General features: G+C 68.3%; 78 protein-coding genes, 1 tRNA gene, 4 pseudogenes and 1 riboswitch. Of the genes and pseudogenes, 46 read left to right on the top strand and 37 right to left on the bottom strand.

Annotated elements, in window-relative coordinates; all coding sequences use genetic code 11:
* Positions 1-112 (bottom strand): type I restriction-modification system subunit M N-terminal domain-containing protein (locus LBW94_RS42860; RefSeq protein ID WP_266273506.1); only part of this gene is annotated, 112 nt, incomplete at its 3' end.
* Between the two features lie 585 nt (positions 113-697).
* On the opposite strand from LBW94_RS42860, the gene LBW94_RS42855 reads away from it, so the two are divergent.
* From LBW94_RS42855 to LBW94_RS42845, 3 genes are read left to right on the top strand one after another with little or no spacing between them, the layout of a single operon-like run.
* A complete protein-coding gene (locus LBW94_RS42855) occupies positions 698-1246 on the top strand; it encodes a hypothetical protein (protein ID WP_225062539.1) in 549 nt (182 codons plus the stop codon).
* Positions 1228-2019 carry an alpha/beta hydrolase gene (locus LBW94_RS42850; protein ID WP_225062540.1) on the top strand — a complete coding sequence of 264 codons (792 nt, stop codon included), beginning with the start codon at positions 1228-1230 and terminating at the stop codon, positions 2017-2019. Before LBW94_RS42855 ends, LBW94_RS42850 begins: the two co-directional genes overlap by 19 nt.
* On the top strand, positions 2016-2675 hold the full coding sequence (locus LBW94_RS42845) for a hypothetical protein (protein ID WP_019928565.1): 660 nt from the start codon (positions 2016-2018) through the stop codon (positions 2673-2675). Before LBW94_RS42850 ends, LBW94_RS42845 begins: the two co-directional genes overlap by 4 nt.
* Here LBW94_RS42845 and LBW94_RS42840 read toward each other — a convergent pair.
* A complete protein-coding gene (locus LBW94_RS42840) occupies positions 2672-3424 on the bottom strand; it encodes a glycosyltransferase family 25 protein (protein WP_225062541.1) in 753 nt (250 codons plus the stop codon). The genes LBW94_RS42845 and LBW94_RS42840 overlap by 4 nt on opposite strands.
* Before the next feature lie 5 nt (positions 3425-3429).
* Positions 3430-4647 (bottom strand): hypothetical protein, encoded by a 1218-nt coding sequence (locus tag LBW94_RS42835; RefSeq protein ID WP_225062542.1) that lies wholly within the window; start codon positions 4645-4647, stop codon positions 3430-3432.
* A 123-nt stretch (positions 4648-4770) separates the two neighbouring features.
* Here LBW94_RS42835 and LBW94_RS42830 point away from each other — a divergent pair, with 123 nt between their 5' ends.
* From LBW94_RS42830 to LBW94_RS42815, 4 genes are read left to right on the top strand one after another with little or no spacing between them, the layout of a single operon-like run.
* Positions 4771-4923, top strand: coding sequence for a hypothetical protein (locus LBW94_RS42830; RefSeq protein ID WP_225062543.1), 153 nt, complete (start codon positions 4771-4773; stop codon positions 4921-4923).
* Positions 4924-4942: 19 nt separating this feature from the next.
* Entirely contained in the window at positions 4943-6037 is a 1095-nt protein-coding gene (locus tag LBW94_RS42825; protein ID WP_225062544.1) for a glutathione S-transferase family protein, read from the top strand.
* The gene (locus LBW94_RS42820) at positions 6034-7431 is read left to right on the top strand and encodes a radical SAM/SPASM domain-containing protein (protein WP_225062545.1); all 1398 of its coding nucleotides are present in this window, start codon (positions 6034-6036) and stop codon (positions 7429-7431) included. Before LBW94_RS42825 ends, LBW94_RS42820 begins: the two co-directional genes overlap by 4 nt.
* Positions 7432-7488: 57 nt before the next feature.
* Complete coding sequence (locus LBW94_RS42815; protein WP_225062546.1) at positions 7489-10515, top strand: glycine--tRNA ligase; 3027 nt, start codon at positions 7489-7491, stop codon at positions 10513-10515.
* A 1015-nt stretch (positions 10516-11530) separates the two neighbouring features.
* On the opposite strand, the gene ltrA is transcribed toward LBW94_RS42815, so the two are convergent.
* Together ltrA and LBW94_RS42805 are read right to left on the bottom strand one after the other, a co-directional pair.
* A complete protein-coding gene (gene ltrA / locus LBW94_RS42810; protein WP_225062547.1) occupies positions 11531-13015 on the bottom strand; it encodes a group II intron reverse transcriptase/maturase in 1485 nt (494 codons plus the stop codon).
* Positions 13016-13624: 609 nt separating this feature from the next.
* Positions 13625-14074, bottom strand: a pseudogene (locus tag LBW94_RS42805) (DUF4158 domain-containing protein); the annotation flags it as partial.
* Positions 14075-14264: 190 nt separating this feature from the next.
* Between LBW94_RS42805 and LBW94_RS42800 the strand changes: the two are divergent.
* Positions 14265-14507 (top strand): hypothetical protein, encoded by a 243-nt coding sequence (locus LBW94_RS42800; RefSeq protein WP_225062549.1) that lies wholly within the window; start codon positions 14265-14267, stop codon positions 14505-14507.
* 391 nt (positions 14508-14898) lie between these two features.
* Here the strand turns inward: LBW94_RS42800 and LBW94_RS42795 are convergent, their stop codons facing one another.
* From LBW94_RS42795 to LBW94_RS42780, 4 genes are all read right to left on the bottom strand, one after another.
* Entirely contained in the window at positions 14899-15405 is a 507-nt protein-coding gene (locus LBW94_RS42795) for a hypothetical protein (protein WP_225062550.1), read from the bottom strand.
* A 660-nt stretch (positions 15406-16065) separates the two neighbouring features.
* A complete protein-coding gene (locus tag LBW94_RS42790; protein WP_225062551.1) occupies positions 16066-16704 on the bottom strand; it encodes a hypothetical protein in 639 nt (212 codons plus the stop codon).
* Positions 16701-18296: an integrase gene (locus LBW94_RS42785; RefSeq protein ID WP_225062552.1), complete on the bottom strand. Its 1596-nt coding sequence runs from the start codon at positions 18294-18296 to the stop codon at positions 16701-16703. Before LBW94_RS42785 ends, LBW94_RS42790 begins: the two co-directional genes overlap by 4 nt.
* A complete protein-coding gene (locus LBW94_RS42780; protein ID WP_266273494.1) occupies positions 18293-19198 on the bottom strand; it encodes a tetratricopeptide repeat protein in 906 nt (301 codons plus the stop codon). The genes LBW94_RS42785 and LBW94_RS42780 overlap by 4 nt, the downstream gene beginning before the upstream one ends.
* An 82-nt stretch (positions 19199-19280) precedes the next feature.
* On the opposite strand from LBW94_RS42780, the gene LBW94_RS42775 reads away from it, so the two are divergent.
* The 6 genes from LBW94_RS42775 (at position 19281) to LBW94_RS42750 (ending at position 26850) form a co-directional block, all read left to right on the top strand.
* Positions 19281-19766, top strand: a complete 486-nt coding sequence (locus LBW94_RS42775) for a hypothetical protein (protein WP_266273492.1) — start codon at positions 19281-19283, stop codon at positions 19764-19766.
* A 768-nt stretch (positions 19767-20534) separates the two neighbouring features.
* Entirely contained in the window at positions 20535-20744 is a 210-nt protein-coding gene (locus LBW94_RS42770) for a hypothetical protein (RefSeq protein ID WP_225062392.1), read from the top strand.
* A gap of 633 nt (positions 20745-21377) precedes the next feature.
* A complete protein-coding gene (locus LBW94_RS42765; protein ID WP_225062391.1) occupies positions 21378-23825 on the top strand; it encodes an MFS transporter in 2448 nt (815 codons plus the stop codon).
* Positions 23826-23887: 62 nt separating this feature from the next.
* Entirely contained in the window at positions 23888-24349 is a 462-nt protein-coding gene (locus tag LBW94_RS42760; RefSeq protein WP_225062390.1) for a MarR family winged helix-turn-helix transcriptional regulator, read from the top strand.
* Positions 24350-24533: 184 nt separating this feature from the next.
* A complete protein-coding gene (locus LBW94_RS42755; RefSeq protein WP_225062389.1) occupies positions 24534-25493 on the top strand; it encodes a LysR family transcriptional regulator in 960 nt (319 codons plus the stop codon).
* A 163-nt stretch (positions 25494-25656) separates the two neighbouring features.
* Positions 25657-26850, top strand: coding sequence for an alpha/beta fold hydrolase (locus tag LBW94_RS42750; protein WP_225062388.1), 1194 nt, complete (start codon positions 25657-25659; stop codon positions 26848-26850).
* Between the two features lie 6 nt (positions 26851-26856).
* On the opposite strand, the gene LBW94_RS42745 is transcribed toward LBW94_RS42750, so the two are convergent.
* Complete coding sequence (locus LBW94_RS42745) at positions 26857-27237, bottom strand: SDR family oxidoreductase (protein WP_266273488.1); 381 nt, start codon at positions 27235-27237, stop codon at positions 26857-26859.
* 300 nt (positions 27238-27537) lie between these two features.
* Between LBW94_RS42745 and LBW94_RS42740 the strand changes: the two genes are divergently transcribed.
* The 3 genes from LBW94_RS42740 to LBW94_RS42730 all read left to right on the top strand — a co-directional run bounded on the left by LBW94_RS42740 (position 27538) and on the right by LBW94_RS42730 (position 30966).
* Positions 27538-28134 carry a PadR family transcriptional regulator gene (locus LBW94_RS42740; RefSeq protein WP_225062386.1) on the top strand — a complete coding sequence of 199 codons (597 nt, stop codon included), beginning with the start codon at positions 27538-27540 and terminating at the stop codon, positions 28132-28134.
* Positions 28121-29068 carry a glycoside hydrolase family 5 protein gene (locus LBW94_RS42735; RefSeq protein ID WP_225062385.1) on the top strand — a complete coding sequence of 316 codons (948 nt, stop codon included), beginning with the start codon at positions 28121-28123 and terminating at the stop codon, positions 29066-29068. Before LBW94_RS42740 ends, LBW94_RS42735 begins: the two co-directional genes overlap by 14 nt.
* A gap of 563 nt (positions 29069-29631) precedes the next feature.
* Positions 29632-30966 (top strand): lipase family protein, encoded by a 1335-nt coding sequence (locus LBW94_RS42730; protein WP_225062384.1) that lies wholly within the window; start codon positions 29632-29634, stop codon positions 30964-30966.
* Positions 30967-31051: 85 nt separating this feature from the next.
* On the opposite strand, the gene LBW94_RS42725 is transcribed toward LBW94_RS42730, so the two are convergent.
* Complete coding sequence (locus LBW94_RS42725; protein WP_225062383.1) at positions 31052-32368, bottom strand: lipase family protein; 1317 nt, start codon at positions 32366-32368, stop codon at positions 31052-31054.
* Positions 32369-32656: 288 nt separating this feature from the next.
* Here LBW94_RS42725 and LBW94_RS42720 point away from each other — a divergent pair, with 288 nt between their 5' ends.
* A complete protein-coding gene (locus LBW94_RS42720; RefSeq protein WP_225062382.1) occupies positions 32657-33049 on the top strand; it encodes a DUF302 domain-containing protein in 393 nt (130 codons plus the stop codon).
* Positions 33050-33191: 142 nt separating this feature from the next.
* Here LBW94_RS42720 and LBW94_RS42715 read toward each other — a convergent pair whose 3' ends face one another.
* Together LBW94_RS42715 and LBW94_RS42710 are read right to left on the bottom strand one after the other, a co-directional pair.
* The gene (locus LBW94_RS42715; protein ID WP_225062381.1) at positions 33192-34004 is read right to left on the bottom strand and encodes a PIG-L family deacetylase; all 813 of its coding nucleotides are present in this window, start codon (positions 34002-34004) and stop codon (positions 33192-33194) included.
* Positions 34005-34093: 89 nt separating this feature from the next.
* The gene (locus LBW94_RS42710) at positions 34094-34501 is read right to left on the bottom strand and encodes a DUF3052 domain-containing protein (RefSeq protein WP_225062380.1); all 408 of its coding nucleotides are present in this window, start codon (positions 34499-34501) and stop codon (positions 34094-34096) included.
* Positions 34502-34669: 168 nt separating this feature from the next.
* Here LBW94_RS42710 and LBW94_RS42705 point away from each other — a divergent pair, with 168 nt between their 5' ends.
* Positions 34670-36208, top strand: a complete 1539-nt coding sequence (locus LBW94_RS42705) for a molybdopterin-dependent oxidoreductase (protein WP_225062379.1) — start codon at positions 34670-34672, stop codon at positions 36206-36208.
* A 9-nt stretch (positions 36209-36217) separates the two neighbouring features.
* Here the strand turns inward: LBW94_RS42705 and LBW94_RS42700 are convergent, their stop codons facing one another.
* On the bottom strand, positions 36218-36406 hold the full coding sequence (locus LBW94_RS42700) for an LPXTG cell wall anchor domain-containing protein (RefSeq protein ID WP_225062378.1): 189 nt from the start codon (positions 36404-36406) through the stop codon (positions 36218-36220).
* Positions 36407-36698: 292 nt separating this feature from the next.
* Here LBW94_RS42700 and LBW94_RS42695 point away from each other — a divergent pair, with 292 nt between their 5' ends.
* Positions 36699-38933: a hypothetical protein gene (locus LBW94_RS42695; RefSeq protein WP_225062377.1), complete on the top strand. Its 2235-nt coding sequence runs from the start codon at positions 36699-36701 to the stop codon at positions 38931-38933.
* 313 nt (positions 38934-39246) lie between these two features.
* Here LBW94_RS42695 and LBW94_RS42690 read toward each other — a convergent pair whose 3' ends face one another.
* Positions 39247-41898, bottom strand: a complete 2652-nt coding sequence (locus tag LBW94_RS42690) for a tetratricopeptide repeat protein (protein ID WP_225062376.1) — start codon at positions 41896-41898, stop codon at positions 39247-39249.
* Between the two features lie 39 nt (positions 41899-41937).
* Positions 41938-42612 carry a phosphate signaling complex PhoU family protein gene (locus tag LBW94_RS42685; RefSeq protein WP_225062375.1) on the bottom strand — a complete coding sequence of 225 codons (675 nt, stop codon included), beginning with the start codon at positions 42610-42612 and terminating at the stop codon, positions 41938-41940.
* Positions 42613-42852: 240 nt separating this feature from the next.
* On the opposite strand from LBW94_RS42685, the gene LBW94_RS42680 reads away from it, so the two are divergent.
* Entirely contained in the window at positions 42853-43359 is a 507-nt protein-coding gene (locus LBW94_RS42680; protein ID WP_225062374.1) for a flavin reductase family protein, read from the top strand.
* A gap of 10 nt (positions 43360-43369) precedes the next feature.
* Here LBW94_RS42680 and LBW94_RS42675 read toward each other — a convergent pair whose 3' ends face one another.
* A complete protein-coding gene (locus tag LBW94_RS42675) occupies positions 43370-43765 on the bottom strand; it encodes a hypothetical protein (RefSeq protein WP_225062373.1) in 396 nt (131 codons plus the stop codon).
* 122 nt (positions 43766-43887) lie between these two features.
* Here LBW94_RS42675 and LBW94_RS42670 point away from each other — a divergent pair, with 122 nt between their 5' ends.
* From LBW94_RS42670 to LBW94_RS42650, 5 genes and pseudogenes are all read left to right on the top strand, one after another.
* Positions 43888-44718: a MerR family transcriptional regulator gene (locus LBW94_RS42670; RefSeq protein ID WP_225062372.1), complete on the top strand. Its 831-nt coding sequence runs from the start codon at positions 43888-43890 to the stop codon at positions 44716-44718.
* Positions 44719-44829: 111 nt separating this feature from the next.
* On the top strand, positions 44830-45408 hold the full coding sequence (locus LBW94_RS42665) for a hypothetical protein (RefSeq protein WP_225062371.1): 579 nt from the start codon (positions 44830-44832) through the stop codon (positions 45406-45408).
* Between the two features lie 143 nt (positions 45409-45551).
* Positions 45552-46466, top strand: a complete 915-nt coding sequence (gene prpB / locus LBW94_RS42660) for a methylisocitrate lyase (protein WP_225062370.1) — start codon at positions 45552-45554, stop codon at positions 46464-46466.
* A gap of 105 nt (positions 46467-46571) precedes the next feature.
* A pseudogene (locus LBW94_RS42655) lies at positions 46572-46692 on the top strand (citrate/2-methylcitrate synthase); the annotation flags it as partial.
* A gap of 205 nt (positions 46693-46897) precedes the next feature.
* Complete coding sequence (locus LBW94_RS42650) at positions 46898-50284, top strand: pyruvate carboxylase (RefSeq protein ID WP_266273503.1); 3387 nt, start codon at positions 46898-46900, stop codon at positions 50282-50284.
* A gap of 45 nt (positions 50285-50329) precedes the next feature.
* On the opposite strand, the gene metE is transcribed toward LBW94_RS42650, so the two are convergent.
* Together metE and LBW94_RS42640 are read right to left on the bottom strand one after the other, a co-directional pair.
* Positions 50330-52600, bottom strand: a complete 2271-nt coding sequence (metE, locus tag LBW94_RS42645; RefSeq protein WP_225060316.1) for a 5-methyltetrahydropteroyltriglutamate--homocysteine S-methyltransferase — start codon at positions 52598-52600, stop codon at positions 50330-50332.
* A gap of 125 nt (positions 52601-52725) precedes the next feature.
* Positions 52726-52949, bottom strand: a riboswitch (cobalamin riboswitch).
* A gap of 228 nt (positions 52950-53177) precedes the next feature.
* Positions 53178-53795 carry a hypothetical protein gene (locus LBW94_RS42640; protein WP_225060317.1) on the bottom strand — a complete coding sequence of 206 codons (618 nt, stop codon included), beginning with the start codon at positions 53793-53795 and terminating at the stop codon, positions 53178-53180.
* A gap of 90 nt (positions 53796-53885) precedes the next feature.
* Between LBW94_RS42640 and LBW94_RS42635 the strand changes: the two genes are divergently transcribed.
* The gene (locus LBW94_RS42635; protein WP_266273478.1) at positions 53886-54104 is read left to right on the top strand and encodes a hypothetical protein; all 219 of its coding nucleotides are present in this window, start codon (positions 53886-53888) and stop codon (positions 54102-54104) included.
* A gap of 36 nt (positions 54105-54140) precedes the next feature.
* Here the strand turns inward: LBW94_RS42635 and LBW94_RS42630 are convergent.
* Positions 54141-54671 (bottom strand): annotated as a pseudogene (locus LBW94_RS42630) (MBL fold metallo-hydrolase); the annotation flags it as partial.
* A 450-nt stretch (positions 54672-55121) separates the two neighbouring features.
* On the opposite strand from LBW94_RS42630, the gene trpB reads away from it, so the two are divergent.
* The 5 genes from trpB (at position 55122) to LBW94_RS42605 (ending at position 59409) form a co-directional block, all read left to right on the top strand.
* Positions 55122-56375, top strand: a complete 1254-nt coding sequence (trpB, locus tag LBW94_RS42625) for a tryptophan synthase subunit beta (protein ID WP_225060319.1) — start codon at positions 55122-55124, stop codon at positions 56373-56375.
* A gap of 95 nt (positions 56376-56470) precedes the next feature.
* Complete coding sequence (locus LBW94_RS42620; protein WP_225060320.1) at positions 56471-56863, top strand: hypothetical protein; 393 nt, start codon at positions 56471-56473, stop codon at positions 56861-56863.
* A 10-nt stretch (positions 56864-56873) separates the two neighbouring features.
* Positions 56874-57794 (top strand): SGNH/GDSL hydrolase family protein, encoded by a 921-nt coding sequence (locus LBW94_RS42615; protein ID WP_225060321.1) that lies wholly within the window; start codon positions 56874-56876, stop codon positions 57792-57794.
* The gene (locus LBW94_RS42610) at positions 57791-59050 is read left to right on the top strand and encodes an acyltransferase family protein (protein WP_225060322.1); all 1260 of its coding nucleotides are present in this window, start codon (positions 57791-57793) and stop codon (positions 59048-59050) included. Before LBW94_RS42615 ends, LBW94_RS42610 begins: the two co-directional genes overlap by 4 nt.
* Positions 59047-59409 carry an ACT domain-containing protein gene (locus LBW94_RS42605; protein ID WP_225060323.1) on the top strand — a complete coding sequence of 121 codons (363 nt, stop codon included), beginning with the start codon at positions 59047-59049 and terminating at the stop codon, positions 59407-59409. Before LBW94_RS42610 ends, LBW94_RS42605 begins: the two co-directional genes overlap by 4 nt.
* 75 nt (positions 59410-59484) lie before the next feature.
* On the opposite strand, the gene LBW94_RS42600 is transcribed toward LBW94_RS42605, so the two are convergent.
* Entirely contained in the window at positions 59485-60303 is an 819-nt protein-coding gene (locus tag LBW94_RS42600; protein WP_225060387.1) for a class I SAM-dependent methyltransferase, read from the bottom strand.
* 121 nt (positions 60304-60424) lie between these two features.
* Between LBW94_RS42600 and LBW94_RS42595 the strand changes: the two genes are divergently transcribed.
* Positions 60425-61036, top strand: coding sequence for a TIGR03086 family metal-binding protein (locus LBW94_RS42595; RefSeq protein ID WP_225060324.1), 612 nt, complete (start codon positions 60425-60427; stop codon positions 61034-61036).
* Here LBW94_RS42595 and LBW94_RS42590 read toward each other — a convergent pair.
* Positions 60961-63480 carry a chorismate-binding protein gene (locus LBW94_RS42590; protein ID WP_225060325.1) on the bottom strand — a complete coding sequence of 840 codons (2520 nt, stop codon included), beginning with the start codon at positions 63478-63480 and terminating at the stop codon, positions 60961-60963. The two genes, LBW94_RS42595 and LBW94_RS42590, sit on opposite strands and share 76 nt — an antisense overlap.
* Before the next feature lie 239 nt (positions 63481-63719).
* Here LBW94_RS42590 and LBW94_RS42585 point away from each other — a divergent pair, with 239 nt between their 5' ends.
* From LBW94_RS42585 to LBW94_RS42575, 3 genes are all read left to right on the top strand, one after another.
* Positions 63720-64775: a phosphotransferase family protein gene (locus tag LBW94_RS42585; RefSeq protein WP_225060326.1), complete on the top strand. Its 1056-nt coding sequence runs from the start codon at positions 63720-63722 to the stop codon at positions 64773-64775.
* 72 nt (positions 64776-64847) lie between these two features.
* A complete protein-coding gene (locus LBW94_RS42580; RefSeq protein ID WP_225060327.1) occupies positions 64848-65729 on the top strand; it encodes a serine hydrolase domain-containing protein in 882 nt (293 codons plus the stop codon).
* Positions 65730-65785: 56 nt separating this feature from the next.
* Complete coding sequence (locus LBW94_RS42575) at positions 65786-66310, top strand: DUF3145 domain-containing protein (protein ID WP_225060328.1); 525 nt, start codon at positions 65786-65788, stop codon at positions 66308-66310.
* A 335-nt stretch (positions 66311-66645) separates the two neighbouring features.
* Here LBW94_RS42575 and LBW94_RS42570 read toward each other — a convergent pair whose 3' ends face one another.
* From LBW94_RS42570 to aceE, 6 genes are all read right to left on the bottom strand, one after another.
* The gene (locus LBW94_RS42570) at positions 66646-68091 is read right to left on the bottom strand and encodes an acyl-CoA carboxylase subunit beta (RefSeq protein WP_225060329.1); all 1446 of its coding nucleotides are present in this window, start codon (positions 68089-68091) and stop codon (positions 66646-66648) included.
* 187 nt (positions 68092-68278) lie between these two features.
* The gene (locus LBW94_RS42565; RefSeq protein WP_225060330.1) at positions 68279-69529 is read right to left on the bottom strand and encodes a KasA/KasB family beta-ketoacyl-ACP synthase; all 1251 of its coding nucleotides are present in this window, start codon (positions 69527-69529) and stop codon (positions 68279-68281) included.
* A gap of 12 nt (positions 69530-69541) precedes the next feature.
* The gene (gene acpM, locus LBW94_RS42560; protein WP_225060331.1) at positions 69542-69844 is read right to left on the bottom strand and encodes a meromycolate extension acyl carrier protein AcpM; all 303 of its coding nucleotides are present in this window, start codon (positions 69842-69844) and stop codon (positions 69542-69544) included.
* A gap of 119 nt (positions 69845-69963) precedes the next feature.
* Positions 69964-70887: an ACP S-malonyltransferase gene (locus LBW94_RS42555; protein WP_225060388.1), complete on the bottom strand. Its 924-nt coding sequence runs from the start codon at positions 70885-70887 to the stop codon at positions 69964-69966.
* 128 nt (positions 70888-71015) lie between these two features.
* Positions 71016-72284, bottom strand: coding sequence for a PucR family transcriptional regulator (locus LBW94_RS42550; RefSeq protein WP_225060389.1), 1269 nt, complete (start codon positions 72282-72284; stop codon positions 71016-71018).
* A gap of 185 nt (positions 72285-72469) precedes the next feature.
* Positions 72470-75376, bottom strand: a complete 2907-nt coding sequence (gene aceE, locus LBW94_RS42545; RefSeq protein WP_416277068.1) for a pyruvate dehydrogenase (acetyl-transferring), homodimeric type — start codon at positions 75374-75376, stop codon at positions 72470-72472.
* Between the two features lie 247 nt (positions 75377-75623).
* Between aceE and LBW94_RS42540 the strand changes: the two genes are divergently transcribed.
* The 6 genes from LBW94_RS42540 to LBW94_RS42515 all read left to right on the top strand — a co-directional run bounded on the left by LBW94_RS42540 (position 75624) and on the right by LBW94_RS42515 (position 79797).
* Positions 75624-76184 carry a hypothetical protein gene (locus LBW94_RS42540; RefSeq protein WP_225060332.1) on the top strand — a complete coding sequence of 187 codons (561 nt, stop codon included), beginning with the start codon at positions 75624-75626 and terminating at the stop codon, positions 76182-76184.
* Between the two features lie 116 nt (positions 76185-76300).
* Positions 76301-76723, top strand: coding sequence for a DUF3052 domain-containing protein (locus LBW94_RS42535; protein WP_225060391.1), 423 nt, complete (start codon positions 76301-76303; stop codon positions 76721-76723).
* Between the two features lie 75 nt (positions 76724-76798).
* Complete coding sequence (locus LBW94_RS42530; RefSeq protein ID WP_225060333.1) at positions 76799-77263, top strand: peroxiredoxin; 465 nt, start codon at positions 76799-76801, stop codon at positions 77261-77263.
* 67 nt (positions 77264-77330) lie between these two features.
* Positions 77331-77405, top strand: a tRNA-Val gene (locus tag LBW94_RS42525).
* 250 nt (positions 77406-77655) lie between these two features.
* A complete protein-coding gene (locus LBW94_RS42520; protein WP_225060334.1) occupies positions 77656-78846 on the top strand; it encodes a Fic family protein in 1191 nt (396 codons plus the stop codon).
* 288 nt (positions 78847-79134) lie between these two features.
* On the top strand, positions 79135-79797 hold the full coding sequence (locus LBW94_RS42515; RefSeq protein ID WP_225060392.1) for a Wadjet anti-phage system protein JetD domain-containing protein: 663 nt from the start codon (positions 79135-79137) through the stop codon (positions 79795-79797).
* Between the two features lie 125 nt (positions 79798-79922).
* On the opposite strand, the gene LBW94_RS42510 is transcribed toward LBW94_RS42515, so the two are convergent.
* A complete protein-coding gene (locus tag LBW94_RS42510; RefSeq protein WP_225060335.1) occupies positions 79923-80861 on the bottom strand; it encodes an AraC family transcriptional regulator in 939 nt (312 codons plus the stop codon).
* Positions 80862-80975: 114 nt separating this feature from the next.
* Here LBW94_RS42510 and LBW94_RS42505 point away from each other — a divergent pair, with 114 nt between their 5' ends.
* A complete protein-coding gene (locus tag LBW94_RS42505; RefSeq protein WP_225060336.1) occupies positions 80976-81467 on the top strand; it encodes a DUF1772 domain-containing protein in 492 nt (163 codons plus the stop codon).
* Between the two features lie 21 nt (positions 81468-81488).
* Here the strand turns inward: LBW94_RS42505 and LBW94_RS42500 are convergent, their stop codons facing one another.
* Both LBW94_RS42500 and LBW94_RS42495 read right to left on the bottom strand, forming a co-directional pair.
* Positions 81489-82376, bottom strand: coding sequence for an alpha/beta fold hydrolase (locus LBW94_RS42500; protein WP_225060337.1), 888 nt, complete (start codon positions 82374-82376; stop codon positions 81489-81491).
* A gap of 175 nt (positions 82377-82551) precedes the next feature.
* On the bottom strand, positions 82552-84108 hold the full coding sequence (locus LBW94_RS42495) for an MFS transporter (protein ID WP_225060338.1): 1557 nt from the start codon (positions 84106-84108) through the stop codon (positions 82552-82554).
* Between the two features lie 105 nt (positions 84109-84213).
* Here LBW94_RS42495 and LBW94_RS42490 point away from each other — a divergent pair, with 105 nt between their 5' ends.
* Positions 84214-84909, top strand: coding sequence for a TetR/AcrR family transcriptional regulator (locus LBW94_RS42490; RefSeq protein WP_225060339.1), 696 nt, complete (start codon positions 84214-84216; stop codon positions 84907-84909).
* On the opposite strand, the gene LBW94_RS42485 is transcribed toward LBW94_RS42490, so the two are convergent.
* The 6 genes from LBW94_RS42485 to LBW94_RS42460 form a co-directional block, all read right to left on the bottom strand.
* Complete coding sequence (locus tag LBW94_RS42485; RefSeq protein ID WP_225060393.1) at positions 84856-85299, bottom strand: Uma2 family endonuclease; 444 nt, start codon at positions 85297-85299, stop codon at positions 84856-84858. The two genes, LBW94_RS42490 and LBW94_RS42485, sit on opposite strands and share 54 nt — an antisense overlap.
* 107 nt (positions 85300-85406) lie before the next feature.
* On the bottom strand, positions 85407-86384 hold the full coding sequence (locus tag LBW94_RS42480; RefSeq protein ID WP_225060340.1) for an alpha/beta hydrolase: 978 nt from the start codon (positions 86382-86384) through the stop codon (positions 85407-85409).
* Between the two features lie 85 nt (positions 86385-86469).
* Positions 86470-86928, bottom strand: coding sequence for a pyridoxamine 5'-phosphate oxidase family protein (locus tag LBW94_RS42475; RefSeq protein WP_225060341.1), 459 nt, complete (start codon positions 86926-86928; stop codon positions 86470-86472).
* A 7-nt stretch (positions 86929-86935) separates the two neighbouring features.
* Positions 86936-88534 carry a FadD3 family acyl-CoA ligase gene (locus LBW94_RS42470; protein WP_225060342.1) on the bottom strand — a complete coding sequence of 533 codons (1599 nt, stop codon included), beginning with the start codon at positions 88532-88534 and terminating at the stop codon, positions 86936-86938.
* Positions 88535-88547: 13 nt separating this feature from the next.
* Positions 88548-90044 (bottom strand): aldehyde dehydrogenase family protein, encoded by a 1497-nt coding sequence (locus LBW94_RS42465; protein ID WP_225060343.1) that lies wholly within the window; start codon positions 90042-90044, stop codon positions 88548-88550.
* 352 nt (positions 90045-90396) lie between these two features.
* Entirely contained in the window at positions 90397-92463 is a 2067-nt protein-coding gene (locus LBW94_RS42460) for a 3-hydroxyacyl-CoA dehydrogenase NAD-binding domain-containing protein (protein ID WP_225060344.1), read from the bottom strand.
* A gap of 230 nt (positions 92464-92693) precedes the next feature.
* On the opposite strand from LBW94_RS42460, the gene LBW94_RS42455 reads away from it, so the two are divergent.
* Both LBW94_RS42455 and LBW94_RS44315 read left to right on the top strand, forming a co-directional pair.
* Complete coding sequence (locus LBW94_RS42455; RefSeq protein WP_225060345.1) at positions 92694-93323, top strand: MspA family porin; 630 nt, start codon at positions 92694-92696, stop codon at positions 93321-93323.
* A pseudogene (locus tag LBW94_RS44315) lies at positions 93218-93844 on the top strand (MspA family porin); the annotation flags it as partial. The gene LBW94_RS42455 and the pseudogene LBW94_RS44315, both read left to right, overlap by 106 nt.
* Between the last annotated feature and the right edge of the window lie 188 nt (positions 93845-94032).

The raw sequence follows: 94032 nt of genomic DNA, 5'->3' as shown, positions 1-94032 counted from the left end.
CTAGGCGCCGCAGGATCGTGAGCGGGAGGATCACGTTGCCGTACTGGTTGGGGCGGTAGGGACCCCGAAGTTGGTCGGCAATCGACCAAATGAAGCTACCGAGGGTGCTCACACGGCTCCTTACAGGGCTCACTCGACGATGGATGTTGGACGCCCAGCGCGAGCCCGTGCGCGCCGTCCGAACAGGCGCACAGTCTGCAGCAGCCGGTGCGTCACGAGAACATCATCGCGTATCACGGCACCCTGTGTGGCACGAGGTCGGCAGTGGCCCGCTCAGCGAATCCTTCGCGCTACGACCATCTCGACGGGTAGCGCGACGATTTCTTCTCAGATTGTCGTAAGGCTCCCCTCTTGGTCGGATCCGATCAGACCCACAATGGCGCAAGAAGGTTCGGCGACGAACCAGGCGCCCGGACGGCGTACAGAGATGGACCCGGACACGGCTTGCGTGCAAGCGTGGGAGAGCCTGATCATTATGACAATGTGCCAGGCCATGCCTCGAAATCGTTCGAGAGCTGGAGATCCATTGGCCGCCTCGGCGCGGCAAGATTTCGCGCAGTTGGGGTTTGCGGTGGTTACGCCGCTGATCCCCGCTCAGGTCCGGCATGCGGTAGGTGTGGAAGCTGTTGGCTTGGCTAGGGACGCAGGTGTTCGCCGTGAGCTTTCGATACCTGAATCTGGGTGTACCCCGCGGCGCATGTGGAACGTCACGCGCGCAGCGATCAAGGCAGGGGGATCGGTGATTCCGTCCCTGTACCGATCCACCGTCATGTTGGACTGGCTGCCGATAGTGGTCGGTGAGCCCGTGCATCGCTGTCCGCATGAGCCGGAGCAGTTTGTGATCACACAGCTCGATCGGGCTGGCGACACTCACGGATGGCACTGGGACGACTACAGTTTCGCGCTCGTGTGGGTAGCCGAGTGCCCCCCGCCGGCCGATGGCGGGTTCGTCGAGTGCGTGCCTGACACCGTCTGGGACAAGGCGCGCCCGGATGTGGAAGAAACCCTTCGTGAGCGTAAGGTGCGTCGGCTCGACGTGCTGGCTGGCGATGTCTACGTGATGCGGACGAACACCACTCTGCATCGGGTACACCCGATTGCTCGCGGTCGCCGGACGATCGTCAACATGACGTTCGCGTCGTCGCGCGAATTGTGCACTGTGGTGTCTCACGAGACGATGGATGCTCTGTGGGCGACGTCGGATGACCGTGGAAACGGAGTCGGTGGATGCAACGTGTCGAGTTGATCTCAGTGGATGGAATACGGCTGGAGGCTGCGCTGCACCCGGCTGTGAGCTCGCCGTGCCGCGGTGTCGTCCTGTTGGTGCACGGCGTCACCGTGGACATGGATGAGGGAGGAGGCATGTTCGTCCGGCTGGCGGAGCGACTGGTGGCGGCCGGTTTCGATGTGGCCCGCTTCTCGTTTCGTGGCCACGGCGGCAGCGGTGGAACGCAGCGCGGGGTGACGATCGCGGGCGAGTGCCTCGATCTGCAGGCCGCTGTGACTCTTGTGGCCGAGCGCTTCACGGGACCGGTGTCGGTCGTGGCGGCCAGCTTCGGTGCTGTCTCCACAGCGTTGTCGCTGCCGTGGTTGGAGGATCGTCTTCATCGGCTTGTGCTGTGGAATCCAGTGCTGGACCTTCGTCATACCTTCTTGGCGCCGGAGTTGCCCTGGGGCGTAGAGAATTTCGGGCCCGAGGCGCAGGAGCGTCTGCGCGACAAAGGGTTTCTGGTCGTTGATGGTGCGTTCGAGCTCGGACGAGTGCTGTTCTGCGAGTTCGACCGCTACCGGCCGTCGGAGCAGTTCCTGGCCAGCAGTGTCCCGGCCTTGATCGTGCACGGCGACAAAGATTCGGCGGTCTCGTATCCAATCGCCGCAGATGCTGCTGGTAGGCGGGAAAAGGTGTTGCTGCACACCATCTCCGGCTCTGATCATGGCTTCGATTCACGAGAGCGGGAGGACGAAGCGATCTCGGTGACGACCGATTGGCTGGTGGAGCAGTCTGCGGTGATGGCATGAACCTTCAGAGCCTGTATGCGCCGGTCCGCCTCGGCGAGGCAGCGGTTGTGGGCGAGCACTGCGTGTTCGGGTATCCGAAAGAAGCCCGCATTCGGGCGGCTCAACGTGGTGAAAGCTCGATTGGCGATCCGGTGGTGATGGGCGATCGCTGCCTGGTCTTCAACCATGTCATTGTCCACGAGGGCACCCGATTCGGTATCGACTGCGTGGTCGAGGATCGTGCTCGGATCGGCTACGGCTGTAGGTTCGGGGACCGGACCCGCGTCGTTCACGGTGCGTATATCTGCGATCGGGTCCAAGTCGGGCAGGATGCCTGTGTTGCCGGATTCATCTGCGACGCAACGGTTATCGGTGACCGCGCCACGGTTATGGGCGACTTGGTGCACGAATATTCGCGACCGGACTTGGGCTGGTGGGGCGTTGACGAGGCCCCGCCGGTTATCGCCGCCGACTCGATAGTTGGTTTCGGTGCCAGGGTGGTCGGTGGTGTGGCGGTCGGGCCACGGAGTTATGTCGCTGCTGGCGCTGTGGTGACCAAGGACGTCCCACCGGAGCACGTCGTGACCGGTCTCAATCGGCATACACCGATCGAGAAGTGGTCGGGTCGAAGGCTTTCCGCGCTGATCGCACACTGGTCTGGCCAGTCACGAGCTTAGGCTCCGCTGTGCGCGGATGTATCGACGAAGCCGGAGTCCTCGGTATCGCTGCCGGCGACCTCTTTCGGGCGCTGGGTAACCAGCGGCGGATCGAACGCCAATGCAGTGAGCTGAGGTGGAAACCGTGTGCGCAAGTCCTCGCGGGGATGTGGAACGTAGAGCGCGGGAAGGAATTCGTCGACTGGGACGATGGCCTGCCGCAAGCCGACGGCAAGTAGCGTCGCGAGAGCGGTCCGGGTGAATAGGTAGGCGTAGCTGCAGTGGCTATACCCAGGAACCACGAACCCCGGGACAGCAGCCTGGCGATCAGGTTCGAGGGGGTACCGGCCCAGATACAGCAGCTCGAACGGCGCCGCCTCCTGCCGGAGGCGATTCAGTCCGTGCAGTAGGTTCTCGGTGAACGCGGTGCCCAGGACGGCGTCGTCTTCGAGGACGAGAACGTATGGCTGGTCGGTGTGGTCGGCTGCGTGCGACCAGCAGGCAAGATGGGCAAGGGTGCAGCCGATTTCGCCGAACTTCAGAGGGCGGTTCCACCATGAGTTGCTGGAGTCGATTTGCCAGTCGAAGAGTTCGATGCCGTCTGCTTCGAGGTCGGCGAGGGTGAGGTGTCGGCCGTCGAAGCTGCGATCGAAGTCCGAGGTGTAGGTGACGGTGAGGTCGTCCGGGAGACTCGCGTGGATCCAGGCTCGCCGGTCCTGCCTGCGCGGCAGGTTCACCACGTAGGTGGCGATGTCACGAACGGTGATCACGGTGCTCAGCTTCCGGTGTGCTGTCGGTTTGCGAACCGTTTGGTGTTGTCGGTGACTACTCCCCAGCCTTCGCCGGCACTGCGGGTGATGACCAGGAGTGGCTCGATCATCGTCAAGTCGGCGACATCGGTGATGCCGCCGACGCGCCGCACCTCGGTGACGAGGACGAAGTCGTTGTCGCCGAGCCGGTCGGTGAGATAGGTGGCGTTGGCGGGTCCGCGGTCGGCGTCCATCAGGCAGCGGGCGGCGCCGAGCACGCCGAGGGTGAGGCACCCGCCGAGTAGGAACACGGTGGTGCCCTGGACAGTGAGGCGGGTCAATACCGTCAGGTCTTCGATCAATTCACCTCGGGATGTCCAGCGAGGGGCGAGGGAAAGGCCGTCGAGTGCAGGGACCACCAAGGGGTCGTCCTCGCCGAGTGGGTGTGGTTCGAAGTGGAACGGCAACTGCGGCAGGAACTCTCGATATTTGGCGTTCCATGGTGGCCCTCCGATCACGACCAGGACGTCCGCGTGAGTGTCGTAGTGCTCCGAGGGTGCGAAGTCGCGCACAACCACGGTCGGGGCGAGCTGGGCCAGCCGTGTCCGGATATAGATCAAAGTGTCGAGGTCGGCGAATTTCGCGTACCGGAGGTAGTTCCGGTCGGCCGGGGATGCGTAGTCGGGTCGTTCGTCGGCGGGTATTTCGGAGCACACGATATCGACCTTCGCGTTCGGACTCAGGCGCCAGAATGCGCGGAGCGTATCGGCGAGGTTCTCGGGACCGCTGGCGGGTTCGGGCCGGGATTCGGCCGGCTCCTGTCCGGCGGGCAGGAGCTTCGTTTCCGTTGTACCGCTGGCGATCAGGAGGTAGGCGAGGGTGTCCAGCGCTCTGGCGGCGTGCCGGCGCACGGTCTTTGCTGCGCATTTCTGATGGCTGGCCAGCGATTCCTGACGTTCGGTCAGTGTCGGGAAGCGATGGTCGTTGACGAGGTTGAAATCCACCTCAGCAAACTGTCGCTCGGTGTCGGAGAGCAGTCCGATGGCCGATCGAATAGTCGCGTCGAGTAGTGCCACCTGGTCTGCGGACCCAGGAATGTGCGGGCGTCCGTGGCAGAGGTAGTCGCGGACCGGCGTATCCAGCGCGGTCAGCAGCGTAGTCGGACGTGCGAGCGCCGGGCCCTGGCGCAGTTTGATCAAGCACTCTTTGACCTGGTCGATCGACGGCGGCGAGCTGAGCACCATCTGTCCACGATATGTCCAACCGACCTCGCCTGTACCGCGGATATTCCATCGCCACGCCAACCACGTGTCCAGAAACTGTCCAGAACTGACGTCCGGTGTCCACCGACACGGCAGCCGAGGGGGATGGCTCGATACGACCGGGCCCGCGAGACTCGGCAGAGTCCGCATCACCTGGGAAGGAGGGTAACCATGGACGACGAGATCGCTGCCGTCACCGGCGAATACGAGTCGCCGGAGGTCGAGACGAAGTTGCTCATCAGCCGCCAGTGCAACTGACCTGCTCACTCGGGCCGAGATGGCTAGGGCTCGAAGGCTGTTGTTACTCAGACTGTTTGACGTAATCCAGATCGGAGGGGACCTGATGCTGATCTTGTATATCGGCGATTTGCACTTTTCGGGATGGTCGATGCGCGGCCGAATAGCTCTGCGGGAGAAGCAGGTTCCCTTCGTGGAACGTCTCGTTGAATTGGACTGGCCGACCACCGAGACGTCCGAGGGCGTGCTCACCGTCGACGACATACCACCGGAACGCGAGTCCCGCGCGGGATGCCATTGCCAGTTCGCCGGCCTGCAGGCCCTCGATGCCGAGGGCCTGCTCGCCGGATCTGTGATCGAGACACTGCCGCGGGTGCCGGTACTGGTCGACACCGACACACACGCCGTGGCTGGTGACGTTCTCGCGATCGCCGAGTACCTCGACGACATCGCGTCGACCTCCGGGTGTTCCCTGCTCGGGACGACCGCGGACCAGCGTGCTGAGGTGCGGTCATTGTGTGCCTGGGCTGCTCAGGACCTGCCTGTGCTGATGAACGATGCCACCTACGCGAAATCGCTACAACCGAAGCGGTTTTCGAGGCCGGAGCCGTCGGCGGTGGAGCAGGCACACTGGGTCTGCGACACGGTCGCGGCACTCCTCGACCGGCATGGCGGACCGTACACGGTCGGTGCCTTCAGCCTGGTCGATGTGATGTTGTCGACCTACCTCCAGCAGATGATCGGCTGGGGAATCACGATCACCGACGTCCCTGTCGCGGACTATGCGCAGCGCCTGCTGGATCGGCGGTCGGTCCGTGGCCACCTGGACGAAGCCAAGGCCATCTACCGGGCGATCGATGCTGCGGAACCCGGTAGCCCGCAATGGATTGCGCGCCACTACCGATATCGCCGCGCCGACCAGCTGTTGCACAACTGGCAGACCGACAACTGTCTGCGCCTCACCAACGCCTCCGCAGCTCGCGCGGTCGACCTCGCCTACGCCGGCCGCACAGCCGAGGAAATCGCGATTGCCCTCGCGGCCGAATACCGGGCACCGGCCACTCGAGTCGCCGCCGACGTCCGGGCGCTGTTCGCCCGCCTCGATCCACGCCACGAAAGCCGGGCCGCATCATGACCACCACATTCGACACCGTTCCTTCGATGCTGCGCTACCGCCCCGACCTGGGCCTCCTGTTCGACCCCCGGGCTGGGGTCTTCCACCGGCTGCGCAACACCGTCGCCAAGCAGATGATCGACGAAATCTTCGCCGGCAGGGACCGGGACACCATCGTCAGCACCCTCAGCCAGCGATTCCACGCCAACTCGGGTCAAGTCGCCGCCGACCTCGACGCCCTCGTCGCGGCACTGACGACACCACCGGCACCGAAGACGGACAGCCCCGACCGGTCGCTACTGGAGATAGACAAGCGCTTCGACACGACCTTGGACTTCCCGCTGCGCCTGGAGATCGAGCTCACCGCGGTCTGCAACTGGAACTGCGGCTTCTGCTACAACGTGTGGAAGATCGATCCGACGCTGTCCGACAACGACATTCGAAAAGCCGTCCGCCAGCTCCCGGAAAAACACCTGCCCACCGATCTGGCCATCGAGATCCTGGACCAGTGCGCCGCGCAAGGCTGCTACGTCATCCGCTACAGCGGCGGCGAAACACTGCTGCATCCCGACGCCATGCGTATCTTCGAGCACGGCGGCCTTCTCGGTCTGTACCAGGTGGTGTTCACCAACGGCCACTTCATCACCGCCGACCGCGCCGCGCGACTCGCTGCCGCCAACGTCCGCTGCGCCCTGGTCTCGATCCATGGCGACCGCGACCAGCACAATGATCTCACCGGGCATCCCCGCGCCTACGACAAGGCCATCACCGCGATGCAATTGTTGCTGGACGCAGGGATCAACGTGGTCGCCGAGCTCACCCTCGTCAAAGAGAACATCCCCGGGGTGCTCGACGTCATCCGCGATGCGTACCGCCTCGGCGTCCGTGAATTCGGCATCATGCGGTACGTACCGACCGGACGCCATGACGACCGCTACGGTGTGCCGGTCTCGGTGACCTTGCCGTTGATGCGCGAGATCGACGACCTCACCGCCACCGAATGCGCCGGGATGACGGTCGCCTGGCCCTGCGCACAGAAACTCTGCGCCGCCGACACCGATACCCCACTGCACGCCGACGACCCCACCCTCGCACTGCGGTTCTCCCAACTTGTGGGGCACTGCGAATCCGGAATGGTTTGGGCCAGCGTCAGTTACGACGGCCAGCTGCGCAACTGCCCGCACAGCAATGTCTACTTCGGCCGCCTCGCCGAATACCGGCTGGCCGACCTCTGGCCTACGCTCACCGACCGCGTCCACACGGCCGTCACCACCCGATCCACCTGCGTAGGGTGCGCCGTGGCCGACGCGTGCCGCGGAGGGTGTCACCTGCCTAGCTTCTTCACCGCGAAAACCGGTACCAGCCTCGGCATTCCGAGTGTGGGCAGTGTCTCGACCGCCACGACCGGCGGATAGGATCACGCGATGGCCGCCGACGCGCACCTCCGCCCCGAGTCGCCTGTGACTCTGTCCATGCAAGACGCGATCCTCCGCCTGCAGAACTACTGGGCCGGTCACGGTTGCGTCATCGCGCAGCCGTTCAACACCGAGGTCGGCGCCGGCACCATGAACCCGGCCACCCTGCTCAGCGTGCTCGGTCCCGAACCGTGGAAGGTCGCCTACGTCGAACCGTCGGTCCGGCCCGACGACAGCCGCTACGGCGAGAACCCGAACCGGTTGCAGACCCATACCCAGTTCCAGGTGATCATCAAACCCGAGCCGGGCAACCCGCAGGAGCTCTACCTCGGGTCACTGGCCGCACTTGGCATCGACCTGCACGCCCACGATGTGCGGTTCGTCGAAGACAACTGGGCACAGCCGGCGATCGGCGCCTGGGGCCTGGGCTGGGAGGTCTGGCTCGACGGCATGGAGATCACCCAGTTCACCTACTTCCAGCAGGTCGGTGGCCACACCCTCGACCCGGTGCCGGTCGAGATCACCTACGGCCTCGAACGAATCCTCATGGCCGTGCAGAAGGTCACCCACTTCAAAGAACTCCTGTACGCGCCCGGCGTCACCTACGGGGAATTCCTCGGCCAATCCGAATACGAGATGTCGCGGTACTACCTCGACGACGCCGACGTCGACGCCACCCGCGCCCTGCTCGACCTCTACTCCCGCGAAGCCGACCGCCTCATCGAACGACGACTGCCGATCCCCGCCCACACCTTCGTGCTGAAAAGCTCGCACGCCTTCAACGTTCTCGACGCCCGCGGCGCCATCTCCACCACCGAACGCGCGAAATGGTTCCAGACCATGCGCACCCAATCCCGTGCCGTCGCCGGCCTGTGGATCGAGCTCCGTGCCGAAGCCGGGCACCCACGCGGCAGCTACCGGCCCCTGCCGCTCGCGAAGCCGGCGATCGACTCGGCCGCGCTGCCCGCGCACGGCGGGACGCTGGTCTTCGAGATCGGCACCGAGGAACTACCACCGCATATCGTCGACGACACCGTCGCCGCAGTCGAACGAGAAATCGTTCGACTGTTGGCCGAAACATCGCTGCACCACAGCGAGATTCGCGTCGACGCCACACCACGCCGGATCGTCGTCCGCATAGATGACATCGCAGACCGGGAACCCGACAGCCGCCAAATCCGCCGCGGTCCCAAGGTCGCATCTGCGTACGACGAACACGGATCTCCGACACGCGCCCTCCAGGGTTTCCTCAACGCGCAGGGGGTTACCGCGGACGAGCTGATCCGGGTGGAGGCCAACGGCGCCGAGCATGTCGCCGCCGAATCCCTGCGTTCCGGCCGCACCGCCCCGGACGTCCTCACGTCGATCCTGTCGCAGGTCGTCACCAGTCTTCACGCGGACAAGAACATGCACTGGAACGACCCCGCCCTCAGCTTCAGCCGGCCGATCCGCTGGCTGCTGGCTCTGCTCGGCGACACCGTGCTCCCTGTCACCGCTGGTGCGCTGACCGCCGACCGCATCACCCGCACCCATCGCAATGCCACCCACCCCGAGATCAGCATCGGACGCGCCACCGACCATGCCGCGGTACTGCGCTCCGAGGAAATCGTCCTCGACCGGGAGGAACGCCGGCAAGCAGTCATTCGAGCCGCGTCCGACCTCGCCACCCAGCACTCCGGCATGGTCGATATCGACAATGAGACGGGCATGGTCGACGAAATCACCAACCTCGTCGAAACACCGACGGGCATTCTCGGCCGGTTCGACGCACGGTATCTGGAGCTGCCCGAGCAGATCCTGACCACCGTGATGCGCAAGCATCAGCGGTACCTTCCCGTTCGAGCCGCCGACGGCACTCTGCTGCCGATGTTCATCACCCTCGCCAACGGCACCTGTGATCCGGAGGTCGTCCGGGACGGCAACCAGAACGTTGTGCGGGCTCGCTTCGAAGACGCCGCTTTCTTCTGGAACACCGACCTGCGCACAACACCGGACCAGTTCCGCGCCAAGCTGTCCGGGCTCACCTTCGAACAACGCCTCGGATCGATGGCGGATCGTACGGACCGGATCGCCGCCGTCGCAAAAGAACTGGCCGCGCGAATTGATCTGTCCGACAACGACTCTGTCACGCTGGTCCGTGCCGGTGAGTTGGTGAAGTTCGACCTGGCCACGCAGATGGTCATCGAAATGACTTCTCTTGCAGGCACTATGGCCCGCGAATACGCGCGCAAAGCCGGAGAACCCGAATCGGTCGCGCAGGCGCTGTTTGAAGCCGAACTGCCACGCCATCACACCGACCAGCTCCCCGCCACCCTCCCCGGTGCGCTACTGGCCCTCGCCGACCGATTCGATCTGCTCGTCGCCATGCTCGCCATCGGCGCCAAACTCACCGGCACGTCCGACCCCTACGGACTTCGGCGAGCCGCGCTCGGCATCGTCCGCATCCTCCGCGATCAGACCGACCTGGAAGACCTCACCTACCGTGACGGGCTCGAAGTCGCCGCGCACAAACTCCGCACCCAGGGCATCGCTGTCAACGATAGTGTCCTCGACACCGCGGAAGAACTCCTCATCACTCGCTACGAACAACGGTTGCGCGACGAGAACATCCCCCTCGCGCTCATCGAGGGCACGCGGCCGATCGCGGGCAACCCACTGCGTGCCGACCGGCTCCGCCTCGCGATCCAGGCGGCCCGCTCCGAAAACGGCGAGCAGTTCGCGGATCTGGTCGAAGAACTGCAGCGGATCATGCGAATTCTTCCGCCGGACACCAGCGCAACCTACGATTCGGAACTGCTCACCGAGTCGGCTGAGCGCGCCCTGCTTCGAGCGGTGACAGATCTGGGTGACTCCCAGCGCCTACTCCTTCCGGAGTACGTGCCGACCGCCGGCCCCCTGGCCGAAGCTCTTCATCGTTTCTTCGATGAGATCCTTGTCATGACCGACAACCTCGAACTACGCACTGCACGACTCGGGCTGCTGACTGCTGCATTGAACACGGCCCCAACCGGAGTGGATTGGAAGGCGATTCACACAATGCGCCACGCCCACATCGACTCCACCGCAGATCCAGTGAAGGTGTAGCGCTACCCGAATTTTCACCCGCGCTAATCCATCTGCGTAACAGCGTTGGGCGATCACCGCTCCCGACAAGCCAGGGCTTGTCGGGAGCGGATTTCTTTCGAAAACCGCCGTCGGATCAGCATGCTTTCCGTGTCAGATATACGACATGCAAATTTTACTGAAGCAGTTGTCCTGCGATCCTGAATCAACTCACACCCGACGTACCCGGCGCTGTGAAAGTCGATAGCCAGTTTCTGTCACGCGCGGTAGGACTTCCGTATCGTCGCAATGCCGCCGCACGGCCCGATTCGTGCCCGGTGGCACGCACACCGTTTGAATCTCAGCGCGGCGGGAGTTGTCCGACGGTCCAGTGGTCCACGGGTCCTGCCGGGACACCGTATCCGCGCGGTGTCGGCCGATCGTGACGGTGGCGTGCCGGGAAACCCCGAGGCGGTAACTCAGCACTGCGGTGAACAGCACCGAACTTGGCCAGAGGGTCAGCAGAAGCGGAAGCGACATCGGTTCAACCGCTTTCGTCTGTCAGCAGCATTGTCGCTGTTTGGAGGTGGACGATACATTCGTCCGGAGGATGGAACCGGTGGATACGCCGGAGCTGCCGTGCCCGTGCGGGTGTCAGATCCATCAAGTACACCTGGCACATGTACTCTGGCAATAGACTGTCGGCGCCGCAAAAAGCCCTGTGACACAAAGGATCAGATAAAGTCATCTGCATTTCTCACGACTCTGGCCACCGGTATCCGGGGTGAATGTCTTCGGCGGATAGATGTCGGTTGCGCGTTCGGGCAGCCGGACCCGGCCTTCCTGGACGTCGGCGACCAGTCGGTCGAACGCTTCGATGTGTTGTGCGAGTTGATTGGCGTCGTGTTCGCGGTGTGCGGGCAGGTCCTGACGTAGTGCGGCGAGCAGTTGGGGTCGGCCACGGGCGCAGTGCCCGGGTTACCCGCGGGTCCGTTTCCCGTGGCCGCCCGCCGAACCCGCCGTGCGCCTCTCGACGCAACGGGCTCTCCATGGAATGTCATGCCTGTGCGAGTGCTTCGAGTTGTTCCGCCCGAGCGCTCCACGGTGTCGGGATCGTGTAACCCCGCCATCGATATCGCTCGACAACTATTTCCGCGGGGTCATAGAGCACGGTCCCATTCTCTGCTGGCCAGTACGCCGGGTACCGAGGATCGGAATATCGGCGTCTCAGATTCGGCCAGCTCGTAAGCCGGTGTTTCATCTTCATCCAATGTCCCACTTCCCGCCACATGTAGCGACGGAGATAGGGGAAGGTAGCCGATGAGACACCGTGCCGGAAATACATACACCAACCCCGGACCACGAGGTTCAGGTATTTGAGCAATTCCTCGAGCGATTTGTTGGTTGTCGATCTGCATGTGATGACCCTCACCTTCCCGATAATCGAGTGCAGCGATTTCTTCGACGGGTAGGTGTAGATCACTTTCTTTCTGCGGTTCGTGCCCTGCTTGGCCCGGCGCTGGATGCGCCAGCCGAGGAAGTCGAATCCGCTATCGATGTGCACCACGCGAGTTTTCTCCGGCGACAGGGTCAACCCCATCGGCCGCAGAACCTCAGCGACCTCGGTCCTGGCCTGCTCGGCGTGATGTTGCCCGCCGTGGACCAGGACCACGAAATCGTCCGCGAAACGGACGAGCCGATACGTCGCTTTTCCAGTACGGTGCAGGTATTTCCGTCGACGGTTCGGGTCTCTTCCACCCTCCCCGTGGGCATCCCACTTTCGTTGATAGTGGTCGTCCAGCACCGACAGGGCGATATTCGCCAAAAGCGGCGAAAGAATTCCGCCCTGCGGAGTTCCCGTGCGGGTATCCCGATTCAACCCGTCCTCGCCGAGGACCCCGGCCTTGAGGAAGGACTTTATCAGGGCCAAGACACGTTTGTCGTCGATCCGGCCACGGACTCGCTTCATGAGAGCCGAATGGTCGATTCGGTCGAAACACGCCTCGATATCCGCCTCCAGCACCCAGTGATAACCCTGGGAACCGAAGAGGTGAATCTCGGCGATCGCATCCTGAGCACGCCTTCGCGGCCGGAATCCATAGGAACTGGATTGGAATCCGGCCTCGAAAATCGGCTCGAGCACCAATTTCAGTGCGGCCTGCACTATCCGGTCCACTGTCGTCGGTATCCCCAACCGGCGTTTCTTCGTCGGGTTTCCCGGCTTCGGGATCAGCTTCTCCCGGACTCGGTCCGGTCGAAACGTCCTGTCCCGTAACTCGATTCGTACCCGTGACAACAGCGCGGTCGATTCCTTCGGGATCGACCGGGGAGCCACCCCGTCGACCCCGGCGGTCCGCCCGCCGGTGTTGCCGTGCACCCGTTGCCAGGCGCACACCAGAAACGCCGGATCACACACCAGATTGTGCAGATCGTCGAACACTCGACCCGTATCCCGGGTCGCCCACAAGTACAGTTTGGCCTGCATCCGCCGTACCCGCAGCCAAGCTTCATCGAAGTCCGGCCACAACTCATCCGCATTCACAGATGACTCCGTCCATTACAGTTCCTCGCTGTCGACATCCACTGGGGCCCTTCCCCATGCACCGGGCTTTCCCCGGCTCGGAGTACTACGACCCCTCCGCCCCACCCACGCCCCATCAGCCGACGACGGGCCTGCCCACCGAAAACCGTTGGCTACGAGCCACAGTGGGCGAGACGGGGTGGTCCCCACGTTCACCGCTATCCATTCGGGACAGGAGGTGGCCGGCTTTGCCCCAGCGGCCTCGTCACGGCTACGCCGCAGCCCTTCACCGTGACCTCCCCGTTGGACATACCAGTCCTCGGGGGAGTTCTCCGATCCGTCATGAGGGATCGGATACGCGCCGCAAGTCAGCCCAGATCCACCGAGTTCGAGCTGACGGCCCGCTTGAGGAGCTTTATGACACCGGTTCCTCGCGTCCACCTTTGTCCCACGCTCACCAGACCCGCACCATCCGGCAGTGCTGGCACGTCCCGGCTTTGTCGGGGCTGCTCCCACCCTCCCCGGCGTCTCCCGGCTCAGGCTGCCCCCAACTACAGCAATCGTGCTGCGACACAATCACTTCGGAGTCATCACACCTCCAATATGGACAGCGGCGCCTCGTGGCGCACGAAACTCGCACGCCAACTGGAACAACAGCGTCGGGGAATCATGCTCCAGCGACCGCGCCAACAGGAACTCGTCGAGTTCCTTCAGCTCCATCGGCCCCGGGGGCCGCCAGCCCAGGAACTGTGCGACCAGGCGTAGATGCTCGGTGCGGGTTTGTGCCCGCTTGCCGTACGAACGGATCAGCGACGCATCAACTTCCAGCTTGTCGGCCAACCGGGCCACCGCCACCGGCGGCGCGTCAGCGATCCTGTCCGGCACGAACCCCAACCACGGCAACGTACACAACGCCACAGCCATACCGAGCCGTTCCCCCGGGCCCCGGCCTCGGCCGGGCGTCAGGAACGCGATATCGGACGGGGCGAGCGTGAAGAACCGGAACAACTCCTCGCGGCTGATCTGCGGAAACTCCCGCAGACGCGCCAACTCCTCGTCCGCGAACACCTGTATCGCCACGAACCCCGACCTCCACCCGCGCCGACCAACCTCATCGGCAGCCAAGCCAAGCACCAATCCCGTTGCCCCGCAGCCCGAACCGGAAGCCCGGCATCACCGCTGGTCAAGCCATTGTCGTTGTTTTTCGCACGATTACTACCGGGACCCCCAAAGGAACCCAGCGTGCCGTTGAGCCACGATCGTAGTCGGCATGGCATCGGCGGCGGGTCGCGGCATGCCGATGCGGCGCGTTGACCTGCGTTTCTCCGCGCGACTCGCATACGATGCGATTCTCTCGCATCTGATGCGACTAACGGAGGGTGGTGTGGTGGGTTCGATCGGTGGTGGAGCGCCGGGCGCGGCGCGGCTGCATCTGGTCGACGGCGTCGCGCTGTTGCGGCCGGAGGAGCAGGTGTTTGGCGCGATGCTGTTCCCTGTCAAGTCGGCGTGTTGAGATCTTGAAGCCAGGTTCCCGGCTTGTCGTTTACCACCGTCGTCGGGCAATCAAGTCGGTGGCCGGAGGAACCTCCGACAGCAGAGCGATCCGCTGAGAGAACACGTCCCAGATCCGGTGCGAGGACCTGATCGTTGCGACGGTTCTCGGCAGAGCCGCAGGGCCAATAAGCAGCAGTAACGGTACTTGATTCAATGTAAGTTCGCGCAGGGTGAGCATGACCTCGCTTCGCGCGGGCAACCTGGGACGACAACATAGTCCTGATAACTTGGCGTCGAGTTTCGGGGGGCCGTTGGGTGGCTCGAAATGCGGCGTCCTGCGATTTACGGTTGACTGTCGGTGACGACTTCGCCAACGAGCCCGGTAGAGGCTCCTACTCCGGCATCAAATCCTAATCCGAACCGAGGTCCTTCACGATCTTGTCAGCCGTTGAAGCAAGAGAAATAGTTACATTTTCCGCTGCCTTCGCAGCTCCCGTAATCAGCAATATGAATCTTTTGATACCCATGAGAGCTTGACCTCGCCGAATCTTCCTCTCATGCTTATTGCAGGTCTGGTCGATGAGATCTTCAATAGTCTGGAGACGCGACTTGAGCGTTTCAGAATTTATGGAGTCACTCATTTTCTGAACTATTCTTTGAGTTTCCTCAAGCTGAATTTCAACCTTGCGGCGGGCGCGTCCCGCATTCTGCGCCGAGCGCAGTGCCGCATGAACTGGAGGGTCTAGTATTGCTAGCCTAGAGGCTTCGACGATCTCTAGCGAGATTGTCATTGGACGCTTATCTTTCTGCGGCAGTCCGAGATATCTGAACAGATGATGAGATCTACTGGATCCGATCGCTAAGATCGGAGCACGAAGGCCGTACTGTGAAGTTGAATTGGCGGCTGTCTCCAGCATCCGTCCAGCCTCTCGATCCAACTCATCCAGCCTCTTCGCGAGACTTGCACAGTTCGCGACGAGCCGCTCTTTCTCTGCGATTCGTATAGGCATGCGCAGAAGTTCCGACCTATTCAACTCGGCCACAATATTCGATATGTCAGCAAAGAGGGCCCGAAGGTCGGCTACGTCTGCACTGTTTCGAGTTCGCACTAGAAAAGGTCTCGATTCCCCTGGCGCTACAAATATGAGGCAGGGAAGATCATTAGGATCAAGACCAAAATAGTCTGCAATCTCTCGACCGGCCCCGTGCGCACGGCGAAGCACTTCTTCACGAATCGTCGGAGGTACGTGCGCGGCATCTACGCTTGTCCAGTGATCTAGCGCCCGCCCGCGACGCTTAATACGTAACGAGATCAGGCCCGGAACAAACCGATAGATCGAGTAAGCAGGATCTTCGGCCTTGAGATCGGCTACGGTCGTCGCACTGACTGAAAAGAGACATAGAGCGATATCCCCTCCGAGCTCGACGCTTAAGCTACTCCTTGTGTCAAATAGCTGTCCAAGTAATTTTTCGTCCTCCGGCCTCGCCGGGACGAATAGACACAAGATCCTCTCCCTACAGGCTCCAGAGTTGAACCATTTGACCAAGTCGCCAACATTACCTACACCTAAATACATTTAATTCTCCCGCTCATCGCTGGCACCAGGCAGATTATCCAGGTCATGATGACTTGAAGAAAGAGTGCGATCATCCACCGACGCGAGCACCATGGTTCCAGCGTATGCCGGGCCTCCACGACAGCCGCGATCAGTCCAGCGGGCACCTGCCGTAAGCATCTCTGACCGCATTGGGCCATAGTGAGCTGTAAGTAGCCGCACATCGGTCGCCCGCCGGGTGCGGTCAATCCTCGGTCTGGTGGGGCAGCCGTCGCCGAATCGGGATGACCCGGACATTGGGGTTTGCCAGCGCTTCCCGCAACGCCTGGTTTCCAGGGCGAGTTGATTCACGGCCCGGACAAGGGCGGGGACGTCGACCCGGAATTGAGAGAGTTCAGTGTTCTTGTTCGCGATCGTTTTCTTCAGTGCGGCGATGGTGGCCCGCAGCTGGGTCTCGACCTCTGATGGTGCCCCTCGTTCGGCCACCCGCGCATAGAACTCATTCTTCAAGTCCGTATGCCGTTGTGTCAGGGCATTTCTGGGGACATCAGCTTTCAGCGCAAGGGCGACGATCGTGAGCGCGCCGTTGGATCGGTCGGCGGCGCCGGACAAGATGCGGTCCATCGCGGCGCGGATCCGGTCGCGCTCATCGGTTTTCATCGAGCGTCCTCGGTCGAGGTGATGCGGGTGCGGTCATGGGTGTCGGCGTAGCCTCGAAGCTTGTCGGCGTTGGCGCGTAGCCGGTCGCCGAGCGGGCCGGGAACCCGGCCGGCCCGGATGTCCATGATAGTAGCGCGCGCCCGGAGCTGGATGGCGTGCTGATCGGTGCGGATAACGTTGCCGCAACCAGGGACGCAATGGTCCAGGCTGGGTGTGTCTTTGACCCCGTCGCGGTGGCAGAGGGCGGTGGCCCGCTTGTAGTGGCAGAGCAGCAGTGCGTGCGGGTTGTCGTAGATCATGGCGTCCTCGTTCGCGATCAGCCGCCGTGCCGTGGTCGCGGTGATGGCCGTGCCGGCGAAGCGGGGTGCGGTCGCGGCGGCGGTGATCGCTCGCCGGGCGGCCGGACCGGACACCCCTCCACCAGTGCCCAGACTGTCATGGAGGTCGGCGACGGTGTCGGCGACCGCGCGGGCGGTCTCGATGTCGATCAGGTCCCCGATCCCGCCCCGACTACGAGCCGCGTAATTGCCCGACACGGCCGTGCGAAGATGCCCGTACTGGATGGCTAGCGCGACAAGGCCGTTCGGCCGACGAGCGATATGCCACCCCAAACTTCTGCGGAGTCTGGCGGTTCCGATCGCGCCATTCGGGTCGGGTGGGATGACCTCACCGGTCAGCCCATGAGTCGCTGCTTCGGCATTGGCCCAAGCGACGAACGCTTCGATCCGCTTTCCGAGAGTGGCTGTGTTGAGCGACCCGGTGCCTGGCCGCGACATAATGTCGTGAACGTCGTGGTCGAACAGGAGCGCTCCCTCCGGGACCATTCTCTCCAACACGCGGATAGCGTTGACGACAGGACGAATCGCGACCCAAGGCGTGTCGCGTTCCACTCCGGCGGACTCGTGGTTGCCGTGCTCGTCCACGGCATTCTTGAACGCGGTGCTGCGGATCAGGTGCCGGCCGACCTTGCCGTCGGCATCGGGTGCCGGGTCCGGGCAGCACCCGGACCGCATGCCCAGGATCTCGCCCGGACGGGCGCCTGTGAGGTAGGCGCAGACCACGAACGCCGCTGTTGCCAAGTGCCGCATCATGATTGGCGCTTCGTTGAAGTCGATCGAAGACCTCCACGGCCGTCCGGCGATCCGGCCGGTCACCGGAACATCGAACGGGCACGGCCCGGGGCGCTGCGCCACCGCGGCCACCAACCCCTCGCGGGCGCAGAACTTGTCGATCTGGTCCTTCGAGGCTGCGGTGATGCCACCGATGTAGCTGCGGGCCAGCCCAATCCTGGTCGTGTAGACGGTGGCGGGCAGGGGTGCACCGGTCGCGATGAGAGGGCCGAGATAGGCGTGAAGTGCAGCGGCTCCAGCCTCGGTCGCGACGCTCGAGTGGGCTATGGTCGTGAGTCGCTGCCGTTCGGTCCAGGCGGCGAGCACGTCGACGGCCAGGTCGTCGACCACGCGCATCGCCCAAACCAGCAGGGGCCCCATGGTCTCTGCGGCCAGCGGTTCGGTCTCGTTCTCGCCACCGAATGTTGTGGCGGCAGGGAGATAATCGTCGATGCCCGCGTCTTCCCAGGGCGGTCGGATCACCCCCGCTGCGCAGCCACCGCCGCGGCAAGGTTCTCCCGTACCGCCACCGTCGTCGGATGCGCCTCACCGAGGACCCGCACGCAGTCGGTGAGGGTCTGTTCGTACAGGGCGATGGCGCGGGTGAGGTCCCCGGCGTCTTGGTGGGCGCTGGCGAGGTTGTTGCGGGATCCGAGGGTGTCGGGGTGGTCGGGTCCGAGGATGCGTTCGCGGTCGGTGAGGGCTTGTTCGTGCAGGGGGATGGCGCGGCCGGGGAGGCCTTGGTCGTCGAGGAACATCGCGATCCGGTTGAGGAGGGCTGCGGTCTCGGTGGTGCCGGTGCCGGGTTCGGTGTGGTCGGCGAGGGCTTCGGTGTGGGGTGCCAGGGTGCGCCATACCGGCCAGGTCGCGGGATCGTCCCAGGTGGCGGGGAAGGCGGCGGTGAGGGTGGTGGTGGCGCGGTCGCGGGCCTGGTCGATCATGTCGGGGCGGCGGTGGGTGTCGGTGGGGTCGGGGGTGCGGGCGACGGCTTGGACCAGCCGGTGGATCGAGATCGCGGCGCTGCCGGGGTCGATGGTGATCATGGTGTAGGCGGCCAGGATCCCGAGCGCGGCGTTGATCGTCGGTGGGTCGGCCAGCTCGTTGATCAAGGACATAGGGATGGTGTCGGGGGCATACCAGGCCAGGGTGAGCAGCAGATCGACCGCGAAGGGTTCCCGGGCGGTGATCCGGTCGAAGGTGACCCGCCAGATCCGGGCCAGGGTGCGGTGCTCGCCGGTACATGGCCGCGGGATACCCGGTGAGCAGGCGCAGGTAGTCGCGGGGGGTGGTGGCGGGGTTGTGGGCGAGGTAGGCGCCGGCCTGTTCCAGGGCCAGGGGCAGGTGCCCCAGTTCGGTGCACAACTCGGTGGCGCCGTCGAGGTCACGGGGCCCGCCGGTGGTGAGCAGCCCGGACAGTAGGTCCAGTGATTCGGCAGGGGTGAGGATGTCGAGGGAGACGATGGTGGCGTGGCGCCATCCGGTGGCGAGGCGGCTGGTGATCAGGATCCGGCCGCCGGAATCGGTGGTGCGGGCGAGGATCTCGGCGATGTCGGCGGGGTCGTCGACGTTGTCGAGGATCAGCAGCCATCCGGTGTGGGTGGCCAGCCACTGCACTCCCCGCGCCGCGAGTTGCTCCACCGGCAGCACCGTCGCCAGTTCCGGTTCCAGGGCGGTGGCGAGGCCGGCCAGTCCCTGCTGGACCTCGCCGGGGCCGGCGGCGGTGATCCACCGGATCGGGGTACACCCGTGTGGCCGGGTGGCGGCCCACTCGACGGCCAGGGCGCTCTTGCCGATCCCGCCGAGCCCGTGCACCGCATGCACCACCACCGTGGCGCGGTTCGTGGTGATCGTGTCCAGGCGATCCAATTCCGTGGCGCGGCCCACGAACCGCTCCGCCCGCAACGGCAGGTTATCCACCCCCGCCGGTGCGCCGACGTCCGCGATCGGCCGTAGGGGGCCACTGTGAAAATGGTTGACCTGCGTGTTGTTGTCACCGATCCCGCCGATCACCGCCCCGGCGGCGTTGACCACGAGATCCCCCCTGCCGGGTTCCCCACCGGCACCATCGATGTCCACGCCCCGAGTATCGACGCTCACGACCGCAACGTCACGACACCCACGAACTGCTCCTCGAACCCCCGCGCATCCACCGCACACGCCGGGCGGGATACCGGCCCTTCCGACGCGACAAATACGCTCCACCCGGCTCCACCCTGGACGCGATGGCCATGTCGACGATCGTTCGACGGCCACGATCAATGGGGCTCGGCGACTGTTGCCGACGAACCGCCGCCGGCCGTCGGAAGGCTGTGGAGCAGGCACTTTCGTGTAGCCCGACCTTCGGGGACGGGAGTGTGGATCTTTCGGGCCGCCGAAAATGTCTGTGGCGCATGCCGACACGCATATATCCGGCGAATCACCGGCTGCAAGTTGGGCAGCCGGCCCGGTGTCAGGATTGATACGGCATATGCCGTTCATTTCGACAGCATCGGGGTTCGCGTGCGCACGGGCGCTGAGCCATCCTGGAACGTGGGGGAGTCGCTCGACTGAACCTTCCCGTGTGGGCATGCGAAATACCTGACGGGGCAGGGAACGGCGACGTCGTCGTCGGGCTCGGGGTTCACCGGCGGCACGGTGTCGGTGGTCCGCTCGATCAGGGGGATTTCGATCGTCCGCGACTGATCGCGCTGCTCATCGGCCAGCGAACAGAGGAGACCGAACGTGACCCGCCGAACCGAGCGCCTGCGCCGCTGGGCCGCGCGTGAGCGCGCCTGGCGGTACCTGACCGGACGTCGTCGCCCGCAGCATCGGGTGGCTGTGGTGACTCACCGGCTGCTCGACGGGCTTGCCGTGTTCGGATATCGCGAGGATCTCCGGCTTCGGCGAATCGTCCACGCTTACAACACTGTTCAGCGAGCCGGGGAGCGCTGACGGTGTGTCGATGCGAGAGCGGCAGCGCCGGTGCGGGTTCGGATGGTGCATGACCGGTCGGGTGGCGATGGGCTCGGGGTTCGTGCGTGAGGTACTGCGGGACGGGGAGGGCATTCCGGCGGTGATGTCACTCGGCTGTCGGGTGGCGGCGTTGTGACGCATTCGGCATCGGTGCCATGACTACCGATGGTGGACCGGGCGGCATGGCGAAGATCACGTAGCCGGTGTGCGTCCGTCACGGGCCGATATTTGCACGCTGACCTGGCCGTCCGGCCCATTCGCCCCACCACGGCATTAAATTGCTTTCGGCAACTAATCTGTGGATACTAGTTGCCTAGGGCTACCAAGCGGGGCCGTCGGGGCATCGAGCAGGTGCCGCGAACTGCTCGCACGGCTGGGTGGACCGGAAGCGGTGATCCGATCGGTAGGCGGCTGTGGGCCGTACGAGGGTCACCGCAGCGTGCTCACGGCGTCACGCCCTGGGCGGACAGTTGCGCGAGCGCTCGACATCGGTGTCGGCGGGTCCGGCGGCTGTGCACTCCGGTCCGTGCCCGGCGCACGCGAGCGTCGTCACGATGCGAGCACCGTCCCACCCCCGGACTCTTCCGGCGCGAAAAAGAAAGTTGAGGTCACATGGCAGTCGTAGCACCGGACCGGACGACGGTGACGGCACCCGATCCGGATGTCCCGATGTCCCATCGGCAGATCATGGAGGCGCTGTCCGGGCTGCTGCTCGGTCTGTTCGTGACGATTCTGTCGTCCACCATCGTGTCGAACGCGCTGCCGACGATCATCGCCGATCTGCACGCCAGCCAGACCGTGTACACCTGGGTGATCACCGGGACGCTGCTCTCGATGACGATCACCACGCCGATCTGGGGCAAGCTCGCCGATCTGGTGAGCAAGAAGCTGTTGATCCAGATCGCGCTGGCGATCTTCGTCCTCGGGTCGGCCATCGCCGGTCAGGCGCATAATCCCGCGATGCTCATCGGGGCTCGGGTGGTGCAGGGGCTCGGGGCCGGCGGGCTCAGTGCGCTGGTGCAGGTGATCATGGCGGCGATGATCTCGCCGCGTGAGCGTGGGCGGTACTCGGGGTACACGGGGGCGGTGTTCGCGCTGGCGACCGTCGGCGGGCCGCTCATCGGTGGCGTCATCGTCGACACGTCCTGGCTGGGCTGGCGGTGGTGTTTCTACGTCGGTGTGCCGTTCGCCGTCATCGCACTGGTCGTGTTGCAGAAGACTCTGCATCTTCCGGTGGTCAAGCGGAAGGTGAAGATCGACTGGCTCGGGGCCACTTTGATTTCCGGGGCCGCCGCTCTGTTGTTGCTCTGGGTCTCGTTCGCGGGGAACAAGTACGACTGGATGTCGTGGCAGACCGCGGCGATGCTCGGTGGGGCGGTGGTGCTGGGGGCGCTGTTCGTGGTGGCGGAGAATTTCGCCGCCGAGCCGATCGTGCCGTTGCGGCTGTTCCGGATTCGCACGCTGTCGCTGTCCACGCTGGCCAGCTTGTTCATCGGTGTCGCGATGTTCGGTGCGACCACCTTCCTCAGCCAGTACTTTCAGCTGGCGCGCGGTGACTCGCCGACGAAGGCGGGTCTGATGACGCTGCCGATGATCGCCGGTCTGGCCGTCGCGTCGACGATCTCCGGGCGGGTCGTGAGCAGCACGGGACGCTGGAAGAACATCCTCGTGCTCGGCGCCGGGCTGATGACCGTCGGCTACGGCCTGCTGAGCATGATTCGCTACGACAGCTCCTACTGGGAGGTGGCGATCTACATGCTCTGCGTCGGGGCGGGGCTCGGCATGACCATGCAGAACCTGGTGCTGTGCGTGCAGAACCAGGTGCGGCCGCAGGAACTCGGGGTCGCCAGCTCGACCGTCTCGTTCTTCCGCTCGCTCGGTGGCGCGATCGGTGTCTCGGCGCTCGGTGCGCTGCTGGGAACCCGGATCACCCATTACATGAAGGACGGTCTCGCGGGCATCGGCGTGCACGCCCTCGGCGGCGACGGGTCGATCCCGAAGTTGTCCGCGCTGCCCGCGCCGATCCGTACGGTCGTGCAGGATTCCTACGGTCACGGCATCGGCGATGTCTTCCTGTTCGTCACGCCGTGTGTGCTGATCGCGGTGATCGTGATCCTGTTCATCAAGGAGGTGCCGCTGCGCACGTCCAACAGCCAGGAGCCGCCGGCGGGTGTGGTTCTCGCGGCGTCCGCGCCGCACGGCCGGCACGCGCAGCGGCCGGATTCGCAACTCGTCGACCGGGATTCGGTCCTGTCCGGCAGCCGGGTCACCGCGTATGTTCCCGTCTCGGCGGGAGAGTCGTTGCATGGCAGCATGATTCGTGGGTTCGTCGGGAACGGTGGCACTCCGGTGTCGCGGGCGGCGCTCACGCTGATCGATGTCGGCGGGCGGCAGGTCGGCCGGGCGACCACCGGGGACGACGGGCGGTATGTGTTGTCCGCGCCGGACACCGGCACCTATGTGCTGATCGCCGCGGCGGAAGATCATGACCCGCAGGCCGCTACCGTCGTGATCCACGGCGGGCCGGTCGATTTCGACGTGGCGCTCAGCGGTTCCGGCGGTCTTGCCGGGGTCGTCCGCGGTGTGGCCGGTGTGCCCATCGCGGGCGCGATGGTCGTGGTCACGGATGGTCGTGGTGAAGTGGTCGTCGTCGGCACGACCGACAGCGACGGCGGCTTCCTCTTCCGGGGGGTGAGCGCCGGTGTCTACACGCTCGCGGTCGGCGCCGACACCTACCGGCCGACGGCCGTGCCGGTCGAGGTCGGCAGTGGTCCGAGCCGCCAGGAGATCGAACTGCTGCCCGGTATGCGGGTCCGCGGGACCATCCGGGCCCGGGGTCGCGGACCCGTTCCCGACGCGCGTGTCACGCTGCTCGACGCGGCCGGGAACGTGGTCGGCACGACGATCACCGGTCTCGACGGGGAGTACGACTTCACCGGCCTGCCCGACGGCGGGTACACCGTCACGGCCACCGGATATCCCATGGTGGCCAGCGGAATCGACCTGACCGGTCAGGGCGACGACCCGCACGACCTGTGGCTCGGCCACTCGGCCGAATGACACGGATCCGCCGGACCGCCGATCGTGGTGGTGCGGCGGAGGTGAGGACAGGTGGAGCGACGATGACGGAGGCCGGTGAACCCGAGGCGTACCGGGCGGTCGAGCACGAACTCGGGGTGCTCTTCCGCCGGGCGCGGGGGCTGTCGGCCGAGGTGGCGCGCGAGGTGCACCCGGAACTCGAACCCGCGGCGTACGGACTGCTCATCGCCCTGCGCGACTGTGCTCGCTCGCGGCCCAGCGACCTGGCCGATCACTTCGGTGTCGGCAAGGCCACCATCAGCCGGCAGGTGAAGGTGCTGGAACAACTCGGGTTGATCGAACGCCGCGCCGACCCCGAGGACGGCCGCGCCCACCTGCTGGTCCTCACCGAGGAAGGACACCGCCGGGTGGAGGCCACTCGCATCGCCCGGCAGCAACGTTTCCATGCGATGCTCCGCACCTGGTCGGTGGAGGACGTCCGGATGCTGGGCGCGATGCTCGCCCGGTTCAACGATCTCGCCGAAAGCAGGACGGACCGGCCCTGAGAGCGGGCTGGACCAGCCGGTCGTATGATTCCCCGTGCCTGACAACGGCATTGCGCCGAACCACGAGCACCCTCGATCGCGGACCGGTGGTGATCGAGGGTGCCGGGCCGGTCATCCACGGCATTGCTGCTGGGAGTCGACATGGGCGGTGCTGGTGCAGGTCACGTTCGGCAGGTGGTCGCCCATGACCGAAACTTCGTCGCCGGGGGTCTTCGTGTCCTGGACGGCGTGGTGGACGTCGGTGGCGCCGGATACGGTGAGCCTGCGGTACTTCCTGGTGCTGGCGCAGGAGCTGAACTTCACCCGCGCGGCCGCACGCATCGGTATCGCACAGCCCGCACTCAGCGCCAGGATGCGCCGATTGGAGGCGGAACTCGGCACCAGCCTGCTGGTCCGTAACACGCGCAGCGTCGTATTGACCACGGCCGGTGCGGCTTTGGCGGAGTCCGCGCCACCCGCGCTGGCGGCGCTGGACCGGGCATGGGACACCGCCCGGCATGCGGGGGCCGGTGAACTGGGCACGCTGCGCATCGGATACAGCCTCAGCGTGGGGGCCGAGACGGCACCGGCACTGGTGGACAGGCTCATCCACAGCAGCCCGGGACTCGAGGTCGGCGCGGTCCCGATGGCGACACCGGAGATCTCCCCCGCGGTCGCCGACGGCCGTATCGATGCGGGAATCACCCGCGGTGAACAGCCCGGTCGTGGCGTGCGCCGGTTCCTGCTGCGGGGTGAACGCGTCGGAGTCCAACTGGCACAGCATCATCCGCTGGCCGAGCACGCGGAGATCGAGATCGCCGAGGCGGCCGCGTACCCGCTGCGCCTGCCCGACCGGACGGCCAACCCCGTGATCCACGATCAACTGTCCGCACTGTTCCGCGACATCCGTCCGGCCCCCCGATTCCGCACGCCCGCGGTCTCTTTCGACATGTCCCAGCGCGACCTACGCGACGGGCTCACCCTCGCCCCGGCCGGTGAGGCCGCGGTCACGGCCGCACCGGCCGGTCTCACGTGGCGACCGCTGCACGGTGCACCCACCCTGACGATCCACCTGGTCCTCCCGCGCGAGCAGTCACCACTACACCGCCGCATCCGCACCGTCGCCAAAACCCTGGCATACGAACTGCACTGGTTGCCGGACTGAGGCGTAGCAGGTCACGGTGTCACGTCTGCGTGCGGCAGCCCCGTGTCTCGTGCCACCGAGGTGGTGATGGACAGCTTGGGGCCGGATCGTCTTCTCGTGCGCGGGAAGTCGCTCAGCCGGCTGATATACCGTGACGCGATCGTTCGACACGGGAGGAATCGTCATGACCGGGAACGCTTCTCAACAGGTCATGCTCGTGGTGGAGATCACGGTGAAGCCCGGCGCGCAGCGGGAGATGCGCGAGGAGCTGGATCGGCTGGTCGACGCGACGCGGCGGGAGGACGGGGTGGTGCGGTTCGAGGTCGGGCTCGATCCGGCCGACGATACGCGGGTGGTGGGGTACGAGATCTGGGCGTCGCAGGATGCTCTCGACGCGCACCGGGCGCAGGCGCACACCCGGGCTTTCCGGGAGCGGGTGCGGGAGCTTGTTGTTGATCCCGCCGCGCCCCTGCACACCGGCCGCTGGCGGCCGATGCGTGAGGAACTGCCGGCTGCGTATGTGCCCGGTCCGGTTCCGGCCGCTGCGGTGCCGCCGGGGTTCGGCAGTGCGCAGCGGGTGGTGGACGATGTGCGGCTGCATTACGTGATCGGTGGCAATGGGTCGCCGGTCGTACTGCTGCACGGGTTTCCGAACACCTGGTATGCGTGGCGGGAGGTCATGCCGCGGCTGGCCGAGCGGCACACCGTGGTCGCAGTGGATCTGCGTGGGCTGGGGGATTCCGAGGCCGGGACGCAGATCGATGATGTCGTCACCGGGGTCGCCGATCTGCACGGGCTGATCGCGGGGCTCGGGCTCGGGCCGGTGTTGCTCGCGGGGCAGGATTGGGGTGGGTCGACCGCGTTCGCCTTCGCGGCGGCTCATCCAGACGAGGTGCGGCGCTTGGCCGTGGTGGAGGCGATGCCCGCGGGGCCGTGGACGGTGCCGGGGCCGGGTGCCTGGTTCGTCGGGTTTCATCAAATTCCGGAGTTGCCGGAGCGGATGGTGGCGGGACGGGAGCGTACCTACCTCGAGTGGTTCTATCGCGCGTACTCCGCGACTCCCGGCGTGCCGACCGCGGCGGCGGTGGACGAGTACCTGCGCTGCTACACCCGGCCCGGCGCCATGGCCGCGGCCTTCGATCGGTACCGCGGCCGCGCCCGCGAGATCGAGCACAACGCGAAGCGGCTGTCGCGGCCGCTGGACCTGCCGGTCCTGGCCGTCGGTGGTGAGCGGTCGATCGGGGCCGCGGTGGCGGCGAATCTGCGCCACGGTGCTTCCGACGTGCGCGAGGAGCTTCTCGCGGGGTGCGGGCACTATGTGTCGGAGGAGCGGCCGGGGGAACTCGCCGAGCTGTTGCTCGACTTCTTCGGCGAGTAGCCGCCGTCAGCCGCGGCGGATCGGGCCGGTCTGACCGGCGGCGCGGTAGATGACCTGTCCGGTCACGAATTCCGCGTCGGCCGAGGTCAGGAAGGCGACCATGCCCGCCACATCCCGTGGCTGCCCGATGCGCCCGAGGGCGAACGCCGAATTCGCCTGTGTCAGTTGTTGTTCCGACATGTCGGCGAAGGGGCCGGTGGCGGTGCTGCCAGGGTTGACCGCGTTCACGGTGATCGGGCGGGCGGCGAATTCGAATGCGGCGACCTTCGTGATCTGGTCGATGAATGCTTCGGCGCCCGGATACAGCCCGATCCCCGGGATCGCGGTTGCCGTGACACCGGAGGAGGTGTTGACGATGCGGCCACCGTCGGCGAGGTCGCCGGCCACCGCCTGCATCATTTCACCAGGGCGGCCCGGCGGCTCGGCATGGCGCAGCCACCCTGTCCGCCGCGATCGGCGAACTCGAGCGCAAACTCGGCCCTCGTACCGGTGGGTGATCTCAGCCCGAGCAGGACCGTCGTGGTGTGGCCGGATACCTGCCGATCGCGCGTGGTCGCGGATTTCGGGCGTGCCGCCGTCGCTGCGGCGCAGTGCATTCCCGCCGGCTGACCGGATCGGGCCCTGGCGCCGGCCGGGTTCGTTCGATATAGTCGAGTTCGACCAATCGAATTCGACCAAGGATCCGCGATGCCGCCTCGCCCGCTGCCGAGTCCTGCCGCACTGGCGGTGCTGGGGTTGCTGGCCGAGCGTGCGCGGCATCCGTACGAGTTGAAAACCATACTGCGCGAACGAGGTCTGGACCGGACCCTCGGGCTCAAGCAGGCCACGCTGTACGATCTGCTGCCCCGGCTGGCGGCGGCGGGGCTGGTGACCCAGGACGATCCGGCGAGCGCCGGAAATCGGCCGCAGCGCACGGTGTATCGGATCACCACGGCCGGGATCACCGCGCTGCGGCAGTGGTTGCGCGAACTGCTCGCCGATCCGGCGCACGACGCGACCGCCTTCGCGGCGGCGCTGGCATTCATGTTCGCACTGTCGCGAAGTGAAGTGGCGGAACTGGTTTCGCGTCGCGCTGCGGCCATCGACGGCACCGTCGCCGAGGTGGCGGCGGGGCTGGCCGCCGCGCAGGACGTGCCGCCGGTCTTCCTCACCGATCACACCTACGCCCAGGCGCTGCGCCGCGCCGAACGAGACTGGCTGCGGGCCTTCGTGGCCGACCTCCGCGGAGGCCGGTTGTCCTGGCCGCTGGAAGATCAGGAGTACCCCGGCGATGACCGTTCATGACGTCAACCGATTGCTGGCCCGCACGATCAACGTGTGTCCCGACCTCGGGGCCGCCGCGGAGGCCGGCTACACCGTCGAACTGACCGCACGCGAATTCGATCTGTTCCGGCAGGCGGGGTTCTCCGCGGTGCGACTGGGGGTGTACTGGGCGGCGCACTGCGGTGCGGGGCCCGATTTCCGGATCGCGCCGGAGATCCTGGATCGGGTCCGTGGATACCTGGATCTCGCCACCGAACGCGGAATGGCGGTGGTACTCACCAATTTTCTCGATCGGGAGTTGATCGCGGACCCGCCGTCGTACCTCGCTCGGCTGCTGGCGATCACCGGGCAGGTGGCGGCCGCGTGCGCGGACCGTCCGTCGTCGGTGGTGCTGGAACCGTACGCCGAACCGCACGACGCGCTGGATCCGCTGTGGAACGACACCCTGCGCGACCTGCTGGTGGCGGTCCGTGCCGCCGACCCCGGGCGGGCCGTGGTCGTCGGTCCGGGTTCCTACAACAACGCGCGCATGCTGCCGCAGCTGTCGCTGCCCACCGACCCCCACCTGATCGTCACCGTCCATCAGTACTGGCCGATCACCTTCACCATGCAGGGCGAAACATGGCTGGGCACAGCCACTCCGGGTGGTGATCCACGGTCCTGGCTCGGTACCGCCTGGACCGGCACCGACCGGGAACGCGCCGAACTGGCGGCCGGTTACGCGGGTGTCGCGGCGTGGGCCGCGGCGGGTGATCACCCGATCTTCGTCGGCGAATTCGGCACCAGCAACAATGCCGATCTCGACAGCCGGGCGCGCTGGACCGGTTACAACCGGCAACTGGCGGAGGAACACGGATTCTCCTGGGGCTGCTGGTCTTTCGGCCCGACCTTCGCCCTCTACGACTTCGGGACCCACCGCTGGCACGAGCCACTGCTGCGGGCACTGATGCCCTGACCGGAGTGGCCGGCCCCAACCGCTGGACGATCGCCGGCACGGAAAGCCCGATGCCCGCCGCAGCCATCGACGCAGCGTGGATCAGGCCACCCGAGCGCGGCTGCCGGGATTTCCGTTCACCAGCTCGGGACGTACTCGACGCCGCGCGGAAGGTGGCATAGTCCGGTCAGCCTTCGTCGGCTCGGTGGATCACGATTCCGGCGGACGCCGCGGACGGATGTCATACCCGAGTGAATGCCACCCTGCTTCGGGACGGGGCCGCCGACGATCTGGCGACCGCGCTGAATCGGCTCGCCGCGGAGGCTGGCGCCCGTGACATCGGTGCGCCGGGCGCCGATCCGCTGACGGCCGTCGTGCTGGCGAATGCGGGGGATCAGGGGTCCGCGGCGTTCGGGGGAGGTCGAATCCGGTGGCCGGCGACCCGAATTCGAGTGAGTGGCCCAGGGATGCCTGTGAGCGCCCCTGGAACGAGTTCGGGCGCGATTTCCGGCAGTGGCTAGGGTGGGACGAGTTCGTTCGAGCCGAGGAGAACGGTGAAAGCCCTACTGGCAATTCTGGTTACCGTGCTTGTCAGCCCAATGATGCTGCTGGCCGAGCAACCCGCTACCGCACAACCACCCGATATTCCCGCACCGGTCGCACCCGGCGACGCGGGCCCGTCGCCACTGCAACAGTGGATCGACCACACCATTCCGGCGCCGCCACTGGTGCCGGCGCCCCAGCACCCGGCCGCGGCGCAAGAGGCGCTGTGGCAGGCGATTCTGTCGTCCCCGACCGCGGATCCGACTTTCGACGCCTGGCCGCAGGGCCTGGACCGGCTGGATCCCGGCCACGTCATCGAGACACGCGACGTCACCGCGGTCGCGGCGTCGTTGTTCGACGCGCCGATCGCGCGGGCGAGACTGGTGAAGTTCCGGAGCACGTCGGCGTCGGGGACGCCGGAGTTCGGCACCGCCACGCTGCTCGAGCCCGCCGCCGCGTGGGCCGGTCCGGGTCCGCGGCCGGTGGAGGTGGACACGCTGCCGATCAACGCGCTCGGGATGCGCTGCACGCCGGGCTACACGATCGCGCACGGCGTCCGTGACAACAACGCCATCAACGTGTTCCTGCCGGGCGTGGCCACGGCGCTGAACAAGGGGCACACCATCCTGCTGCCCGATCACGAGGGCCCGCTGATGGCGTACGCCGAGCCGACCGTGGCCGGGCACGTGACCCTCGACTCGATCCGCGCGATCCGGTCGCTGGCCCCGGACCAGTTCGGCGACAGCCGTTTCGCGGTCACCGGCTACTCCGGCGGCGCGATCGCTTCGTACGCCACGGCGATGCTGCTGCCCGAATACGCCCCGGATCTGGCGAATGTGCTGGTGGGAGCCTCGATCGGTGGATTGGTGACCGATTACGGCGCGGTGGCGCATGTGTTCAACGGGCACAGCGCCTCCGGGATCCTGCTGTCGGTGACGCTGGCGATGGCCCGGGAACATCCCGACATGCTGCCGTACATGAACCATCTCGCGCAGTGGGTGGGAACCTCACCGCTGAAGAACATCTGCGGCGACGCCGACGGGCCGCTCGGCGCGGTGGGTATTCCGATGGAGGTGGCGGCGAACATCGATCATCCGCTGGAAAGCGGTATCTCCGACGAGATTCAGCGCCGCACGGACCTGACCGGACGGACTTCGGGTGTGCCGCTGTACATCTACCACGGCGTCGGCGATTTCTGGATCCCGATCCAGGGCCCGCAGCAGATGTACCGGGAGCAGTGCGCCCGCGGTGTCACCGCGGAATTCCGCACGGTGCCCGGCGAACACGTCTCCGCGATGCTCAACGGCGCCGGTGGATCCATCGACTGGATCGACGCCCGGTTGCGCGGTGAGCCCGCACCGAACGAATGTGCCTGACCCGCAGTCGAAGACGAGTGCGCCCCCGCCACGACGGCCGTGTGAACCCAAGGGTGAGCGGGGGCGCACTCGCGACAGGTGTCGCTCAGCAGTCGGTGGGCGCCGGTTCGCCGCGCAGTCGCGCGAGGATCCAGTCGTCCAGCCCGGGGGAGCCGGTGACGTAGCCGGTCAGGTGTTCGCCGAGCACCTCCCGGAACACGGCCGGTACGCCGCGGCTGCACTGCTCCCGCGCGGTCCGCTGGGCGTCCTCCAGCGGGATCCACGGATCCCACACCCCGTGGTAGATGTACAGCGGGACGGCCGAGGTGCGGTCGCCGAGATTCAGCTTGTCGAACATCTGGTTGGCGATCGGAGTGTTCAGGGAGTCACCGACATTCGCGACGACGTCCATCGGGAATCCGACGACGCCCAGCGGCCCGTCGGCGTCACCGCAGATGTCCTTCAACGGTGAGGTTCCCACCCACTGCGCGAGATGGTTCATGTACGGCAACATCTCCGGATGTTCCCGCGCCACGGCCAGCGCGACCGACAGCAGGATGCCGGAGGAGATGTTGCCGTTGAAGCGGTGGGCGACATCCCGATTATCGGTGACCACGCCGCCGGCGGCCGCCCCCACCACGACATCCGCCAGCTCGGGCGCGTATTCGCGCAGCAGCATCGCCGCCGCGTACGAGGCGATGGCCCCGCCCGAGTAACCGCTCATCACGAAGTGGCTGTCGCCGAACTGGTCCGAGCCCAGCGCCCGGGTGGCGCGGATCGAGTCGAGCATCACGTGACCCGCGACATTCGGCTCCGCGTACGCCATCAGCGGGCCTTCGTGATCGGGCACCAGCACCGCGTGGCCCTGTGCGAGGGCCCACCAGATGGACGGCAGGAACACCACGAGGTCGGTGCTGGGGTTGTCCAGCAGGCCGTGTGAGAACTGGTAACCCGGGGTGCAGTGCGCGCCGAGGGCGTTGATCGGCAAGGCGATCACCTCCACCGGTTGCGGACCCGGCCCGGTCCACGCGGCCGCCGGAGTGATCAGGGTGGCGGTGCCGAACGACGGCGTGCCCGACGCCGAGGTGGACCGGAACTTCAACAGTTGCGACTGCCGGATCGGTGTCGGCATCCGGAGCGCGGTGGTGGCCGTGACGTCACGGGTCTCGATGATCTGGCCGGGCTGGAGGGTGTCGAGATCCCCGGGCCAGCCGTCGAAGGCCGCATCTCCGGTGGGTGGGGACAGGATGCCCTTCCACAGGGCCGTCTGCGCGGCGGCGGGGTCCTGCGCCGCCGACGGCAGCGGGGGGATGGTGTTGTCGATCCACTGTTGCAGCGGCGACGGACCCGGATTGTCTGGTGCCACCGGCGGCGGGGTATCGGGTGGTTGTGCGGTGGCGGGTTGCTCGGCCAGCAGTATCATGGGGCTGACAAGCACGGTAACTACAATGGCCAGTAGGGCTTTCACCGTTCTCCTCGGCTCGAACGAACTTGTCCACCCTAGTCACTGTGGACAGCCCCGCCCGCACGTGCCGGGCCGCATCTGTGGGCGCTTGCCAACCGATTGCCACTCGAATTGTGACCCACCCCAAAGGGTCACACCGGTGCGGCCGGGTGGTCCGATCGCTGCGGACAGGCTCTGGACTCGATTATTCGGCTGTGGCCGTTGATAATTCGGCACGAGAACATCCCGCTGCGAGAGAAGTCGACGATGACGATCATCAGGAAGACCGCGCCGGGCACGGTCGCCGCCACCGTCGAGCGCCTGCTGGCCCTGCTGGCGGAACGTGGGGTGACGGTCTTCGCCGTCATCGACCAGGCGGCGGCCGCACGCGGGGCGGGTCTGACATTGCGGGACACCGTGCTGGTGGTCTTCGGTGATCCCCGGGCCGGTACGCCGGTGATGGCGGCGGTACCGGCGGCCGCGCTGGATCTGCCGCTGTCGGTACTGATCTGGGACGACGCCGGCCGGACCGAGGTCGCCTACCGGGATCCGGTGCGGACCGCGGCCGGCCACGGGGTACCCGCCGACCTGGCGGCTCGGCTCGGTGCCGTCGATGTGCTGACAGATATCCTGGCCACGGATGTGAGCCCTACGCCGTGACCGCCGCCGCCTTCCCGCTGTTCCCGGACACCGAGGAGCAGGCCCGCCTGCTCGGGCACGGCATCACTGGCCGGGCAACCGGCCGAACTCGCCGCGGCCGACCCGTCCGCGTGAGATCGGCACGGGCCGTTCGGGATTCGGGTCAGCGCAGGCCGGCGAAGAGGTCGGTCTCCGGGGTGGGCGCGGCGGGGATCCGGGAGAAGTGGCGGACGAAGTTCTCGGCGCCGAGGATCTGCTGCTCCAGTTCGGAGGGCATCCGCAGGAACGGCACGCTGTCGCTCTGGCTGCCGTGCGCCTCGAGTGCCTTGATCTTGCGCTGCACATGGGTGGAAACGTCGACGACCGTGGTGATCAGAGCCATCGGGGTGCCGAAATCCTCCGGGGGCACGAAGTCGACGACACCCTTGGCCTGGAGATCGGCGAACAGTTCGCGGGAGCTCTCGCGCGGAATCGCGGTGTAGTAGAGCTTGTCCGGGATGTCCGTGGCCGCGGCCGCGGCCAGCGCGATGCGGTTGGCCTGGATGTGGTCGGGGTGGCCGTAGTTGCCGTTCTCGTCGTAGGTGACCACCACCTGGGGGCGATACTGCCGCATCAGCTCGGCCAGCCGTGCGGCCGCCTGCTCGACGGGGATGTTGCTGAAGGCGCCGGGGTGCCGGTTGGCCTCCCAGCCGTCCATGCCCGAATCGCGGTAGCCGAGCAGTTCGACGTGCTCGATACCCAGCAGCGCCGCCGACTCCCGGAGTTCGACGAGTCGCTGTGCCCGCACCGCGCTCTCGTCGTGGCCCGGCTCGCCGGGCTTGATGCCGCCGGGCGCATCGCCCTGTTCGCCGTTGGTGCAGGTCACCAGGACCGTCCGGATGCCTTCCGTGGCGTATTGCGCGAAAATCCCGCCGGTGCCGATGACTTCATCGTCCGGATGGGCGTGTACGGCCATCATCGTCAGTTGCTCGGCCATCGGTCCCCGTTCGTAGGTGTTCGGCGAGTCAGCGTCCTCACTGTACGAAGGAACACCGACACCGGGGCCGTTGATTCCGCGACCGCCGGTCAGCGGGTGCGGTCGGCGACCCGGACGACGAATCGCAACGCCGACCAGGTCGAGTCGATCGCGCACACCTTGTTGTCGACCAGGCCCGCGGCCAGCCCGAATTCGCGGACCGCGCCGTCGTCGAGGTCGGTGGCCGTTCCGCTGGAGCGTTTGGGCCAGGCGATCCACAGCCCACCGGCCGGGGCCAGCCGGGAGCGCCAGCCCTCGAAGGCGCCGTCCAGGGTGCGGTGGTCGGAGCAGAAACCGACGATGACGTCGTAGCCGCCGCCACTCGCCCGCCGATGGACGACCGCGGCGGCGGGGAGTCCGTCCACGGTGAATCCCGCCGGTGCGCGGCCGAGCAGCACCCGGCTCTCGGATTTCACGCCGAGCTTGCGGGCCAGCGGCGTGCCCGAATATCCGGCCATGTGCCGACGGTACCCGTTCACCACCCGGCCGGGTGTGGTCCCGCCTCCGCACCGGGCCGGCTCGGGTGCCCGTCCGGTTCGGGCGCTGATCCGGGGCGTACCCGCCTGCGGCCGGCCGGCGCCGCGCGACGCGCGCGCCGGGTCGGGGTGCCGGTAGGCTCGGTGATCGTGACCGGTCTGCGCGTAGCGCTGGGAATCGTATCGGCCGGGACGATTCTCGGGGTGGCCGAGTTGGTGTCGGTCCCGGTAGGGCCGAACAGCGCACCGCTGGACGCCGTGGGTTCCGCGGTGGTCGACAACACGCCGCAGGGGTTGCGGGAGTGGGTCATCGGGACGTTCGGCACCAACGACAAGCTGGTGCTGTACGTGGTGATGATCCTGGTCGCGGTCGGTGTAGCGGCGGCGGGGGGCAGCTGGGAGCGGCGGGGGCGGCCGTACGGGTCGGCGCTGTTCGTCGTCTTCGGTGTGGTGGGTGTGGTCGCCGCCTGTACTCGCGCGCACGCGGGGTGGACCGCGGCATTGCCCACCGTGATCGGTTGCGGCTGTGGGCTGCTGGTGTTGCGGTGGCTGGTCCGGCATGCCGATGCGGTGGTGGTCTCCGACGGCGAGAAGCCCGCTGTACCGGTGGAATCGGCGCGACGGGGGCGGCGGCGGTTCCTCGGCGAGCTGGCCGGGGTAGGGGCGCTGGCGCTGGCCGGCGGGGTGGCCGGGCGGCTGCTCGCGCTGCGGGCCGGTGACGTGTCCGGTGATCGGGCGGCGGTGCGGCTGCCCGCGCCGGCCGAACCCGCGGCGCCGGTGCCCGCGGCCGTCGAGGCGCCGGTGCCGGGGCTGCCCTCGTTCGTCACCTCGAATTCCGGCTTCTACCGGGTGGATACGGCGCTGAGCGTGCCGCAGCTGTCGACCGGCGACTGGATGTTGCGTATCCACGGCATGGTCGACCGTGAGATCACGCTGTCCTACGCGGATCTGGCCGCGCGGCGGCCGATCGAACGGGTGATGACCATGACCTGTGTGTCGAATCCCGTCGGCGGCAACCTGATCGGCACCGCGCGGTGGCTCGGGTATCGGGTCGCGGATCTGCTGGCGGAGGCGGGGGTGCGGCCGGGCGCGGATATGGTGCTGTCCACCAGTGTCGACGACTTCACCGCCGGAACTCCGTTGGCGGCGTTGACCGATGGGCGCGATGCGATGCTGGCGATCGGGATGAACGGCGAACCGCTGCCGGTGCCGCACGGGTTTCCGGCGCGGCTGGTGGTGCCGGGGTTGTACGGATATCTGTCGGCCACCAAATGGGTGGTCGATCTGGAAGTGACGAGATTCGATCGGGCCCGGGGGTATTGGGCCCGGCGCGGCTGGGCCGTGTCGGGGCCGATCAAGACCGAGGCCAGGATCGATGTCCCGAAATCGGCGGCGGCGCTGGCACCGGGGCCGGTCGCGGTCGCCGGGATCGCCTGGGCGCAGCATCGCGGCGTGACGGCCGTCGAGGTCCAGATCGACGACGGGGACTGGAAACCCGCCGAGCTGTCGGCCGAGTACTCGATCGACACCTGGCGGCAGTGGGTCTACCGATGGGACGCCACACCGGGGAAGCACACGGTCCGTGCGCGCGCCACCGACGGCACCGGCGTCGTGCAGACCGCCGAGAACCGGGGGACCGTGCCCGACGGGGCCTCCGGCTACCCGGCGATCTCGGTGCGGGTCGGGTAGCCGCGCAGGCTATCGGCGGCGCCGCCGACCGGCGAACGCCACCACCAGGCCGACCACCACCACGATCAGGCCGATGACGGCCCAGATCGACTGGCCGTTCATACCACCGGTCTGTCCCAGCAGGTTCAGGCCCTGGCACGTCCACAACGCGCCCAGCAGTACCAGCACCACTCCGACGACCAACCACACCCAGCGCATTGCCGCTCCTCTGTCTCGGTCGCAAGCAACCTGGCACGCACATCCTGTCACGGAAATCCGTGCTGTCATACCCCTGCCGGACGAACAGGCCGTGACGGGCGGCCGACGCCGAACATCAAGGGCCCTTTCGCTTCCGTGGAGCCTCCGATCGCTCGTCCGTGGCGGATCATCGCCGGTCGCAGGCGGTTTCGCGGCGGCGGGGCGGAAGTGTCACGGGCGCTGTCTGGGTATCACCTGTGAGTCTGCTGTCCGCTGGGTAGACTTTGCCCGCGGGATCGAGGGGAGCAGCGTCATGGGGGATTTCGAGTCCGGCTATCGAGTCGATATCGGTGGCGGCGTCGCCGGCCAGGTGGTGGTCGGCGATCACAATGTCGTCATCCATGCCGAGGGCTCCCGGATCGTCGTACACGAGGGCCCGGCCCCGGCGGTCGAGCGGCGGGTGCGTCCGGTGGGACTGCCGCTGCCCCGCGTCGGGGTCGAGTTGCTGGGCCGGGCCACGGAATTGGCCCTGATGGGGCAGTGGGTCGAGGAGGGCGTCCCGGTCGAGGTCTGTGGTTCGGCGGGGGTCGGCAAGTCGGCGCTGCTGCGCCGGTTCGCGGCCGATCGCGCCGCCGCGGGCAGGGATGTGGTGTTCGTGCACGCCGCCGGGCTGGCCGTGCCCGACCTGTTGCAGGAACTGTTCCAATCCTGTTACGACGCACCGGGTTATCTGCCGGATCCGCTCCGGTTGCGGCGGCTGATGGGCTCCGTCCGGGCGCTGGTGGTGGTGGACGACTTCGAGGGTGGCGCCGACGATCTCGCGCAGTTGACCGATGCGGTGCCGTCGAGCGATCTGGTGGTGTCGACCCGGCGGCGGATCGCGTGGACCCAGGCGCGATCACTGGAATTGCAGGGTCTCGACGAACATTACGCACTGGTCCTGCTCACCCGGGAGCTCGGACATCGGCCCGACGGTGACGAGGCGGCGGTGGGGCGGTTGTGGCGGGCGGCGTCCGGTCGCCCCCGGGCGCTGATCCAGGCCGCCGCCTGGCTGCGCACCGGCGGCGCCGCGACCGCGCTGGCCGACCCGGCGATCGTGCAGCGCACCATGATCGCCGGGCTCGACGAGCGCGCGCACCGCGTCCTGGGTGCGTTGCGGGCGGTGGCGGGGCTGCCGGTGCCGATCGGCCTGTGCCGGGTCCTGACCGGCGACGCCGACGCCGAGACGGTGCTGACCGAGCTGACGGCGCTGGGCCTGGTGGACGGTTCGGACGCGGGATTCGCGCTGGCCGCCGATCCGGCGCCGGCGACCGCGCAGTCGGCGACACCGGCCGATTACGCGGGGGCGCTGCTGGATTGGGTCACCCGCAGCGCGAAGCCCGCCGATATCGTGGCGGCCGGGCCGATCGTGGTCCGGGTGCTCGGCGCGGCAGTCGAATCCGGCGATCAGGAGTCCGCCTGTGCTCTGGCGCGCAAGGTTTCGCCCGTGTTCGGGTTCGCGCTGCGCTGGAGCACCTGGCACAGCGTGCTGAAGCTGGGCGAACAGGCCGCCCTCGCAACGGGTTCCGCCGGCGACCTCGCCTATTTCCGCCACGAGGACCAGATCCGCGGTCGCGTCCTGTCGACGGCGGTCGCGGTGTCCGCCGCCGGTGCGGGAGCCGCCGGGGGCGTGGGCGTCACGCAGGTCGCGACCGCGCATGCGGCGCACACCGCGGCCACCCATACGACGCGGCAGACCGTGCAATCGGTGTTGTCGGCGCATCCGGTGCTCATCGGATCGGCCGCGGCGGTGGTCGTGGCGGCCGGTGTCGCGGGCGCCGCGATCGTGGCCGGTCAGCCCTCGCCGGTCGATTCGCAGGCACCCCTCACCACGGTCCTGGCCCTGGACACCACCACGGTGGTGGTCACCACGCCGATCGCTGCGATCCCGAGCAGCAGCACCTCGGCCTCGGTGAAGGCGCCGCCGATCGCGGGGCCGAGAAATGTGCCGAATCCCGGTGGGGGAGAAGCCGGTGGCAGTGGCGGGTCCTGCCCGCCGATCACCGACAGCCAGGACTTCGGCACCGTCACGCTCGGCGCGGCGGTCCCCAGGAGCGTGTCGTTCACACAACTGGCCTGCGACGACATCTCGGCCGCGCACGTCCAGGGCAGTCCGGCGTTCACCGCCGCGCCCACGTCCTGCCCGCCGAAAAGCGATGGGACGTGCGTCTTCCAGGTGACCTTCCGGCCGACCGCCCCCGGTACGTACCAGGCCACGCTCATCGTCCCCGACGTCTTCGGCAACCAGCAGGATGTGACGATCGCGCTGACCGGACAGGCCACGACCGGTTCCGCCGGGCCGAGCTCGGGCCCGACCGGCGGGTCCACCGGCCCGGCACCGGGTTCGACCGGGCCGACCCCCGGTTCGACGGGGCCGACTCCGGGATCCACCGGCCCCACCCCCGGTCCGGCCGGGCCGGCCCCCGGGTCCACCGGCCCGACGCCGGCGCCGATCACCCATGCCGCCACCGCGGCGCCGTCCACGCCGGCCGCGTCCACCACGCCCTGAGCGAGTCGGCTCCGATGTGCCGGTGGTGTAACGGGTTTCCTCACCAGCTGATCGGACGAAGCGAGGCCACAGACCGTCCGGCCGGGCCCTCGGCACGGATCGCGGGCAGGCTCAGGCGAGGCCGAGGACGCGCATGGCGGCCGCGCGGATCGAGTGGCGCTGCCGAGGCGTTCTGCCGGTACGCATTGCGGGGCCCTTCACAGGTGCCGACGCATCACATGAGCCGTATCTCCGATACGACGTCGAACCCCAGGAAGCGCCGATGGGTGTGGGTGAGCTGTGCGCAGACTGTCGATCGCCGGTAACCGTCCGGTTATCCGGTGGCCGCGTCCATCGGGATCTCCCAGGGAGCGCCGCACAGCGCGAGACCGCTGCGGGCGCGGGCGTGCTGGGCCTCGTTCCCGGTCAGCAGGGCCAGGTCGGCAGCGGCGGTGAAGGCTGCCAGCGCCTGCCCGGTGTCGCCGCCTTCGTGCAGGAAGAAGCCGAACTCGGTGAGGACCTCGGCTTCGCCGCGGCGATCACCCAATTCACGGAACGCGGTGAGCGCTTCCTCGAATCGCTCGTGGGCCTCGGCGCGTTCGCCGCACGTCCGGTAGCTCACGGCGAGATTGAGCAACACGATGGCTTCGCCGTTGCGGCTGCCGATCTCGCGGTGGATGGCCAGAGCCTGACGGAACAGGGCGAGCGCCTCGCGGTACTGGTGGGTGCGGTGGCGGACGATACCCAGATTGGTGAGCACACTGGCCTCACCCGGCCGGTTGCCGATGTCCCGGTAGAGGGCGAGCGTCTCCAGATAGAAGTACGGCACGTCGGCGTCGTACTCCGTGAGCCAGCGGCCGATGCCGAGATTGTCGAGCCCGGTGGAGTCCTCACCGGTCAGCTCGGCCATCCGGCGGTAGCGGGTCAGGGCGGTCCGGAAGTACTCCATGGCGGTGGCGCGGTGGCCGAGCAGCCACACTGTGATCGCCAGATTGATCAGGGTCGTGGCCTCACCACCCGGATCACCGAGAGCGTGGTGGCCGGCCAGCGCCTCCGAGAGCACCTCGCGTGCGCCGATGCGGTCGCCGTCGCGCCAGCTCGCGATGCCGATATTGGTCAGCATGCTCGCTTCCCCGCGGCGGTCGCCGATCTCGCGGTACCGGGCCAGCGCCGCCCGATATCCGGCGCCCGCATCGGTGAATTCGCCTGTGACCTGGGATATCCGGGCCAGGTTGGCCAGTGCCGTGGCGATGCCGAAGCCGTCGTTCAGGTGTTGTGCGAGGTCGTGGGTGCGCTGGAACAGCTGCCGCGCCAGCGGCCACGGCCCGTCGCGTTCCAGCAGTCCCGCCAGCACCTCGATCAACTCGATCGCGCGCGCCGGGTCGTGACCGCTCGCGTGGTCCGCGCAGGACAACAGGTTGGCGCGTTCGAGGCGCAGCCAGCCGACCGCCGCCGCCTGGTCGGCGAATTCCCGGACCGGCGCCGGGTCGGTCCCCGCCACGTCGATGCGGGCCGGTGGCCGCGGCGGTGGTGACAGCCGCCGGTCGGCGCCCGCGCCGGTGGCACGGTAGTAGTCCAGCAGCCGGTGCAGGGCGCGCCGATTGTCCGCAGGCGGATCCGCCTCGGCGAGTTCGCGGCCGAACTCGCGGATCAGATCGTGCAGCCGGTAGCGGCCCGGTGCGGTCTCCTGCACCAGATTGTCGGTGTACAGCGCATCCAGTTCACGCCGGCTCTCGGCCGTCGGCAGGTCCGTGAGCGCACCCGCGGCCCAGGCGTCCAGATCGGCGCCGGGATGCAGGCTCATGCGGCGCAGCAGCAGCCGGCGACCGGGCGGCAGGTCGGCATACGAGGTGGTGAAGGCCGCGCGCACGGCCCGATCCCCGGCCTGCAACTCGCCGAGCCGGTGCCGGGCGGCGGCGAGCTCCGTAGCGAGATCGGTGACACTCCAGGCCCGGTGGTGGGCGAGGCGGCCCGCCAGCAGCACGATCGCCAGCGGCAGCTGCCCGCACAGCCGGGTGAGGGTGGCGACCGCGTCGGCCTCCGGGCCGGCCGCGGCCCGGCCCGCGGCGACCCGGAACAGGTCCGCCGCCTCGGCCGGATCCAGGCTGCCCAGCGAAATCGGCACGGCGCCATCGAGATCCATCATCCGGCGGCGGCTGGTGATCAGGGCCGAGCAGTGCGGTCCGGCCGGGATCAGCGGTTCCACCTGCGCGGCGTCGCGGGCGTCGTCGAGGATCAGCAGCACCCGGCGGCTCGCGGCCCAGCCCTGCCACAGATCGCGGCGGCCCTCGACCGTCGGCGGGATGTGCGCGGGATCGATGCCGAGATTGCCCAGCAGCGTCCCCAGCGCGTCGAAGGCGGTGACGACCGGCCGCCCGGGAGTGTGGGCGTCGAGCGCGACGAAGAACCGGCCGTCCGGGAAACGATCCGCCAGCAGATGCGCCGCGCGGGTGGCCAGGGCTGTCTTGCCGGCGCCGGCCATGCCGTCGACGGTGTGGACCGGCGCACCGCTCGCGGCCTCCATCGCGCGCAAGATCGCGGCCAATTCCCGTTCGCGGCCGACGAATACGCCGACATCGCGGCGCAGCACCGTGTTCACCGCGGGCCGGGGCCGGCCGCCGCCGGTATCGGGCTCCGCGCGTGCGGCGTCCCAGCACTGTATCCATGCCGAGCGCCGCACCAATTCGGCCGCGACGGCACCGGATCTCGCGGTGGCCAGGTCGACGAGGGTCAGCAGCACCGGCTCGAAGGTCTCGAAGCGGGCGGGGACGTTGCGCCCGGCCCGCCAATCGCTGATGCGCTGCACCGGTACACCGCTGTGCCGCCCGGCCGGCCGCGCGGCTCGCGCTCGCTCGTCGGCGGCGGCCGCGACCCGATGCAACGGTGGATTACCGGCCGCGGCATACAGTTCCGTCAAACGGGCAGCGAACACGGCACGCGCGGAAGCGATCTCGCCTCGCCGCTCCGGCACGGAGTTCGTTGCCATCTTGAAAGGTTACCGGTGCCAACCGTACCGGTGACAGTCCTAGCGGCCGGTCCGATCGGTGGGTATCCATTGGTCGGCGGTCTCGCCGGTGGTGAGGAAGATGGTACGGCGGCCCACCTCCACCGCGTTGTCGGCGAAGCGTTCGTAGTAGCGGCCGAGCAGGGTGATGTCGACGGCGGTGGTGATGCCGTAGGCCCAGTCCGGGTCCAGCACGGTGGCCAGCAGCTGTTCGTGCAGCCGGTCGACGGTGTCGTCCTGCCCGTCGAGACCCGCGGCGGCCTCCGGATCGCCGGAGGCCAGGGCGGCGGCGGCGCTGTCGGCGATCGCGACGGCGGCGGCGCCGAGCCCCGCGATCACCGGCCGGGCCGGATCCGGCACCACGAATTCGGGGTGGCGGCGGCGGGCCGCGGCGGCGATGTGGGTGGCGAGTGCGGCCATGCGTTTCAGATTGCCGGTCAGCTGGATCGCGGTGACCACCTGCCGCAGTTCGCCGGCGACGGGCGCCTGTAGGGCGAGCAGCCGCACCGCCTCCCGCTCGGCGTCCTGGTGCATGACGTCGATCTCCTGGCCGAGGTCTATCGCGGCCTCGGACTTCTGCAGGTCGGCGGTCAGCAGCGCATCGGTGGCAGCGGCGACGACATCCCGGTCGCGCAGGCACATCGCATGCAACAAATCGGCGAGGGCCTGCAGGTTCTCGTGATACTGGGTCCGCACACCCCATTCAATCCCATCCGGCCGTTGCGCGCCCGGTGGCCGAACGGAAGTGTTCCGTTTCCCGTCGGTTCATCCAAGATCGTTGCTGGTCAACGGGATCGGACCGATCGGTCCGGTGCCGTCGTTTCCCGGCGGTGGAAACAGTCGGTGCGGGTATTCCGACACCCGCGCGCATGCCGATCGAAGCCGCGACTGTCCGATTACCCTGGGTGCGCCGCGTCGCCGTCCCGGAAGGTCCTCATGCCGAGCAGTGCTCCCGATACCGACAGCGCCTTCGATCGTGTGATCGCGGGGGCCGACGCGCCGATGTGGATCGTCACCACGGTCGCGGACGGGAACCGGGCGGGTTGCCTGGTCGGCTTCGGGACGCAGGCGAGTATCGAGCCGCGGCGGTTCCTGGCCTGCCTGTCGAAGGAGAACCACACCTATCGGGTGGCGTTGCGGGCCGGTCATCTGGCGGTCCATCTGCTCGGTACGGACGCGGTGGCGCTGGCCCAGTTGTTCGGTGCCGAAACCGGTTCGGAGATGGACAAATTCGAGCACTGCGAGTGGCGGGAGGGGCCGCACGGGCTGCCGATCCTCGCCACCGCGACCGGCTGGTTCACCGGTGAGATCCTGCGGCGCGACGATTTCGGGGACCATGTGGGTTTCCTGCTGCGGCCGACCGCGGCGCAGGAACCGGCGGCGGATGCGCCGGCCCTGCGACTGCGAGCCGTGGCGGAGCTCACGGCGGGTCACCGGCCGTGAGCGCCGCCGATCAGACGGCCGGCAGTGGCCGGACGGTCAGCTGGTAGTCTTCGCGGATCCGGCCGTCGGCATCGAGGACCAGGAAAACGCGTGCGGCCCAGGCGATCTCGTGGGTCGTCGGATCGACCAGCTGGATGGTGCAGGTGACGATGTCGCCGTGGCGGCGGACATCGTCGGCGTGGGTGGCGAGATACTTTCCGCTGCCCACGAATTCGGAGTAGGCGTGGGCGACCCGTCGATCGAGTTCGTCGGGTCCGGTGAACCTGCTGCCCTCGACGTACTCGACGCCGTCGGCGGTCCACAGTTCGGCGACGGCCACGCGTCGGGCCGCCGCATCGGGCTCGTTCCACACGGCGGTGTAGCGGTCGGCGATGACGATGGTGTCGGTGGGGCTGGTGGTGGTCATGGCGGAATCCTTTCCGCGGCCCGGCGGGTCGCTGTCACCACGTTCGCGGCTGCCGTCACCGGACGGTCAACCGGAATTCCGGGCGGGACTCTCCTGTAGGGGGAGGCCCGAGAATGGCAGGCATGACCGCCTACCTGTCCATCGGCGACTTCTCCCGGGCCAGCCACCTCACCGTCAAGACGCTGCGGCACTACCACCGGATCGGCCTGCTGGCGCCGGCGGCGGTCGACCCGCACACCGGCTATCGGCGCTACACCACCGATCAATTGGCCGTCGCCCAGGTGGTGCGGCGGTTCCGGCGGCTGGACATGCCGTTGGAGGAGATCCAGGCGGTGCTCGCGACACCCGATCCGTACACCCGCAACGAGCGGATCGTGGCGCATCTGGACCGGCTACAGGAACAACTCGGCCGCACCCAGCGGGCCGTCGACGAACTGCGTGATCTGCTGGCGCCCGGCACATCCGGCGACGACGCCGTCGAATTGCGTTCCGTGCCCGAGGTGTCCGGCGCCGGGATCACCGAGATCGTCGCCGCCGCCGACAGTGCCGCCTGGTTGCAGGGCGCGCTCGGCGAGTTGCACGCGACGGTGGCCGCACAGCGGATGACCGCCACGGGCCCGGCGGGTGGGATCTACGCCGACGAGGTGTTCACCGAACATCGTGGCACAGCAACGGTTTTCGTCCCGTGCGCGGAGGCGGTGCACCCCGTCGGCCGGGTGCGTCCGGTCACCGTGCCCGCGGCCGAACTGGCGATCGGCGTACACCGCGGGGCTCCGGACGGCGCCGATCGCGCCTACGCGGCCCTCGCGGGTTACGTGGCCCGGCACACCCTCGGCATCCCCGGACCCATCCGCGAGTACTACCTGGTCGGTCTGCGCGACACCGCCGATACGGCGAAGTGGCGCACCGAGATCGGCTGGCCGGTATTCCTCACCGGCGTGGACGGGCGCTGAACCGCCCGCCCGCGGTGGTCCGGTGGTGGATGCCGGAACCGGTCGGCACGGCATCCCACAGCGCCGAGTCGATGGTGTCGGCCGCGGCGATCGTCATGGTTGCCCTGTGCGGTGGCGGTGCCCGCGCCGGTGTCGTCGGCGTCGGTGCTGTGGCCGGACGCGGCAGCCAATCCGATCGCGGTGCGGCACGCCGTGGTCGAGCGGGCCCTCGACGAGGCCGGGCTGGACCGAACCTTCGTCCGGCCGGGCTATTTCGCGACGAACGCGCTGCGCTGGTCGTCGATCCGGACCGATCGCGTGCTGCGCACCGCGTTCCCGGACGCCACCAGTTCCCCGGTGCACGAACGGGATATCGCCGGTGTCGCGGTGCGGGCGCTGCTGGACGACGCGCATCGCGGCGCGGCCTACCCGGTGCTCGGCGCGGGCCCGGTGACCGTGCGCGACCAGGTGGCCGCGATCGCCGCCGCACTCGGCGAGCCGGTGCGGCTCGAGCAGGTCGACATCGATACCTATCGTGCCGAGCAGCTCACCCAACTGCCCGCCGCCCTGGTCGACCGGCTGCTCGCGACGCAGGGCACGGTGCCGGGACTGCCCGCCGAACGGGATGTCGATGCGACCCTCGAGGTGCTGGGCCGCCCCGCGGCGACCTTCGACAGCTGGGCCCGCGACCACGCCGCCGACTTCCGCTGAGCCACAGCCGCTGTGTCGTGGCTCTGGCCCGGCCGTTCGCCCGGGAGCGGTGCGTCACGAAGTTTCGCGCGGTCGGCGCGCGGCATGGTCGAATCCGGGGAGGTGCTCGCTCGAGCGCCGTGCCTGCCGAAGGGATTGCTCCGATGACCGGCCTGCTCGCCGCCGCCACGTCCGCCTCCGACAAACGTGCCGCCTTCCGGGCTGGACTCGGCTCCGGCCGGATCCAGCGGTTTCCCGGCGCCTTCAATCCGTTGGTGGCCAGGCTGATCCAGGAGATCGGTTTCGAGGGGGTGTACGTCTCCGGGGCGATGATGTCCGCGGAGTTGGCGCTGCCGGATATCGGGCTGACCACGCTCACCGAGATCGCCCAGCGTGGTGGGCAGATCGCCCGGGTCACCGATCTGCCGGTGCTGATCGACGCGGACACCGGTTTCGGTGAGCCGATGAATGCCGCGCGCACGGTGACCCTGCTGGAGGATGCCGGCATCGCGGGCTGTCACGTGGAGGATCAGGTGAATCCGAAGCGCTGCGGGCACCTCGCAGGCAAGGCCGTGGTGCCGGTCGACGAGATGGTGCGGCGAGTGCGCGCGGCCGTCACTGCGCGCCGGGACCCGAACTTCGTGGTCTGCGCTCGCACCGACGCCGCCGATATCGAGGGCATCGATGCCGCGGTGGCGCGGGCGCTGGCGTATGTCGACGCCGGGGCCGATCTGATCTTCGTCGAGGCGCTGCGCACCCGCGCCGAATTCGAGCGGTTCCGGGCGGCGGTCCCGGTTCCGTTGCTGGCCAACATGACCGAGTTCGGCAAGTCGGAGCTGATCCCGGCGGCCACGCTGGAGGCCATGGGCTACAACGCGGTCATCTATCCGCTCACCACGCTGCGGCTGGCGCTGGGGGCCGCGGAGCGCGGACTGCGCGAAATGTTCGCGCAGGGTACGCAATCGGAGCTCATCGATCGGATGTCGTCGCGCGGCCGGCTGGAAGAGCTGGTGCAGTACGACCGGTACGGCGAATTCGATTCCGCGGTACTGGACTTCAGCCTCGGCAGGAGCCGGTGAGGACGGAGCCCCCGGCCCCGGCCGCCGATCCTCCACGCGGAGTGCGGCTTCGGCGCTGCAACGCCATCGGCGGGGGTGCGGAGCAACGAGATCCCGGAACGGATCATGTTCGAAACCACAGGAATCCGGAAGAATCTCGACTTTTCGGGCGGCCCGGCCTATTATTTGTCTGGGTTCGACATCGAGGTCTTCACTCCGATATTCGTGATGAGCCGTATCATCGGCGGATCACCCACAGCATCGTGCCGGGTAGATCCGATCGCCGATGCGTCCACTGAGCGAATGTATCGGTGTGTCACAGCGTTCTGTCGTCGCCTGACCACACCCGGTTCTCGACTGCATTCTTCGAACGGCCCGCACTCCCGTGCGGGCCGTTGACGTTTCCGGTGTGGAACACCCCGCCCACTGTGATGAGACGAGGTAGATCAGACATGTTCGGTAAAGTGCTGGTGGCAAATCGCGGCGAAATTGCGATCCGAGCCTTTCGCGCCGCCTACGAGCTGGGTATCGGCACCGTCGCGGTGTTCCCGTACGAGGATCGCTACTCCTCGCATCGGTTGAAGGCCGACGAGTCGTACCAGATCGGCACCGTGGGCCACCCGGTCCGGGCGTACCTGACCGTCTCCGAGATCATCGCCGCCGCACGGCATTCCGGTGCCGATGCGATTTATCCGGGGTATGGGTTCTTGTCGGAGAATCCGGATCTGGCGGCGGCGTGTGTGGAGGCGGGGATCACGTTCATCGGTCCGTCGGCGTCGGTGCTGGAGTTGACGGGGAACAAGGCGCGGGCGATCGCGGCGGCGCGGGTAGCGGGGTTGCCGGTGCTGGATTCTTGTGCGCCGTCGGCGGTGGTGGGGGAGTTGCTGGTGGCGTCGGAGGGGTTGGAGTTCCCGGTGTTCGTGAAGGCCGTCGCGGGTGGTGGTGGTCGGGGGATGCGGCGGGTGTCTGATCGTGGGCATTTGCGGGAGTCGGTGGAGGCGGCGATGCGGGAGGCGGAGTCGGCGTTCGGGGATCCGACGGTGTTCCTGGAGCGGGCGGTGGTGAATCCGCGGCATGTCGAGGTGCAGATCCTGGCCGATGGTCGGGGGAATGTGATGCATTTGTTCGAGCGGGATTGTTCGTTGCAGCGGCGGCATCAGAAGGTGATCGAGTTGGCGCCGGCGCCGAATCTGGATCCGGTGGTGCGGGATCGGATGTGTGCGGATGCGGTGGCGTTTGCGCGTGAGATCGGTTACAGCTGTGCGGGTACGGTGGAGTTTTTGCTGGATGAGCGTGGGAATCATGTGTTCATCGAGATGAATCCGCGGATTCAGGTGGAGCATACGGTGACCGAGGAGATCACCGATGTGGATTTGGTGCAGGCGCAGATGCGGATCGCGGCGGGGGAGTCGCTTTCGGATCTGGGGTTGAGTCAGGAGTCGGTGCGGATTCGGGGTGCGGCGTTGCAGTGCCGGATCACGACGGAGGATCCGGCGAACGGGTTCCGTCCTGATACCGGCCGGATCACCGGGTACCGCAGCCCCGGCGGCGCGGGTGTGCGGCTGGACGGCGGGGCCAATGTCGGTGCGGAGGTCGGCCCGCATTTCGACTCGATGCTGGTGAAGCTGACCTGTCGTGGTCGTGATTTTGCCACCGCGGTGGCGCGGGCGCGCCGCGCGGTCACCGAATTTCGCATCCGTGGCTTGTCGACCAATATCGGCTTCCTGCAAGCGGTGCTGGACGACCCGGACTTCCGAGCCGGGCGGATCACCACCTCCTTCATCGACGACCGGCCCGAGTTGCTCACCCGCCACACCTCGGCCGACCGTGCCTCGAAAATCCTCAGCTATCTGGCGGATATGACCGTGAACAAGCCGCACGGCGAGCGTCCGTCGGCGGTGTATCCGCACGATAAACTCCCCGCGATCGACCTGACCACCGCCGCCCCGGCCGGTTCGAAACAGCGACTACAGGAGTTGGGGCCCACGGGTTTTGCGCGTGCGTTGCGTGCGCAGGATGCGGTGGCGGTGACGGATACGACGTTTCGTGATGCGCATCAGTCGTTGTTGGCGACGCGGGTGCGGACGAATGGGTTGTTGCAGGTGGCTGGGCATGTGGCGCGGTTGACGCCGGGGTTGTTGTCGTTGGAGTGCTGGGGTGGGGCGACTTATGATGTGGCGTTGCGGTTTTTGTTCGAGGATCCGTGGGAGCGGTTGGCGGCGTTGCGGGAGGCGGTGCCGAATATTTGTTTGCAGATGTTGTTGCGGGGTCGTAATACTGTGGGGTATACGCCGTATCCGGAGCAGGTGACGCGGGCGTTTGTCCGGGAGGCTACCGGTACGGGGGTCGATATTTTCCGGATCTTCGATGCGTTGAACAATGTGGATCAGATGCGTCCGGCGATCGATGCGGTGCTGGAGACGGGTACGGCGGTGGCGGAGGTGGCGTTGTCGTATACCGGTGATCTGTCGGATCCGGGTGAGGATCTGTATACGCTCGACTATTACCTGAAGCTGGCGGAGCAGGTGGTGGATGCGGGTGCGCATGTGCTGGCGATCAAGGATATGGCGGGGTTGTTGCGGGTTCCGGCGGCGCATGCGCTGGTGACGGCGTTGCGCCGGAATTTCGATGTGCCGGTGCATGTGCATACTCATGACACGCCTGGTGGTCAATTGGCGGCGTATGTGGCGGCGTGGCAGGCGGGTGCGGATGCTGTCGATGGTGCCAGTGCGCCGATGGCGGGGACGACCAGTCAGCCGGCGTTGTCGGCGATTGTGGCCGCGGCGGCGCATTCTCGGTTCGATACGGGCTTGGATTTGCAGGGTGTGTGTGATCTGGAGCCGTATTGGGAGGCGTTGCGGAGGGTGTATGGCCCGTTCGAGTCGGGTTTGCCGGGTCCGACGGGCCGGGTGTATCGGCATGAGATTCCTGGTGGTCAGTTGTCGAATTTGCGGCAGCAGGCGATCGCGTTGGGGCTTGGTGACCGGTTCGAGGAGGTGGAGGCGAAGTATGCGGCGGCGGATAGGTTGCTGGGCCGGTTGGTGAAGGTGACGCCGTCGTCGAAGGTGGTGGGTGATCTGGCGTTGTCGTTGGTGGGTAGTGGTGTGGATATCGGGGATTTCGCGGCGGAGCCTGCGCGGTTCGATATTCCGGATTCGGTGATCGGTTTCCTGCGTGGTGAGCTCGGTACTCCGGCGGGTGGGTGGCCGGAGCCGTTCCGGACTCGTGCGCTGGAAGGACGCGGCCCCGCCAAACCAGAAACGACCCTCACCACCGAAGACGCCACGGCCCTGGAATACTCGTCCCTGAAGCGCAGAGAAACCTTGAACCGCTTGCTGTTCCCCGGCCCCACCGCCGAATTCCTCACGCACCGCGAGAAGTTCGGTGACACTTCGGGTCTGTCGGCGAATCAGTTCTTCTACGGTCTGCGTCACGGTGAGGAGCATCGTGTCCAGCTGGAGAAGGGTGTGACGCTACTGATCGGCCTGGAAGCCATCTCCGAACCCGACGACCACGGCATGCGCACCGTCACCTGCCTGCTCAACGGCCAGATCCGCCAGGTCGTGGTGCGCGACCGAGCCATCCGCAGCCAGCTCCCGGCCGCCGAGAAGGCCGACCCCGCCGACCCCCGGCACCTGGCCGTCCCGTTCACCGGAGTGGTCACCGTGACCGTCACCGTCGGCGACCGCGTCGCCGCGGGCGACACCGTCGCCACCATCGAGGCCATGAAGATGGAGGCCGCCATCACCGCTCCGCGCGCCGGGACCATCGACCGGATCGCGATCGGCGCCACCCACGAGGTCGACGGCGGTGACCTGCTGCTGGTGATCGCCGACTGAACCACATTCGTGGGCCCCGTCGCGGCGGGGCCCACGAATGCGCTCTCACTCCCGCCGCACCGCCGCGGCCGCCGCCACCAGATTGCGCAGCGACGCCACCACCTCCGTGGCGCCTCGGGTCTTCAACCCGCAATCCGGGTTGACCCACAGTCGTTGCGCCGGAACCGCTTTCAACGCCAGCCGCAACGACGACGCGATCTCCGCCACACTCGGCACGCGCGGCGAGTGGATGTCGTACACACCCGGTCCGACCCCGAGATCGAACCCGACCGCGTTGAGGTCGTCCAGCACCTCCATGTGCGACCGCGCCGCCTCGATCGAGGTGACGTCGGCATCGAGTTCGGCGATGGCGCCGATGATCTCACCGAATTCCGAGTAGCACAGATGGGTGTGCACCTGCGTGGCGTCCGCGACCCCCGAGGTCGCCAGCCGGAACGCCGCCACCGCCCACGCCAGATATCCGGCCTGGTCGGCCCGCCGCAGCGGCAGCAGTTCCCGCAGCGCCGGCTCATCCACCTGGATGATCGGCGTCCCGGCCGCCTCCAGATCGATCGTCTCGTCCCGGATGGCCAGCGCGAGTTGGCGCGCGGTCTCGGCCGGCGGCTGGTCGTCGCGGACGAAGGACCAGGCCAGGATGGTGACCGGCCCGGTGAGCATGCCCTTCACCGGCTTCGGCGTCAGCGATTGCGCGTAGGTGATCCAGTCCACGGTCATCGGCGCGGGCCGGACGATGTCGCCGAACAGGATCGGCGGGCGCACACAGCGCGTGCCGTAGGACTGCACCCAGCCCTCGGCGGTCGCCGCGAATCCGTCCAGTTGCTCGGCGAAGTACTGCACCATGTCGTTGCGTTCGGGCTCGCCGTGCACCAGCACGTCCAGCCCGATCTCCTCCTGGAGCGCGACCATCTCGGCGATCTCCGCGCGCATCCGCTCGTCGTACTCCGCCGTGCCGATCTCGCCGCGCCGCAGCGCGGCTCGTGCCAGCCGGATGCGAGAGGTCTGCGGATACGAGCCGATGGTGGTCGTCGGCAGTAGCGGCAGGCCCAGTCGTCGCGACTGCACCGCGCGCCGCTCCTCGGCGGGGGCCCGGCCGAGGTCGGCCGCGTCCAGGCCGGCCAGCCGCGCCCGCACCCGTTCGACGTGCAGGCGGGGATCGGTGCGGCGATCCCGCACCGCGGTCCGCGCGGCCCCGAGCTGCTCGGCGACACCGTCCTGCCCCTCGTGCAGGGCGGTGGCGAGCAGCCGGATCTCGGCGATCTTCTCCGCACCGAACGCCAGCCACGACCGCAGCCGGGGTTCCAGGTCGGGCTCGGCGGCGAGACCGTACGGAACATGCAGCAGCGAACACGAACTCGACACCGCCACGGGCACTCCCGCAGCGCGCAGCTCGGTCAGCCGGGCCAGCGCCGGATCGGGATCGATGCGCCACACGTTGTGCCCGTCGACGACACCAGCGACCAGCAGGGTGCCGGTCAGCGTCCGGGCAGTCGGCAGATCGGCGTCGCCACCGGCCACCAGATCGACCGCGATGCCCTCGACGCCGGTCCCGGCCAGCACCGGCAACGCGGTACCCAGCCGCCCGAAATAGCTCGCGACCAGGATGGAAGGCCGTGACGTGGCCGCCGCCAGCGTGCGGTACGCGGTCTCCACCGCGGCCAGTTCCGGCGCGGTCAGATCCGTGACCAGCGCCGGCTCGTCCAGTTGCACCCACGACGCACCGGCGGCGGCCAGCAGTTCCAGCAACTGCGTGTAAAGGGGGATGAGGTCACCGACCCGGTCGAGGGCGTCGCTCCCGTCGGTGGTCTTGGCCAGTTTCAGGAAGGTGATCGGCCCGACGACCACCGGCCGGGCCGGCACACCCAGTGCCAGCGCCTCGCGCAGTTCGGCCAGCGGTTTGTCCGGATGCAGCGAGAACCTGGTGTCCGCACCGATTTCCGGCACCAGGTAGTGGTAGTTGGTGGCGAACCATTTGGTCATCTCCAGCGGCGGCACCGTCTCGGTGCCGCGCGCGGCGGCGAAGTAACGGTCCAGTTCGTCCGCGATGCCCTGGACGCGCTGCGGCAGGGCCCCGAGCAGCACCGCGGTGTCCAGTACGTGGTCGTAGTAGGAGAAGGTGCCCACCGGCACCGAATCCAGCCCGGCGTCGCGCATCGCCGTCAGCTGCGCGGTCCGCAGTCCGGCCGCCACGCGATGCAACTCGGCCGCGTCGAGGCGCCCGCCCCAATACGATTCGACGGCCCGCTTGAGCTGCCGGCGCGGGCCGATGCGCGGTGCGCCGAGCACCGTCGCGGTGAAGGTTCTGTCAGCGTTCAGCACTGTTGTGCTCCATCGTCAGCAGGGGAAGGACCGCCACCCATCGAGCGCACACTGAAACCGCCGCGGCCACGTCGCGGCTCCCTTCGGCGTACCACCCTGTCCACGGGGTGACGACCGCCGGATACGGCGTATCCGGCGCAACCGGCAGGTCTTCGGACTCACGGGCACCGCCCCCGCAGGGACGACCCCGACATCGATCGGTCGAGGCTGGTCCTACCGGCCGTCGCTTCCCGGGCGGTTGCCCAGTGCCTATGACGGCTGTCGTTCCCGTTCACCGCTGCGGGACAGTCCCGGATTCCCACCGGGTTCCCTCTCACCCGCGCCCGGGACGAATCCGCGGCCGCAGGCTTCGACGCCGCGCGGTGGGTTCGGGGCTCCTCAGCTCCACCACGGGCGAACCAGCTGCGCCGTCCAGCATACGAGGCGCGATCGCACGCCCGGGTCCCGGCCGCGTTCATCCTTCGGTGCCGAATTCGGCGCTGGTCGCGGCGGCGCCCACGAGGGGCCGCGCCGGCTGAGGCGTCCGCGCTGCCGCCACTACCGGCCGCACCCGGCACGGGCCGGGAGCCGCTGGGCCTCACGGTGTTTCGGCGGAGGTCTCGCTGTCGTCCGAGCCGGACGCGGAGCGGCGCAGGCGCGCCGAGGGCACCTGCGTCCGTCCGACCGCCGCGACGGACAGGTAGATCGGTGCGTAGGCCAGGGCACACAGCAGGTTGATCAGCATCGTCCGTCCCCAGGCCCAGCGCTGGGCGGCGGGCCGGTCACGCCGCAGCACGTATCGGCTGAACAGGGCGCTGACGAGGAAGATCATCGGTGGCAGCCACCGGGCCATGGCGGCGGAGTCCAGTTCGACCAGGGCGGCCAGCCCAATCCAGGCCATCGCCGCGCCGCGCCAGCGGTACCAGGGCTCGTCCTCCCCGAGCCCGGCGGTCAGCACGCCGGCCAGGACGGTGGCGGCCGCGACGGCCCGGAACAGTCCGGCCCGGGTCGGGGCGTGCAGCCATCGTTCGATGTTGTGCACGATGCCGATGCCGAACCCCTCGGTCGACCAGTTCACGCCCTTGCCGACCATGCCCAGCACGCTCTGGTCGGAGAGCAGCGCCAGCAGGGCGAGGAGGCCGAGCACACTGGCCAGCAGGCGGTACGGCGCGTCGAGGGCGCGCGGCTGGATGACGGAACGCAGACGGGTGATCATCGCGCCTTCACCGGCGTCACCGTACCCGCCGGTCTGGTGCGGGTCGGGGCGACACGACCGGGTCGCCGGCAGTGTCATCCGGCCGTGGCCATGAGCGCGGCCACCGTGATCGCCGGCTGTGCTGGCCGGGTGTGCGGCACCCGGGCCGATTGGCGAGCGCTGCCGGCGGGGATGTGCCGGGAACCGTTCGAGGTGCAGCCGCCGCCGGAGGCGGTCGACCTCGCGGTCTGGCGCTACGTCACCGCACGCCTACGGCAGCGTCGCCGCGATCACCGGCTGACCGGAAAGCCGTTGCCGCTCAGGGAGTGACGATATTGAAGCTCGGATCCGGTTTGTCCATCACCGATTCCACTTCTTTTCCAGCGCCGGCGGCATCTGCATCATTTCGGCGATCTCGATGCCGGTGTAGCCCTGATTGAGCATGCGCAGCGTCTGGTCGTGGAGGTAGCCGTAGGTGTCGGCATGCAGGGTCAGCCATTCGGTGATCCGGTCGCCGCCCCACATCGGCCAGTGGTGCGAGGTGAACGCGACATCGGTCTCGTGCCCGAACAGGGTGATCGTCTCGTTGAGGTACCGCGCCCAGACGTGCGCGTCGCGGACCAGCGCGCCGCGCAGGGTGAGGATGTTGTGCAGGGTGTGGGTGGCGTTCTCGGCCATGCACAATGCCCGATGCTCGGGGAAGTAGAAGTTCATCTCCGAGGGCGCCTCGGTGCCCGGGGTCATCTGGAAGACGATCCGCACCCCGTCGATCACCTCTTCCTGACCGGTGGCGGTGATGTCCTTGGTCGGCGGGACCAGGGTGACGGTGCCGGTCGAGGTGGTCATGCCCAGGCCCGCGCCGACCTGCCCCTTCGGCCCGCGGGGGAGGGAGCAACCCGATCGTAGCCACGCGGAAACCGGGCCGGTCCGTTCGTGCCGGAGCCGGAGCCGGAACGATATTCGAGCGGGGATGTTCCGTGAGCTGCGGTGCGTCAGCGCCGCGTCCTCCGGCACGTCGGTGAGGACGGTCGGCTGCACCAGGCGGCCGTCGATCGCGTCGGGTCCGCCGAGCAGCGCCCGCCCCGGGCCAGGGCGTCGGTGAGATGCCGGCGGATCACCTCGACCTGCGACGGCATGGTGATCGGCCGATCGGGGCCGCGGTATCGGCGCCCGCGCGCAGCGTGCGGGCCTCGGCGACCAGTAACGCCACGAACTGCTCGTGCACCCGGGAACAACGGCCGGCACTTCCCAAGATCGGGAACAGGGCCCCGGAAACGGCTCGCCGGTGGAGCTAACCTCGGACCATTCGGTCGGTTCGGCCCGCGGCAGCGGATTCAGGAGCGTGCCATGTCCTCGCCTGTCGATGCCCGTCGGCCGACCGCGCCGGACCCGGATCGGATCGGTGAAAAGCCGGATGCGGCAGGAAGATTCGGCGCATACGGCGGGCGGTATGCGCCCGAGGCGCTGATGGCGGCGCTGACCGAGCTGGAAGCGGCCTATCGCCGGGCGCGCGCCGATGCGACCTTCGGCGCCGAGCTCGCCACGCTGCTGCGCGACCGGGTCGGCCGGCCCACCCGGCTGCATCGGGTGCCGGGCTTCGAGCGGGTGCTCGGGGTGCCGGGCGTGCGGGTCTATCTGAAGCGTGAGGACATGGCCCACACCGGGGCCTACAAGATCAACAACGCACTCGGGCAGGGACTGCTCGCCAAGCGGATGGGCAAGACCCGGGTGATCGCCGAAACCGGTGCGGGGCAGCACGGGGTGGCGGTGGCCTCGGTGCGCGCGATGCTCGGCCTGAGCTGTGTGGTCTACATGGGCGAGCACGACATGCGCCGGCAGTCGCTGACCGTGGCGCACATGCGGGCGCTCGGCGCCGAGGTGCGGGGTGTGCGGGCGGGCGGGGGCAAGGTGAAAGGGGCGGTGAGCGAGGCGGTTCGGGACTGGGTCTCGGCCACCGACACCTCGCACTTCCTGTTCGGCACGGTGACCGGGCCCGCGCCGTATCCGGCGATGGTGCGGGACTTCCAGGCCGTGATCGGCGTGGAGGCCCGGCGGCAGCTGCTCGCGGCCGAGGGGCGGCTGCCCGACCGGGTGGTGGCGTGCGTGGGCGGCGGCAGCAATGCGCTCGGGTTGTTCCATGCCTTTCTCGGTGATCCGGAGGTCGCGCTGATCGGCGTCGAGGCCGCGGGGCGCGGGATCGAAACCGGGCAGCACGCCGCCACCTGCACCGCGGGTGCGCCCGGTGAACTCGATGGCTCGTTCAGCTATCTGTTGCAGGACGCCGACGGCCAGGTGTCGCGCACCCACAGCATCGCCGCCGGGCTGGACTACCCGGCTGTCGGGCCGGAACACGGTTATCTGAAGGATCGCGGCCGGGCGGTGTACCACGCGGTCACCGATGCCACCGCGCTGCGTGGATTCCAGGCGTTGTCGCATGCCGAGGGCATCGTCCCGGCGCTCGAATCCGCCCATGCCGTCGGATATCTGATGGAATGCGCGCAGCGCGGCGAGCTGCCGCCGCGGGCGCTGGTGTTGCTGGGGCTGTCGGGTCGCGGGGACAAGGATCTGGGCATCGCCTCTGTGAGCCTGCACGAAGCTTGATCGAATCCAGGCGAATCGGACCGGGTGGCCCGAAGCTGCTTGTAGACTGCCGTGAAGTGAACAGAGGGCTTTTCAGTTAGTGATTCGAGGGTCCCATGAAGATTCGCACTTCGGGCAACGTCCTCCTCCGCGCGGCGAGCGCGCTGGCCGTCGGAATATGCCTCCTGGGCGTGGCGGCGTGCGGTGACTCCGCGGCGGACAAATCGCAGGGCGGTGGGGTCAGCAGCACCGCACCCGCACCCGCCGCCCCGGCGGTGCCGGCCGCCGGGCCGGGTCCGGTGAGCAGCGCGGCGCCGGTGAGCAGTGTGGCGCCCGCGCCGATCGCGACCACCACCGTGGACGCGCCCGCACCCCCGCCGTTACCGACGACCGTCGTGGAGGCGCCCGTCCCGCAGCCGGTCGCCCCCGCGCCCCAGCCCGCTCCGCAGCCGAAACCGGCGCCGCCGACCCTGAACGCGCCCGGTTTCGAGCCGCGCGCGGGCTACTGAGGGCGTCGTGATGGGATCGGCAGTATTCGGCGCGGCGCTGCGCCGGGGATGCGCGGCGGCGCTCGCGCTCGCCGCCTCGGCGACGGTTTTCACCGCGGCACACGCGGATCCGGTGCCCGCCGGCAAACAGGTTGTGGTGCTGGGTGATTCGTACACCGCCAACGGCTGGGACCCGCAGTCCCGCGGCGACGTCTGTGTGCGCGGCAGCACCTCGTGGCCCGCGCAGCTGAGTCGTCTGATGGGACCCCAGGGGCCCGGCGAGGTCGTCAATCCGTCCTGTTCGGGGGCCTCCATCGACAGCGGTCCCGGCTACACCCTCGCCGCGGAAGTGCTCCAGGCCGACCAGGACCGGGCCTTCGGCCCGGCGACCAAACTGGTGACCCTGCAACTGGGTCTCGACGACCATTGGGGCGACAGCAACCAGACGCTCTGGTACGGGTTGCAGCAGTGCGTGTTCGACCTGATCCGCGGTTGCGGGCTGGACGCGGTGGAGCAGGGCCGGATTCCCGACGTGAACGGGGTGACCGGCGCCGTGTACGCCGAAAGAATCACCGCCGCGGTGACGTACATCCGCTACTACGCACCCGCCGCGAAGATCGTGATCGTCGGCTACCCGGAGATCCTGCCGCCGGGCCAGGACACGGTCTGCCTGAGCATTCTCGGGGTGGCCCCGTTCATCCAGCCGCGCGGGCGGGCGGTGATCGTGTACTTCGATCGCATCGACAAGGCCCAGCGGGAGGCCGCCCAGCTGCTCGGGCTGGACTTCTTCGACGCCCGCGCGCTGACCACCGGGCACGGACTGTGCGCCGCCGAGCCGTGGCTCAACGGGGTGTTCGATCCGCGCACCGACGTCGCCGGGCTGCCGTTCCATCCGTCCACGCGCGGTGACGCCGTGACCGCGAATGCCTTGTACGACAGGTACCTTCGATGACACGCCCGCCGGAGGTGCTGCCCGCGCCGGTGGTGACCGCCGGCGTCGAGCAGCGGCGGCCCGCGCTTCCGTCGCTGACCGGCGCGCGGTGGTGGGCGGCGTTCGCGGTCTTCGTGTTGCACGCCCTGGTGTTCCTGCCGGTATACCCGTTCCAGAAGTCCGAGCTGTTCCGGCACATCCACGAGTGGATGCCGATGCAGCTGGGGGCCGCGGGGGTCACCTTCTTCTTCGTGCTGTCGGGCTTCATCATCTACTGGTCGTACAAGCCGGGGATGTCGGTGAAGCTGTTCTACCGGCGGCGGGTGCTGAAGATCTATCCGACCCATCTGGTGGCGGCCGCCGCCTTCGTGGTCGTGGCCGGGGTGCCGCTGCACCGGCTGGTGGTGTGGCTGCCGAATCTGCTGCTCGTGCACGCCTGGGTGCCGAAGTGGAGCACGGTCGGCGGGCTCAACGTCCCGTCCTGGTCGCTGTGCTCGGAAATGCTGTTCTACCTCAGCTTTCCGCTGCTGCTGCCGCTGGTGCGGCGGATCCCGACGCGGCGGCTGCTGCTCGCGGCGGTGCTGCTGGTGGTGGCCGTGCTCGCGCTGCACGCGGCCTTCTATCTCTGGGTGCCGGGGCCCAAGGGCATCGCGAACGCCTTCGCGCCCCGGCTCGTACCCGGCGACAGCTCACCGCATTTCGAGCTGCACGCCTCGCAGGCCTGGTTCGCGCAGCCGGACATCCCGGTGGCGCAGTCGTACTGGCTGGGCTACACCTTCCCGCCGGCGCGGCTGCCGGAGTTCTTCCTGGGTGTGCTGACCGCGCGCATGGTGCTCGAAGGACGCTGGCACAGTACGCGTCTGGCGCCGCCGCTGCTGGCCCTGGTGGTCTGCTACGCCGCGACCTGGGTGGTGCCGATCGACTTCAAGATGTCGGCGCTGCTGGTGGCGCCGACGGCGGCGGTGGTCGCCACGCTGGCGGTCCGCGACCTGCGCGGCATCCCGGGGCTCAACTCCCGGCCCGGCGTGGTGTGGCTGGGCAACATCTCCTACGCCTTCTACCTGATCCAGTTCCCGGTGATGGTGCTGGTCACCCGATTCCTCATCGGCGGCAGGGAGTTCGGCATCCTGGGCTGGGCCGGATTCGCGCTGCTGACCCTGGTGCTGGCGACGGCCGCCGCGGCGGCGCTGTACCACTGGGTCGATCTGCCGATCATGAACCGGTTCGCCGGGCGCTCGGCCCGGCGCGCACAGGCGCCGCCTACGATGACGCCATGACCGTGACCCAGCGTCTCCAGGTGGTGCCCAACCGGTTCGCCGTCGACCACCTGCCCACCGCGACCTTCCCGGAGGACGACGAGTGGGTGGCGCTGGTCCGGGCCCCCGAGGGCCTGACCGTGGTCCGCGAGGCGCCGCCGTGGGGCGACGGGGAACGCTGGATCGGTTTCTACGGCGGCGACAACGGCCGCGGACATGATCATCCCGGCGCGCTGGCCGCACTGGTGGCGCCGCTGGCCGAGGCCCGCATCCCGGTGTTCGTCGCCTCGACCTACCATGCCGATCTCGTGCTGGTGCCCGATCATCGGCAGGACGAGGCGACGGAGGTGTTGCGCGCGGCCGGGCACCGGGTGGGGTAGTCCGCGCCGGGCGGATGAGCCGATCCGGTGGTGTGTGCCGGGCGAGCGGGAGTGGTTGTCCGACGGGGGTATCGGTCAGGACGCGGTGGCGATCAGGCCGTACAGCAGCGGGAGGATCGGGTCGGCTGTCGGCAGCCGCCACCAGCCGTCGGCGGTGCGGACCATCTGCGGGAAGCGCGGCCAGGGCAGTAGATCGGTTTCGGTGAGGCCGGTGATGCGCAGCCCGGCGGTGAGCAGTGCGGTGACGACTTCACCGAGCCCGTGCCGCCACTCGTAGACCTCGGTGGCGGTGGTGAGGCCGGGGCCGTCGGTGTAGGTGTGGTCGCTGTCGCGCAGTTGCGCGCCGCGGCCCTCCAGGTAGTCGTCGCGCAGTGCGAGCGCGCTCGCGTCGCTGCCCGAGGGCGGGGTGGGGCCGAGGGCGTGCAGCAGCGGATGGAATTCCACGAGGTACAGCAACCCGCCGGGCCGCAGCAGGTCCGCCACCACCTGGGCCCACGCCGTCAGGTCCGGGAGGTAGCACAGCGCGCCCTTGCCGGTGTACACGATGTCGAAACGCCTGCCGCCCAGCGCCGCTCGCGCCTCGTACACGTCCGAGCACACGTATTCGACCGTGCCGCCGGACAATTCGCGGGCGTGCCGGACCGATTCGGGGGAGAAGTCCAGCCCCACCGCGCGGGCGCCGCGGCGGGCGAATTCGACCGTCTCCGTCCCGAGATGGCATTGCAGGTGCAGGACGTCGCGATCGCGGACGTCACCGAGCGCGTCCCACTCGAACGGCGCGAACCAGTACCCCGAATCGGGTTCGAGGTAGAAGCGGCTGGCGGCGTGGATGGGAGCGCGCGCGTCCCAGTTCTGCCGGTTCGTCAGCAGCGGATCGATGGCCACCGCGCCCATGGTAAGCGCCGGGCCGGGCCCCGGCGCCGAGATCACGGATGCGTCTCATTTCCGTCTTGTTGTGTCCCGATCGGTTCCGGATTTCCGGGTCGAGCCGGGGGACGGGGGCACAATCGGGGGCGTGGCGGACACCGATGCGACCCTCGCCCTGTTGGAGCGCGCGCTGACCCAGATGGCGGCAGTGATCGCGATCGCCCGCGACGACCAGGACGATCTGCCCACCCCCTGCATCGGTTGGTCCGTGCGGGATCTCCTGGCCCACGTCATCGGGCAGGACCTGCGCAATTTCGCGATCTCCGCGCATGGCGGGACGGCCGATTGGGCCGCCCCCGCCGGCTCGCTGAGCGCCGACCGGCTGACGCAGTTCCGCGTCGGCGCGGAGGAGGTCCTCACGATCTGGCGGGCCGCCGACCCCATCCGCCCGGTGCCCGTCCCGGGCGGCGGCACCGCCCCGCTGCGCAGCCGGCTGGACCAGCAGATCGCCGAATCCACCGTGCACACCTGGGATCTCGCGCAGGCCACCGGCGCCCGGGTGGTACTCGACGACGCGCTCGCCGACCACAGCCTGGCCTGGTCCCGCCCCCTGCTGAGACCCGAAATCCGCGGGCCCGACCAGGCATTCGGCGCCGAGATACCCGTGGATCCGGCCGCGCCCGCCTACGACCGGCTGGCCGGCTGGTTCGGCCGCGACCCCGGCTGGATCCCGCCGCCGGTGGGCGCCTGGCTGACCTGACCGCGCACCGCCCGCAGCGGCGCCGCGGCCTTGAGGGTCATCTCGTGGAATTCTGCCTCCGCCTCGGAATCCAGCACGATCGCGCCCCCGGCCCCGATCCGCCAGCGGCCGTCGTGCCGGACCGCGGTGCGGATGACGATGTTCAGATCGGCCGTACCTCCCAGCCCGAGGAAGCCGAGCGTGCCGGAATACACCCCCCGGGCCTCGGTCTCCAGCGCGTCGATGATCTCCATGGTGCGCGACCGGGGCGCCCCGGTCATCGACCCGCCCGGGAAACACGCACGCAGGCAATCGATCACGCCGATCCCCGGCCGCAGCCGCCCCCGCACCGTCGACACCAACTGGTGCAGCGTGGCATAGGTCTCGACCGCCATCAGCTCCGGCACGTACACGCTGCCCAGCTCGCACACCCGGCCCAGATCGTTGCGCAGCAGATCCACGATCATCAGATTCTCGGCCCGCGTCTTCGGATCGAGTTCCAGTGCGCGGCGCAGCGTTTCGTCCGCCTCGGCATCCCGCCCCCGCGGCGCGGTCCCCTTGATCGGCTTGCTCTCCACCTCCCGATCCCGCCCCACCTTCAGAAACCGCTCCGGCGAGGAACAGGCGACATCCAGCTCCTCGAACCGCAGCAACGCCGCATAGGGCGCCGGATTCGCCTGCCGCAGCGCCCGGTACACCGCCGCCGCCTCGGCCATGCCCTCGCCGTCCCCGGGTGAATGCGCCGCCGCCGCAGGCGAACTGCACGAACCGGGCCGCTCCCCGGTGGCGGCCGGGTTCGGGGTGGTTGCGACCGGGGCGGCCGGGCACGCGACACCCGGATCCACCACGGTGAGCTGGTCGGTGAGCGTCACCTCGTAGGTCTCCCCGGCCCGCAGCGCGGCATGGATATCGGCGATATCGGCGAGGTACCGGGCCCGGCCCCGGGTGAGACTCGCCGCCACCGCCTCGGAATCCACGGGCGCGAAACCGGTGACGAGGTCCACGGTCGTCTGCGTTCGGTCGCTGCCCGCCTCGGATGCCACGGTCGTCGTCGGGTGGGCCACTGCTTCCGGTTCCGGGCTGCCGGTCGATCTGTCGCGGGCACCGTCGCCTGCCGGGGCAGTCGGTCCTCGGCGATCGCCTGCTGCGGAGGGCTCGCCGCCGGCCGCGTCCGCTGTGGCCGGGTCCGGTCGTCCGGGATCGGCAGCGTGCCCGGCACGCGACAGCTCGAGTGCGGACTCCAGGACAGCGCGGGTGTCGGTCAGCCACAGCTGTTGTGCGGCATCGCTTTCCGGTTCGCAGAGGGCGATCAGGTGGGTGCGGCCGGCGTGGTGGTCGATCGCCACGAAGCGGTCGGCGAACACCCACATCGCGTCCGGGGTGGGTGATCTGTGGGCGGCCGCGGCGCCGCAGTCGGCCTTCACCTCGTAACCCAGGTAGCCGACGTAGCCGCCTGCGAAATCGAAAGGGACGTCCGGGAATTCGATCTGCCGATGGCTCAGCTCGGTGGCCAGGTAGTCGAGCACGGTGCCCGGCACCCGGCGTTCGCCGTCGTGGGTGCGCACCCGCACCAGGCCGTCGCCGACGCGGTACCGGACCACCTCGGCGGCGGGCCCCGCCGCGTCGCCGAGGAAGGAGAACCGTCCCGCGCCGGGCTCGGCCAGCGCGCTGTCCAGCCAGAAGGCCGTGGACGCGGCCGCGTACAACCGCCCGAACGTCGCCTCGGCGTCCACCGCCGCGCCGAGCACCTCGTGCCGCACCTCGAATCGGCGGACCGGCCGCTCGGCGGGCGGCGCCGGGACGGTCGGCGCGGGCGTACGGCCAGGGGAGCGGGCGGCACGACGACCGGTCCGCTCGGCGGAATATCGCTCGGTCAACCGGGCGAAATTGCGCAGCAGGGCGGCGCCGTGCTCGCTGGAGACCGACTCCGGGTGGAACTGCACACCCCACTGGGGGCGGGTCCGATGCCGTACCCCCATGATCACGCCGTCGTCGGCGGTCGCCGTCACCTCCAGCGCCGCGGGCAGTGGCGTTGCCGCGCACAGTGAGTGGTAGCGGACCGCGGTGAAGTCGGCGGGCAGTCCCTCGAACAGGTCGCGCCCGTCGTGGCGGATCCGGTCGGGGAATCCGTGGCGGGGCACGGGCGCGGTGACCACCTCACCGCCCGCCGCGAGCACGATGCCCTGATGCCCGAGACACACCCCGAGCAGCGGCAGCTCCGCGGACTCGACGAGATGCCGCGAGATACCGAAGTCCCGGGCCACATCCGGCCGCCCGGGTCCCGGTGAGATCACGACATTGTCGTAACCGGATAAATCGAGCACTGCCGGATCGATCTCGTCGTTGCGCACCACGGTCGGGGCGCAACCGTTCACGGTCCCGATCAGCTGAAACAGGTTGTAGGTGAACGAGTCGTAGTTGTCCACCAGCAACGTGCGGATCCGCCGGCCCGCCTCAGTGCGCACCGGATCTCCGGTCGCCTGCCCGCGCGGACGGTAGCCGGATCGCCGGACCGAGGGTGCCGGGGCGGGCGGAACCCGGCGATGCCCCGGTGGGGCGGCGTTTCGGCGGTACCGCCGAAACGTGTGTCGGGATGTGCGCCGCGAGCATGTCGTCACCGTAGCCGGTGCGCCGGACCGGTCGGCACGGACTATTGATGGCGGATGCCTTCAGTTCGGAAACGGGTATGGGGCAGAATGTCGGCATGACTGTGGTGCAACCGGCCGGTGTCGACCGGGAAGTCGTGGATTTCGCGGTGGTGGGGGCCTGGATGGCGGAGCAGGGCCTGCCCGGCGGCGACTTCGAGGAGGTGGCCGCACTCGGCGGCGGCACCCAGAACGTGATGCTCCGTTTCCGGCGCGGCGGTCGCGAATACGTGTTGCGCCGGGGCCCGAAACACTTGCGCGCCAAGAGCAACGACGTGATCCGCCGGGAGGCGCGGCTGCTCGGGGCGCTGGCGGGCACCGATGTCCGCGCGCCGCGGGTGATCGCCGCGTGCACCGACGAATCGGTGCTGGGCGCGGTCTTCTATCTCATGGAGCCGATTCACGGGTTCAACCCGCAGACCGAACTGCCCCCGCTGTACGCCGGTGACGCGGAGGTCCGCCGCCGGATGGGCCTGTCCGCGGTGGAGGCGATCGCCCGGCTCGGATCGGTGGACTACGTCGCTCTCGGGCTGACCGACTACGGAAAGCCGGACGGTTTCCTGGAACGGCAGGTGCCGCGGTGGTTGTCCGAACTCGATTCCTACGCCGCCAACGACGGCTATCCCCGCCCGGAGATCCCGGGTGTGCGGCGCGTCGGCGACTGGCTGGAACGGCACCGCCCGCTGGAATGGTCGCCGGGCATCCTGCACGGCGACTGCCATCTGGCCAACGTGATGTTCCGCTACGACCGGCCGGAGGTCGCCGCGCTGGTCGACTGGGAGATGTCGACCATCGGTGACCCGCTGCTGGATCTGGGCTGGCAGTTGGCCACCCGGTCGGAGCCGGGCACCGCGGGCGCGGGGCTGTTCGGCACGCTGGGCACGGTGGGCGGCCTGCCCACCGCCGCCGAGATGATCGCCGAGTACGGCCGGTTCTCCGATCGCAACCTCGCGCACGTCACCTGGTACACGGTGCTGGCCTGCTTCAAACTCGGCATCGTGCTGGAGGGCACCTACGCCCGCGCCTTCGCGGGTAAGGCGCCGAAGCAGGTCGGCGATTTCCTGCACGCCATCACCCTGGAGCTGTTCGAGCAGGCGAACGGTCTGATCGAGTAACGGTTTTCGCCGCCCGGCCGCCGGGGGCACCGGGCTGTGGCGCGCGGACGCGCGGGTCGTAGGCTCGTGGCCGTGCAAGCACTGGAGCAGATTCGGCAGTGGCCGGTCCGGCATGCCGCCGCGGGTGTGGTGACCGCGCGGGGGATCGTGGCCACCGAGGGGGACGACACGCGGGTGTACGCGCTCGCGTCGGTGACGAAACCGCTTGTGGCGTATGCGGTGCTGATCGCGGTCGAGGAGGGTGCGATCGAACTGGACCAGCCCGCCGGGCCGCCGGGCTCGACCGTGCGGCATCTGCTCGCCCACACCTCGGGGCTGGCCTTCGACACCAATGTGATCCTGGCCGAGCCGGGAGCGAAGCGAATCTATTCCAGTTCCGGATTCGAGGTGCTGGCGCAATTCCTCACCGACCAGACCGGCATCGCGTTCCCGGATTATCTGCGGGAGGCGGTCTTCGAGCCGCTCGGGATGAAATCCTCGGTGCTGGCCGGCTCCGCCGGACATGCCGCCCGCTGCTCGCTCGCCGATCTGCTGGCATTCGCCGGTGAATTGGTGAATCCGGCCCTGGTGACCGCGGAAACGCTGGCCGCGGCCACCACCGTGCAATTCCCGGGGGTCAACGGCGTGCTGCCCGGCTACGGGTCGCAGCGCCCCAACGATTGGGGTCTGGGCTTCGAGCTCCGAGACCACAAGACTCCGCACTGGACCGGATCGGCCAACTCGCCCGGAACCTACGGTCATTTCGGCCAATCCGGAACGTTTCTGTGGGTCGATCCGATACTCGGGGTGGCGTGTGTGGCGCTCAGCGACGAGAATTTCGGCGATTGGGCCCGCGCGGCGTGGCCGACGTTCAGCGACGCGGTGATCGCGGAGATCCGCCGACGGACCGACCGCCCGGAACACACAGCAAAAAGTAACACCCGTAACTCGGGACACTCCCGTAAACTCGTGTAACGCCAGCACGACGGTCGTTGGGGAAGACGGCCCATGTCGACGCTGGAGGTGTCCTGGTGCGCGGATCGAGTCAATTCGCGGATGTGACGGCTGGTGTGGTCTACATCCACTCGTCGCCGGCCGCGCTGTGCCCGCACATCGAATGGACTCTCGCCTCCACCCTCAAGTCCCCCGCCAAGCTGCGCTGGACCACCCAGCCGGTCGCGGCGGGCCAGTTGCGCACCACCATCGAGTGGATGGGCCCGGTCGGCACCGGGGGCCGGCTGGCGCAGGCGTTGCGCGCCTGGCCGGTGCTGCGTTTCGAGGTCACCGAGGACCCCAGCGAGGGCGTCGACGGTGAGCGCTACTGCTTCGTCCCGGGCCTCGGGCTGTGGCACGGAATCACCAGTGCCAACGGCGATCTGATGGTGGGAGAGTTGCGACTGAGAGCGATCGTCGAGTCCGCCCGCGGCCGCGGCAGCGCCGCCGAGATCGCCACCGAGATCGACCGCGCCCTGGGCACCGCCTGGGACGACGACCTCGAGCCCTACCGCTGCGGCGAGGGCGCCGAGGTCACCTGGCTGCGCCGCGACGTCGGCTGAACGCGGCTCCGCCCGGCCCGAGCACGTCCGTCGGTTGCTCGCCGGGAATCCGGTGATGCACTGCGGCTTTCGGGTGACCGCAGCGGCCCGCCGCGCGCCGCGGTAACCGGATGGGCCGGGCACCGGTCCAACGCCGCGACTTCCGGGCATTTCCTGCGGCTGCGACCCCGATCTCGCCTGTCGTGACCTGCGCCGATACCGGCCACCGCGGGTACGCTGGAATTGCCGTGGCAGGGAACGAGAACCGGGTGGCTCCGAAGCGGAGCCACCCGGTTCTCGTTGTCCCAGCGGGCAGGTGCCGCGCCGGATGGCGAAACACCTTCGCGCGCAGTGACTTACAGCGGGATGTTCTTGTTGTGGCTGGGCCGGGCCGGGGCCGCGGCCAAGGCGGCGGTGATGGTGGAACGGGTCTTCGTCGGGTCGATGACCTCGTCGACGACGCCGATCGAGACCGCGCGGGCGACGCCACCGGCGAGTTGCTCGTGCTCGACGGTCAGCCGCTCGATCAGGGCCTCGCGCTCCTCCTCCGGAGCCGCCGCGATCGCCTTCTTGTGCAGGATGCCGACGGCGGCCTTGGCGCCCATGACCGCGACCTCCGCGCCGGGCCACGCGTAGACCGCGGTGGCGCCGAGCGAGCGGGAGTTCATGGCGATGTACGCACCACCGTAGATCTTGCGGGTGACCAGGGTGACGCGCGGGACGCGGGCCTCGGCGAAGGCGTGTAGCAGCTTGGCGCCGCGGCGCACCACACCCTCCCACTCCATGCTGACGCCGGGCAGGTAGCCGGGCACGTCGGTGATCACGACCAGCGGGATGCCGAAGGAGTTGCACAGCCGCACGAACCGAGCGGCCTTCTCGGCGCTCTCGGAATCCAGGCAGCCGCCCAGGTGCAGCGGGTTGTTGGCCAGCACACCGACGGTGCGACCGGCCAGCCGGCCCAGGCCGGTGACCATGCTGCGGGCGTAGCCGCCCTGGAACTCCTCGAACGAGGATTCGGTCTCGCCGTCGGGGGAGACGACATTGTCGAACAGCTCGTGGACCAGCGGCTTGACGTTGTAGGCGCGCTTGGCCGACTCCGGCAGCAGCGCCTGCAGGTCGACATCGCCGTGCTCGGCGGCGACCAGGTCGAACTCGCCCTGCTCGGCGAACATCGACACCAGGCGGCGGCCGCGGTGCAGCGCGTCCTGCTCGTCCTCGGCGACGATGTGGCACACGCCGGACTTCTTGCCGTGCGTGACCGGGCCGCCCAGGGTGGCCATGTCGACGTTCTCGCCGGTGACCGAACGGACCACGTCGGGGCCGGTGACGAAGACGCGGCCTTCGGGGGCCATGATCACCACGTCGGTCAGCGCGGGGCCGTAGGCGGCGCCACCGGCGGCGAAGCCGAGCACCACGGAGATCTGCGGGACCAGGCCGGAGGCGCGGACCATGGCCTCGAACACCAGGCCGACCGCGTGCAAGGCCTCGACACCCTCGGCCAGCCGGGCGCCGCCGGAGTGCCAGATGCCGACAACGGGGAGGCGGGAGTCGATCGCGGTGTCGATCGCGTCCACGATGTGCTTGCAGCCGTCGACGCCCATGGCGCCGCCCATCACGGTGGCGTCCGAGCAGTAGGCGACGGTACGCACGCCGTCGACCTCGCCAATGGCGGCCAGCACACCGGACTTGTCGCGGGGGTGTAGCGGGAGAACCGTTCCTGGATCGAAGAAGCGCTGCAACCGGCCCAGCGGATCACGGGGATCGGTCGCGGCATCCACATGAGCGGGAGCCAGAATGGTCATCGCGTTGTCTCCTCGAGGGGATATGTAGGAGTCGCTGGAGCGGCTGCGTAAATTCTGAGACGAAGTAATCAGTCGAGCTTTTGTGACGGTGAGCCCGGCGGGGGTGTCCACGACATCGGGGAGATATCTCCATTGGAGCACCCCGCCGGGGGTCAACCGATTACCGGCCGGTCAACGGCCGGTGACATCAGTACCGGCCGAAGGCGAGCGCGACATTGTGCCCGCCGAAGCCGAACGAGTTGTTGATCGCGTACTCGATGTCCTGACGGCGAGCCTCGCCGTGCACGACATCCAGGTCGATCTCCGGATCCTGGTTCTCCAGGTTCAGCGTGGGCGGCACGATGCCGTCCCGGATGCTGAGCACGGTGAGCACCGACTCCAGGGCGCCGACGGCACCGATGGAATGGCCCAGGGCGGATTTGGGAGCGTAGACCGACGCGTGGGCCACGCCCGCCTTGTGAATCGCCTTCGCCTCCGCGGTGTCCCCGATCGGGGTGGCGGTGGCATGGGCATTCACGTGGGTGATGTCCGTCGGCGACAGGCCGGCGGTCTGCATCGCGCGCTGCATGGCGCGACCGGCGCCGCTGCCCTCCGGATCCGGGGCGACCAGGTGGAAGCCGTCGGAGGTGATACCGGCACCCATGACGCGAGCGTGGATGGTGGCCCCGCGCGCCCTGGCATGTTCCTCGGTCTCGATGACCATGAGCGCACCGGCCTCGCCGAAGACGAAGCCGTCGCGACTGGAATCGAACGGCCGTGACGCACCCTTCGGGTCGTCGTTGCGCGTGCTCATCGCCCGCATCATGGAGAACGCCGCGATCGGCACCGAGTCGATGAAACCTTCGACACCACCGGTGACGACGATGTCCGCGTCGCCCATGACGATCATCCGCCACGCGTTCGCGATGGCCTCCGAGCCCGACGAGCAGGCCGACACCGGGGTGATGACGCCGGCCCGGGCCTTCAGCTCGAGCCCGACGACCGCGGACGGCCCGTTCGGCATGACCATCTGCACGGCCAGCGGCGAGATCTTGCGATAGCCGCCGGTCTTCAGCTTGTCGACCGAATCGATGAGCGCGTCGCCGCCGCCGAGGCCGGTGCCGATGGCCACGGCCAGCCGTTCCGGATCGACGTCCGGGCTGCCGGCGTTGCGCCATACTTCGCGGCCCAGCACGGTGGCCAGGCGCTCGACGTACGCCATACGCCGGATCTCGACCCGGTCCAGCAGGGTATCCGGCGAAACCTTCAGGTGACCGCCGATGCGGACCGGAAGGTTGTACTGCTCGATGAAGTCGTCCTCGAGAATATCGATGCCGCTCTCACCGTTGAGCAGTCCCTTCCACGTCGCATCGACATCGCCCGCGATCGACGTGGTCGCCGCCAGGCTGGTAACGACGACGCTAGGGAAATTTCCGTTGAGGGTGGAAGGTGTGGTCACGGATATCGGCCCTTACTCCGCGTGCCCGAACTTGGCCTTCAGCTCCTCGGCCGCGTCGGAGTTCTCGGCCTCGAGCTTCTGGATGTAGGACACGGCGTCGCCGACGGTCTTCAGGCTGGCCAGATCCTCGTCGGGGATCTTCACGCCGTACTTGTCCTCGGTCTGCACCGCGATCTCGACCATGGAGAGCGAGTCGATGTCCAGGTCGTCGACGAAGGACTTCTCCAAGGTCACCTCGGACGGCTCGATACCCGTCACCTCCTCGATGATCTTGGCGAGTTCTTCGACGATCTGTTCCTGGGTCAGAGCGGCCACTTCGTGGCTCCCTTCTTGTTACATCCGTGGGTTGCGGTTTTTTACTTCATTCGGTCCGAGCCGGGCAAGTGTTTCGCCCGGATCGCCCGCGAGCCGCATCGTTGCGGTCGCGAGGAAAGCTAGCTGGTTGCCGAGACTCGAGACAACTCGTGCAACGCGGCAATGTCTTCGGGGGCCTTCAGGGCGAGGTTCGGAGTGCCCTTCAGCTCCCGCTTCGCGATCCCGATCAGGGTGCCCGCCGGTGGCAACTCTGCCACCCCGGAAACCCCTGCGGCGCGGACGGTCTCGGTGCACAGATCCCACCGGACCGGCCTGGTCACCTGGGCCGCCAACTTCTCGATGGCGTCCTCGCCCGTGGTGACCGGGCTACCGTCGTAATTAGACAGTAGAACGCGCGTCGGTTTGCTGGGAGTTATCTGAGAAATCGCTTCGGTAACGGCGTCCTGGGCCGGAGCCATGAACGTCGTGTGGAAGGCGCCGGCCACCGGCAGCGCTCGCACGCGTGCCTTTTCCGGCGGGTCGGCGGCCAGTTCGGCCAGTGCGTCCAGCCGGCCGGCCGCCACGATCTGGCCGACCGCGTTGCGGTTGGCCGGAGTCAGGCCCAACTCCTCGAGCCGGGCGAGGACGACGCCCTCATCGCCACCGAGCACCGCGGACATGCCGGTCGGCTCGAGTGCGCATGCCTTGGCCATCTCCGCACCGCGGAGGGCGGCCAGGCGTACGGCGTCGTCGGCGGAGATTACCCCGGCGACGGCCGCAGCGGCGAGTTCGCCGACGGAATGTCCGGCGACGATGGTGTCGGCCGGCAGTGCCTCCGGCGGAATCTCCGCGAAGGCCAGCAGCGCGGCCGCGACCACCAGGGGCTGGGTCACCGACGTATCGGTGATCTCCTCCGCGGTGGCCGTGGTGCCGAGTCGAACCAGGTCCAGCCCGGTCGACTTGGACCACAGTTCGAGACGGTCGCGCGCACCGGGGAGATCGAGCCAAGGCGCGAGCATGCCGGGTGTCTGAGAGCCCTGTCCTGGGGCGAACAACGCGATCACGTCCTCAAGAAAACACCTTCGGGACCCGATTCGGAGATGTCGACGCGAATGAAGCTTGTCGGCGGCTTTTGTGTGGACCCCACAAAACGGCACGTGGGTCACCGCCATCGACGGCCTCGGCGCCGTCGTTACAGGTGACCTTCGGAGTAGGTGACGACAGGGTCCTCTGTGGCGGATGACGACGATTCGTTACGAGTTCGTGTCAAACGGCCCACTGTTGCCGCGACTCGGAGTACGTACGCGTCCCGTGGATTCATCGGATCCCGGCCGCTGATGTCGGCGATTCGCTTCAGCCGATAGCGCACGGTGTTTGGATGAACGAACAGCTGCCGGGCGCAGGTCTCCACGGCTCCACCGCAATCGAGATAGGCATCGAGGGTGTCGGACAGCGCCGACCCGGCGGCGGCCAACGGTAACACGAGATATTCGTTGAGGGCGTCGATCGCGGCACGATCCCCCAGCAGCGCACGCTCGGGTAGCAGCTCGGCCGCGTGTACCGGCCGCGGCGCCCCCCGCCAGCCCACCACGGCCTCCATCCCGGCCATCGCCTCCACCGCGCTGATGTGCGCGGCCGACAGCGTACGCATGGTCGGGCCGATCACCACCGGGCCCTCGGAGAACGCCTCCGCCAGCAGATCCGCCAGGAACGGCACCGGATAGCCAGCCTCGCCCAGATTGCCGCTGACCACCATGACCAGCCGTGACCCCTGCACCACCGCCAGCGCCGAGCGGCCGTGCCGGGAGGCGATGGTGTGCACCGAGCCGACCACCACCTGATCCTTGGGCGGGGTGCCGACCATCACGGTGGCGGCCGCGGTGGCGTCCCAGTTCAGGGTCGCCGCCCGCGACAACATCTCCGGCCCGGTGTCTCCACGGACAACGGCGTCGACCACCAGGGCCTCCAGCCGCGTGTCCCACGCACCACGCGACTCGGCCGCGCTCGCGTACACCGAGGCCGCCGCGAAGCCCAATTCGCGGCCGTAGCGCAGGACCGCCTCGGTCAGCGCGACCAGTTGCCGGTCGTTGCGGGCCAGCGCCGGCAGCCACTGCTCGAAGAAGTCCATGGCCACCCGGACCATATCGACGGTCTGGCGCAGCGTCAGACGCCGGGCCAGATCCTGCGGGATCACCTGGAAGGCGTCCAGGCTGAAGCGGATGTCGCTCTCCGGATCCTGGAGCCACTCCAGGAAGTTCACCACCGCGGTCTGCACCAGCATCTGCACACCCGCCCGTTGCGCGGCGTCCAGGTCGCCGAAGAACGGTAACCGGTCCTCCATGGAGGCGATGGCCTCGGTGGACAACCGCCCCGAGAACTGCTTCACCCGCTTCAGCAAGGTGTCCGGCAGCGGATCGCGAGCCTGCGGATTGGGCGAGAGGGCGCCGGTGGGGAGATACACCTCGTGCTCGGATGAGGTGTCGTCGATCCGGCGCGGCCGCGGCGGTTTACGTTCCACTTCTCGATTTTCTCCCGCGAGGGTAGCCCCAGTGCATACCCCCAGGTCGTAGGCGTGCCGGACTGGGAAGGCAGAGATGGCGCGCCGGACCGGCTACTCCGGCGGCCCGGCGCGACCCACCTCCGGTTCTACTCCTCGCTGCTGGACAGCGACTTCGGCGCGGCGTCGACGTCGTGGATGCGGTACCGCTCGGCGGCCTGGTTGACCAGGGCCGGATGCAGTTTGCCGGTCCGGGCCAGCGCGGACAACGCCGCCAGCGCGATCGACTGGGCGTCGACGTTGAACACTCGGCGCGCCGCCTGACGGGTGTCGGAGAAACCGAAGCCGTCGGTGCCGAGCGTGGTGTAGTCGCCGGGCACCCACTTGCGGATCTGGTCCGAGACCGAGCGCATCCAGTCCGAGGCCGCGACGAACGGTCCGGCGTTGCCCTCGGCGAAACCGGGGGCCTGCGACAGCGCCCTGGTCACATACGGTACGCCCGGCTCCGCCTCCGGGTGGTGCAGGGCCGCGATCTCCTTGGCCAGCGCCTCTTTTCGCAGTTCGCTCCAGGAGGTCACCGACCAGACGTCGGCCTGCACGTTCCAGTCCTGGGCCAGCAGTTCCTGCGCGCGCAGGCCGTCGGGCACGGTCACACCGGCCACCAGGATCTGGGCGCGCAGCTCGCCGTCCCCGCCGCGCTTGTAGAGATAGATGCCCTGGAGCAGACCCTCGATATCCACATCGTCCGGCTCGGCCGGCTGCGGGTACGGCTCGTTGTACAAGGTGATGTAGTAGTTGATGTTCTCGCCGCCGAACCCGTCCGCCGCCATCGCCGGATGCGTGCCCGGCAGCGCCGTCGACTCCGGCGCCGGCTGCCCGCCGCCGTACATGCGCCGCAGGCCGTCCCGCACGATGTGGGCGATCTCGTAGGAGAACGCCGGATCGTAGGCGATCATCGCCGGATTGGTGGACGCCAGCAGCAGCGACTGGCCGTCGTTGTGCTGCAGGCCCTCACCAGTCAGCGTGGTGCGCCCGGCCGTGGCGCCCAGGATGAAGCCGCGGGTCAGCTGATCGGCCGCCGCCCACAACCCGTCGCCGGTGCGCTGGAAACCGAACATCGAATAGAAGATGTAGAGCGGGATCATCGGCTCGCCGTGCGTGGCATAGGAACTGCCCGCCGCGGTGTACGACGCCGTCGACCCGGCCTCGTTGATGCCCTCGTGCAGGATGTGCCCGATCGGGCTCTCCTTGTAGGCGAGCATCAGTTCCGCGTCGACGGAGGTATACAGCTGGCCGTTGCGGTTGTAGATCTTCAGCGACGGGAACCACGAGTCCATGCCGAAGGTACGGGCCTCGTCCGGGATGATCGGGACGATCCGGTCACCGATGTTCTTGTCCCGCAACAGCTCCTTCATCAAGCGCACGAACGCCATGGTGGTGGCGACGTTCTGCTTGCCGGAACCCTTGCGCACCGAGCGGTAGGGCTCGTCGCCGGGCAGCTGCAACGGCTTGGCCGTCGAGCGCCGCTCCGGCACGAAGCCGCCGAGGGCACGGCGGCGGTCCAGCAGGTACTGGACCTCCGGGGCGTCCGGACCCGGGTGGTAGTACGGCGGCAGATAGGGATCCGCCTCCAGCTGCTCGTCGGTGATCGGGATGCGCTGCACGTCGCGGAAGGCCTTCAGGTCGGCCAGCGTCATCTTCTTCATCTGGTGCGTGGCGTTGCGCGCCTCGAAGTGCTTGCCGAGCCCGTACCCCTTGATGGTCTTGGCCAGGATCACCGTCGGCTGGCCCTGGTGTGCCAGCGCCGCCGCGTAGGCCGCGTAGATCTTGCGGTAGTCGTGGCCGCCGCGCTTGAGGTTCCAGATCTGCTGATCCGACAGACCTTTCACCAACTCCTTGGTCCGCGGGTCGCGGCCGAAGAAGTGCTCCCGGACGTAGGCGCCGTCGTTGGCCTTGTAGGTCTGGTAGTCGCCGTCCGGGGTGGAGTTCATCAGATTGACCAGTGCGCCGTCGCGGTCGGCCTGCAACAGCGCGTCCCACTCACGGCCCCAGACCACCTTGATGACGTTCCAGCCGGCGCCGCGGAAGAACGACTCCAGCTCCTGGATGATCTTGCCGTTGCCGCGCACCGGACCGTCGAGACGCTGCAGGTTGCAGTTGATGACGAAGGTCAGGTTGTCCAGGGCCTCGTTGGCGGCCACCTGGATCAGGCCGCGCGACTCCGGCTCGTCCATCTCACCGTCGCCGAGGAACGCCCAGACGTGCTGATCGGAGGTGTCCTTGATACCGCGGTCGTGCAGATAGTGATTGAACCGGGCCTGGTAGATGGCGTTCATCGGGCCCAGGCCCATCGACACCGTGGGGAACTCCCAGAAGTCCGGCATCAGCCGCGGATGCGGATACGACGACAGACCGTGCCCGGGACCGCCGTGGCTGTATTCCTGGCGGAACCCGTCCATCTGGGCCTCGGTGAGGCGGCCCTCCAGGAAGGCGCGGGCGTAGATACCGGGGGAGGCGTGGCCCTGGATGAAGACCTGATCGCCGCCGCCGGAGTGGTCCTTGCCGCGGAAGAAGTGGTTGAAACCCACCTCGTACAGCGCCGCCGACGAGGCGTAGGTCGAGATGTGGCCGCCCACACCGATACCGGGCCGCTGTGCCCGATGCACCATGACGGCGGCGTTCCAGCGGATCCAGGCGCGGAAGCGGCGTTCGACCTCTTCGTCGCCGGGGAACCACGGCTCGTTCTCGGTGGGGATGGTGTTGACGTAATCGGTGGAGGTCAGCGCCGGGATCGCGACGTGACGCTCACCGGCGCGCTCGAGCAACCGCAGCATGAGGTAGCGCGCGCGTCCCGGGCCCTCGCGGTCGAGCATCTCGTCGAAGGATTCCAGCCACTCGACTGTCTCCTCCGGATCGATGTCCGGTAGGTACGACGCCACCCCCTCCCGGATCACGCGTACGCGCGCACCGGCGGGCCGCGCGTGCGCCGACCCCTGGTCGGCTGTGGCGCCGTTGGCGGTGGAGCTCGACGACATCGGGTGCATCAGGTCGGTCAAAATTCCATGCTCCTCGTACAAGGGTGGACAAGCGGATGGCTCTAACCCCGGTCGGCTCCGTTGGTGCGCGGGCCGGCCGATGCTGGACAATGGTTGGGGCGCACCTCACATCCTTCCCGATGATGCGGCCCAGGTCATCATGACAGTAGGAAATCCAGTACGGTTCGCTAGGCAAGCTGCGCCGGTGATGAAACATGGTCGGCGCCACGACAGGACACGCTCGAGTGCCTTTCGAGGAGCGGGGAGGATGATGGGACTGCTCAACCCACGAGGGTTCGGGCTGGCATGTGCGATCGCGGCGGTCGCCGGTGGTCTCGTGATAGCAGGGTGTTCCAGTTCGGTGCACGGCACGGCGACGGTGAACCAGGCGGACGCCGCCTCCTACCGCACCGAGATGGCGTCGTCCGTGGCCGCGGCCAGTTCGTCGCGCAAGGCAGCCGCGCAGACCAAGGCGATCGGTGACAACTGCAATCCGTTCCGGGATACCACCAGCGTGGCGGTGACGAAGTACAACGACTTCGTCGACGCGCACGACTCCAACGCGCCGGACCAGGACGCCAAGCGCGACGACGCCGCGCAGACGCTGGAGGACGCCGCGCGCACGGTGGAGAGCCGTGTCAACTCCGCCGCCGATCTGCTGCCGCCGGACCTGGCGCAGAAGTTCACCGACTATGTGTCGGCGGCGCGCGATCTGGCGTCGGAATCCCGCAAGATGAACTACACCTCCCCGGTCGGAGCGCTCAACGACGCCAGCAAAAGGGTGAACGACGCGCTCAACGCCGTGCGGGGGGCGTGCCCGGCCCGCTGAGATTCGCGCTGATACGCGACATTTCGGGGCGGAATTGGGCGGATCGGCTTGCGCTGAGGCGCATAACCATGTTCGCTTGCAACTACATATTGTCGGGAGTTGAGGAGGAGACCACCGTGGTCGCCGCGGCGGACGCGCAGAACTACGCTCAGAAGCTTGGCATCTCACATGGCATGGCGGTTCAGGAACTGGGCTGGGACGAGGACACCGATGACGAACTCCGATCGGAAGTCGAGGAGGAAATCGGCTCCGACCTGCTGGACGAGGAGACCGACGAGGTCGTCGACGTCGCCCTGCTCTGGTGGCGAGACGGTGACGGTGACCTGGTCGATGCCCTCATGGACGCCATCGGGCCGCTGGCCGACGATGGAGTGGTCTGGGTACTGACACCCAAGACCGGTCACTCCGGGCACGTCGATCCCAGCGAGATCGCCGAATCCGCACCCACCGCGGGCCTGACGTCGACCACACCGGTGAGTCTCGGATCCTGGACCGGCACCAAACTGATGCAGCCCAAGACGCCCTCGAAGCAGCGCTGAGCCCCCTCGCGACTAAGGTTTCTCCCGGGGCGGGCACATCCCGCCCCGCGAACCCGAGACGAGAGGGGAATCCGCATGCCGCTCGAAGTGGGCACGGTCGCGCCGGATTTCACGCTGAAGGACCAGAACAACCAGGAGGTCAGCCTCTCCGCCTACCGCGGGGAGAAGAGCGTCCTGGTGGTGTTCTACCCGCTCGCCTTCACCGGCATCTGCCAGGGCGAGCTGTGCAAGGTGCGTGACGAGCTCCCCAAGTTCCAGAACGACGGCGCCGAGATCCTGGCCATCTCGGTCGGCGCGTCCCCCACCCACAAGATCTGGGCCGCCGAACAGGGCTACACCTTCCCACTGCTGTCCGACTTCTGGCCGCACGGCGCCGTCGCCCAGGCGTACGGCGTCTTCAACGACGCCACGGGCTTCGCCAACCGCGGCACCTTCGTGGTCGACAAGGACGGCATCATCCGCTTCGCCGAGATGAACGCCCCCGGCGAGGCCCGTGACCAGGCGGCTTGGGAGAAGGCGCTCGCTGCGTTAGATTCGTAAACCACCGCGGGCGTGTGCCCCACGGTTACCCTCTCCGCCGCGGGCCGTCACCCACCGGTGGGGATCCGGACGTATAGCTCAGCGGTAGAGCACTGGTTTTACACACCAGCGGTCGGGGGTTCGATCCCCTCTGCGTCCACCAGGAATGTGCTACGGCATCGGCGTTCGAGCGCGGGACACTCGACCGCCCAGAACATTCGTTCGTCGATATCCAGCGTGCTGCACTGCGATCTTCGTCGTCGGCAATTGCTGTTCCCGGGCAGAACGCAACTATCACACCTCTTACTTGCGTTTTGTGGTGCCAAACGCAAGTATGGGCAATCGTAGTTGCGTTTGAGAGTAGTAAGCGCAGCTATCCGGGCTCGTCATGTGTGAATCTGAGCGGAGACAGCATGGAATGGCCGCGTCACCGGGTCGAGCAGCGTGTGTGGACACCGCGTCAGCGACAGGGGTCCAGGGCGGATCGCACCCTGCACTCGATCACGGTATCCATCCCGGCGTCGATCGCTGAGCTGGATTATGACCCGACAGGAGCGGTCGGGCGCGCGCACGAGGCGGCGCTGATCGCCATCGCCGGTCTGGAGGCAGGCTTCGGTGAGCATCTGGCGCCGCTGGCCGACTTCTTGCTCCGTAGCGAGTCGGTGGCATCATCGAAGATCGAGCACATAGACGCCGGATGGCGGGCGTTCAGCAAGGCGGTGGCCGGCGGGAAAGCGAGTAACGAAGCGAAGGCGCAACTTGCCGCGGTGCGAGCACTGATCGCGCTGATTGATGCGGCCGGAGCGGGGCCGATCACACTCGTTGACCTACTGGCAGCCCACCGATTGCTCATGGCGCCGGACTACTACGCCGCTCGCGATGCAGGACAGCTGCGCGACGTCCAGAATTGGATCGGCGGAAGCGACTACACACCGCTCCATGCGGCTCATGTCCCGCCGCCTCCGGAACTGGTACCGGATTTGGTCGACGACTTGCTGGTATTCGTCAATCGCACCGATCTGCCGATCTTGGCTCAGGCGGCCATCGCTCACGCTCAGTTCGAGTCGATCCACCCCTTCACCGACGGCAACGGACGGATCGGTCGTGCCCTGATCAGTGCTGTTCTGCACAGGAGAGGGCTGACGCGGAAAGTGACTGTTCCGTTGGCGTCGGTCATGCTTGCCGACACGGCCGGATACTTCACTCACCTGGACCGATACCGAGACGGTGAAGTCGATGAATTCGTTCGGTACGTCTCGGTGGGTGCCCTGCATTCGACCGAGGCGGCAAAAGAGGCTGCCCAGGCGCTCGCCGCACTTCCGGCTCGCTGGCGCGAAATGGCGCGTCCGAGAGCCAATTCGGCGGACGAGGCCCTGCTTGCCGGACTGCTCGATACTCCGATTCTCAACGTGGACAACGCACAACAGATCGCAGGGACCGTGGAGACCAGCACCTACCGTGCCCTCGGCCGATTGACCGAAGCGGGTGTTCTCGAAGTCATCTCCGACAGCAAACGCAACCGGATCTGGGCCGCTACCGATGTTCTCGCCGAACTGGACGTCTTGAGCGCTTCGATCAGCAGGCGGGTCGCGGGACAGGTCTGAGTGTCTTCGGAGAGTTGGTATTCACCATGGACGTTGCCGCAGGTGCCCCGAACGAGCTCGACCCCGCCGAATAATGCGCGCCAGGGCTGGTTCGAAACATACCGGCTGTAGTTGCCGATAGCATGCTCGAAGTCGCCACGTCGAATCGGGGATCTGCCTGGTGTGGTGACGACAGGGGGTTGCGGGTATGTCGACAGGCGTCCTTCCCGTCATCCACAGGTTTGATAATTTCTCGGGACTCGGGACGACTCCGCGCTGACTGCAACCGACCAACGGCATTTGATCGCAGTGAACACCTGGCTCAGCCACCGGCAGGGGACTGCGGTGCCGATGCGCGAACGCTCGCTGGAAATTTTCCACGACGAGAAAGTCCTCGACACTGTGGTACTGGGCCCGTTGTTTACGCCCGGTCGGCTGACCTGGCAACTGCTCGAAGCCTTCCCATGCTGGCCGCCCGTCGAACAGACCATCCTCGGCGATGGTGACTGGCTGATCATCGAAAACTTCACCACGTACCATTCCATCAGTGCTCGAGCTCGCGAAGCCGGATTTCAAGGGCGGACCGTCTGGGGCTCTGGCGATCAGGTGGCCACTCGATTGTCTGCACTGGCCGATTCGCCGGCGCCACAAAGGCTCTGGTATTTCGGCGATATCGATGCCGGCGGATTCCGGGTTGCGCGATCAGCCGTCCGACGTGCCGATCTGTTGAGACTACCGCCTCTGCGTCCCGCATACGGGCTCTACCGCATGGCATTCGATGGCGGCAAAGCCCGGAACGACAAGACGAATCGGCCCAGCGGCGAGGCGCTGCAATGGATCCGGGACTGGCTCGACGGGCAACTCGGCTCCGCTGTTGCGGAGTTGGTCGGCCAGCAGCGACGGAAAGTGCAGGAATACGTCGGAAAGATGCAGTTGTCGGACAGTGCCATCGACGACTGGTTTGCCCTTTGACCTCGAACTGGTCCGGTCGTCATCACATGATCGTTGTCCAGCGGCAAACGCGGTGGCCACTGCGTACGCAGCGTGTCCGGTGCCTCGGGCAGGCCCGTTCCATCGGATGGCCGGGGCGCTGGCACTCACGAATTCGCTTGCCGATAGTCCTGCGGACTCACTCCCCGGACCCTCTTGAACGCCGCGCTCAGGGCGAAGGGGGTGGTGTAGCCGACCTTGGTGGCGATGGATTCCAGTGTGGTGTTCGGGTTTTCGAGGAGGAGGTCGGCGGCGAGGGAGAGGCGCCAGTTGGTGAGGTAGGTCATGGGGGGTTCGCCGACGTGGGTGGTGAAGCGGCGGGCGAGGGCGGCTCGGGAGATGCCTATTTCGAGGGCCAGGGATTCTATGGTCCAGGGGTGGGCGGGGTTGTTTTCCAGGAGGCGGAGGGCTGGGCCGGCTATCGGGTCGGATCGGGCTCGGTACCAGGCGGGGGTGGGGGTGTCGGGGCGGGCGAACCAGGTGCGGAGGACGGCTATCAGGAGGAGGTCGAGGAGGCGGTCCAGGACGGCTTCCTGGCCGGGGTCGTCCTTGACTATTTCCTCGCGGAGCAGGGGGATCAGGTGGGATTGCCAGGCGTCGGCGGGGAGGACCAGCAGTGGGGGGAGGGCGGTCAGGAGGCGGCGGCTGATTTCGCCTGCGGTTTCGTAGGTTCCGGTGAGCATCACGGTGTCGCCGTCGGGGTCGTTGCCCCAGGTTCGCACGCCGAGGTCCATGGTTTGGGACAGGTCGGTGCCGTCGATGGTGGTGCAGATCTGGCCGGCGTGGATGACGATGCTGGGTGGAGAGGCGGGGTCGTCGCAGACGGTGTAGGGGTCGGGGCCTTTCGCTATTGCCACGTCGCCCATGCCCAGGTGGACGGCGGGGGCGGTGGCGGGGAGGATCCAGGCGTGGCCTCGGACCACCGCGATCACCGAGACGGGGGCCTGGTCCTCGATGCGCATGGACCAGGGTGGGGTGAGCATCGAGCGGAGCAGGAAGGCTCCGCGTGCGCGGGGGCCGTCGAGCAGGGCGGCTAGGGCGTCCATGCCGGTGACGGTAGTGGGTGCATGCGTGAGAAGGTCATTGGCGTGGACGATCGCGTATGGGGATGCGACTGTCGGCCATGGAGGGTCTCGGGGGATCGGCTCTGTAATGAGTGCATGACCATCGACAATGCTTTCGTTCGCGGGCTGGTGCTCTATACGGCGATCACCAGTGGGTTGTGCGCCGGGATCTTCTACGCGTTCTCCTCGTTCGTCATGCGGGCACTGGGTCGGCTACCGGCGGATCAGGGGATCGCGGCGATGAATTCGATCAACAAGGAGGCGCCGACCTTCTGGTTCATGTTCGTGCTGATGGGTACGGCGCTGACCGGTGTGGTGCTGGGGGTGTACGGGGTGTTTCATCTCGGGCGGGCGGGGGCGGTGTGGTTGATCGTGGGGGCGGTGGCTTATCTGGTCGCTGTCGTGATGACCATCGTCTTTCATGTGCCGCGCAACGATCAGCTGCTCGGAATGGATCCGGATTCGGTTGCGGCGGCGGATTATTGGCGGAGTTATCTGTCGGAGTGGACGTGGGGGAATCATCTGCGGGTGCTCGGGCCGCTGGTGGCCGCGGTGGCGTTCACCGTGGCGTGGCGGCAGTCGCGGTAGCTCGGCTCGGGGCCGAACCGTTCACCGCACACCATCCACATGTGTGCGGATGGCCGCGGCGACGGCGGACGGGGCCTCGGATTGCGGGAAGTGGCCGACTCGGGGGAGGACGGTGGTGGCGGCGGTGCGGCGGGACAGGACGCGGTCGAGGACGTGCTGGCCGGATACCGGGTCGGCCGGGCCCCAGATCAGGTGCAGCGGTTTGTCGAAGGTGGTGAGGGCGGCCTCCCAGCGGGGGTGTTGGGTCGCGCGTTCACGGTTGTAGCGGATGAGCCGCCAGGCCAGCTTGTGACCGTTGTCGCGGGACATGCCGACCCACAGTTCGGCGAATTCCGCGTCGGTGAGCTTCACGTCGCCCCGCACGGCATCGAGGGCGCGGCGGAGCAGCCGGGGATTCAGCGCGTTCGAGATCGCTCGGCCGAGTACGGGTGTGATGAGCAGGCGCTGGCCCAGCGTGGGCCGGTAGGTGTCGTAGGCGATGCCGCCGTTGAGCAGGACCAGCGACTCGACGGTGAAGGGCAGAGCGCCGGTGCGGCGGCGGTCCAGTAGCTCCTGGGCGACGGTGTCGCCGTAGTCGTGGCAGATCAGATGTGCGGCACCGAGATTCAGGTGGGCCAGCAGGTCCTCGACGGTGTCGGCGGACTCGGCCACGGTGAACTCGTGGCCGCGCGGCTTGTCGGACGCGCCGTAGCCGAGGAAGTCGACGGTGATCACGTCGTGGTCGCGGGCCAGTTCGGTGGCCACCGGGGCGTAGTCGTAGGACCAGGTGGGGAAGCCGTGCAGCAGTAGCAGGATCGGGCCGGTACCGCGGCGGCGGTAGTGGATGCGGTGCCCACTATGGGTGGTGAAATGGTGGCCCTCGGTGATCCACGCTGCCGCGGTGGGTACCGCGGGGACTGCTGCCGTCATCGTTCCCCCTCTGTCGGTCCGGATCTGCCGCCTCACCGTAACGCCTCGGGGCACCGGAAAAGGGTGCGGCGCGAGGGGAATGTCCAGCAAGGGGTGCGAGGGCCGAAGTATCACGCTGGCAACGGATTTCGGACCGCCGCGGGGCCCGGCCATCGGGGTCTCCGGTCGCCGTCGGTCAGCGTCCGGCGCCGGGTTCCGGATCCGCCAGGCGTTCGGCGTGGCGGGTGTCGGGGGCGGCGAGGGTGGCGACGACGCCGAACGCGGCGACGATCGCGAGGGCCGCCATGGCCTGGTGGATACCGTGCATGAAGGCGTCGATCGCGGCGGCGGTCAGGGGTGCGGCGGTGGGACCGGCATGCGCGGAGACGGCCAGCGCGCCCGCGAGCGAGTCGCCGACGGGGCCACGGACCTGCTCGGGGAGACCGGGCAGGATCGCCTGGATGCGGTGGTGGTATCCGGCGGCGAGCACGCCACCGGAGACGGCGATGCCGATGGCCGCACCGATCTCGCGGGCGGCGTCGTTGACCGCCGCGGCGACACCGTGTTTGGCGGTGGGGGTGGTGCCGATGATGACGGCGGTGGCCGGGGTCGCGCACAGACCGATCCCACCGCCGGCGAGCGCCAGCGGCAGCACGATCGCGCCGTACCCGGTGTGCGGATCGAGCCGGGTCAGCAGGTACAGGCTGACGGCCATCGCGGCCAGGCCGGCGACGGTCAGCCAGCGCAGCCCCACCCAGCGCATCAGCGTGGGCGCGATCACGGCCAGCGGGAGCAGCGGCACCGCCATCGGCGCCACGGCGAGGGTGGAGCGCAGCGGGCTGTAGCCGAGGACCAGTTGCAGATATTGCACCATCAGCAGGGCCAGCGCGAAGGTGACCAGGAATTGCAGCATCAGCGAGAAGACGCCGGTGCTGAAGGCGCGATGCGCGAACAAACGGACCGGGAGCAGCGGCCGGGTGGTGCGCAGTTCGATCACCACGAACAGCACCCCGGCCACCACCGCGCCCGCCAACAGCGCGATGGTCAGCGGTGCGCGCCAGCCGTATTCGGGCGCCTCGGTGAGCCCGTAGACCAGCAGGCCGACCGTCGCCGCGGAGGTCACCGAGCCCGGCAGGTCGATGCGGGGATGGTCGGGTTCGCGCGAGCCCGGCATCGCGATCGCGGCCACCGCCAGCGCCGCGGCGACCGCGGCCAGCACCACGAACACCGAGGACCAGGACCAGAAGCGAAGCAGCAGACCGGATCCCACCAGGCCGATCACGCCGCCGGACCCGGCGACCGCGGCCCAGATGCCGACCGCCCGGCCCCAGTGCTCCGGCGGGAACACGCTGGTCAGGATGGACAGCGTCGACGGCATGACCAGTGCCGCACCGACTCCGGAGATCATCCGGGCCACGATCACCCACATCGGGTCGTGCATCGACAGCGCGAGCACCGAGCCGGCGCAGAACACCACCAGGCCCGCGATCAGCATGCCGCGGCGGCCGTAGCGGTCGCCGAGCGCGCCGGCGGGCAGCAGCAGGGCCGCCAGGACCAGGGTGTAGCCGTCGACCATCCAGGTCAGCTGGCCCTGGGTGGCGCCGGTGACGGTGGCGATCTCCGGCAGCGCGGTGTACAGCGCCGCCATCGAGGCCATCACCAGGCCCACGCCCAGGCAGGAGACGATCAGGGTCCAGCGGCGCCGCCAGGCCGCCGGCGTGCCGGGGCGCACGTGTACTTGTTGGTCGGTCACAGCGCCTCCACAGTTTCGATACCAATGGTATCGCTTCGCTACTTTCGGTAGCGTAGCGACTGCCCGAGGCGAGGGAAACCCTCGGGCACTGTGATGTCCGGCAGGATGGAAGTGATGAGTCGAGCCCCGCTGCTCCCCGGTGATTCCGAGTCGGTCGATCCGCGCAAATTGCGATCGCGGGATCGGCTGCTGGCGGCCGCGACGCAACTGCTGGCCTCCGGGGGGATCGAGGCGGTCACCGTCGAGGCGGTCACCCGGGCGTCGAAGGTCGCGCGCACCACCCTCTACCGCAACTTCGGCAACAGCGCGGGCCTGCTGGCCGCCGCCTTCGAACGGCTGCTGCCGCAGGTGGTTCCGCCCGCGCCGGACGGTACCGTCGAACAACAACTGACCGAACTGCTGATCGCCCAGACCGCCGCCATCGAGCAGGCGCCCGCGCAGCTGAGCACCCTGGCCTGGATGGGCCTCGGGATCGGCCCCGCCCCCACGGCCCCCGACGGCCGCTCCCCGATGGTGAACTCGTTGCGCGCCAGCGTCATCGAGCACTACCGGGTGCCGTTCGACCGGGTCCTGGACACGCCCGCCGCCCGCGCCGAACTCGGCGACCAGGACCGCGTCTTCGTCCTGGCCCAGCTCCTCGGCCCGATCATCTTCCTGAAACTGACCGGCCTGCGCCCGGCCACCCCCGCCGACTGCGCCCGCATCGTCCGCGACTTCCTCGCCGCCCGCCGCACCCGCCGCCCGGACTCAGCGCACGAGATCGGTGAGCCGCTCCCAGTCGATCTGGATCCGGATCGGTAGGTCGACGGCGAATCCAGTGCCCGGCTTCAGGATCCGGGCCGGCCGGTAGTGGCCGACGCCGTGGTCGAGAGCGTAGGTCTCGATGCCGGTGACCTCGGTATCGGACACGCTGACCAGCCAGTACCAGGGGATCCCGGCGGCCGCGTACTCGTTCATCTTGTCCAGCCGATCGGTTTTCACGTGACTGGGTGAGATGACCTCGACGATGACCTTCAGATTGCGGGCCGGAACCGGACGGACATCCGGCGGCACGCAGTCGAACAAGGCGATGTCGGGCCGCCGGATCGTGGCCCGGGGTACCTCGAGCATGATGAGCAGCCGATGGATCGCCTTCTGATGTGCCCGGCTCGGCGACTCGCCGCGCACGGCGTCGCCGTTGACGACCTCCACCAAGCGGCAGAAGTCCTCGGGCAGTTCCCGCCAGATGTCGAGCGTGATCGGTTCCGGCTGATGTTGTCGGGTCGAGCCCAGTCGAAGATCGCGACCATGCCGCGATTCTATGCGTCCGCACCCCAGCATTCGGTGAGGAAGAGGCGGATCTCGCGGGTGCGTTCGGCGTCTTCGGGGGCGCGGCCGAGGAAGCCGCCGTGGGCGGCGGCCTCCCAGACGTGCAGGGCGGCGGGGATGTCGGCGGCGCGCAGGGCGCGGTGCAGGCGGACGGTGTCGGACAGCAGCATGTCGCGGGTACCGGACAGCAGCAGGGCCGGGGGGAAGCCGCGGCTGAAATCGCCGAAGACAGGGGACAGGTAGGGGTTGCGGCGGTCGTGGTCGCCGGCGTAGAGGGCGGGGGTGGGGGAGTGGTCGAGGAGGTTGTCCAGGCCCAGGTTGGTCTGCCAGGTGTCGCCGGATTCGGTGAGGTCGGCGGCGGGGGTGGCGAGGACGACGCCGGCCGGGAGGGGCAGGCCCTCGTCGCGGGCGCGCAGGACGGTGGCGGCGGCCAGATTGCCGCCGGCCGAGACGCCGCCGATGACGATCTCGTGGGGTTCGCGGCGCCGCAACAGTTCCCGGTAGGCGGCGACGCAGTCGTCGAGGGCGGCGGGGTAGGGGTGGTCGGGGGGCATGCGGTAGTCGACCGACCAGCAGTGCCGGCCGATGCGGTGGGCGTTGTCGATGCCGCGGGCGCGGCACAGTTCGCCGCCGCCCTGGATGAAGCCGCCGCCGTGGATCTCCAGATAGGTGCGGCGGTCGCCGGGGTCGACGCCGGGCGGGGTGATGGCGTGGACGCGGGCGGGACCGACCGGGATCTCCTCGACCTCGGCGGGGGCGCCGGAACCGGGGGCCATCCGCAGGGTGCGGGCGTCGAGATCCGCGATCAGGGTGCGCCAGCCGTCGGGGTCGTCCAGGGCGGGCCACGACGGGGACGGGGCCAGCGGGCCGAGCGCCAGGATGGCCTGCGCCTGTTCGCTGACGGACACCGGAACCGGGATGTCCCGGGCGGGTAGATGCAGCACGGCGCGGGCATCGCTGTCGGTCACTGCCGAACTCCTTTGAGAAGCACAATCCGAATCAGGAGAATATCATTCTTGACCGGTTGGATACGGAGTCCGGCGGCTGCCGTGGTTATCCGGTCCGGGTGGTGATCCGGCGGTTGTCCCAGGTGAGCATGCGGGGGTCGGGGACGAAACGCAGATATGCCATCTGCGCGTAGTGGTCGCGGGTGGCGTCGGGCAATGCCTGCTGCGGGGTGCGGAAGGCCGCGTACTTCTTCTCGATGCTCTCCGCGATCCGCTCGGCCTGCGCCGGATCGTCCACCTCCGTGATCTCGCCGGAGAGGTGCACCGCGCGCAGTTCCGCCCACAGTTCACCGGTTTCCACCAGGAACGAGGCCCGCGGGTCGCGGCGGATCCGGGACAGTTTCTTCGCCGAGCGCGGGGTTTGCAGGCAGATCGCGTGGTCGAGCACCGTGAACCAGACCGGCAGCGTCACCGGCCGGCCGTCGGCGGTCAGGGTGGTCAGGATGCCGGTGTGCGACTGCGCCAGCATCTCCCAGGCCTCGTCGGGGGACAGGCGGATACCCATGTGCCATTCACCTCCGGTGTGCTGCGTCCGCGCGGGACAGGCCGCGTGCGAGCAGTTCGTCCTTGCGGATCTTACCCAACGCATTGGTTGGTAACGCGGGGCAGATCTCGACGTACCGGGGCGCCTTGTAGTTGGCCATTCGCGCACGCGCCCAGGTGATCAGCTCGTCGGCGGTGACGGTGGCGCCGGGACGCGGCACCACGAAGGCCATGCCGACCTCGCCCAGCCGGGTATCGGGGAGGCCGACCACGGCGACCCGGGCCAGTGCCTCGTGGCCGAGCAGCAACTCCTCGACCTCGGCGGGGTACACGTTGAAGCCGCCGACGACGAACATCTCCTTCATCCGGCCGGTGATCATCAGATAGCCGCGCTCGTCCAGGCGGCCGAGGTCGCCGGTGTGCAGCCAGCCCGCGCCGTCGATCGCGGCCGCGGTCGCCACCGGATCGTCCAGATAGCCGGTCATCAGGTGGTAGCCGCGGATGACGATCTCGCCGTGCGCGCCGGGCGGCAGTTCCGTGCCGTTGCCGTCGACGATGCGGATCTCGGTGCCGGGCATGGCCTTCCCGGCGGTGTGCGCGATGGTGTCGAGGTCGTCGTCCGCGCGGCACAGCGAGGCCGGCCCGTTGGTCTCGGTGAGGCCGTAACCGCTGAGGACGGTGGTGAAGGTCATCTCGTCGCGCAGCCGCCGGATCAGGTCCACCGGGATGGTCGCCGCGCCGATCACGGTGGCGCGCAACGAGGTCAGGTCGTAGCGGTCCCGGTCGGGGCTGTCGAGCAGATCCTGGAGCAGGGTGGGCGGGCCGGGCAGCAGGGTGATCCGCTCGCGCTCGACCGTCGCCAGCACGGTGTCCACATCGAACACCGCCATCGGCACGACGGTGGCCCCGCGCAGCAGCGTGGCCAGCCACCCGGCCTTGTAACCGAACGAGTGGAAGAACGGCGTGATCACCAGTTGCCTTCCGCCGGAACGCAATCCGACGATATCGCTCCAGTCGTCGTAGAGCCGCAGCAACCGGCCGTGGGTGCTCACGGCGCCCTTGGGCCGGCCGGTGGTGCCGGAGGTGAACAGGATGTCGCACGGGTCGTCGGGCCCGACCGAGGCGATCCGCGCGGTGGCGGCGCTCTCCGCGACCAGGCGGCCGTCGCCGAGATACCGGTGCCACGGGACATCCTCGCGCGCGGGGCCGTTCATCACGACCACCCGGATCGGCTCCGGCAGCGCCGCCGTGTGCTCGGCCAGCAGCTGCGCGAAGTCGATGCCCAGGAAGTCGTTGTCGGTGAACAGGATCCGGGCCCCGGAGCGGGCCAGCACGTCGGCGGCCTCGGCGCCCTTGAAGCGGGTGTTCACCGGCACCACGACGCCGCGGGCGCCGAGGATGCCCAGGGCGGCGAGGATCCACCGATAGCCGTTGGGGGCCAGGATGGCGGCGCGGTCGCCGGGCAGGATGCCCGCCGCGAGCGCCGACCGGGTGGCCTGCACGATCGCGGTGGCCAATCGTGCGTAGGTGATCCGGATCTCGCCGTCGACCACCGCTTCCTGATCGGGGTGTGCGGCGGCGACGCGCAGCAGCCGGGCCGGGATGCTGCGGTCGGTGTCGTCGATCATGGTGTGGCGCAGTTTAGTCGGTACGGACCCAGACGGCCTTGGTGGTGAGGTACTGGCTCAGCGCGTCCGGCCCGTTCTCGTGGCCCCAGCCGCTCATCTTGTAGCCGCCGAACGGGACCGCCGGATCGAACAGGTTGTAGGTGTTGACCCAGACCGTGCCGGTGCGCATCAGCGCGGCCAGCCGATGCGCGTTGCCGAGGTTCGTGGTCCAGATACCGCCCGCCAGACCGAATTCGGTGTCGTTGGAGCGCTCCGCGACCTCCTCGATCGTGTCGAACGGCAGCAGGCAGCCGACCGGGCCGAAGATCTCCTCGCGCACCACCGCCATGTTGTCGGTGACGTCGGCCAGCAGGGTCGGCGGCACGAAGTACCCGTTCGCGAGCTCGCCCTCGGTGATCCGGGCGCCGCCCGCGAGCACCTTCGCCCCGGCCTCCTTGCCGATGTCGAGATAGCCGGTGACGCGGGACAATTGGGCCTGGGAGACCAGCGGCCCGATCCGGGTCTCGGGATCCAGGCCCGCGCCGACCCGCAGTTTCGCGGCGTAGGTCGCCAGCGCCGCGGAGAACTCCTCGAAGATGGCGCGCTGCACGAAGATTCGGGTGCCCGCGCAGCACGCCTGGCCGGAGTTGCCGAACACGCCCATCGCGACGCCGGGTACCGCGCGCCGGAAATCCGCGTCCGCGAACACGACATCCGGTGACTTGCCGCCGAGTTCGAGGGTCAGCTTCTTCAGATTGCCCGCGGCGGCGCGCACGATCGCCTGACCGGTGGCGGTCGAACCGGTGAACGCGACCTTGTCGACCCCGCGATGCTCCACCAGCGCGGCGCCCGCCTCGCCGAAGCCGGTGACGATGTTCACCACACCGGCGGGCAGGTCGGTCTCCGCGAGCAGTTCGCCGATCCGGAGGGCGACCAGGCTCGCCTCCTCGGCGGGCTTGAGCACCATCGTGCAGCCGCTGGCCAGCACCGGCGCCAGCTTCCACAGCACGTTGTTGATGGGGCTGTTCCACGGGATGATCGACGCGACCACGCCGACCGGTTCGTGCAACGTGTAGGTGAGGATCTGCCACGGCATCGAATTCGGCAGGGTGCGACCGTGGATCTTGGTGGCGAAACCGGCGAAGTAGCGCAGCACCTCGACCGCCTTGTCCGCGCCGGCGCTCGGATCGCGGCCGATCGGCATGCCCATGTCGGCGGATTCCAGCCGCCGCAGTTCGGCCATGTCGGCCTGGAGGACGTCGGCGATCTGCCAGATGATCGACTGCCGGGCCGCCGGGGTCAGCGCGCGCCACGGGCCCTCGAACGCCTGCCGGGCGGCGGCCACCGCCGCGTCCACATCGGCCGGGTCGCCCTGCGCGATCTCCGCGATCACCGTGCCGGTGGACGGATCGATGCTCGGAAATGTTCGGCCGGAAGCGGATTCGACCCACTCGCCGCCGATCAGCAGGCGCTTGGGCCCCCGGGCCAGAAACGGCAGTGACTGTCGATCGAGTGCGGCGTTCGTCGGCATGGAAATCCTCTCTCGCGAGCGCCGCACGTCGCCTCGCGCCCGTGCGGCCACCATAAAAGAGAGTAAGCGCTCATCTAGTTATTGGCCACGGTTTGCGTCATCCGGTGCGGACCCCGCCGACAGTGCCGCGCGCGAATGCGCGCCGGCCGGACATCGCGGCCGGGTGACGCCGATGCGCCGCGCGGCCACCGGGAGGCGTCCGGGCAGCGGTCGATGTGTGCGGCGGCGGGAGAAAAGTGCGGCCGCCGGGCAGCCGGAGGCGTCCGCGGCCGCCGGACACGCGGCCGCGGGCACCCGGGCAAGCCGACGTGCCGGGCGGCGGGATCTCCGCCCGGCCGAAGGCGTCACCGGCTCAGTCGAAACTGCCGCCGGTTTCGGCCAGCCGCACCAGCAGCGGCGCGGGCTCGTACTCCTCGCCCTCGTGGAACCGGCGCAGCGCGGCGACCACCGTGGGCAGTCCGACCCGGTCGGCGTACCACATCGGCCCGCCGCGATGGCGCGGGAAACCGTAACCGGCGAGGTAGACCACGTCGAGGTCGGAGGCGCGCTGGGCGAAGCCCTCCTCGAGGATGCGGGCGCCCTCGTCGGTCAGGGCGAGCACCAGCCGCTGCACGATCTCGTCCGGGTCGAAGGTCTGCGGCTTGGTGCCGTGCTTGTCCCAGTAGGCCGCCAGCAGATCCGCGACCACCGGGCTCGGCTTCGGGGTCCGGCCGTCGTAGTCGTACCAGCCCGCCGCGGTCTTCTGGCCGTAGCGGCCCAGTTCGCACAGCGAGTCGGCGATCTCCTCGCGGGGCGCGTCCGGATCCTCGGCGTAGCGGCGCTTGCGGATCGCCCAGCCGATGTCGTTGCCGGCCAGGTCGGCCACCCGGAACGGACCCATCGCGAAACCGAAACCCTCGATGGCGGAATCGATCTCGGCCGGTGTCGCACCCGCGCGCAGCAGCGCGAAGCCTGCCGCCCGGTAGTTGTACAGCATCCGGTTGCCGATGAAACCGTCGCAGACTCCGGCGACCACACCGGTCTTGCCGATGCGCGTGCCCAGGGTCATGGCGGTGACCAGCACGTCGTCGGCGGTACGGTCGCCGCGCACGATCTCCAGCAGCTTCATCACGTTCGCGGGGCTGAAGAAGTGCAGGCCCACCACGTCCTCGGGCCGGGAGGTGACCGCGGCGATCGCGTTCACGTCCAGCGTCGAGGTGTTGGAGGCCAGGATCGCACCCGGCTTCACCACCTCGTCGAGCTTGGTGAAGACGGTGCGCTTGACGTCCATGTCCTCGAACACGGCCTCGATGACCAGATCGCTGTCGGCCAGGTCGGCGTAGTCCAGGGTCGGGGTCAGCAGGGCCATGCGCTGTTCCAGGACCTCCGGGGCGAGTTTGCCCTTGTCGACCTGGATCTGATAGTTGCGGCGGATCACGCCGAGCCCGCGGTCCAGCGCCTCCGGCACGGTCTCCAGGATGGTGACCGGGATGCCGACGTTGAGGAAGTTCATCGCGATGCCGCCGCCCATGGTGCCGGCGCCGAGCACGCCGACCTTCGCCACCGGTCGCGGCCGGACGTCGGGGCCGATGCCCGGGATCTTGCGGGCGGCGCGCTCGGCGAAGAAGGCGTGCCGCAGCGCGGCGGACTGCTCACCGGCCACCAGGCCGGTGAAGATGGCGCGCTCGGCGGCCAGGCCCTCGTCGAAGGCGGTGGTCACCGCCGTCGCGGCCAGATCGAACGCGGCGATCGGGGCGAGGAAGCCGCGGCTGCGCGCGACCAGGGCGGCCCGCTGCGGCGCGGCGGCCGCCGGATCACCGGCGGCGATCAGGTCGCGGACCCGCGGTAGCGGGCGGGTCGCGGCGATCTCGGCGGCGAAGTCGATGGCCGCGGCCACCGCGTCGGTGTCCACCACCCGGTCCAGCAGTCGCTGCCCGTCGATCGCGGCGAGGACGCGGGCGGTTCGCGGTGCGCCGCTGGTGATCATGTCCACGGCCGTCGCGAAGCCGAGTGCGCGCGGCAGGCGCTGGGTGCCGCCGGCACCCGGAACCAAGCCCAGATTGACCTCTGGCAAACCGAGTTTGCTGGCGGCGGTGGCGACCCGGTAGTGCGCGCCGAGCGCCAATTCCAGCCCGCCCCCGAGGCAGGTGCCCTCGATCGCGGCGACCACCGGCTTGCCGGCGGCGTCCAGCGCGGCGATCACCTCGTTGAGCGTCGGCGCGGCGCCGGACTTCGGGGTGCCGAATTCGGTGATGTCCGCACCCGCGGAGAAGAAGCCGTTGCCGCCGGTCAGCACGATCGCATCGATGCCGGAATCGTCGAGGGCACTGCGCAGTCCGGACACGATACCCTCGCGGGTGCTGTGCCCGAGCCCGTTGACCGGGGGATTGTCGATGCGGATGAGTGCGGTGCGGCCCTGCGTCTCGTAATGGATGGCCATGCTGTCGTCTCACTTCCTGACTCGGTGTAATAGTCATACCACCCAGCGAGAATGGCATTCTCGAGAGTTGCGGCCGGGTAGGGTACACAGTCGGGGTCCGCTGATGCCAGTTAATATCTAGCATTCACATTGAACGCGCAGGTTGCTGACAGCTTCCGTTCATCTGTGGGTGTGAGCGTGGGCGGCGTTTGCTGACAGTGTCGAACGTTCGAAACCGATGAAGGTAACTTATGAAGGTAAATGAGTCCGGTGGCCGCAGGGCCGCCGGTGCGGGGCTGGGGTTTGCCGCGATGCTGTTCGGTTGCGCGGCGGCCATGACATTCGATTCCGCGGTGGCGCAAGCGGATACGTTCGTGCCGCTGCCCGACGGCGAGCAGTCCCTGACGACGGCGACGGGGGTTCGGGTGGACCTCACGCGCTCCGGCGAACATGCGACCATCTCACCATCGATCGCATCCAACGGTCTGTCGCGCACGGCGAGTATGTCCGCGACGGTCTTCGCGACCATCGACGGCGCGACCTCGGGCAATCTGGTCACCGGCTACGTGGTGGGCTGCCAGGTCGACCTGTCCGGCGGCGTCACGATCGGCGGTGACATCTACATCTCGCCGAATTCGGCCTATCCCGAGATCTATCCCAACATCAATCTGGTGCCCGGTGGCGTGGCGACCGTCAAGTTCGACACCAAGAAGCTCGATCCGACGGCGGGGGCGGTCGGTGTCGCCTACGCCGATCGCGCCGTCCAGGTCAGCGGATGCGCCGGATACGCGCAGGCGCGGGCCTTCAGCACCCTGACCGTGAAGAACGACAGTGGTTCGGCCGAGGTCACCCTCTACGGCCAGCCCTTCAGCATCGGATGAACGACATGTCTGCCACGACGAATGCGACGGGGACGAACGGGATGGGGCGCAACGGGATGGGGAAACGTGGTCCGGCCGTACGCGGGGCACTGGGCACGGCGTTCGTCGCCCTCGCCAGTGTGCCGATGCTGGTGGCCGGTGTCGGCACGGCACAGGCCGACACCCAGGTGGGGCTGCCCGACGGGCACATTCAACTGAGCACCCGCGACGGTCTGACCATCGAGGTGGACCGCAGCGGTGAGCACGCGACCCTCTCCGGCTCGCTGGCGGCCAACCCGCTGTCGCGCAACGCCTGGGTGTCCGGCGTGACCTCGGTGCACGTGACCGCACCGGACGGTGTCAAGGTGACCGGCGGCCGGATCGAGACCGGCTACCTGCTCGGCTGCCAGATCGATCTGGGCAGCGGCGTGCACGCCGAGGGCAGCGGCGATTCGGCCGGACAGGCCGAGCAGAAGGGCCCGGGTGGTGCGGGCGGTGACCAGGGCGGCCCGGCCGATCAGGGTGGTGGTGACTCCGGCGGTGATTCCGGGGGCGGCGCCGCCACCGAGATCGCCTGTCCGGTGATCGGCCCGCTCTGCTCGCGGGAGGCGAGCAGGACGTAGGAACCGGTGAAATCGCGGGGGTCGGTGTCGCCCCGGAACGCGCTGCTCAGCGCGTCACAGGCGAACATGGTCTGCCCCGACTTCACCGCCGCCGGATCGAGTCCCGG

The organism is Nocardia sp. alder85J, assembly GCF_020176955.2.
Lineage (GTDB): Bacteria > Actinomycetota > Actinomycetes > Mycobacteriales > Mycobacteriaceae > Nocardia.
The sequence above is the reverse complement of the archived record's forward strand: the minus strand, read 5'-3'. Positions and strand labels throughout refer to the sequence as shown.

Coding starts and splice junctions, on each gene's coding strand:
- LBW94_RS42795 (WP_225062550.1), bottom strand. CDS start 15,405: ATGCTGGAGACAGCCGCCAATTCAACTTCACAGTACGGCCTTCGTGCT.
- LBW94_RS42750 (WP_225062388.1), top strand. CDS start 25,657: ATGACCGGGAACGCTTCTCAACAGGTCATGCTCGTGGTGGAGATCACG.
- LBW94_RS42520 (WP_225060334.1), top strand. CDS start 77,656: ATGGAATGGCCGCGTCACCGGGTCGAGCAGCGTGTGTGGACACCGCGT.
- LBW94_RS42635 (WP_266273478.1), top strand. CDS start 53,886: ATGAGCGCGGCCACCGTGATCGCCGGCTGTGCTGGCCGGGTGTGCGGC.
- LBW94_RS42760 (WP_225062390.1), top strand. CDS start 23,888: ATGACGGAGGCCGGTGAACCCGAGGCGTACCGGGCGGTCGAGCACGAA.
- trpB (WP_225060319.1), top strand. CDS start 55,122: ATGTCCTCGCCTGTCGATGCCCGTCGGCCGACCGCGCCGGACCCGGAT.
- LBW94_RS42540 (WP_225060332.1), top strand. CDS start 75,624: ATGATGGGACTGCTCAACCCACGAGGGTTCGGGCTGGCATGTGCGATC.
- LBW94_RS42845 (WP_019928565.1), top strand. CDS start 2,016: ATGAACCTTCAGAGCCTGTATGCGCCGGTCCGCCTCGGCGAGGCAGCG.
- LBW94_RS42755 (WP_225062389.1), top strand. CDS start 24,534: ATGACCGAAACTTCGTCGCCGGGGGTCTTCGTGTCCTGGACGGCGTGG.
- LBW94_RS42610 (WP_225060322.1), top strand. CDS start 57,791: ATGACACGCCCGCCGGAGGTGCTGCCCGCGCCGGTGGTGACCGCCGGC.
- LBW94_RS42505 (WP_225060336.1), top strand. CDS start 80,976: ATGACCATCGACAATGCTTTCGTTCGCGGGCTGGTGCTCTATACGGCG.
- LBW94_RS42820 (WP_225062545.1), top strand. CDS start 6,034: ATGACCACCACATTCGACACCGTTCCTTCGATGCTGCGCTACCGCCCC.
- LBW94_RS42680 (WP_225062374.1), top strand. CDS start 42,853: ATGCCGAGCAGTGCTCCCGATACCGACAGCGCCTTCGATCGTGTGATC.
- LBW94_RS42490 (WP_225060339.1), top strand. CDS start 84,214: ATGGAAGTGATGAGTCGAGCCCCGCTGCTCCCCGGTGATTCCGAGTCG.
- LBW94_RS42465 (WP_225060343.1), bottom strand. CDS start 90,044: ATGCCGACGAACGCCGCACTCGATCGACAGTCACTGCCGTTTCTGGCC.
- LBW94_RS42675 (WP_225062373.1), bottom strand. CDS start 43,765: ATGACCACCACCAGCCCCACCGACACCATCGTCATCGCCGACCGCTAC.
- LBW94_RS42835 (WP_225062542.1), bottom strand. CDS start 4,647: ATGGTGCTCAGCTCGCCGCCGTCGATCGACCAGGTCAAAGAGTGCTTG.
- LBW94_RS42720 (WP_225062382.1), top strand. CDS start 32,657: ATGACGATCATCAGGAAGACCGCGCCGGGCACGGTCGCCGCCACCGTC.
- LBW94_RS42510 (WP_225060335.1), bottom strand. CDS start 80,861: ATGGACGCCCTAGCCGCCCTGCTCGACGGCCCCCGCGCACGCGGAGCC.
- LBW94_RS42715 (WP_225062381.1), bottom strand. CDS start 34,004: ATGGCCGAGCAACTGACGATGATGGCCGTACACGCCCATCCGGACGAT.
- LBW94_RS42605 (WP_225060323.1), top strand. CDS start 59,047: ATGACCGTGACCCAGCGTCTCCAGGTGGTGCCCAACCGGTTCGCCGTC.
- LBW94_RS42650 (WP_266273503.1), top strand. CDS start 46,898: ATGTTCGGTAAAGTGCTGGTGGCAAATCGCGGCGAAATTGCGATCCGA.
- LBW94_RS42695 (WP_225062377.1), top strand. CDS start 36,699: ATGGGGGATTTCGAGTCCGGCTATCGAGTCGATATCGGTGGCGGCGTC.
- LBW94_RS42640 (WP_225060317.1), bottom strand. CDS start 53,795: ATGATCACCCGTCTGCGTTCCGTCATCCAGCCGCGCGCCCTCGACGCG.
- LBW94_RS42725 (WP_225062383.1), bottom strand. CDS start 32,368: ATGATACTGCTGGCCGAGCAACCCGCCACCGCACAACCACCCGATACC.
- LBW94_RS42850 (WP_225062540.1), top strand. CDS start 1,228: ATGCAACGTGTCGAGTTGATCTCAGTGGATGGAATACGGCTGGAGGCT.
- LBW94_RS42500 (WP_225060337.1), bottom strand. CDS start 82,376: ATGACGGCAGCAGTCCCCGCGGTACCCACCGCGGCAGCGTGGATCACC.
- LBW94_RS42790 (WP_225062551.1), bottom strand. CDS start 16,704: ATGAAAACCGATGAGCGCGACCGGATCCGCGCCGCGATGGACCGCATC.
- LBW94_RS42475 (WP_225060341.1), bottom strand. CDS start 86,928: ATGGGTATCCGCCTGTCCCCCGACGAGGCCTGGGAGATGCTGGCGCAG.
- LBW94_RS42815 (WP_225062546.1), top strand. CDS start 7,489: ATGCAAGACGCGATCCTCCGCCTGCAGAACTACTGGGCCGGTCACGGT.
- LBW94_RS42690 (WP_225062376.1), bottom strand. CDS start 41,898: ATGGCAACGAACTCCGTGCCGGAGCGGCGAGGCGAGATCGCTTCCGCG.
- LBW94_RS42800 (WP_225062549.1), top strand. CDS start 14,265: ATGGCATCGGCGGCGGGTCGCGGCATGCCGATGCGGCGCGTTGACCTG.
- LBW94_RS42710 (WP_225062380.1), bottom strand. CDS start 34,501: ATGGCCGGATATTCGGGCACGCCGCTGGCCCGCAAGCTCGGCGTGAAA.
- LBW94_RS42455 (WP_225060345.1), top strand. CDS start 92,694: ATGAAGGTAAATGAGTCCGGTGGCCGCAGGGCCGCCGGTGCGGGGCTG.
- LBW94_RS42470 (WP_225060342.1), bottom strand. CDS start 88,534: ATGATCGACGACACCGACCGCAGCATCCCGGCCCGGCTGCTGCGCGTC.
- LBW94_RS42700 (WP_225062378.1), bottom strand. CDS start 36,406: ATGCGCTGGGTGTGGTTGGTCGTCGGAGTGGTGCTGGTACTGCTGGGC.
- LBW94_RS42615 (WP_225060321.1), top strand. CDS start 56,874: ATGGGATCGGCAGTATTCGGCGCGGCGCTGCGCCGGGGATGCGCGGCG.
- LBW94_RS42570 (WP_225060329.1), bottom strand. CDS start 68,091: ATGACCATTCTGGCTCCCGCTCATGTGGATGCCGCGACCGATCCCCGT.
- LBW94_RS42740 (WP_225062386.1), top strand. CDS start 27,538: ATGCCGCCTCGCCCGCTGCCGAGTCCTGCCGCACTGGCGGTGCTGGGG.
- LBW94_RS42620 (WP_225060320.1), top strand. CDS start 56,471: ATGAAGATTCGCACTTCGGGCAACGTCCTCCTCCGCGCGGCGAGCGCG.
- LBW94_RS42460 (WP_225060344.1), bottom strand. CDS start 92,463: ATGGCCATCCATTACGAGACGCAGGGCCGCACCGCACTCATCCGCATC.
- LBW94_RS42855 (WP_225062539.1), top strand. CDS start 698: ATGTGGAACGTCACGCGCGCAGCGATCAAGGCAGGGGGATCGGTGATT.
- LBW94_RS42825 (WP_225062544.1), top strand. CDS start 4,943: ATGGCTAGGGCTCGAAGGCTGTTGTTACTCAGACTGTTTGACGTAATC.
- LBW94_RS42830 (WP_225062543.1), top strand. CDS start 4,771: ATGGCTCGATACGACCGGGCCCGCGAGACTCGGCAGAGTCCGCATCAC.
- LBW94_RS42670 (WP_225062372.1), top strand. CDS start 43,888: ATGACCGCCTACCTGTCCATCGGCGACTTCTCCCGGGCCAGCCACCTC.
- LBW94_RS42585 (WP_225060326.1), top strand. CDS start 63,720: ATGACTGTGGTGCAACCGGCCGGTGTCGACCGGGAAGTCGTGGATTTC.
- LBW94_RS42600 (WP_225060387.1), bottom strand. CDS start 60,303: ATGGGCGCGGTGGCCATCGATCCGCTGCTGACGAACCGGCAGAACTGG.
- LBW94_RS42530 (WP_225060333.1), top strand. CDS start 76,799: ATGCCGCTCGAAGTGGGCACGGTCGCGCCGGATTTCACGCTGAAGGAC.
- LBW94_RS42735 (WP_225062385.1), top strand. CDS start 28,121: ATGACCGTTCATGACGTCAACCGATTGCTGGCCCGCACGATCAACGTG.
- prpB (WP_225062370.1), top strand. CDS start 45,552: ATGACCGGCCTGCTCGCCGCCGCCACGTCCGCCTCCGACAAACGTGCC.
- LBW94_RS42765 (WP_225062391.1), top strand. CDS start 21,378: ATGGCAGTCGTAGCACCGGACCGGACGACGGTGACGGCACCCGATCCG.